85 protein-coding genes and 2 tRNA genes are annotated in these 112273 nt (G+C 34.7%); 52 read left to right on the top strand and 35 right to left on the bottom strand.

Annotated elements, in window-relative coordinates; all coding sequences use genetic code 11:
• Positions 1 to 336: 336 nt before the first annotated feature.
• The 7 genes from PQO00_RS06185 (at position 337) to PQO00_RS06155 (ending at position 13353) form a co-directional block, all read left to right on the top strand.
• Entirely contained in the window at positions 337 to 2634 is a 2298-nt protein-coding gene (locus tag PQO00_RS06185; RefSeq protein WP_274183959.1) for an NADP-dependent malic enzyme, read from the top strand.
• 49 nt (positions 2635 to 2683) lie between these two features.
• The gene (gene ruvA, locus PQO00_RS06180) at positions 2684 to 3265 is read left to right on the top strand and encodes a Holliday junction branch migration protein RuvA (RefSeq protein WP_274183958.1); all 582 of its coding nucleotides are present in this window, start codon (positions 2684 to 2686) and stop codon (positions 3263 to 3265) included.
• Positions 3266 to 3271: 6 nt separating this feature from the next.
• Positions 3272 to 10528 carry a cell surface protein SprA gene (sprA, locus tag PQO00_RS06175; RefSeq protein ID WP_274183957.1) on the top strand — a complete coding sequence of 2419 codons (7257 nt, stop codon included), beginning with the start codon at positions 3272 to 3274 and terminating at the stop codon, positions 10526 to 10528.
• Between the two features lie 322 nt (positions 10529 to 10850).
• A complete protein-coding gene (gcvH, locus tag PQO00_RS06170) occupies positions 10851 to 11231 on the top strand; it encodes a glycine cleavage system protein GcvH (protein WP_274183956.1) in 381 nt (126 codons plus the stop codon).
• Positions 11224 to 11601 carry a VanZ family protein gene (locus PQO00_RS06165; protein WP_274183955.1) on the top strand — a complete coding sequence of 126 codons (378 nt, stop codon included), beginning with the start codon at positions 11224 to 11226 and terminating at the stop codon, positions 11599 to 11601. The genes gcvH and PQO00_RS06165 overlap by 8 nt, the downstream gene beginning before the upstream one ends.
• 60 nt (positions 11602 to 11661) lie before the next feature.
• On the top strand, positions 11662 to 12384 hold the full coding sequence (locus tag PQO00_RS06160; protein WP_274183954.1) for an energy transducer TonB: 723 nt from the start codon (positions 11662 to 11664) through the stop codon (positions 12382 to 12384).
• Positions 12385 to 12555: 171 nt separating this feature from the next.
• Complete coding sequence (locus PQO00_RS06155) at positions 12556 to 13353, top strand: energy transducer TonB (protein ID WP_274183953.1); 798 nt, start codon at positions 12556 to 12558, stop codon at positions 13351 to 13353.
• A 651-nt stretch (positions 13354 to 14004) separates the two neighbouring features.
• On the opposite strand, the gene PQO00_RS06150 is transcribed toward PQO00_RS06155, so the two are convergent.
• Positions 14005 to 14619 carry a deoxynucleoside kinase gene (locus tag PQO00_RS06150; protein ID WP_274183952.1) on the bottom strand — a complete coding sequence of 205 codons (615 nt, stop codon included), beginning with the start codon at positions 14617 to 14619 and terminating at the stop codon, positions 14005 to 14007.
• 5 nt (positions 14620 to 14624) lie between these two features.
• Positions 14625 to 15404: a hypothetical protein gene (locus PQO00_RS06145; RefSeq protein WP_274183951.1), complete on the bottom strand. Its 780-nt coding sequence runs from the start codon at positions 15402 to 15404 to the stop codon at positions 14625 to 14627.
• 287 nt (positions 15405 to 15691) lie between these two features.
• On the opposite strand from PQO00_RS06145, the gene PQO00_RS06140 reads away from it, so the two are divergent.
• The 3 genes from PQO00_RS06140 (at position 15692) to PQO00_RS06130 (ending at position 19447) form a co-directional block, all read left to right on the top strand.
• Positions 15692 to 16561, top strand: coding sequence for a GLPGLI family protein (locus tag PQO00_RS06140; protein WP_274183950.1), 870 nt, complete (start codon positions 15692 to 15694; stop codon positions 16559 to 16561).
• 33 nt (positions 16562 to 16594) lie between these two features.
• Positions 16595 to 19306: a TonB-dependent receptor gene (locus tag PQO00_RS06135; RefSeq protein ID WP_274183949.1), complete on the top strand. Its 2712-nt coding sequence runs from the start codon at positions 16595 to 16597 to the stop codon at positions 19304 to 19306.
• Positions 19307 to 19365: 59 nt separating this feature from the next.
• Positions 19366 to 19447: transfer RNA gene (locus PQO00_RS06130), tRNA-Tyr, on the top strand.
• 1259 nt (positions 19448 to 20706) lie between these two features.
• Here PQO00_RS06130 and metK read toward each other — a convergent pair.
• On the bottom strand, positions 20707 to 21960 hold the full coding sequence (gene metK, locus PQO00_RS06125; RefSeq protein WP_274183948.1) for a methionine adenosyltransferase: 1254 nt from the start codon (positions 21958 to 21960) through the stop codon (positions 20707 to 20709).
• Between the two features lie 623 nt (positions 21961 to 22583).
• On the opposite strand from metK, the gene ilvD reads away from it, so the two are divergent.
• The 7 genes from ilvD to azu all read left to right on the top strand — a co-directional run bounded on the left by ilvD (position 22584) and on the right by azu (position 32510).
• Positions 22584 to 24272, top strand: coding sequence for a dihydroxy-acid dehydratase (ilvD, locus tag PQO00_RS06120; RefSeq protein ID WP_274183947.1), 1689 nt, complete (start codon positions 22584 to 22586; stop codon positions 24270 to 24272).
• Positions 24273 to 24283: 11 nt separating this feature from the next.
• Positions 24284 to 26020, top strand: coding sequence for a biosynthetic-type acetolactate synthase large subunit (gene ilvB / locus PQO00_RS06115; protein WP_274183946.1), 1737 nt, complete (start codon positions 24284 to 24286; stop codon positions 26018 to 26020).
• A 152-nt stretch (positions 26021 to 26172) separates the two neighbouring features.
• Positions 26173 to 26706, top strand: a complete 534-nt coding sequence (gene ilvN / locus PQO00_RS06110) for an acetolactate synthase small subunit (RefSeq protein WP_274183945.1) — start codon at positions 26173 to 26175, stop codon at positions 26704 to 26706.
• Positions 26707 to 26725: 19 nt separating this feature from the next.
• On the top strand, positions 26726 to 28201 hold the full coding sequence (gene ilvC / locus PQO00_RS06105) for a ketol-acid reductoisomerase (protein WP_274183944.1): 1476 nt from the start codon (positions 26726 to 26728) through the stop codon (positions 28199 to 28201).
• 183 nt (positions 28202 to 28384) lie between these two features.
• A complete protein-coding gene (gene ilvA, locus PQO00_RS06100) occupies positions 28385 to 29650 on the top strand; it encodes a threonine ammonia-lyase IlvA (RefSeq protein ID WP_274183943.1) in 1266 nt (421 codons plus the stop codon).
• 207 nt (positions 29651 to 29857) lie between these two features.
• The gene (locus PQO00_RS06095) at positions 29858 to 31450 is read left to right on the top strand and encodes an NADP-dependent glyceraldehyde-3-phosphate dehydrogenase (RefSeq protein ID WP_274183942.1); all 1593 of its coding nucleotides are present in this window, start codon (positions 29858 to 29860) and stop codon (positions 31448 to 31450) included.
• A gap of 547 nt (positions 31451 to 31997) precedes the next feature.
• A complete protein-coding gene (azu, locus tag PQO00_RS06090; RefSeq protein WP_274183941.1) occupies positions 31998 to 32510 on the top strand; it encodes an azurin in 513 nt (170 codons plus the stop codon).
• Between the two features lie 300 nt (positions 32511 to 32810).
• On the opposite strand, the gene PQO00_RS06085 is transcribed toward azu, so the two are convergent.
• Both PQO00_RS06085 and PQO00_RS06080 read right to left on the bottom strand, forming a co-directional pair.
• Positions 32811 to 33098 carry a hypothetical protein gene (locus PQO00_RS06085; RefSeq protein WP_274183940.1) on the bottom strand — a complete coding sequence of 96 codons (288 nt, stop codon included), beginning with the start codon at positions 33096 to 33098 and terminating at the stop codon, positions 32811 to 32813.
• 119 nt (positions 33099 to 33217) lie between these two features.
• Complete coding sequence (locus PQO00_RS06080; protein ID WP_274183939.1) at positions 33218 to 34453, bottom strand: 3-deoxy-D-manno-octulosonic acid transferase; 1236 nt, start codon at positions 34451 to 34453, stop codon at positions 33218 to 33220.
• Positions 34454 to 34612: 159 nt separating this feature from the next.
• Here PQO00_RS06080 and PQO00_RS06075 point away from each other — a divergent pair, with 159 nt between their 5' ends.
• The 6 genes from PQO00_RS06075 (at position 34613) to PQO00_RS06050 (ending at position 44132) form a co-directional block, all read left to right on the top strand.
• Entirely contained in the window at positions 34613 to 35767 is a 1155-nt protein-coding gene (locus PQO00_RS06075) for a DegT/DnrJ/EryC1/StrS aminotransferase family protein (protein WP_274183938.1), read from the top strand.
• Positions 35760 to 36779, top strand: coding sequence for a UDP-glucose 4-epimerase GalE (gene galE, locus PQO00_RS06070; RefSeq protein WP_274183937.1), 1020 nt, complete (start codon positions 35760 to 35762; stop codon positions 36777 to 36779). Before PQO00_RS06075 ends, galE begins: the two co-directional genes overlap by 8 nt.
• A gap of 222 nt (positions 36780 to 37001) precedes the next feature.
• Positions 37002 to 38543, top strand: a complete 1542-nt coding sequence (locus PQO00_RS06065) for an AraC family transcriptional regulator (protein ID WP_274183936.1) — start codon at positions 37002 to 37004, stop codon at positions 38541 to 38543.
• 254 nt (positions 38544 to 38797) lie between these two features.
• Positions 38798 to 41923: a TonB-dependent receptor gene (locus PQO00_RS06060; protein WP_274183935.1), complete on the top strand. Its 3126-nt coding sequence runs from the start codon at positions 38798 to 38800 to the stop codon at positions 41921 to 41923.
• A 19-nt stretch (positions 41924 to 41942) separates the two neighbouring features.
• Positions 41943 to 43406: a RagB/SusD family nutrient uptake outer membrane protein gene (locus PQO00_RS06055; RefSeq protein ID WP_274183934.1), complete on the top strand. Its 1464-nt coding sequence runs from the start codon at positions 41943 to 41945 to the stop codon at positions 43404 to 43406.
• Between the two features lie 15 nt (positions 43407 to 43421).
• Positions 43422 to 44132, top strand: coding sequence for a hypothetical protein (locus tag PQO00_RS06050; RefSeq protein WP_274183933.1), 711 nt, complete (start codon positions 43422 to 43424; stop codon positions 44130 to 44132).
• Positions 44133 to 44286: 154 nt separating this feature from the next.
• On the opposite strand, the gene lspA is transcribed toward PQO00_RS06050, so the two are convergent.
• From lspA to PQO00_RS06025, 5 genes are all read right to left on the bottom strand, one after another.
• Positions 44287 to 44811, bottom strand: a complete 525-nt coding sequence (gene lspA / locus PQO00_RS06045) for a signal peptidase II (RefSeq protein WP_274183932.1) — start codon at positions 44809 to 44811, stop codon at positions 44287 to 44289.
• Positions 44812 to 45702: an ACP S-malonyltransferase gene (gene fabD / locus PQO00_RS06040; protein WP_274183931.1), complete on the bottom strand. Its 891-nt coding sequence runs from the start codon at positions 45700 to 45702 to the stop codon at positions 44812 to 44814.
• A gap of 293 nt (positions 45703 to 45995) precedes the next feature.
• On the bottom strand, positions 45996 to 47552 hold the full coding sequence (locus PQO00_RS06035) for an NAD(P)/FAD-dependent oxidoreductase (protein WP_274183930.1): 1557 nt from the start codon (positions 47550 to 47552) through the stop codon (positions 45996 to 45998).
• A 267-nt stretch (positions 47553 to 47819) separates the two neighbouring features.
• Positions 47820 to 48350, bottom strand: a complete 531-nt coding sequence (locus PQO00_RS06030) for a DinB family protein (RefSeq protein ID WP_274183929.1) — start codon at positions 48348 to 48350, stop codon at positions 47820 to 47822.
• Positions 48351 to 48354: 4 nt separating this feature from the next.
• Positions 48355 to 49017 carry a pyridoxamine 5'-phosphate oxidase family protein gene (locus PQO00_RS06025; RefSeq protein ID WP_274183928.1) on the bottom strand — a complete coding sequence of 221 codons (663 nt, stop codon included), beginning with the start codon at positions 49015 to 49017 and terminating at the stop codon, positions 48355 to 48357.
• 305 nt (positions 49018 to 49322) lie between these two features.
• On the opposite strand from PQO00_RS06025, the gene PQO00_RS06020 reads away from it, so the two are divergent.
• Positions 49323 to 50819, top strand: coding sequence for a PLP-dependent aminotransferase family protein (locus PQO00_RS06020; RefSeq protein WP_274183927.1), 1497 nt, complete (start codon positions 49323 to 49325; stop codon positions 50817 to 50819).
• A 168-nt stretch (positions 50820 to 50987) separates the two neighbouring features.
• Here the strand turns inward: PQO00_RS06020 and PQO00_RS06015 are convergent, their stop codons facing one another.
• Entirely contained in the window at positions 50988 to 53513 is a 2526-nt protein-coding gene (locus tag PQO00_RS06015; RefSeq protein ID WP_274183926.1) for a DEAD/DEAH box helicase family protein, read from the bottom strand.
• 133 nt (positions 53514 to 53646) lie between these two features.
• Positions 53647 to 54561 carry a dihydrofolate reductase gene (locus tag PQO00_RS06010; protein WP_274183925.1) on the bottom strand — a complete coding sequence of 305 codons (915 nt, stop codon included), beginning with the start codon at positions 54559 to 54561 and terminating at the stop codon, positions 53647 to 53649.
• A 280-nt stretch (positions 54562 to 54841) separates the two neighbouring features.
• Between PQO00_RS06010 and PQO00_RS06005 the strand changes: the two genes are divergently transcribed.
• Complete coding sequence (locus PQO00_RS06005; RefSeq protein ID WP_274183924.1) at positions 54842 to 55138, top strand: isoamylase early set domain-containing protein; 297 nt, start codon at positions 54842 to 54844, stop codon at positions 55136 to 55138.
• Positions 55139 to 56103: 965 nt separating this feature from the next.
• On the opposite strand, the gene PQO00_RS06000 is transcribed toward PQO00_RS06005, so the two are convergent.
• The 5 genes from PQO00_RS06000 to PQO00_RS05980 all read right to left on the bottom strand — a co-directional run bounded on the left by PQO00_RS06000 (position 56104) and on the right by PQO00_RS05980 (position 61829).
• Entirely contained in the window at positions 56104 to 56955 is an 852-nt protein-coding gene (locus tag PQO00_RS06000; RefSeq protein WP_274183923.1) for a thymidylate synthase, read from the bottom strand.
• Between the two features lie 758 nt (positions 56956 to 57713).
• On the bottom strand, positions 57714 to 59240 hold the full coding sequence (locus tag PQO00_RS05995) for a NupC/NupG family nucleoside CNT transporter (RefSeq protein ID WP_274183922.1): 1527 nt from the start codon (positions 59238 to 59240) through the stop codon (positions 57714 to 57716).
• A gap of 40 nt (positions 59241 to 59280) precedes the next feature.
• A complete protein-coding gene (locus tag PQO00_RS05990; RefSeq protein WP_274183921.1) occupies positions 59281 to 59895 on the bottom strand; it encodes a bifunctional nuclease family protein in 615 nt (204 codons plus the stop codon).
• A 123-nt stretch (positions 59896 to 60018) separates the two neighbouring features.
• Positions 60019 to 60978, bottom strand: coding sequence for an electron transfer flavoprotein subunit alpha/FixB family protein (locus tag PQO00_RS05985; protein ID WP_274183920.1), 960 nt, complete (start codon positions 60976 to 60978; stop codon positions 60019 to 60021).
• Positions 60979 to 61082: 104 nt separating this feature from the next.
• Positions 61083 to 61829 (bottom strand): electron transfer flavoprotein subunit beta/FixA family protein, encoded by a 747-nt coding sequence (locus tag PQO00_RS05980; protein WP_274183919.1) that lies wholly within the window; start codon positions 61827 to 61829, stop codon positions 61083 to 61085.
• A gap of 410 nt (positions 61830 to 62239) precedes the next feature.
• Between PQO00_RS05980 and PQO00_RS05975 the strand changes: the two genes are divergently transcribed.
• The gene (locus PQO00_RS05975; RefSeq protein ID WP_274183918.1) at positions 62240 to 63217 is read left to right on the top strand and encodes a pyruvate dehydrogenase complex E1 component subunit beta; all 978 of its coding nucleotides are present in this window, start codon (positions 62240 to 62242) and stop codon (positions 63215 to 63217) included.
• Between the two features lie 63 nt (positions 63218 to 63280).
• A complete protein-coding gene (locus tag PQO00_RS05970; protein ID WP_274183917.1) occupies positions 63281 to 65785 on the top strand; it encodes a DUF5686 and carboxypeptidase-like regulatory domain-containing protein in 2505 nt (834 codons plus the stop codon).
• Positions 65786 to 65870: 85 nt separating this feature from the next.
• Here the strand turns inward: PQO00_RS05970 and PQO00_RS05965 are convergent, their stop codons facing one another.
• A complete protein-coding gene (locus tag PQO00_RS05965) occupies positions 65871 to 66233 on the bottom strand; it encodes a glyoxalase/bleomycin resistance/extradiol dioxygenase family protein (protein WP_274183916.1) in 363 nt (120 codons plus the stop codon).
• A gap of 220 nt (positions 66234 to 66453) precedes the next feature.
• On the opposite strand from PQO00_RS05965, the gene dnaG reads away from it, so the two are divergent.
• On the top strand, positions 66454 to 68412 hold the full coding sequence (gene dnaG, locus PQO00_RS05960; RefSeq protein ID WP_274184000.1) for a DNA primase: 1959 nt from the start codon (positions 66454 to 66456) through the stop codon (positions 68410 to 68412).
• Here dnaG and PQO00_RS05955 read toward each other — a convergent pair.
• Together PQO00_RS05955 and nadE are read right to left on the bottom strand one after the other, a co-directional pair.
• The gene (locus PQO00_RS05955; protein ID WP_274183915.1) at positions 68407 to 69036 is read right to left on the bottom strand and encodes a response regulator transcription factor; all 630 of its coding nucleotides are present in this window, start codon (positions 69034 to 69036) and stop codon (positions 68407 to 68409) included. The two genes, dnaG and PQO00_RS05955, sit on opposite strands and share 6 nt — an antisense overlap.
• A gap of 96 nt (positions 69037 to 69132) precedes the next feature.
• Positions 69133 to 69921 (bottom strand): NAD(+) synthase, encoded by a 789-nt coding sequence (nadE, locus tag PQO00_RS05950; protein ID WP_274183914.1) that lies wholly within the window; start codon positions 69919 to 69921, stop codon positions 69133 to 69135.
• 288 nt (positions 69922 to 70209) lie between these two features.
• On the opposite strand from nadE, the gene gldB reads away from it, so the two are divergent.
• On the top strand, positions 70210 to 71139 hold the full coding sequence (gene gldB, locus PQO00_RS05945; protein WP_274183913.1) for a gliding motility lipoprotein GldB: 930 nt from the start codon (positions 70210 to 70212) through the stop codon (positions 71137 to 71139).
• Entirely contained in the window at positions 71139 to 71471 is a 333-nt protein-coding gene (gene gldC / locus PQO00_RS05940) for a gliding motility protein GldC (protein ID WP_274183912.1), read from the top strand. The genes gldB and gldC overlap by 1 nt, the downstream gene beginning before the upstream one ends.
• 49 nt (positions 71472 to 71520) lie before the next feature.
• Here the strand turns inward: gldC and rodA are convergent, their stop codons facing one another.
• From rodA to PQO00_RS05905, 7 genes are all read right to left on the bottom strand, one after another.
• On the bottom strand, positions 71521 to 72798 hold the full coding sequence (gene rodA / locus PQO00_RS05935) for a rod shape-determining protein RodA (protein ID WP_274183911.1): 1278 nt from the start codon (positions 72796 to 72798) through the stop codon (positions 71521 to 71523).
• Positions 72799 to 72802: 4 nt separating this feature from the next.
• Positions 72803 to 74734: a penicillin-binding protein 2 gene (gene mrdA, locus PQO00_RS05930; RefSeq protein ID WP_274183910.1), complete on the bottom strand. Its 1932-nt coding sequence runs from the start codon at positions 74732 to 74734 to the stop codon at positions 72803 to 72805.
• Positions 74731 to 75237 carry a rod shape-determining protein MreD gene (locus PQO00_RS05925; protein ID WP_274183909.1) on the bottom strand — a complete coding sequence of 169 codons (507 nt, stop codon included), beginning with the start codon at positions 75235 to 75237 and terminating at the stop codon, positions 74731 to 74733. The genes mrdA and PQO00_RS05925 overlap by 4 nt, the downstream gene beginning before the upstream one ends.
• Complete coding sequence (gene mreC, locus PQO00_RS05920) at positions 75230 to 76036, bottom strand: rod shape-determining protein MreC (protein WP_274183908.1); 807 nt, start codon at positions 76034 to 76036, stop codon at positions 75230 to 75232. The genes PQO00_RS05925 and mreC overlap by 8 nt, the downstream gene beginning before the upstream one ends.
• A gap of 168 nt (positions 76037 to 76204) precedes the next feature.
• On the bottom strand, positions 76205 to 77233 hold the full coding sequence (locus PQO00_RS05915) for a rod shape-determining protein (RefSeq protein WP_274183907.1): 1029 nt from the start codon (positions 77231 to 77233) through the stop codon (positions 76205 to 76207).
• Positions 77234 to 77874: 641 nt separating this feature from the next.
• On the bottom strand, positions 77875 to 79407 hold the full coding sequence (gene purH, locus PQO00_RS05910; protein WP_274183906.1) for a bifunctional phosphoribosylaminoimidazolecarboxamide formyltransferase/IMP cyclohydrolase: 1533 nt from the start codon (positions 79405 to 79407) through the stop codon (positions 77875 to 77877).
• 514 nt (positions 79408 to 79921) lie between these two features.
• The gene (locus tag PQO00_RS05905; RefSeq protein WP_274183905.1) at positions 79922 to 80377 is read right to left on the bottom strand and encodes a GAF domain-containing protein; all 456 of its coding nucleotides are present in this window, start codon (positions 80375 to 80377) and stop codon (positions 79922 to 79924) included.
• Between the two features lie 78 nt (positions 80378 to 80455).
• Between PQO00_RS05905 and xrtF the strand changes: the two genes are divergently transcribed.
• From xrtF to PQO00_RS05875, 6 genes are all read left to right on the top strand, one after another.
• Positions 80456 to 81007 (top strand): exosortase family protein XrtF, encoded by a 552-nt coding sequence (xrtF, locus tag PQO00_RS05900; protein ID WP_274183904.1) that lies wholly within the window; start codon positions 80456 to 80458, stop codon positions 81005 to 81007.
• On the top strand, positions 81000 to 81428 hold the full coding sequence (locus PQO00_RS05895) for an exosortase F system-associated protein (RefSeq protein ID WP_274183903.1): 429 nt from the start codon (positions 81000 to 81002) through the stop codon (positions 81426 to 81428). The genes xrtF and PQO00_RS05895 overlap by 8 nt, the downstream gene beginning before the upstream one ends.
• 146 nt (positions 81429 to 81574) lie before the next feature.
• A complete protein-coding gene (locus tag PQO00_RS05890) occupies positions 81575 to 81955 on the top strand; it encodes a hypothetical protein (RefSeq protein WP_274183902.1) in 381 nt (126 codons plus the stop codon).
• Between the two features lie 72 nt (positions 81956 to 82027).
• On the top strand, positions 82028 to 82774 hold the full coding sequence (locus PQO00_RS05885) for a heavy-metal-associated domain-containing protein (protein WP_274183901.1): 747 nt from the start codon (positions 82028 to 82030) through the stop codon (positions 82772 to 82774).
• Positions 82775 to 85024 carry a TonB-dependent receptor gene (locus PQO00_RS05880; protein ID WP_274183900.1) on the top strand — a complete coding sequence of 750 codons (2250 nt, stop codon included), beginning with the start codon at positions 82775 to 82777 and terminating at the stop codon, positions 85022 to 85024.
• 233 nt (positions 85025 to 85257) lie between these two features.
• A complete protein-coding gene (locus PQO00_RS05875) occupies positions 85258 to 85647 on the top strand; it encodes a heavy-metal-associated domain-containing protein (RefSeq protein ID WP_274183899.1) in 390 nt (129 codons plus the stop codon).
• 367 nt (positions 85648 to 86014) lie between these two features.
• On the opposite strand, the gene groL is transcribed toward PQO00_RS05875, so the two are convergent.
• The 7 genes from groL to miaB all read right to left on the bottom strand — a co-directional run bounded on the left by groL (position 86015) and on the right by miaB (position 93198).
• Positions 86015 to 87646 carry a chaperonin GroEL gene (groL, locus tag PQO00_RS05870; RefSeq protein ID WP_274183898.1) on the bottom strand — a complete coding sequence of 544 codons (1632 nt, stop codon included), beginning with the start codon at positions 87644 to 87646 and terminating at the stop codon, positions 86015 to 86017.
• Between the two features lie 103 nt (positions 87647 to 87749).
• The gene (groES, locus tag PQO00_RS05865) at positions 87750 to 88025 is read right to left on the bottom strand and encodes a co-chaperone GroES (RefSeq protein WP_135877259.1); all 276 of its coding nucleotides are present in this window, start codon (positions 88023 to 88025) and stop codon (positions 87750 to 87752) included.
• Between the two features lie 175 nt (positions 88026 to 88200).
• Positions 88201 to 88560, bottom strand: coding sequence for a preprotein translocase subunit SecG (gene secG / locus PQO00_RS05860; RefSeq protein WP_274183897.1), 360 nt, complete (start codon positions 88558 to 88560; stop codon positions 88201 to 88203).
• Positions 88560 to 89519: a hypothetical protein gene (locus tag PQO00_RS05855; protein WP_274183896.1), complete on the bottom strand. Its 960-nt coding sequence runs from the start codon at positions 89517 to 89519 to the stop codon at positions 88560 to 88562. The genes secG and PQO00_RS05855 overlap by 1 nt, the downstream gene beginning before the upstream one ends.
• A 4-nt stretch (positions 89520 to 89523) precedes the next feature.
• Complete coding sequence (gene lptE / locus PQO00_RS05850; RefSeq protein ID WP_274183895.1) at positions 89524 to 90030, bottom strand: LptE family protein; 507 nt, start codon at positions 90028 to 90030, stop codon at positions 89524 to 89526.
• Between the two features lie 371 nt (positions 90031 to 90401).
• Positions 90402 to 91667 (bottom strand): sigma 54-interacting transcriptional regulator, encoded by a 1266-nt coding sequence (locus PQO00_RS05845; RefSeq protein ID WP_274183894.1) that lies wholly within the window; start codon positions 91665 to 91667, stop codon positions 90402 to 90404.
• Between the two features lie 82 nt (positions 91668 to 91749).
• On the bottom strand, positions 91750 to 93198 hold the full coding sequence (gene miaB / locus PQO00_RS05840; protein WP_274183893.1) for a tRNA (N6-isopentenyl adenosine(37)-C2)-methylthiotransferase MiaB: 1449 nt from the start codon (positions 93196 to 93198) through the stop codon (positions 91750 to 91752).
• A gap of 197 nt (positions 93199 to 93395) precedes the next feature.
• On the opposite strand from miaB, the gene PQO00_RS05835 reads away from it, so the two are divergent.
• From PQO00_RS05835 to PQO00_RS05780, 12 genes are all read left to right on the top strand, one after another.
• A complete protein-coding gene (locus PQO00_RS05835) occupies positions 93396 to 94094 on the top strand; it encodes a hypothetical protein (RefSeq protein ID WP_274183892.1) in 699 nt (232 codons plus the stop codon).
• Between the two features lie 9 nt (positions 94095 to 94103).
• Positions 94104 to 94547 (top strand): hypothetical protein, encoded by a 444-nt coding sequence (locus PQO00_RS05830; protein WP_274183891.1) that lies wholly within the window; start codon positions 94104 to 94106, stop codon positions 94545 to 94547.
• A gap of 12 nt (positions 94548 to 94559) precedes the next feature.
• Complete coding sequence (locus PQO00_RS05825) at positions 94560 to 95798, top strand: LVIVD repeat-containing protein (RefSeq protein ID WP_274183890.1); 1239 nt, start codon at positions 94560 to 94562, stop codon at positions 95796 to 95798.
• 340 nt (positions 95799 to 96138) lie between these two features.
• On the top strand, positions 96139 to 96903 hold the full coding sequence (locus tag PQO00_RS05820) for a hypothetical protein (RefSeq protein ID WP_274183999.1): 765 nt from the start codon (positions 96139 to 96141) through the stop codon (positions 96901 to 96903).
• Between the two features lie 26 nt (positions 96904 to 96929).
• The gene (locus tag PQO00_RS05815; protein ID WP_274183889.1) at positions 96930 to 97712 is read left to right on the top strand and encodes a hypothetical protein; all 783 of its coding nucleotides are present in this window, start codon (positions 96930 to 96932) and stop codon (positions 97710 to 97712) included.
• 138 nt (positions 97713 to 97850) lie between these two features.
• Positions 97851 to 100343 (top strand): type I DNA topoisomerase, encoded by a 2493-nt coding sequence (topA, locus tag PQO00_RS05810; protein WP_274183888.1) that lies wholly within the window; start codon positions 97851 to 97853, stop codon positions 100341 to 100343.
• A gap of 112 nt (positions 100344 to 100455) precedes the next feature.
• On the top strand, positions 100456 to 101622 hold the full coding sequence (locus PQO00_RS05805; protein WP_274183887.1) for a formimidoylglutamase: 1167 nt from the start codon (positions 100456 to 100458) through the stop codon (positions 101620 to 101622).
• A gap of 161 nt (positions 101623 to 101783) precedes the next feature.
• Positions 101784 to 103151 (top strand): gliding motility lipoprotein GldK, encoded by a 1368-nt coding sequence (gldK, locus tag PQO00_RS05800; RefSeq protein WP_274183886.1) that lies wholly within the window; start codon positions 101784 to 101786, stop codon positions 103149 to 103151.
• A 75-nt stretch (positions 103152 to 103226) separates the two neighbouring features.
• The gene (gldL, locus tag PQO00_RS05795) at positions 103227 to 103862 is read left to right on the top strand and encodes a gliding motility protein GldL (protein WP_274183885.1); all 636 of its coding nucleotides are present in this window, start codon (positions 103227 to 103229) and stop codon (positions 103860 to 103862) included.
• 46 nt (positions 103863 to 103908) lie between these two features.
• A complete protein-coding gene (gene gldM / locus PQO00_RS05790) occupies positions 103909 to 105468 on the top strand; it encodes a gliding motility protein GldM (protein ID WP_274183884.1) in 1560 nt (519 codons plus the stop codon).
• Positions 105469 to 105640: 172 nt separating this feature from the next.
• Positions 105641 to 106531, top strand: a complete 891-nt coding sequence (gldN, locus tag PQO00_RS05785; RefSeq protein WP_274183883.1) for a gliding motility protein GldN — start codon at positions 105641 to 105643, stop codon at positions 106529 to 106531.
• Between the two features lie 565 nt (positions 106532 to 107096).
• Positions 107097 to 108140: an FAD-binding oxidoreductase gene (locus PQO00_RS05780; RefSeq protein WP_274183882.1), complete on the top strand. Its 1044-nt coding sequence runs from the start codon at positions 107097 to 107099 to the stop codon at positions 108138 to 108140.
• 124 nt (positions 108141 to 108264) lie between these two features.
• Here the strand turns inward: PQO00_RS05780 and PQO00_RS05775 are convergent, their stop codons facing one another.
• Positions 108265 to 108648 carry a DUF983 domain-containing protein gene (locus tag PQO00_RS05775; RefSeq protein ID WP_274183881.1) on the bottom strand — a complete coding sequence of 128 codons (384 nt, stop codon included), beginning with the start codon at positions 108646 to 108648 and terminating at the stop codon, positions 108265 to 108267.
• Between the two features lie 164 nt (positions 108649 to 108812).
• Here PQO00_RS05775 and PQO00_RS05770 point away from each other — a divergent pair, with 164 nt between their 5' ends.
• From PQO00_RS05770 to PQO00_RS05755, 4 genes are all read left to right on the top strand, one after another.
• The gene (locus PQO00_RS05770) at positions 108813 to 110723 is read left to right on the top strand and encodes an ABC-F family ATP-binding cassette domain-containing protein (RefSeq protein WP_274183880.1); all 1911 of its coding nucleotides are present in this window, start codon (positions 108813 to 108815) and stop codon (positions 110721 to 110723) included.
• A 98-nt stretch (positions 110724 to 110821) separates the two neighbouring features.
• Complete coding sequence (locus PQO00_RS05765) at positions 110822 to 111646, top strand: Two component regulator three Y domain protein (protein WP_274183879.1); 825 nt, start codon at positions 110822 to 110824, stop codon at positions 111644 to 111646.
• A 69-nt stretch (positions 111647 to 111715) separates the two neighbouring features.
• Positions 111716 to 111898 carry a CPXCG motif-containing cysteine-rich protein gene (locus tag PQO00_RS05760; protein WP_274183878.1) on the top strand — a complete coding sequence of 61 codons (183 nt, stop codon included), beginning with the start codon at positions 111716 to 111718 and terminating at the stop codon, positions 111896 to 111898.
• A gap of 58 nt (positions 111899 to 111956) precedes the next feature.
• A tRNA-Met gene (locus tag PQO00_RS05755) sits at positions 111957 to 112029 on the top strand.
• Positions 112030 to 112273: the final 244 nt, after the last annotated feature.

Genomic DNA, 112273 nt, shown 5'->3' with positions numbered 1-112273 from the left:
CCTTTCGGCTCCGCTCAAGACAGGCTAAAGTCGAAGACCTATTGGAGTTCTAGTTTTTATTAGCATTTCGACTGCGCTCAATGTGACAAATAAAGAACAAATTTCCTTAACTTAATGACATTGAACTAGGCTATGCATATGTTTTTTATCACATCTAAAGAAAATATAAATCAAATTTATTACCAATCATTTTAAAATTCATTTGGTATAAAGCGGGTAAAACCACTATGGCTTTGTCTTGAGATAATTAATTCTAAAAAAAATCTTTTATTGTACTAAACATCTAAAAGGTTAGATAGGATTGCTATATTTGAGGTTTCAAAAAATTAGTCCATTATGAGTGAAGAAAGTAAACGGAGAGAGGCGCTTATATACCACGCAAAACCAACCCCGGGAAAAATAAAGGTCGTTCCGACCAAGAAGTATGCTAGTCAAAGAGATTTGTCTTTAGCCTATTCACCAGGTGTGGCAGAACCCTGTTTAGAAATTGAAAAAAATAAGGATAACGCTTATAAATATACAGCAAAAGGGAATTTGGTTGCCGTAATTTCTAATGGAACGGCCGTTTTAGGTTTAGGGAATATTGGTCCGGAAGCATCAAAACCAGTGATGGAAGGAAAAGGTCTTTTATTTAAGATTTTTGCCGATATTGATGTGTTTGATATTGAAGTAGGGACAGAAAACATTGACGAGTTTATTCAAACAGTAAAAATGATTGCACCTACTTTTGGTGGTATCAATTTAGAAGATATTAAAGCTCCTGAAGCTTTCGAAATAGAAAGGCGCCTTAAGGAGGAACTGGATATTCCTGTTATGCACGATGATCAGCACGGCACAGCTATTATTTCTGCTGCTGCGTTGTTAAATGCCGTAGAATTAGCAGGAAAAAAGATTGGAAAAGTTAAAATTGTAATAAGTGGAGCAGGTGCTGCTGCTATTTCTTGTTCTCGTTTATACCAAGCCTGTGGTGCAAAACGAGAAAATATGGTGATGTTGGACAGTAAGGGTGTTATAAGAAATGATAGAGAAAATCTTTCCAAAGAAAAAGCAGAATTTGCTACCCATAGAAAAATAGATACGCTAGATGAAGCTATGAAAGATGCCGATGTTTTTATTGGTCTTTCAATGGCAAACATTGTATCGCCAGAGATGTTGTTAGCAATGGCAAAAACCCCCATTGTTTTTGCTATGGCTAATCCAGATCCAGAAATAAAATACGACCTCGCTGTAGCGACTCGTAAAGATATCATTATGGCGACAGGTAGGAGCGATCATCCTAATCAGGTAAATAACGTATTAGGATTCCCGTTTATATTTAGAGGAGCGTTGGATGTTCGAGCTACAAAAATAAATGAAGCCATGAAAATGGCTGCTGTTAATGCATTAGCAAAATTAGCTAAAGAGCCTGTTCCGGAGCAAGTTAATATCGCTTACGGAGAAACCAGACTCACGTTTGGTAAAAACTATATAATCCCTAAACCTTTTGATCCTCGACTTATTGCCGAAGTACCTCCAGCTGTAGCCAAAGCTGCCATGGAAAGTGGTGTGGCGAAACAACCTATTACCGACTGGGAAAAGTATAAGGATGTATTGTTAGAGCGCTTAGGTTCTGATAATAAGTTGGTGAGGTTGCTATTAAACAGAGCAAAGCTTAGCCCTAAACGTGTTGTATTTGCTGAAGCAGACCAACTGGATGTTTTAAAAGCAGCTCAAATAGTATATGAAGAAGGCATTGCGCACCCTATTCTATTAGGAAGAAAAGAAACCATAGAATCTCTAATGGCAGAAATTGAGTTTGATGCGGATATTCCCATAATTGACCCAAAAACAGAAGAAGAGAACGAACGTAAAGACAAATACGCAAAAGTATATTGGGAGCAACGTAAGCGAAGAGGCGTGACATATTATTCTGCCCAACGTTTAATGAGAGAGCGTAATTATTTTGCGGCTATGATGGTTAATGAAGGTGATGCCGATGCCCTTATTTCTGGGTACTCTCGCAATTACCCGACAGTAGTAAAGCCTATGTTGGAACTTATTGGGATGGTACATGGTGTGACTCGTGTAGCAACAACCAATTTAATGATGACAAAAAGAGGTCCTTTGTTTTTAAGTGATACCTCTATAAATATAAACCCTAGTGCCAAAGACTTAGCCAAAATTACTCAAATGACTGCTAAAGTTATCAAGATGTTTGGTTTGGATCCTGTGCTAGCTATGGTGTCCTATTCTAATTTTGGATCTTCAGGTAATGAAAAAGCATCCAAGATTCGAGAAGCGGTATCTTATTTACATCGTCATTTTCCAGATATGAACGTAGATGGTGAATTACAAACAGACTTTGCATTAAATGATGATATGTTAAGGGAGAAATTTCCATTTTCAAAGCTGGTAGGAAAGAAAGTAAATGCATTGGTTTTTCCAAATCTGGATTCGGCAAATATTACTTATAAATTATTAAAAGAATTGCATGAAGCTGATTCTATAGGGCCTATTATGATGGGTATGAAAAAGCCAGTGCATATTCTGCAATTGGGGGCCAGTGTTGATGAGATTGTGAATATGACGGCAATCGCTGTTATTGATGCCCAACATAAAGAAAAGTGGGAATTAGAAAATGCTGGAAGGGAATAACTTAGTGCGATAATTTTATTACATTTGATTAGTTAACCAACCGTTATACATGATATCACATATTAAAGGAAAACTTACAGAAAAAAATCCAACGCATGTAGTTATTGAATGTCATGGAGTAGGTTATATGCTAAATATCTCATTACATACTTTTTCTCAAATTCCAGACGGTGAAGACTTAAAGCTATTTACGCACCTCCAAGTTAAAGAAGATTCGCATACGCTTTATGGGTTTTCGTCAGTGGCAGAAAGAGAGATTTTCAGACTGTTAATATCCGTAAGTGGTATTGGAGCGAGTATAGCACGTACCATGTTGTCATCATTAACACCAAAACAGGTAAGAGAAGGAATTGCTTCAAGTGATGTTGCTTTAATTCAATCTATAAAAGGCATAGGAGCAAAAACAGCACAACGTGTTATTATAGATTTAAAAGATAAGATCTTAAAGATTTATGATATAGATGAAGTTTCCGTTTCTCAAGGCAATACCAATAAAGATGAAGCGTTATCTGCTTTAGAAGTCCTTGGTTTTGTAAGGAAACAAGCAGAACGCGTTGTAGATAAAATTATAATGGCACAACCAGATGCCAATGTGGAAACCATTATCAAACAGGCTTTGAAAAATTTATAATAGACTTTGAACAAAACACATCTCAAATTTTATAAATCAATTAAAAACTGTCATACAAAGCACAGTCGAAGTGCCTTTTTAATTTTTATACTCCTTTATTCTGTAGTCGGGTGGTCTCAAGAACCTGTTCAACAGGATTCGGTCAAAACAGGTTATAATATAGGGCGTTTAAAAACACCCCATCCTAATAGTGTAGAATCTAAATACACGTACGATGCCACTATAAATAGATACATTTATACCGAAAAGATAGGGGATTTTGATATGAATGTCCCTATTATTTTAACACCTCAAGAGTACTATGCTTTAGTTGCTAAAGAAAATTTAAAATCCTATTATAAAGAAAAAATTGATGCTTTTGATGGTAAAAAAGAAGATGCCAAAGACGGGCAAAAAAACCTATTACCGGAGTTTTATGTAAAATCGGATTTTTTTGAAACTGTTTTTGGAGGCAATACTATTGAGGTTGTTCCACAAGGATCTGTAGAAATGGATTTAGGGGTCTTGTTTTCGAAACAGGACAACCCTTCATTTTCACCTAGAAATAGGAGTAATTTTACGTTCGATTTTGATCAACGAATTAGTTTAAGTTTGTTAGGGAAAGTGGGGACACGATTACAGGTAACGGCAAATTACGATACACAGTCAACTTTCGATTTTCAAAATCTTATAAAATTAGAATATACACCTACAGAAGATGATATTATTCAAAAAATTGAAGTAGGTAATGTAAGTATGCCCTTAAATAGCTCATTAATTACCGGAGCGCAAAGTTTATTTGGTGTAAAAGCACAATTGCAGTTTGGAAAAACAACCGTTACAGGCGTGTTTTCAGAACAAAAATCACAGGCCAATACGGTGGTAGCCCAAGGAGGCGGTACTGTTGAGGAATTTGATTTGTTTATTAGGGATTACGATGAGAACAGGCACTTCTTTATAGCACAATATTTTAGAGATACCTATGATGCCGCTTTAAAGAACTATCCGTTTATAAATAATAGGGGATTACAAATTACAAGACTTGAAGTTTGGGTAACCAATAGAAGTAACAGAACCGAAAATGTTAGAAATATTGTAGCGCTTCAAGATTTAGGAGAATCAGATCCTAATAAAGTAGGCTCTTCGGTTAATATTCTTAGACCAGGAGCTATACCGAACAACCCTAATAATGCTTTTGACCCAACCAATATTGGCGGTGCTGGATCTCAGATTACAAACGCCATTAGAGATGTAGCCACCGTACAGTCGGGAATAACAGTGCCGGGCGTTACTGAAGGATTTGATTATGCAAAATTGGAAAACGCTAGAAAATTAATAAATGGTCAAGAATATACTTTAAATTCAGAGTTAGGATACATATCATTAAATCAGCGTTTAAATAATGATGAGGTTTTAGCAGTGGCATTTCAATATACATTGGGAGGAGAGGTATATCAAGTAGGCGAGTTTGCAAATGATGGTGTTGATGCTACAGATGTAACAACCAATACTTCTGGCCAAGTAACCCAGGTTGTTAATTCTAATTTAATTTTAAAATTGTTAAAAAGTAGCATTACCAGCGTAGATCAACCTGTTTGGGATTTAATGATGAAGAATATCTACGACACAGGTGCTTTCAATTTAAGTCCAGATGATTTTAAACTTAATATTTTTTATAACGAAGCCTCACCATTAAATTTTATATCGCCAGTTGGTACTGGTTTTGCTCTTGATATAAATGGTAACCCGGTTAACGGATCGACACCAGAAGAAAATTTAATACAGAATGTACCATTATTAAGGGTGTTTAATCTAGATAAACTTAATTTTAATAATGACCCACAAACTAGAGGGGATGGTTTTTTTGATTTTTATCCAGGCATAACGGTGATTCCCCAAAATGGAAAAATAGTTTTTACGAGTGCCGAACCTTTTGGAGAATATCTTTTTAATGTATTGGGAGGTGGTGATTACGACAATAACGTGTCATATAATGATAATCAAAATAAGTATGTATACGATGTGCTTTATAAAAGCACAAAAACAGCTGCTTTAGAGGCTGTCGAGAAAAATAAGTTCAGATTAAAAGGACGTTATAAGTCAAGTGGGGGGAGCGATGGTATTCCTATAGGGGCTTTTAATGTGCCAAGAGGTTCTGTAAAAGTGACGGCAGGTGGTCGCGTTTTAGTTGAAGGGATCGATTATACCGTAAATTATCAATTAGGACGTGTTCAGATTTTAGATGAAGCTTTAAAAGCATCCAATACGCCCATTCAAGTGTCGACGGAGAACAATGCGGTTTTCGGCCAGCAAACAAGGCGTTTCACAGGGATAAATGTCGAGCACAAATTTAACGAGAATTTTGTGCTAGGGGGAACGCTCTTAAATCTCAATGAAAGGCCCATAACACAAAAAGCCAATTATGGTACAGAACCTATAAACAATACTATTTTTGGGTTTAATGGTAATTACTCTACCAAAGTGCCGTTTTTAACGCGATTGGCCAATAAATTACCGAATATCGATACAGATGTAGAGTCGAACCTGTCACTTAGGGGTGAGTTTGCCTATTTAGCACCAGGTGCACCAAAAGGTACTAACTTAAATGGAGAGGCCACCTCTTATGTGGATGATTTTGAAGGCTCACAAAATGCCATAGATTTAAAATCCCAACAATCATGGTTTTTATCCAGTAGACCTTTAGGGTTGAATGTTCCAAGTAATCCAACCGAAGATGATAATGGGATTCAAAATGGTTACCAAAGAGCCATGCTTAACTGGTATAGTATAGATCCTATTTTTTATAGTAGCCAGCGTCCTACTGGGATCTCAGATGAAGATATGTCCAGCCTATATACCAGTCGTGTATTTATAAATGAGCTCTTTCCAGAAAGAGACTTGGTGCAAGGCCAGAACTCGGTACTTTTCACATTGGATTTGGCCTATTATCCAGAAGAGAGAGGCCCCTATAATTTTGAGGCTTCTGCGGCCGATGGTATTTTAGATAACCCTCAAGATAGCTGGGCAGGTATGATGCGCCAACTAACATCTACAGATTTTGAACAACAAAATGTAGAATACATTGAGTTTTGGTTACAAGATCCGTTTCAGGATAATCCAACAAACCCCGGTGGAAAATTAGTATTCAATCTTGGGAATATTTCAGAAGATGTTATTAAAGATGGGCGTAAACTTTACGAAAACGGCTTGCCAGAAGATGGAAATATAGATTTATTACCGGTAACATCGTGGGGAACGGTGGTGCCACAAAATCAATCATTAATTTATGCATTCGATACTACAGGTCAAGAAAGGACCAATCAAGATGTTGGTTACGATGGATATAATGATGCACAAGAAGCTAATATTTTTGGTAGCGGTTTTGGAGAGGATCCGGCAAACGACAATTATACCTATTTTTTAAATACAGATGGCGATATTTTTGAGCGTTATAAAAAGTACAATGGTGTAGAAGGCAATACACCAGAGACATTTACAAATACAGATAGGGCAGCCAATACGCAACCGGATGTCGAAGACATTAATCGTGACAATACGATGAATACGATCGATAGTTATTTTGAATATGAATTAGATATAACAAGACAAAATCTGCCTACATCGGAAGCAGATTTTGAAAACATGCCTAATAGCAATCCATTAAAAGACTTTTTAAGGGATTTTAAGGATAGACCTCGTCAATTGGCTAACGGAGAGACTAGAAATGTTAGGTGGTACCAATTTAGGATTCCGGTACAAGGGAGCCATGCCACGGCTATTGGCAATATTAGTGATTTAAGATCAGTGCGTTTTACAAGAGTATATCTTAAAGAATTTACGGAAAATACCGTATTTCGTTTTGGTACATTAGATTTGGTAAGAAGTGATTGGAGACGTTATACACAAGCTTTAGACAAAAATGATCCGACTCCGGATGATCCTCAAACGGAGCTTTCAGTAGGTGTTATTGGTACATTGGAAAACGAAGGGAGTTATCAAAGACCCCCAGGGATAGAACCCGAAGAGTTGTTTAATAATAATACCGTAGTGCAACAAAACGAGCAGTCTTTAGTTGTAAAAGTTTGTGATATTGAGTCTGAAGATTCAAAGGCAGTATATAAAAATATTAATATTGATATGCGTCAGTATAAACGCTTAAGAATGTTTATGCATGCCGAAGACAATGAATCAGGAACGACAAGTTTATCCAATAATGAATTAGTTGGATTTATTAGAATGGGTAATGATCTCACCGAAAACTATTACCAGATAGAAATACCGTTACAAGTTTCAACGTCTACGACAAGAGACGGGCTTTGGCCTGAGGAAAATGAAATTAATTTAGCTATTGAGCTATTAGGGCGCATTAAAGCACTTGGTATATCTGATGGCACATTGTTAAACGAAGACCCAACATTTTATGATGTTGTAGGTAATGATTTAATTCCTGTAGGCGATCCATTTAGCGGGTATGTAACTGGTCAACATAGAATAGGGATCAAAGGAAATCCGAATTTTGGAGATGTAAGAACGCTTATGATGGGCGTTAAAAACACGACCACAAGAAATGATGTTTGTGCAGAGGTTTGGTTTAACGAACTCCGCCTATCCGATTTAGACAATGAAGGCGGTTGGGCAGCTGTATTAAGTGTAGATGCCAATATTGCAGATTTTGCAAATATAAGTGCTACCGGAAGAAAAAGTACTTCTGGTTTTGGTGGTATTGAGCAAGGGCCAAGTCAGCGTAGTTTAGAAGATGTGCAGCAATATGATGTCGTAACAAATATCAATGTTGGACAATTATTACCAAAAAAATGGGGCGTTCAAGTGCCTTTTAATTATGGGCAAAGTGAAGAGCTTATCACACCTAAATACGATCAGGTTTACCAGGATCTAACTTTAGATTCCAGACTGGATGCCGCCAATACAAAAGCAGAAAGAGATGGAATTAAAGAACAGTCTGAAGACTATACCAGAAGGCAAAGCATTAATTTTATAGGCGTTAGAAAGATAAGGACAACAGAGGCAACACCTCGTTTTTACGATGTGGAAAATTTAACTTTAAATTATTCATATAATAAAGTAGAGCACAGGGATTTTGAGATTGAAAACTCGGTTAACAAAACGGTTAGGGCTGGCGCAAATTATACGTTTAATTTTAATCCAATCGAAGTAGAGCCTTTTAAGAAAAATGACTCGTTGTTTACTGGGAAATATTGGAAGATTTTAAAGGACTTTAACGTTAGCTTATTACCAGCAAGCTTTACTATTAATACAGATATTAATAGGCAATTTAATAGGCAAAAGTTTAGGGAGGTTGACCTTGGGGGTGCCAACATTGGTATAGAGGAATTATTTAGAAGAAACTACACATTCGATTTCCAATACACTATCAATTACAATCTCACAAAATCATTGCAATTAAACTTTACAGCTGCCAATAACAATATAGTGCGTAATTATTTTAAAGATAATATTATTAATGGGGAACAAGATGCAACGTTAGATGTTTGGGATGGGTTCTTGGATTTTGGAGATCCTAATAGGCAAAGTCAAAATTTAGGGGTTACTTACCAGTTGCCCATTAATAAAATCCCGACGTTTAGTTTTCTTGATGCCACGTATCAATATACAGGTACTTTTCAATGGCAAAAAGGCTCCGATTTATACGGCGATTTAGAACTGGACGGACAAACGTATGACTTAGGAAATACGATTCAAAATTCAAATGTTCATAATATCAATTCGACGTTAGATATGAATAGGCTTTATAAATATATCGGATTGGTAAAAAAACCTATTAAAAGAGTACGAGCCAGATCGACTTCAAACGGTGGTGCACCGCCGGGACCGGGAGGAAATAAAAAAGCAGCACCAAAAGCAAAGAATCAATCGGTGACCAAATTACTAAATGCGGGCGTTGATGTTTTAACAAGTATCAAGAGAATTCAGCTTAACTATTCAGAAAACAACGGAACATTTTTGCCAGGCTACTTGCAAACACCAGGCTTTATAGGTACTTTAAAGCCAACAACAGGGTTTACATTTGGGAGTCAAAGTGATATTAGGGATCTCGCCGCAAGAAGAGGTTGGCTAACTGTTTTTCCTGAATTTAATCAACAGTATACAGCCACTAACACCAAACAACTTGATGTATCTGCGAGTTTAGAGCCAGTAAAAGGATTAAAAATAGACCTTGTAGGGAATCGTACTTATTACGAAAATTACACCGAAAACTTTAGAGTTAACGGAAATCCCGGTACTTACGAATACGAATCGTTAACTCCGAATACTTTTGGTAATTTTAATATCTCGACTATTTTACTAAAAACGGCGTTTAGCAAAAGTGATGAAACCACTTCTGAGGCTTTTAATGACTTTAGGGCCAATAGACTTATAATAGCCAGAAGATTGGCAGAAAAGAATGGTGCAGATTTAAATGACCTAGATGCTGATGGTTTTCCAAAAGGTTATGGAAAAAGTAATCAAGCCGTATTGTTGCCAGCGTTTTTAGCTGCTTATTCTGGAAAAGATGCCAGTAGTATGAAATTAGGGGCATTTAGGGATGTGCCTATTCCTAACTGGGATTTAAAGTATTCAGGTTTTATGAAGTTTAAATGGTTTAAAAAACATTTTAAACGTTTTTCATTAACACATGGGTACCGTTCAACATATACTATAAATCAGTATCAATCCAATTTAGATTATGAAGCTATAGACCCCGCTTTGGATTATGATAGTCAGTCAAATAATACTAAAGACCAATCTGGGAATTATAAAAACGAACGTTTACTTAGCAATATTAACCTAACCGAGTTATTTAGCCCTTTGGTTAGGCTTGATTTTGAAATGAAGAACTCTGTCAAGATCTTAGCTGAAATTAAAAAGGACAGATTAATATCGCTTAGTTTTGATAATAATTTAATGACCGAGGTACAAGGAAAAGAATACGTGATAGGCTTAGGTTATAGAATTAAAGATTTAAAAATACGTTCTAAACTAGCCGGACCGCGAAAACGTGTGGTAAGTGATTTAAATATGAAAGCAGATATCTCTGTAAGGGATAATAAAACGATTATCAGATATTTAGATTTAGAAAATAATCAGGTAACATCCGGGCAAACTATTTGGGGTTTAAAATACTCCGCAGATTATGCATTTAGCAAAAATTTAACAGCCCTCTTTTATTTTGATTACTCGTTTTCAGAATATGCTATTTCTACGGCATTTCCGCAAACAACCATTCGATCTGGTTTTACCATTAGATATAATTTTGGTAATTAACCGGACTTGAACTTGAAATCGAAGTCGAAATTGAAGTCGAGGTCGAAATGCCCCAATTTGTGTTTTTAGCCTTTGTTCAAAAAACTTAGCCCTTGTTTCAAAATTTTAAGTTTCTCTCCCGTCCATTTTTCAAGATCAATTTCAGTTTCAACTTCAACTTCGATTTCAGCTTCAACTTCAATTTCAAGTCATAACTAAAAACGGTCACATTTTACCTTATCATTTAAATGAATAAGCATGGAGCGTTTTTTATTAGATAATCTATTTGAATTTAGGATCTGAATAAATACATTTGCTGAATAAATGAATTTAAACTAATATTATGAATATTCCATCAGAATTAAAATACACCAAAGATCATGAATGGGTTAAAATCGAAGGTGATATAGCAACTATAGGTATCACGGATTTTGCCCAAAGTGAACTAGGAGATATTGTTTATGTAGAGGTAGAGACCGTTGACGAAACATTAGATGCGGAAGAAATTTTTGGAACCGTAGAAGCAGTTAAAACAGTATCGGACCTGTTTTTACCATTGTCTGGAGAAATTATAGAATTTAATGAGATTTTAGAAGACGAGCCAGAAAAAGTAAATAGTGATCCTTATGGTGATGGTTGGATGATAAAAGTTAAATGTTCAGACCTTTCCCAAGTAGAAGGGCTTATGTCTACCGATGATTATAAGGCGTTAATAGGTGCTTAAAAAATTAACGCCTATAATAACCGTATTATATTCGTTAATCCTAGCTATAATTAGCTTAATTAAGATTGATAACATTCCAGATGTAGGCATTTCTTTTGGAGATAAGATATTTCACTTTTTTGCCTATTTGGTTTTAACATTTTTATGGTTTTACACGTTTTTGTATGCTTTTAAGTTTAAACATAAAAGAGCGATTGTTTTTGCCGTCATACTTTCTGTTTTATTTGGTATGATTATTGAGGTACTACAAGGGAGTGTTACGGTTTCAAGAAGCCTAGATGTTTATGATGCTGTAGCAAACACCCTGGGCGCTTTGTTAGCTGCAATTGTATTGTGGTTTAAAAGTAATTTACACGTTAAAAACGTATAAACACTTGTTTTTTTTATAAATAAATAGTTATTTTAGCAATCTTGATAAACGATATAAATTATGGAACCTAAGAAAAATCCCAAAGCTAATGTTGGACGTAATAGTTCACTTTACTTCGCTATTGGTTTAGCATTAATGTTATTTTTAACAAACTATGCTATCAATTACAAATCATATGATAAGTCTGATACGGACATTGGCATGGTAAATATGGATGAAGAATTGGAAGAGGAAATTCCAATTACAGAACAAATACAAACGCCACCACCGCCACCGCCACCTCCAGCAGCACCGGAAGTTATTGAAATTGTTGAAGACGAAGTCGAAATAGAAGAAACAGTTATAGAGTCGACAGAAGTAGATCAGGAAACTGAAATTGTTGAGGTAGAAGAAGTAGAGGTAGAAGAGGTAGAAGAGGATATAGATGTACCATTTTCAGTCATTGAAAATGTACCTGTTTTTCCAGGATGCGAAAAAGAGAAAAACAATACCAAGAAAAGAGATTGCATGTCTAAAAAAATAGCACAGTTTGTTAATAGAAAGTTCAATACAGAATTAGCTAGCGATTTAGGTTTATCGGGAAGACAGCGTATTAATGTTATTTTTAAAATAGATAAAACAGGTAATATTACTGGAATTCGTGCTAGAGCACCACACCCAGGTTTAGAAAAAGAAGCTGCTCGTGTAATTGGTCTATTGCCAAAAATGAAACCAGGAAAGCAACGTGGAAAACCAGTAAACGTTCCATACTCATTACCTATTATTTTCCAAGTACAAGATTAATTGAGAAATAATTCCTTGATGAAATATCATCAAGGTTTCCATTGAAATTGTCATTTCCACGAAGGTGGGGAACCAAATATAAAATCCCGTTACAAATTTTGTAACGGGATTTCTTTTTTGGTATGCTTATTGTGATTTTATCATAATATTAACATTTATACTATAATTATTATGAGTAATCAAAAGAAAACTCACGAACTCATTCGGCAAAATGAGCAAATCGTGAAAAAACCACAAAAGCATGATGCAAATTTACAAAAAAACTCAATCCTTTACTTCCAAATAGGGTTAATTGTATGTTTACTGGCCGTCTTTGGTTTGCTAGAGATGAAGTTTGAAAGGACCATTCCCAAAGCGTATACCATTGTTGTTCCAGACGATCCAATGACAATTTCAGTTGAGAAGTTTAAAGTTTATGAAGAACCAAAAACTGAGGTGAAACCAAAACCTCAGAAAAAAAAGGTGCTGTTAATTAAAGACCCTAAGATTGTTGATGACGATGTTATGAAAGAAGTATTAGGTATTGATACACCAGAGCAAAATACGAGTCCTGAAACGCCAATAGACCCAAGTTTGATGGATGATTTTGGAGGGGAGCCAGTAATTGATGATGTTCCTTTTTTTGCAATTGAAGTGGCACCTATTTATCCAGGTTGTGAAAAGACAAAGACAAATGAGGAAAGAAAAAAATGTATGTCTGAGAAAATCACAAAACTCGTTCAAAGAAAATTTAGAGGAAATGATATAGCATCGGACTATGGCTTATCGGGAAAACAAAAAATTTATGTAAGATTTAAAATTGATAAAACGGGACATGTAACAGATATACAAACGAGATCTCCGCATCCAAAATTAGAAGATGAAGCAGAGCGCATTATTAATTTTATCCCAAAAATGACACCGGGCAAGCAACGAGATAAAAATGTAGGGGTTATTTATACATTACCAATTATTTTTTATGCTGAATAATCCGTAAAACGAAACGTTTTAAATTTTTAAAACCGCTATTATTTTGTTAGGTAGCGGTTTTTTTATAATTTCCATTATAGTGATACATAGAACTCATTTAAACGTTTTCAATGGGTTAAAAAATGGATCATGCACAAAAGTTACGTTTAGGCAAAAGTTTTAGTCGATCTGAAAAGAGGCCTGCCATTGACCTATCTTGGTTCTGCCCTCCTTAAACTTTAACTTTATCGAAATTATCCTCCTTTTGAAAAGGCTACCGTGAGTACACATCTATAAAAAAGACACGAATGGCACAAATTCACACGAACCCAATACATTATGGAATAGATTGGACACAGCATGAATAAGAATCCCTAGACTATGTAGGCTTGAAATCAGTCAATAGACAGAATAATTAGTGAAAATTTGTGTCATTCGTGTCCAATCTTTTTATTGTACTTTATTTGTGTACATACAGTAGTTTGAAAAGGGAGGAGTAAGTCCGATTTGTATTTTCGGGTACAGTTTTTAATTAACTTGGAGTGACTATTTGTATTATTTGTGGGTACACCGTAGCTGCCAGGAGGCAGGAAATTATTAATTGTTGCTACCATCCAAAAACAGGTACTCGGCTTGACTGGATAGTTTAAATGAGTTCATAAAATAAACGACCTAAAACAACCCATTTATTTCTGCATCAATAGTATTGATAACGTTTCCTAAATCTTCTGGGTTATCTACAAAATTTAAATTATCAACGTCTATAATTAAAAGTTTCCCTTTATTATAACCGTGGATCCAGGCTTCGTAACGCTCATTCAATCGACTTAAATAATCAATACTGATTGAGTTTTCGTAATCACGACCACGTTTATGTATTTGGGATACTAGGTTAGGAATAGAGCTACGCAAATAAATTAGCACATCTGGGCCTTGGACCAAGGATTCCATTAAATCAAAAAGCGATTTGTAGTTTTCGTAATCACGATTTGTCATTAAACCCATAGCATGCAGATTAGGCGCAAAAATATGAGCATCTTCATAAATGGTCCTATCTTGAATAATATCTTTTCCGCTTTGACGAATTTGCAATATTTGGCGAAACCTACTATTTAAAAAGTATACCTGTAAATTGAAGCTCCAGCGTGCCATTTGGTTATAAAAATCGTCTAAATACGGATTGTCTACAACATCTTCCAGTTGTGCTTCCCATTTATAATGTTTTGCTAATAATTTTGTAAGAGTGGTCTTTCCGGCACCAATATTTCCAGCAATAGCAATATGCATAGTTTCTAGTCAATTTTTATTTTGTACTCATGTAGGATTTCATTTGCGTAAATATACAAGGTTTCATTGGTTACAAAAAACTCATTTATCAACAAATTTGGTATGGAGATTGGAATAGTAATTTCGCTATCTTTTTTCAAGTAAACAAGCGAATCTTTCTTTTTTAAAATAATATCTCCGTTATTTTCAACCAGCTCTGTATAGGCCTTATTTTTAGTTTTCTTTACCAAGCTTCCAAAATAATTATAAGTATATAGATAGTTCTCTGTGAGTAGATAACAAAAATTGTAATTACTTTTTAAATCTAAAATAATACTTTGAATAGGCAGTGTTTGGGCACGGGTCGTTCGCATTTTATAATCAAAAAGTTCTAGTTTTTGATTGTCTTGATTAAAAACCCATATCGTATTATCGTGCCCTGTAGAAACATGCGATATATTTTTATACTCAGGAAGGGCATTAAAATCAATTTTGAATATTTCTGCCAGTCGGTTGTCAAGGATTATAAGCGTATTAAAATCTTTATAAAATATATTGATTTTTAAAGGGTTAAAGGCATTTGCCGTTGTGATGTTGCCAAGCTGTAAATTGTTATAAGTCATGGTTTTATTCCCCTCTTTTTTATAAAAGACATTATTGTTTATAAAGTATGTCGTACCAAAATGATCGATAGCAACCAATCGGGAAGTTTTAAAATCCGTTTTTTTTATAAATGAAGTTTCAACCACCTTTTGGGCATATAGGGCATAAGAAAGAAGTAAGAAGAAATGGATGGTATATTTCATATTAATTTGAAAAATACAAAAACCTTACCACTTTTCAATAAATTAATTTATAGCCAAACCCACGAACATTAATAATTTGTCAAGAAGAAAGCGCATTACGATTTAGGCAGAGATGACAGTGAAAGAACAGAAATTAGCATAGGAGGCTCGTTTTAGGAATTATTTAACAGTTTAGGGGTTAAACTAAATAGGATGATTAGAGTCAAACTGAATAATCTGAATTCACTTTGACTTTTTGCTTAAATAAAAAAGTTAAGATGCACTCATAGCTAAAAGATCCAATTTCAATGAAAAAAAAATCCAGAAGATCAATAACTATTATTTTTTTGCTTTTAATTTCTTTTTTGTCATTTGCCCAAAAAGACTTCCAGGGAAAAGCATATTATCAATCTAAGACGGCTATGGATATGAGCCAGTTTGAGGGAAGACAAATGAGTGAAGATATAAAAAAGCGTATTACAGAACGCATGAAAAACATGCTTGAAAAAACATATATCCTAACATTTAATCAAATAGAATCTATCTATAAGGAAGAAGAAAAACTTGAATCTCCTGGAGCTGGTGGTGGTCGTTGGAGGGGTATGATGAGCAGTTTCACAGCGGGCGATCAATATAAAAATGTCAAAGAACAAACATGGTTACAAGATCAAGAGTTTTTTGGTAAGCAATTTTTAATTAAAGATTCCTTGCCGCAATTAAAGTGGGTTATGGGTAGTGAAACAAAGCAAATAGGGCAGTATACCTGTTTTAAGGCAACAACAACAAAGATCAATACCGATTTTGATTTCAATAGCTTTAGGAGACCGCCAAGTAAAGAAGAAAATACAGAGAGGGATTCTACCAGTGTAAAAAATCTTTCAGTAAAAGAAGAACAACCTGATCTTATTGAGGTAGTCGTATGGTACACGCCTCAAATTCCCGTAAATCAAGGCCCGGGCGACTATTGGGGGCTTCCGGGTTTAATTTTGGAAGTTAATGAAGGGAGAACGACTATTTTATGTTCTAAAATTATTATAAATCCAGAAGAGAAAGCTGTCATTAAAGTGCCATCAAAAGGCAAGGAAGTATCAAAAGAAGTGTACCATGCGATTGTAAAAAAGAAAACCGAAGAGATGCAAGAAAACTTTGGCAGGAGAGGTGGTCGTTCAAGAAGGTAGTTTATATACATAACAATTAATCAAAAACATTTAATGAAGTTTAAAATAACCATGTTGCTCTTGCTGGTAGCAAGTTCGCTTTTTGCACAAATCAAGCTGGAAGGTATTGTAAAGGATAGTATAGGTGACCCTTTTGAGTTGGCTAATGTCATTGCCATAAATCAAGAAACAAATGCTTTAGATTCCTATGGAATTACAAATGACCAAGGGCGATATAAGCTTAGTTTGAAAAAGAATACGGCATATAAAATCCAAGTGAGTTATATTGGTACAAAAACGAGTGAAGAACTATTGGAAGTTAAGGAAGACAACATTACTAAGGACTATATATTGCAGTATGATAATAATTTAGATGAAATAGAATTGGTTTACGAAATGCCAGTAACCATAAAAGGAGATACGATTATTTATAATGCAGATTCTTTTAATCGAGGCACAGAAAGGAAATTAGAAGATGTCCTTGAAAATTTGCCAGGTATAGAAGTGAATGATGATGGGGAGGTAGAAGTAGAAGGTAAAGTAGTCTCTAAAGTGATGGTTGAAGGTAAAGATTTTTTTGACGGTGATTCGAAATTAGCAACAAAAAATATTCCCTCTAATGCTGTAGATAAGGTTGAGGTGCTTAAAAATTACGCCGATGTTGGACAGTTAAGCGGTGTAACCAATAATCAAGATAACATTGCCATAAATATTAAATTAAAAGAAGGGAAAAAGAATTTTTGGTTTGGGAACATCACTGCTGGAGGAGGTGTTGCAGATGAAAATGAGCTGTATTTATTCCAGCCAAAACTATTTTATTACAGTCCAGAGTACAGTATAAATGTTATTAGCGACTTAAACAATATAGGCGAAATAGCTTTTACGCGACGCGATTATTTCAATTTTACTGGCGGATTTAGAAATCCAAGCCGTCAAAGCGGAACCAACATTAATTTAGGAGGTAATAGCCTTGGGTTTTTAACGGCCCAAAATAATAGGGCAAAAGATATTAATACTAAATTTGGCGCAGCAAATTTTAGCTGGTCACCTAATAAGACTTTGGATTTAAGCGGTTTTGCTATATTCTCTAACAGTAAGACAGCATTACAAGAAAATAGAGATGTGCAATATACAAACCCAGATCTAGGTATCCCAGATGAAAGCACAAGAAGTAATACCATTCAACGTAGTGATTTAGGTATGGTAAAACTATCTGCCAAGTATAAACCCAATGCTAATAATCAATTAGATTATGATGTTTTGGGTCGCGTATCGAAAGAATCACAAGATCAAAGGTTTTTCTCGTCTGTTAATGGAGATATTGATCAGTTAGAGAAATCGAGCCCCTACAGTATTAATCAGAACTTAAACTATTACTATACACTAGACGATACTAACATTTTTGCGTTAGAAGTTCAGCATTTGCTACAAGACGAAGATCCCTTTTATAATGCTATATTAGAAGACAAAGCTAATTATGATGACACCGCAAATAATTTAGGTTTGGATGGTGCGCAACTAGATTATAATATAGCGCAAGATAAACGGGTCAAGTCTAACCAAATAGATTCAAAGTTAGATTATTGGAATATATTAAATACTAAAAGTGATATTAATTTGACCTTGGGAACCATATTGAGTCGTCAAGAATTCGACTCTAATATTTTCCAGTTCTTAGATGATGGTTCTCAATTTAATCCAACCCCAACGATTAATGATGGTGTAGATACAAATGCTATTAAATATAATTTTAGTGATGTGTACTTAGGGATACATTATAGGTTAAAGTCAGGTATTTTTACATTTACACCAGGTCTTTCGGCACATGCTTACAGTGCAAAGAACACACAATTTAATAATAGGGTAACGGATAATTTTTTTAGATTACTACCAGATTTTAATATGATAATGCAACTTAAAAAGAGCGAGCAAATTACTTTAGACTATAGGATGCAAACACAATTTACTGATGTGTCAAAATTTGCAAGCGGTCTGGTGCTTAATAATTACAATGCTTTATTTTCTGGTAATCCAGACTTGGAAAGTGCCTTGTCACATAATATAAGCTTATCCTACTTTAGTTTTAATATGTTTAATTACACGAACGTATTTGCTAATATTAATTATAACAAAAGTATAGATAATATAAGAAGCACATCTGTTTTTGAGCCAGGGAGCGTGATACGGGTCAGTGCGCCATTTAATTCGGGTTTTGCAGACGAAAGTTTAAGTGCAAGCGGAAGGTTTGAGCGTACCTTCGGAAAGTTAAAAGCGAATCTTAGAGGTAATTTTAGTTATTCAAAATACAACCAATTTGTACAAAATGTACAGTCTGTAAATGAAAGTTTTTCGCAAGCGTATAGAGTAGGATTACGGACTAATTTCAGAAAAGCACCTAATCTTGATGTTGGATACCGCTATGGGATTCAAGACAACAATCAAGGGGCTAATAATACGAAGTTCTTTACAAAGGCGCCTTCGGTAGAAGTTGATGCACTTATATTAAAATCTTTTACGTTTAGGGCAGACTATACCTATAATAATTTTAGTAATGCCTCTGGTACCATAAATAGTTATGAGTTTTTAAATGCCTCTTTATCTTATCGAAAAAATAAAGATGCTAAGCTTGAGTATGAAATAAAAGCAACTAACTTATTTGATACGAAGTCACAGAATAATAGTAGCACAAGTAATATATCTGTAAGTGCTACAGAGTATTACATTCAACCACTATTTTTATCATTTAGGTTACGTTATGAGTTATAAAAAATATAGCATTTTTATTTGTAAAATTAAAGAACAGTAATATATTTGCGCTCAGTTTGGGGGAGATACTCAAGCGGCCAACGAGGGCAGACTGTAAATCTGCTGACTATGTCTTCGCAGGTTCGAATCCTGCTCTCCCCACTTAACTCGAAAAGTTTGCATGAAAATGCAAACTTTTTTTATTTTAAAATATATCCAAAGCTTGCTTTAGGATATATTTTAAAATAAAAAAAGTGCACCGCTATGGCGGTGCCGCTTTTCATTTTCACGAGTGGGGAACTAGGATCTTTAATCCTGCTCTCCTCTTGCTGAGTGAATTTTACAGCTTTTGCGCCACTAATACCAATTTGAGTATAATAGAATAATATATTTCGACGAAGTCACAGACTTCGTCGAGCTTGCTTTAGGATATATTTTAAAATAAAAAAAGTGCACCGCTATGGCGGTGCCGCTTTTCATTTTCACGAGGGGGGAACTAGGATCTTTAATCCTGCTTTAAGCGCAATTCTTCACGATTCAAAGTATATCTGTTTGAAGATGGATTACAATAAAAACAGATATGGCTTTATAATTTTTTTATGGAAGCAATCTAATCTTTCAAAAAAGAAATTCGTTATGTGTCTTTTTTAAAAGATGTGCGGGATCATACTCAAAAGTTGTGTTTAACCTGAGTTTGATTTTAAAAATACTGATTTTCAAATAGTTAAAATAAAATGTCATGAAAAAGCTGTCATTCCGAACGCTATCGAAAACAAAATATATTTTGTTTGAAGATACAAAGCGAAGCTTTTGAGGAGCCTGCCGGCAAAGGCAGGGAATCTCATAATCATGGGATTTCTCGTCGTTCGTTCCTCTCTCTGTCGAAATGACAAACATCTGGCAAACAGTATTTTGTGATTGTTTTAAACACTTAAAAAATAATCGAACTCAGGTATTTAGGTAAAAATTTTGGTCGATCTGAAAAAAGGTCTGTCATTGACCTATCTTGATTTAACCCTCCTAAATTTCGACAAGGTCGAAATTATCCTCCCTTTTTTCAAAAAAGGGAGGAGCAAGTCCGATTTGTATTTTCGGGTGCAGTTTTTAATTTAATCCCACATGTTGAACTAGCAGGGCTCTCTTAAATTTAAGAGGCGTTTTATTTTTATGAAGCGCTCTTGGTATACTTGGGCTATCTGGATTTACCTTGAAGTGGCTATTATGCACTTGGACATGGCTCGTTATAAATGATGCCATACCGCACATCGCACACAACTTTTGTTCTTGATCCAAAATAAATTAGAGCTATCTATGATTGATTTTTACGGCTCATCTGTCACGAAAAACCATCATTTTATTTTTGGTAAATTCAAAGTATAACTGGTATTAGACCGCTTTTTAGAATTTGTAATTTCGGGTTTTTATAATCCAAAAACTTCTTTTACTTTGTCAACATAATCCAACTTTTCCCAGGTAAACAATTCTACATCCAGTGTGATGGTTTCCCCATTAGGCTGTGTAAATGTTTTTGTAACGGTTTCATTGTTACGCCCCATATGTCCGTAAGCTGCAGTTTCACTATAAATGGGTGAACGTAGTTTTAAACGCTCTTCAATGGCAAATGGACGCATATCAAAAATATCAGAAACTTTTTCAGCAATTTCGCCATCGGTCATGTTAAAAGAACAAGTCCCATAGGTGTCAATAAAAATACCCATAGGTTCTACTACGCCAATAGCATAGCTTACTTGTACTAGAACTTCATCGGCGACACCAGCAGCAACTAGGTTCTTTGCAATATGACGTGTTGCATAGGCCGCACTTCTATCTACTTTACTAGGGTCTTTCCCAGAAAATGCACCCCCACCATGAGCGCCTTTTCCACCGTAAGTGTCGACAATAATTTTTCTTCCTGTTAACCCAGTGTCCCCATGTGGTCCGCCAATAACAAATTTTCCTGTTGGATTTATATGATATTTAATGTCGTTATTAAACAAAGCCTGAATTTGCTCAGGTAGTTTGGCAACGACACGAGGCATTAAAATGTCAACAATATCCTTTCTAATTTTAGCAAGCATCGTATCGTCATCTCCAAAATCGTCATGTTGCGTAGATACTACAATAGCATCAATACGCTGAGGGATATTATCATCGCTGTACTCAATCGTTACTTGGCTTTTAGAATCGGGACGTAAATAGGTAATATCTTTATGTTCCCTTCTTAACTCGGCAAGTTCTATTAGAATTCTATGAGATAGGTCTAAAGCCAAGGGCATAAAGTTTTCGGTTTCATTGGTTGCATAACCAAACATCATGCCTTGATCGCCAGCACCTTGTTGATCTTTACTTGTTCTATCAACCCCTCTGTTAATATCATCAGATTGTTCATGAATGGCAGAAAGTACCCCACAAGAATTACCATCAAACATATACTCCCCTTTCGTGTAGCCTATTTTATTTATGGTTTCTCTGGCAATCTTTTGAACATCTAAATACGTATTGGATTTTACCTCGCCGGCAAGTACAACTTGCCCTGTAGTAACTAAGGTTTCGCATGCTACTTTGGAGTCTGTGTCAAACGCTAAAAAATTGTCAATTAAAGCATCGCTAATTTGATCTGCTACTTTGTCTGGATGTCCTTCAGAAACACTCTCCGAAGTAAATAAATATGCCATAAGTTGTATTTTTATATCAGGATTTGACGATGGCGTCGAAGGAAGTTTACACTGCCTTTAGCATTTTTAATTCCGAACTTGTTTCGGAATCTTAAGATTCTTAAACGTTCAGAAGAGGTTGCAATCAGTCAAATCTTTCCTCTGTTATTTGTGATGGCAAAAGTAAAAAAATAAAAGGAAATGGGGATTTATTTTCATTTTTTTAAGAAATAAATTGGTGGTTACATTTTAATTGTAAATATTTGCAATAGTAAAATGAAAAAACAAATATTAAATATCGTTTCTATTATTGTCATTGTGATTATTTCACAAGGATAGGAAGCGCTATATATAAATAATTTAAATTTAAAAAGCCTTCCTTAATCGGAAGGCTTTTTTATTGCACATTTTTAAAATTTTGAACATCATAAAAATAACGATCTAAGCGCTTATTATTCAGTCTGTTGTGTTATTTTGAGTGATTATGAATTTAACCAGAAAAACTAAAGAATAGTATAAATAAAAACCTAATAAATTAATTTCGAACCCTATTTAGTGCGGTTATGGGATTTTTAAAAGAATTCATAAATCATTAAAGTATTCAAATTGAAAAAGGGATAAATATAAAATTATCTGCAACAAGTATGAAGGAACTTAATAAATATAGTAAAAGACTAACACAAGATGAATCACAGCCAGCATCTCTGGCCATGTTGTATGCCGTAGGGTTGACTGATGAGGATATGAAAAAAGCCCAAGTAGGTATTGCGAGTACAGGATATGATGGAAATCCATGTAATATGCATTTAAATGGTTTGGCCGCCGAGGTGAAAATTGAATGTAAAATAGCTGGTTTAGTGGGTTTAGGGTTCAATACTATTGGTGTTAGTGATGGTATTTCAATGGGAACTTCTGGAATGAATTATTCTTTAGCATCACGGGATATTATAGCAGATTCTATTGAAACGGTTATGAATGCCCAAAGTTACGATGCGCTTATTTCTGTAGTAGGCTGTGATAAGAATATGCCAGGAGCTGTTATTGCCATGTTACGTTTAAACCGTCCTTCGATAATGATGTATGGCGGCACCATTGCATCGGGAAATTATAAAGGAAGAAAGTTAAATATTGTTTCAGCATTTGAAGCTTTAGGTCAAAAAGTTGCAGGCGAAATAGATGAAGATGAATATAGGGACATTATAAAAAGAGCCATTCCTGGAGCAGGAGCTTGTGGAGGGATGTATACCGCCAATACGATGGCTTCAGCTATAGAATGTATGGGCTTTTCTTTACCTTACAACTCTTCAATTCCTGCAGAGAACCCAAATAAATTATCGGAAAGCGAAAGAACTGCCATAGCCATTAAAAATCTTTTAGAACTAGATTTAAAGCCATTAGATATTATTTCTAAAAAATCTATTGAAAATGCTATTGCGCTTGTTAATGCATTAGGGGGATCTACAAATGCCGTATTACATTTCTTAGCGATTGCACATGCTGCAGATATAGAATTCACACTAGAGGATTTTCAACGTGTTAGCGATAGGACCCCTTTGATAGCCGATTTAAAACCTAGCGGAAAATATTTAATGGAAGATGTTCATGGTGTTGGTGGCACACCGGCAGTTATGAAATATTTGTTGGACAATGGTTATTTATATGGTGATTGTTTAACGGTAACAGGAAAAACATTAGCGGAAAATTTAAAAGATGTCGAACCACTTGCCTTTGAAGAAGACAGTCAAGATGTTATTTATCCAAAGGATAAAGCTTTAAAAGCATCAGGAAATTTACAAATTCTTTATGGAAACTTAGCATCAGAAGGAGCCGTCGCAAAAATATCAGGAAAAGAAGGTTTGTTGTTTGAAGGAAAAGCTGTTGTTTATGATGGAGAACAGGCAGCTAATACAGGAATCTCTAATGGTGAAGTAAAAAGAGGAGATGTTGTCGTTATTCGTTATGTGGGCCCAAAGGGAGGTCCGGGAATGCCTGAGATGTTAAAACCAACCTCATTAATAATGGGAGCAGGTTTGGGGAAATCTGTAGCACTAATAACAGATGGTCGTTTTTCAGGAGGGACCCATGGGTTTGTAGTAGGACATATTACTCCAGAAGCACAATCGGGAGGCACTATAGGACTGTTGAAAACGGGCGATAAAATTAGAATTAGTGCAGAAGATAATTCCATTAACGTCATCCTTTCAGACGAAGCGTTGGCAGAAAGGAAGTCACAATGGGTGTCGCCCGAGTTAAAACATAAAAAAGGAATATTATATAAATATGCAAAATCGGTAGCATCAGCTTCAAAAGGATGTGTAACCGATGCATTTTAATTTTTTTCATAATGAAAGAAACACAAACAATAGAAACAAGTAAGGCTTCCGTTTCCAAAACAGAGCGAATCACAGGTAGTGAAGCTATTATAAAATGCTTAATAGCAGAAGGCGTAGATATTCTTTATGGCTATCCAGGAGGTGCTATTATGCCAGTTTATGACGAATTGTATAAATACAGACATGATATCCACCATGTATTAACACGTCATGAACAAGGAGCGGCACATGCAGCACAAGGATTTGCAAGAATTTCAGGTAGAGTAGGTGTTGCTATCGCGACATCGGGACCTGGAGCTACTAATTTAATTACAGGCATAGCGGATGCTCAAATCGATTCTACACCACTAGTATGTATTACCGGACAAGTACCGTCGAACTTATTAGGAACCGATGCGTTTCAAGAAACAGATATTATTGGTATTTCTACACCAGTTACAAAATGGAATCATCAAGTAACGGATGCATCAGAAATTCCAGAAGTTTTGGCAAAAGCATTTTATATAGCAAAAAGCGGTCGTCCAGGTCCCGTTTTAATTGATATTACAAAAGATGCTCAGTTTGGAGAACTTGATTTTAAATATGAAAAGTGTATAGGGGTAAGAAGTTATAATCCAGTTCCTAAAATAGAAATAAATGATGTTAAGGCTGCCGCCAAATTAATAAATGCTGCAAAAAAACCAATGATTGTTTGGGGACAGGGCGTTATTTTGGGCAAAGCAGAAGAAGCATTAAAAGCGGTTGTTGAAAAGGCAGGGATTCCTGCTGCTTGGACCATTATGGGCGCTTCGGCACTACCAACTTCACACCCTTTAAATATTGGTATGGTGGGGATGCATGGTAATTATGCACCTAATAAGTTAACCAACGAATGTGACGTGCTTATCGCCATCGGAATGCGTTTTGATGACCGTGTTACTGGTGATTTAAATACGTATGCAAAACAAGCCAAAGTCGTTCATTTTGAAATTGACCCAGCAGAGGTTAATAAAAATGTACATGCAGATGTTGCTGTTTTAGGGAACTCTAAAGATAGTTTAGAGGCGTTGTTGCCATTGTTAAATGAAAATTCACATAAAGCATGGCACCAAGAATTTAAGGATTTGTATGCTATCGAATTTGAAAAAGTAATTAAAGATGATCTTCATCCAACCAAAGAAGGGCTGACTATGGGTGAAGTCTTAAAAGAAATAAACATACAAAGTGAAGGAGATGCCGCCATTGTGTCAGATGTTGGTCAACATCAAATGATTGCCTGTCGTTATTCAGAGTTCAATAAAACGAAGAGTAATATTACTTCAGGAGGCTTAGGCACCATGGGATTTGCTCTTCCAGCAGCCATTGGAGCTAAAATGGCGGCACCAGAACGTGAGGTAGTGGCCATAATTGGCGATGGTGGTTTCCAAATGAACATTCAAGAGTTAGGAACTATATTTCAACAAAAAGTACCTGTGAAAATAGTGGTGCTGAATAATGAATTTTTAGGAATGGTTCGTCAGTGGCAACAGCTGTTTTTTGATAAGCGATATGCTTCTACAGAAATGACAAACCCAGATTTTATTACGATAGCAAAAGGATATTATATAGCTGGAAAACGTATTGCTAAAAGAGACCAATTGGCTGATGCCGTAAAAGAAATGATAGCCTCTAAAGAGTCTTATTTATTAGAGGTTTGTGTAGAAAAAGAAGATAATGTATTTCCAATGATTCCTTCTGGGGCATCTGTTTCAGATATCCGTTTAAGTTAGGAAAGAATAAAGAGTTTAGACAATAGAATATAGATTTTAGATAATAGAATTATGGACAAAAGAATAAAGATGGATTTAAAGAAAATAGATGGTTAAGTAAAAAGTTTTGCTGTCTATTATCTAACATCTTTTTTCTAATATCTTTTTTAAAAATGAACGAAGAAATAAAAACATTCACGATTTCAATATACACCGAAAATAATATCGGTTTGCTAAATCGTATATCTGCAATTTTTCAGAGAAGACATATCAATATTGAAAGCCTAACAACTTCACAGTCAGAAATTGAAGGGGTAAACAGATTTGTTATTGTCGTAAATATAACGGAGCCTCAAGCTAAAAAAATCATAGGGCAATTTCAAAAACAAATTGAAGTGATTCGTGCTTATTACCATACCGATGAAGAAACTATTTTTCAAGAATCGGGTATGTTTAAAATAAAATCCGATTTATTATTTAATGAACCTCAAATTCAAAATATAATAAAAGAAAGTAATGCAAGAATAGTGACTGTAAACAAAGAATTCTTTGTTCTGGAAAAGTCCGGGAGAAGAAACGAAATAGAATCACTTCGTAGGGACTTAAACATTTTTGGAATCATGCAATTTGTACGATCCGGGCGTATTTCGGTAACTAAAGAAGAAATGAAAATCACAGAAATGCTTTTAGCATTTAATAACCAATAGTAATAATAATAAAATTAAAATGGGAAATTATTTTAACACACTCTCGCTAAGAGATAAATTAGATCAATTATCGAAGTGTAGATTTATGGATGCTTCAGAGTTTTCAGAGGGAGTAAACGCTTTAAAAGGTAAAAAGATAGTCATAATAGGATGTGGAGCTCAAGGGCTTAATCAAGGTTTGAACATGAGGGATTCGGGATTAGATATTTCTTATGCCTTGCGTGACGCTGCAATTTCTGAAAAACGAGCCTCTTTTGTTAATGCAACAGATAATGGATTTACAGTTGGTAATTACCAAGACTTAGTTCCATCGGCAGATTTAGTGTTAAACTTAACTCCAGATAAACAGCACACAAATGTTGTAAATGATATCATGCCTTTAATGAAACAAGGGGCTACATTATCGTATTCTCACGGTTTTAATATTGTTGAAGAAGGGATGCAAATCCGTAAAGACCTTACGGTTATTATGGTTGCTCCAAAATGCCCTGGATCTGAGGTAAGAGAAGAGTACAAACGTGGTTTTGGTGTACCAACGCTTATTGCTGTTCATCCAGAAAACGACCCGGAAGGAAAAGGATGGGAACAAGCAAAAGCTTATGCCGTAGGAACAGGTGGAGATAGAGCAGGTGTTTTAGCATCATCTTTTGTCGCTGAGGTAAAAAGTGATTTAATGGGAGAGCAAACCATTCTTTGTGGATTGTTGCAAACAGGTTCTATTCTTTGTTTTGATAAAATGGTCGAAAAAGGTATAGATGCAGGTTATGCTTCTAAACTTATTCAATACGGTTGGGAAACCATTACAGAGGGTCTTAAATATGGAGGAATTACTAATATGATGGATCGTTTGTCCAACCCTGCAAAAATTAAGGCTTTTGAATTATCAGAAGCATTAAAAGAGATCATGCGCCCACTATTCCAAAAACATATGGATGATATCATGCAAGGGGATTTTTCTAAAGGCATGATGGAAGATTGGGCTAATGATGATAAAAATTTATTAGGTTGGAGGGCTGCTACAGGTGAAACGGCCTTTGAAAAAACGCCTGCGGGAGATGTTGAAATCTCAGAGCAAGAGTTTTATGATAATGGCGTGCTAATGGTGGCATTTGTTAGAGCTGGTGTTGAACTAGCTTTTGAGGCCATGACAGATTCTGGAATTATTGATGCATCTGCTTACTACGAATCATTACACGAAACACCTCTTATTGCAAATACCATTGCAAGAAAGAAATTATATGAAATGAATCGTGTTATTTCTGATACTGCAGAGTATGGGTGTTATTTGTTCGATCATGCATGTAAACCTCTTTTAGCGGATTTCATGAAAACTATTGATACTGATGTTATAGGAAAAGCTTACTCTAAAGATAATGGAGCAAATGTAGATAATGCAAAATTAATAGAAGTGAACGCTGCTTTAAGAAACCATCCCGTTGAAAAAATAGGAGCGGTCTTAAGAGCCTCTATGACGGCCATGAAGCCTATAGTTTAATTGAAAAGAATTTCTTCGAGACATGGGGCTCGAGATTTCTATTAAAGATTGCCATCCCGTGCCTGTGCTGAACTTGCCTGTGCTGAACTTGTTTCAGTATTTCAGTAAAATGGTAAGGTTCATGAATTCATTATCTTAAAAATAGAGATCAATGGATACAACGGGAAATTAAATTAATAATTTATGAATAAGGAAAACGTTACATATTTTCCTAGTATTGATAATATTAAGGAGGCTGCCGATACTATTAAAAAAGTATCGGCAGTCACGCCTTTAAGCCCTAGCTTAAGGTATTCAGAATACTGTGATGCTAATGTTCTTTTTAAACGCGAAGACCTACAACAAGTTCGATCTTATAAAATTAGGGGTGCCTATAATAAAATAAGTTCGTTAACCTTTGAAGAATCTAAGAAAGGAGTCGTTTGTGCAAGTGCAGGAAATCATGCTCAGGGCGTTGCCTTGTCTTGTAAATTATTGGAGATTGAAGGCACTATTTACATGCCAGCTCCAACACCAAATCAAAAAGTAGAGCAGGTTAAAATGTTTGGTGGCGATTTTATAGATATTAAACTTATTGGTGATACGTTCGATGATGCCTATCATGCAGCTATGTTGGAATGTGAGCAACTTAGCAAAACATTTATTCACCCTTTTAACGATGAAAAAGTTATAGAGGGGCAGGCTACTATTGGCTTAGAAATCCTAGAACAATCTAAAGTTCCTATCGATTATGTTTTTATAGCGGTAGGAGGTGGCGGATTAGCAGCGGGTTTGTCCACCGTATTTAAGCAACTTTCGCCCCATACTAAAATTATTGGTGTCGAACCGGAAGGTGCACCTTCCATGTCTGTGTCTATTAAGAATAATAGAAATACAGAATTAGAACATATTGAAAAGTTTATAGATGGTGCCGCAGTAAAACGCGTAGGAGATTTAACGTTTCCAATCTGTAAAGAGAACTTGCATCATATGATAACAGTTCCAGAGGGAAAAGTGTGTGAGACTATTTTAGAGCTTTACAATAAAGATGCTATAGTGGTAGAACCTGCTGGTGCACTAAGTATTTCTGCTTTAGATTTTTATGCTAAAGAAATAAAGGGTAAAAACGTTGTGTGCGTGGTTAGTGGTAGTAATAATGATATTACGCGTACTTCCGAAATTAAAGAACGCGCCTTATTATATGCTAATTTAAAGCACTATTTTATTGTTATATTTCCCCAGCGGTCCGGAGCATTAAAAGAGTTTGTGGTTGATATCTTAGGACCAAATGACGATATCACCTATTTTCAATATGCTAAAAAAACGAATAGAGAAAATGGGTCGGCTGTGGTTGGTGTTCAATTAAAATCGGCAAGCGATTTAGCACCGCTTATTACCAAAATGAAACAACGTAATTTTTATGGGGATTATTTGAATGATAAACCCGATCTGTTTCAGTTTTTGGTGTGATTTATTTATAAAGTTTTTAGCCTGATTTTTATTTTTTCATTTCTTTTATGTTTTAACAACCGAAAACGATTGCGTCTTATATAAATTATTTGGAAGTAATTAAACTGTTAAGAATATGATATTTATTTAATACTAACCTGTTTTTTAGCGAAAATTAAATCAAAATATAAGTATATTGCTTTACTTAAACGCTATATTTATAAAGGTATGAGTACATCATTTTTAGACATTCCAGAAATATATAAAATCAAATCACTTTTACATCAAAAGACCTATTTAGTATCAGGTGAGCTAAAACAATGGGAAGGTGACACCGCAGAAGTGTATTCAACAATTTCTTCAACAGAAGATTATAAGCCTACATTATTAGGTACCATTCCCCAGCTTACTGAGAAGGAAGCACTAGAAGCATTAAATTCAGCAACAGGAGCTTACGATAAAGGACAAGGTTTATGGCCAACCATGAAGGTTGTAGATAGGATTGCTTGCATGGAAAAGTTTGTAGAACAAATGAAAACCAAGCGGGATGCCATTGTAAAGCTTCTTATGTGGGAAATAGGGAAGAACCTTCCGGATTCAGAAAAAGAATTCGATAGAACCATTGATTATATATACGATACTATTGAAGCTTATAAACAAATTGATAGGGATTCGGCAAAATTTGAAAAGAACGAAGGCGTATATGCGCACATACGTAGAGGGCCATTAGGGGTTGTTTTATGTTTAGGTCCCTATAATTACCCATTAAATGAAACTTTTACATTGCTCATTCCTGCATTGATTATGGGGAATCCTGTGATTTTTAAACCAGCGAAACTAGGAGTATTATTAATTTCACCATTGTTAGAAGCTTTTCAAAATAGTTTTCCAAAAGGGGTTGTAAATATTATTTATGGTCGTGGTCGTGTATTGGCAACACCTATTATGCAATCTGGTAAAATTGATGTATTGGCATTAATTGGGAATAGTAAATCTGCAAACGCCATTCAAAGTAGCCATCCAAAGAAAAACAGGTTACGTTTGGTATTGGGCTTAGAAGCCAAAAATCCTGCGATCGTTTTGCCTGATGCCGATTTAGACTTAGCAGTAAGCGAATGCATTGCAGGGACACTGTCCTTTAACGGGCAACGTTGTACAGCCTTAAAAGTATTGTATGTACATGAATCTATTGCAGATGACTTTAATAAACGATATTCTGCAAAAGTAGATGCACTCAAGTTTGGAAACCCGTGGGATGCTGGAGTTAAATTAACACCGCTTCCGGAAGCTGATAAACCAGCTTACATTCAAGAGCTAATAGACGATGCTCAGGAAAAAGGAGCAAAAATATTGAATAAAAAGGGTGGAGAAATGAGCGAGAACTTTATATTTCCTGCAGTTTTATATCCTGTTGATAAAAGCATGCGAATATATAAAGAAGAACAGTTTGGACCATTGGTGCCCATTGTTCCGTTTACAGACATTGAAGAACCATTAGATGATATGGCTGCATCTAATTATGGACAGCAAGTAAGTTTGTTTGGTAAAAATATAAATACGTTATCACCATTAATCGATACTTTGGTAAACTTGGTTTGTAGGGTTAATTTAAACAGTTCTTGTCAAAGAGGCCCAGATGTTTATCCTTTTACGGGAAGAAAAGATTCTGCTTTTAGTACCTTAAGTGTGCATGATGCATTACGTTCTTTCTCAATAAGAACCTTTGTGGCATCAAAGGATAATGATTATAATAATGCTATTTTAAAAGAGTTATTAGAGAAAAAGACATCTAATTTTATAAGTACAGATTATATTTTATAGTAAAATATTTAAATTTGATAAGTTATATGGGATGAACTAATTCCACTCTTTGTGGGATCCTAGGTTTAATACTTAGATCCCGGGGGCCATTTTCAGGGGCAGGACTTGCGTTGGGATTTATATCTTTTATTTAACCACTTCTATAAATATTTTTTGATTTAGTGCAGTAATTTTCACTGAAAAATATTGCACTATTTTATTTGTTAATACCTTTATCTTTGATAAGATTTTATAATTATACCAGTTCTGCTATAAAATGCGATATAAATAATTTGAATTAGTTTTTGCTAGTTCAAAGCATGAAAATCTATCATAGCCTTAGCTACGATTTATTTTTATAATATAGAAATAGTGAAAAATAAACGAATTATATGTTGTATTTTATGGTAGAAATGGTATTACAAATTGAAGTCATTTAAAGAAATATAATAATAGGACTGGTTTAAACTTTTTCAATCGGCTAAAAAATTGCTAATTTTCGCCATAATCAAGAACGTTTAAATTGGTTTATACTCAAAGAAAGTATTTTTAAATTAAAACAATAAAAATGAAAACAGCAAAGTATGTACTAGGTGCTATTTTTTCTTGTGCGGTATTAATCGCATGTGGAGGCAAAGAAGAAAAAAAGAAGGAAGGGTTTAGCTATGAAAATAAAAAGGACACTTCTACAAGCACAGCAACAAAGGATTCTAATGAAATAGTTATTTCCGGTAATGATTTAATGCAGTTTGATAAGACTGAGATTAGAGTAAAAGCTGGACAAAAAGTGAAAGTTACTTTAAGGCATAAAGGGAAATTAGATGTTAATGTCATGGGACATAATTTTGTACTTCTTAAACAAGGTGTAGATCTTGCTGGCTTTGCTGCTGAGGCAGCTGTTGCTAAAGACAACGAATATATACCAGAAAAGACAAAAGATGTTATAGCGCATACTTCTTTAATTGGAGCAGGACAAACGACTTCTGTTGAGTTTGTTGCCCCAGCAGCAGGCGAATATGATTACTTGTGTAGTTTTCCAGGGCATTATGCTATGATGAAAGGTAAATTGATCGTTGAATAATACTAATTCAAGTCTATAGATAAAATCGAAAGAATCAGCTTGCCTAGTTGGTTTCAGGAAATTAGTTAAATCGGTTCTTGTTTTATACGAAACATAAAACAAGAACTCACTTGGCTAGACCCATACCTTCGTTATGGCTTCTTTTAACGGTTATGCCAAGTAAATAGCCAAAGTGCTGAAGTGGAAAGGAAAAGAGGGTGTTTTAATTTGACGGTAATATGACATGGGAAGGTATTACTCAAAAAAAAGACTACCTTTTTAGGTAGCCTTATTTTTTTTTAGAAGGTATTATTGTTGGTATTAGTGACCAGCTTCTTCCTTTGCTTCTTCAACTTTTTCTTTTGCTGTATCAAGAGCATCGTCAACCGCTTTTTCAGCATCGTCAGCAGCTTCTTCCATAGCTTCTTCAGCATCGTCAGCAGCTTCTTCTACAGCATCAGCAGTAGCTTCTGCAGCTTCTTCAGTAGCATCAGCAGCAGCTTCTACAGCATCAGTAGCAGCTTCTTCAGTTTTTTTAGTATCTCTGCAAGAAGTAAAAGATAAAGTTAATACTAGTAATAAAGCGGTACTTAATAATAATTTTTTCATTGTTCTTTGTTTTAGTGTTAATTATTTGAGTATTAAAATACTAAATACGAATTTAGTAACTTTTAGTAAATTTCAAGAGTTTTATATTATTTTTTTTAACAATTTCCCTATAAAATACCTTATATACGCAGATAATCTATTATTTGGATGACGGCTCCTTTATTTTTTGAGATATAATGGCCGTTTTTCTTTCCGGAAAACAGACGTTTTTCTTTGTTTTGAATCAGTTCGTTTAAGATGCTATTAAATTCTTTTTGGTCGGAAACAGAAAACATACCGTTAATATTTATCATATCTTGGGCCTCTGGAAACTTTTCGTGATGAGGACCAATAATAATGGGTATTGCAAATACGGCAGGCTCTAAAGTATTGTGCAAGCCGGTATGTCCCATAGCACCACCAACATAAGCAATATTTGCGTAACTGTAAACTTTTGAGAGAATTCCTATAGTATCTATTATAAAAACCCGAGCATTGATTAATGACGTGTCATTTTTTTGGGAATATAATACAGACTTAACCTGTAGCTTTTCTTGAATATTATTTATTTGCGTGGTTTTTATATTATGGGGTGCGATAATAAACTTGACATTTTTATGGTCAGTAGCATTGATATAATTAATCAATAAATTTTCATCTTCAGGCCATGTACTGCCTGCTACTACACATAGCTTACCGTCTTTAAAGATTTCAATAAAACTTAAATGGTTATTTAATTCTAATTGACTGGATACACGATCAAAACGGGTATCACCACTAACAGTTACGTTGTTGTAATGTATGGATTGAAGTAATGTTTTTGAAATTTCATTTTGTGTAAAAATATGTTCGAAAGTAAATAGGGCACGCCTTAATTCCGTACCATAAAATTTAAAGTAAGGTTGATTTTTTCTAAAGGCGGCCGAAATTAAAATAGCACGTAACCCGCTTCTTTTTAATTCATTTAAAAAATTGGGCCAAATATCGTATTTAACAAAAATGGTAAGTTCTGGATTAAGAATGTTTATAAACCGTTTTGCATGCCTTTTGCTATCCAGGGGCAAATAAACAACAACATCTGCAATAGGTGAATTTTTACGAACTTCATACCCAGAGGGAGAAAAGAAGCTAAGTACAATTTTGTGCTGTTTATATTGTGCTCTCAGTATTTTAAAAACAGGAAGCCCCTGTTCATATTCGCCTAAAGAAGCACAATGAAACCATAACGTTTTATCACTGGAATTTAAATGGCTTTCAAGAACCTTAAAAGTATTTCGACGACCCACCATGCCCTTTTTAATTTTTTCATTAAATAAGGAAGCACATTTTAACCCAAGGTGTACTATATGGATACCTATATTGTAAATAAAACTCAATTTTTTTCTTTACTGCTAAAATACATTTCTTTGAAACAAATTCATTGTTTAGCGTAAATGATTTTTGTAATTTTGTAGGCTGTTGACCCATAAAGGGTATTCCTTAAAATTAGTCTTGATTTTTTTGTTTAAAAACAATAAGACTATAATTTTTTTTAGATGAAGAAAATTCAAATGGTTGATCTTAAAGGTCAGTATAACGATATAAAAAATGTCGTTAACCCTTCTATTCAAGAAGTTATAGAAAACACCTCATTTATTAATGGTCCCAAAGTTCATGAGTTTCAAAAGAATTTAGAGGAATATTTAGGAGTGAAGCATGTTATTCCTTGTGCTAATGGTACGGATGCCTTGCAAATAGCGATGATGGGTTTAGGTTTAAAGCCAGGGGATGAGGTTATTACTGCAGATTTTACCTTTGCAGCAACTGTAGAAGTGATCGCATTATTACAATTAACCCCAGTTCTAGTAGATGTTAACGAGGATGATTTCAATATAAATATTGAAGCTATTAAAAGAGCCATCACGCCTAAAACAAAAGCCATAGTCCCTGTGCACTTATTTGGGCAGTGTGCTAACATGGAATCTATCATGGAGATTGCCAAGGAACATAATTTATTTGTAATTGAAGATAATGCGCAAGCCATAGGGGCATCTTATACCTTTAAAAACGGTAGTAAATCTAAAGCTGGAACTATAGGCCATGTAGCTTCTACTTCTTTTTTCCCGTCTAAAAACTTGGGTTGCTATGGAGATGGCGGTGCTATTTTTACGAATAACGATGATTTAGCACATACCATTAGAGGCATCGTAAACCATGGGATGTATGAACGTTACCATCATGATGTCGTGGGCGTAAATTCACGTTTGGATAGCATTCAGGCAGCAGTTTTGGATGCTAAATTACCACATTTGGATACTTATAATAAATCAAGGCAGGGTGCTGCAAAGAAATATAATAAGGCATTTGAAGGTGTTGAAAATGTGATGACGCCAAAAGTATCAAATGGTTGTTTAGAAGTTTGTGATACTTGCGATTGTCACGTTTTTCATCAATATACACTTAGAATAAAAGACGTTGATAGGGATGCGTTGGTAAAACATTTAAATACCCATAATATACCTTGTGGTGTTTACTACCCCATTCCGCTTCATAACCAAAAAGCTTATAAGGGAGATAGGTATAATGAAGATGATTTTAAAGTAACGAATCAATTAGTTAAAGAAGTAATTTCGCTGCCAATGCATACCGAGTTGGATGACGAACAAATTGAATATATTACATCAACAATTATTAAATTTATAAATGGATAAAATATTAGTTACTGGCGGATTAGGGTTTATAGGGTCACATACCGTTGTTGAATTACAAAATGAAGGTTACGAAGTTGTAATAATTGATGATCTGTCAAATTCTTCAGAAAAAGTATTAGATGGGATAACAGCAATAACGGGTAAAACTCCCATTTTTGAAAAATTGGATCTTAAAGAAAAAGATAAAGTAGAAGCATTTTTTAAGAAACATAATGATGTAAAAGGGGTTATTCATTTTGCAGCAAGTAAAGCGGTAGGCGAGAGTGTAAAAGAACCATTACTATATTATGAGAATAATATTAGCACATTGGTCTATATTCTTAAGGAACTTAAAAAACTACCATCTGCTGGATTTATTTTTAGCTCTTCCTGTACGGTTTATGGACAAGCTGACGAATTACCAATAACCGAAAATGCACCTGTAAAACAAGCGGAGTCTCCTTATGGAAATACAAAACAGATTGGTGAAGAAATAATTAAGGATACTTGTAAAGTATCGTCTAATTTAAAGGCTATCGCATTGCGTTATTTTAATCCCGTTGGAGCGCACGAGTCGGGTATGATTGGAGAATTGCCAATTGGCGTACCGCAAAATTTAGTTCCTTTCATTACACAGACAGCCATTGGGTTGCGTAAAGAATTATCTGTTTTTGGAGACGATTATCCAACACCAGACGGTACCTGCATTCGAGATTATATTCATGTAGTAGATTTGGCTAAAGCACATGTTGTTGCTTTAGGGCGCTTACTTCAGAACAAGAACAAAGCCAATTATGAAACTTTTAATTTAGGTACAGGAAAAGGGAGTTCTGTGCTGGAAGTTGTTCAGTCTTTTGAACGTGTCTCTGGAGTCAAACTAAATTATAAAATTGTCGATAGAAGAGAAGGGGATATTATTTCGGCATATGCAGATACCAATAAGGCCAATGATGAATTGGGTTGGAAAACCGAATTAGCTTTAGATGATGCTATGCGTTCTGCATGGGCATGGGAGCAAAAGGTTAGAGGTTGATAATATAGTATTTACTCCAAAATATGCTCTGCGGAAAGTGTTAAAATTTTGATGTTTTTGTTGAAAACAGATCATAATTTAAGGAAAGACAAGGTGTATTATTATCGGGAGTTACTTATTTAAGTTTTTTTTAAGAATTATAAAGCTCTTTATTTATAATTTAATAGCCTGTTAGTTTTGCTGATAAAAAGCGTTTTATAACCACTCTCAATTAATCCATTAATGTCATCTAACTCAAAAATATTACTTTTTGTTTTATGCTTGTTTGTTATATCTAACAAATTGGTTGCAGCTCCCAAATTAAATACGGTTCCATATTTGTTTTTAACACAAATAGATAGTTTAATTAAGCAGAAGAACATCAGCAATGATATGACGCAGTTAGAGCTATTGGTACTTTATAATGATGCCATAGCAGAAAAACACCCGGATTCGGTCAGGATATTTAAAAAATTGGCTATTCTAAATGCTGATTTGGACCAACCTAAGGATGCCTGTATTTTCACAAAAAAATATATTAACAATACATTGGATTTTTCAATCCTAAACGATAGGGTATATGATGTTATTAGTGATTCTGAAGAATATAAAGAGCTGTCTAAAAACCTCTTATTGAAAATAGATTGGCTTACATTTTTGTTTTTATATGTTGCTTTAATTGGCTTTTTTTTCACTGTAATTATTAATTTTTCTAAGAAATCCAATAGATATGCTAAGTTATTTATTAGTGGGTTTGTAGGGGTACATTCTTTATTTATCATGGAGTTTGTTTTGTACATCTCTAACATTCAGTACAAACTTCCCCATACCTATTTAATGGCCTCGGTAGGTGCCCTTTTATATGGACCATTACTATATTTTTATTTTAAAAGTGTTACTTATAATTTTAAGTTTAAACCTATTGATTTATTGCATTTTTTGCCAACACTTGTTTTAATTGTGTTTTTGTTCCCAATGTATTCGCTTTCTGGCAATGAAAAAATTGAGATCATGCTGGAATTGAACAATTCTTACGATAGTTACAGGTATGTAATCTTTATATCTAAGGTGGTGTCACTGGTTATATATGCGATTTTAATAGGGAGATTTCAATTCAGTCATAGAAAAAAAGAGACGGGCTTCGAGAATAAAGAACGACCTATTGATACATGGAAGAAAACGATTTACAGAATACATATTGTATATCTCATCTCTTATATTATTTACGGTTTGCCGGTAAGCGGCTTATTGCTTTCTTTTCCCTACTTTATTAACTATATCCAGGTAAGTATTATGTCTGTTATGGTTATATATCTGGCCTACATGGCATATGTGCAGCCCGAAATTTTTAAGTACGATTATGATGCGCTAAAAGAGAGTATAATATCTTTGGGCAAATATCAAAAATCGGGACTTACGAATGCCTTATCCCAAGAGCTCAAAGAAAATTTAATTAAGCTTTTTGTAGAAGACAAAGTGTATAAAGAAAACAATATAAATCTTGAAGTATTATCCAAAAGATTAAATACAACAAGGCACAATACCTCTCAAATAATAAATGAACATTTCAATATAAATTTTTTTGAGCTTATAAATAAATTTAGAATTAAAGAAGCTATTAATATTCTTAAAGAAGATATCCACGGAAGCCTTAACATTATTGATGTTGCCTATGAAGTAGGATATAATAATAAAGTCACTTTCAACAAGGCGTTCAAAAAAGAGACATCGCTAACACCTTCCGAGTTTATAAATTCCCAACTCAAAAAGAATACCTGTGGGTAAATTTCGGGTAAACCATCTTCGGTAAAGTAAGGTATTATAAGTATTACCCCTTAATCTAAGCTTTATTCTTTTTTTTATAATTGCAATTGTAATAAGGTAAGGTAGCTATAGAACTTTACTTAAAATATTTTAGATCTTCTAAACTTAAATTTCATTAGTAAAGTGTAATTTTTTGAATTAGTCACTTAAAAAACATCTTTGCTGCCTTCCTTATTTTCAATCTGCACTGACTAACTCATATAAACATTTAATTTATGAAATTAAGAAACTACTATTTAGTGCTAGTGTTCTTGGTATTTGGTATTGTATCATCATTTGCACAAGAAAAGACCGTTTCCGGCAGAATTGTGGACAAAAATAACTTGCCATTGCCCGGGGCAACAGTTTTAGTTAAGAATTCTACAAAAGGCGTGTCAACAGATTTTGATGGAAATTATTTGATTAAGGTAAAATCAGGAGACATTCTAGTGTTTAGCTTTGTAGGGTACGAAGATCATGAAGCTACAGTTGGTACATCAAACACAATGAATGTTACCATGCAAGAGGATACAACAACTCTTGAAGAGGTTGTCGTTGTTGCTTATGGGTCCCAAACAAGAGAATCTATAGTGGGATCTGTTGGCGTTGTTTCAAGTACTACCATTGAGACACAGCAAGTAACATCCCCTTTAAGAGCATTGCAGGGCGCTGTGCCTGGGTTAAGTTTGTTAACATCTGGAGGCCAACCTGGAAGCAACCCTACTATTAGAATTAGGGGAATATCCAGTGAAAGTTTGGCAAGAGATCCCCTAATTGTTGTAGATGGCGCACCATTTAATGGAAACCTCAATACGATAAGTCAAGACCAAATCGCATCGATTTCAGTATTAAAAGATGCCTCGTCATCAGCTTTATATGGTTCAAGGGCTTCAGGAGGTGTTATATTAATTACAACCAAGACCGGTCATATAGATTCGGCTCCAAAAGTAACGTTAAGATCTCAAATAGGTTGGTCTAACCCCACAATAGGAGTTCACAATTTAACTGCACCAGAAGATTATTTAAAACTTACCTGGCAGGCTTTAAAGAATACAAATCAATATGAAAATGGCCAAACGGCTGCTGATGCAGCTCAAAATGCAACAAGTGGACTCATTGACTATTTAGGCTATAATCCATATAGTGCTACAAACCCAATAGATGTTAATGGTAATTTGGTAGCTGGTGCTAACCTATTATGGCATACTAATTGGGAAAAAGAAATAATTAGGGAGGATTACCTTAGAGTAAATCATAATCTTAGCGTGTCGGGAGGTAGTGATAAAACAACGTACTTTATGTCTTTCGATTATTTAAATGAAGATGGCCCTGTAAGGTTATCAAATTTTGAGAGAGTAGCTTCAAGATTAAATTTAGAAACCCAGGTAAATGATTGGTTTAAGGTAGGTTTAAATTCTAGTTTTTCACGTTCTAGTTCTAATAATCCGGACCAAACCAGTGGAAGCACAACTCAGGTTATTTCATGGATTTATGGGATATCCGATATTTATCCTATATACTTACGCGATGCCAACGGAAATTTAATTAGGGATAATGCTGGAGATCGAATTTTCGATTTAGGAAATGGCGTTGTTACCGGTCAGGTAATAAATAGTACAAGGCCCGTTTATAACGATGATAATATTTTGGCAACTTTAACTTTAGGAAAAGAAAAAAGGGTAAGATCTAATTATTTGGCCAATGCTTTTGCTGAGATAAATCTTTTTAAGGGCTTAACATTTAAAACGCGATTGAGTTACGAAAATTATCTGTTCGATTCTTTTAGTTTTGATGATGATAAGACTGGTGCTGCGACTAGTGTACAAGGGCGTGTATCACAAAACAGGGACTTAACAACGACCCTAAATGCGATTCAATCTTTAAATTATAAAAACAGTTTTGGAAACCACAATATTTCTATTGATGCCATTACAGAAGCCTATACAAATACCCAAGATGATCTATTGTCCCAGGGTACTGGTTTTTTGCCTGGTGTAGATAACTTAGATGGCAGTACGACACCAGAAGGTGTTGGGGGAAATATTATCACAGAAAGAATTAATAGTTATTTAGGCCGGCTTACCTATAATTTTAATGAAAAATATTATGGAGAATTTTCAATAAGGAGAGATGGGTCTACCCGCTTTCATGAAAATACAAGATGGGGTAACTTCTTGGCTGGAGGTGCGAGTTGGGTCGTATCCAAAGAGGATTTTTTAAGTGAAAGCCATACACTTACATATTTAAAACTTAGAGGTTCTTATGGTGAATTAGGAAATAATAGAACCGTAAACCTTTTTCCTTACCAATCTGTTTTTCAAACAGGTTTTGTTAATGAAGGTAACCCCGGTATTTTACCAGAAGGCGTATCTGATGTAAATTTAAGATGGGAAAAAATAGAATCCCTAAATATTGGGGCAGACTTCGAATTGTTCAATGGGGTCATATCCGGTACTTTAGAATACTATAACAAAGAATCGGTAGATTTAATTTTGGATAAACCGTTGCCAAGGTCTTTGGGCGTCAATAAAATTGTTACAAATATTGGTTCTATCAAGAATTTTGGATGGGAAGCATCCTTGAGATCCATTAATTTTAATTCTGATGATTTTACCTGGACTACGGGTATTAATTTTGCATTGAATAAGAACGAATGGACCAAGCTGCCTCAAGATGAGATTATAAGCGGCTCCAAACGTTACAGGGTTGGTAGCTCTATTTTCGATTTCTTTATTAGGGAATGGGCCGGCGTAGATCCAGCAGATGGACGTGGCATGTGGTTTATGGATGTACTGGATACTAATGGCGACGTTATTGATAAAGTGACAACGAAGAGTTATGAAGACGCCACAAGGTACGAGCAAGGAAAAGCATCGTTGCCGGATATAGAAGGTGGTTTTACTTCTTTTATTAGATATAAACAGTTTGATTTAAATGTGCTGTTCAATTTTAGTTTTGGAGCCTATTTGTTGGATACAGATTATGCTTCCCTTATAAATCCTTTCGAAAACCCTGGAATAAGTGCACACCCCGATAATTTTAATGCATGGAAAAACCCTGGAGAGATTAGCAGTTTCCCATTATTGTTAGCTAGTAACAATGATCATGCCTCTCGTTCAACACGTTTCCTGTTTAAAAATGATTATATAAGGTTGAAAAGTTTAACATGTGGTTATAACCTTCCACAACCAGTAATTGAAAGATTAGGGTTGAGCAAGTTAAGATTGTTTTTGCAAGCGGATAATATTTTTACTTGGCAATCTCATAAAGGAATTGATCCAGAACAAGCATTTAATGGTATTACTGCTAATAGATCGCCATTATCAAAAACGATTACCTCAGGAATCGTTTTAGAATTTTAAAACCAAAAAATCAACGAAAATGAAAACATATAATAAATTAAATATAAAGCTGTTATTTGCTGTTCTACTAGTTCATTTTTTGTCTAGTTGCTCAAAGGAATTCCTAGATGAGCCCCAAAATACGGCAGGGCTTCCAGAACCTATAGTTTTTTCAGATAGAGAAATTGTACAATCCTTTATAACAGGGATCTATGATAGGTATAAAGGGCAATGGGACGACGATTTAGCAGATGATGTAAATGAATCTGATCCAGATACAGGCGGCCTTTATGCTATGTATTTTGCGAGAACAGCTAAAGGAAACGATTTAATTCTGGCACCTACCTTTTATAGATTCGATTATGCTCATGACAATAGACAGCCAACTTATAGGAGAACGAGCTTTACATGGACTTTTAACTACGAAATAATTAATTATGCCAATCTATTAATTAATGGATTAGCAAACAGCAGCCTTGATGACGTTACAAAAAAAGAATTTACCGCTGTGGGGAAAACCATAAGGGCATTTCATTATTTTCAAATAGCCTTAGAGTTTGCGCCAAATTATAATACAGATCGAACAAGTACTAGAATCCCTATTTATACAGAGCCCGCTACAGGAGCTTCGGTAGGAAACCCTCCAAGCCCATTAACCGATGTTTATAGTTTAATATTGTCTGATCTTACATCTGCCATTCAGGATTTACCTGAAGAAAGGCTTGGGAAAAGTTATATCAATAAAGCTGTTGCTAATGGTATATTAGCTAGAGTTTTATTAGTGACCCAAGATGATTGGAGCTTAGCTTCATCAGCAGCAAAAGCTGCTTATGGAGGTACTGCAGCAACTGCAGTAATATCTTCAAGTTGGGGGAATGGGTTTGATGATTTAACAGACCAAGATTGGCTGTGGGGACATTTTCAAAACGGGACGAATGAAAGCAACTATTATTGGATGGCTCCTCATGTATTTATGGATCATTTAACAGTATCGCTTCAAAACACCTATATAAATACAAATTTTAGAGATACGTTTTCTGATACTGATGTTAGAAAATTATTTCAGGATCTCTATAATTCTGCAACACCTTATAGAGAATTTATAACCACTAAGTTTGCATTTGCATTTGAATCGGATGTTCCTTTAATGAGAAAATCGGAAATGGTATTGATCGATGCAGAAGCTCAATATAACTTGGGTAATGAACCCGAGGCTAGAAATTTACTTTTTGCATTGCAAAGTGCTAGAGATCCTAACGCTACATTATCCGTTAATTCTGGAAATGACTTAATGAATGAGATTTTATTAGAAAGACGTAAAGAACTTTACGGAGAAATAGGAGTAGAGTGGTTTGATGCCAAAAGGTTAAGGATGCCTATTAATAGAGACGCTGTACACAGAGTGGCTGTTAATGTGCCTGCTGATAGTGAATTATTTTATTTAAATATTCCGCAATCAGAAATAGATGCCAATCCTAATATGGATGAAAGTTTAAATCAATAATATACAAGATCAATTATGAAAAAAACAATCTTTTTATTATTAGCCATGCCACTAGCGGTTTTTTATAGCTGTGATAGTGACGATCAAAACCAAACCACGATTAATTATGTGTCTTTTGAAGCTACATCTTATGATTTTGGAGTGGATATACAAAGTAGTAATTCGAACGATATTAAGGTTTACACAACGCATATTTCAAATACAGAAAGGATATTTGGTATTAATATTGAAACAGATCTGTCTACCGCCGACCCTGCATCTTATACGGTTCCCACATCTGTTTCTGTACCCGCTAATTCTAATGAGGGTGTTTTTACAATAAATATATCAGACTTAAACATTGGTGTTGAGGGCGAAACATTGGTGCTTTCTTTTACTAATGAGGCAGGGTTGTTTGTTGGTGACCCCATAACATTTAATATTAAGCAGGTTTGTCCTTACCCTGAAACCCAACTGGATATTACATTTGATGACTATCCAGAAGAGCAATATTGGGAGCTGTATGATTCTAATGATGTTTTATTGTTCGAGGGCGGTCCCTATCCAGATGAAACAGCATTTAGTCGCGTGTTCTGTTTGGCCAATGGAACCTATAAAATTTTAATGGGAGATACCTTTGGAGACGGTGGCGGCCCCTATACAATTACTAACAACGGTAATGTATTAGTTACTGGTGATGGGGATCATGGTTTCAGTGAAGAAATAACATTTCAAATAAATAACTAACTAAACTAGCTATTTTTTAATTTAAGCCGAGAAATTAGTTTCTCGGTTTAAATTATTCAATAACCTTTTTCTTAACAAGAACCCGCATATTTATATCATTTCAAATGCGGAATATTTAAGAAAATGCGGTATTTATGGATACAGGTCTTGAAAATTAGTTTTTTAATGCTTCAGAGTTTTTTTTCTTCTTAAAACTCACAATAACTAAAATAATCATGCCTGTAGTTACCGATAGATCGGCCATATTAAAAATACCGGTTCTAAAAATACCGCCTAAGTCAATAAATAAGAAATCGGTAACAGAGCCATATACGATCCGATCATAAACATTAGCAAAACCGCCGCCGACAATACTTGCAAAAGCAAAGAGCGATGCATTATCCAGGCTTTTGTCCTTAAAAATATAGCGTAATACAAAACCAAGTACCACAATAGGTAAAATAAGTAATAAGATTATTCTAAGTGTAGGATTTAAATCACTGCCCATCCCTAAAAAAGCACCTGTGTTCTCCACGTTCATCATTAAAAATGCATTGCCTATTAAGGAAATGCGTTCCCCGGGATTTATTTCTGTTCTAGCCTCAATATGGGTTCTAACGAGTACTTTAGAAATTTGATCAACGGCAATAGTTAAAATAATAACTAAAATGATGTAAATGGAACGTTTTGATAATTTCATTTAGTTGTTTTCAAAAATGGCTGAAGCAGTTTGAGCCTCTCTATTAATTTTCTTTACCAGACCTTGCAAAACCTTACCTGGACCAACTTCGGTAAATAAAGTGGCACCATCAGCAATCATTTGTTGTACAGATTGTGTCCAACGCACAGGGGCCGTTAATTGCGAAATTAAATTGGTTTTTATAGCGGCTTCATCAATAACAGCGTTAGCCGTTACATTTTGATAAATAGGGCAGTTTGGTTTGCTAAATGTTGTATTTTCTATAGCTGCTGCTAATTCTTCGCGAGCAGGTTCCATTAGTGGCGAATGGAAAGCACCACCTACGGGCAATACCAATGCACGGCGTGCACCAGCATCCTTTAAAGATTCGCATGCTTTGTTTATAGCATCAACCTCTCCCGAGATCACTAATTGTCCTGGGCAATTATAATTTGCTGCGACTACGACCCCATCGGTCGTGGCACATATTTTTTCAACAATATCATCATCCAGACCTAAAACGGCAGCCATGGTACTTGGTTGTAATTCGCAAGCTTTTTGCATAGCTAAGGCACGTTGGGACACTAACTTTAATCCATCTTCAAAATTTAAAGTGCCATTTGCTACCAAAGCGGAAAATTCTCCAAGGGAATGTCCAGCAACCATTTCTGGTTTAAAAGAATCCCCTAAGGTTTTTGCTAAAATAACCGAGTGTAAAAATATAGCAGGTTGGGTTACTTTAGTTTCTTTAAGGTCTTCGGCAGAGCCTTCAAACATGATATCTGTAATGTTGAAGCCAAGAATACCATTTGCCTGTTCAAATAATTCTTGGGCCAAAGGGGCGTTTTCGTATAGGTCTAGTCCCATTCCAGAAAATTGAGCGCCTTGCCCTGGGAATATATATGCTTTCATGTGTTTGTAATTATCTTTTTTAGTGCTGCAAAAGTATAAATAATTTTTTTAGGATTAGGACTGCTTTGTTTATGACTTGAGGAGTAATGGGTGTGGTTATAAAGTTATGTGGTTATAGAGTTGTTTGGTTATAAAGTTGTTTGGTTATAAAGTTATGTGGTTATAAAGTTATGTGGTTATATAAGTTATAGAGTTATTTTATTAGTAAGATGATTAATAGCTTCCTAATCCCTAATCCCTAATCCCTTGTTTCTAGCTTCAAACTTTCCCGTCTTTTTTACCCCTATACCTCCCTATAAGTTCACGACCGCAGCTTCTGCACAGCGTTCCCCGTCCATAGCAGCAGATATAATACCACCTGCATAACCACCCCCTTCACCACATGGAAATAGGTTAGAAACTTCGGGATGCTCTAATCGTTCATTCCTAGGGATACAAACAGGAGATGAGGTTCTGGACTCTACACCAACAATATTAGCTTCTGCGGTATAATAGCCTTTCATTTTTTGTCCGAAGGCTAGAAATCCTTTTCTAAGTCTACTACCTATTAATTTTGGTAATAGTGAATGTAATGGTGCAGACTTTAAGCCTGGTTGATAGGAGGTAGGGTTTAAACCACTCGATAGTTTACCTTCTACAAAATCGGTGAGTTTTTGTGCAGGGGCCACCTGACTTCTTCCTCCAGCGGTAAAGGCCAGTTTTTCCAAGTTTTTTTGATACTCCAAACCTTTTAAGGGACCAAAATTTTCATATTTGTATAAGTCGGTATCTGCATTAATTTCAACAACAATACCAGAATTTGCATATAGGTTATTTCGCTTAGAAGGCGACATCCCGTTTACTACAACTTCGCCATTCGCTGTAGCCGCTGGGACTATAAACCCGCCTGGGCACATGCAAAAGGAATAGACCCCTCTATTATTTACCTGGTTTACCAAACTATAAGAAGCGGCCGGGAGTAATTCGTTACGTTCGTCACTGCAATGGTATTGTATCGCGTCTATGATGTGCTGCGGGTGCTCTACCCGAACTCCCATAGCGAACGATTTTGCTTCTAATGCCATTTTCTTTTTATATAATAAATAAAAGATATCTCGGGCTGAATGTCCCGTAGCCAAAATAACCCTGTCTACGACCATTTCTTCACCATTTTGAAATTGTATCGCTTGTATTTTGTTAGTTTTGATAACAAAGTCGGTGACTCTGGTTTCAAAATGAATTTCACCACCGTAATTCAAAATAGTCTCCCGGATATTTTGTACCACTTTGGGTAATTTATTGGTTCCTATATGTGGGTGGGCATCCACCAGAATTTGATCTGTAGCCCCATGAAATACCAAGTTTTCAAAAATCCGCCTCACATCCCCTCGTTTTAAACTTCGGGTATATAATTTGCCGTCGCTATAAGTACCTGCGCCACCTTCACCAAAGCAATAGTTGGAATCTTCATTAACAAAATGATCTTGATTTATTGCTTTTAGATCGCGTCGCCTGTCCTGTACATTTTTGCCACGTTCTAATACGATTGGTTTATAGCCTAATTCGATACATCGTAAAGCTGCATACATGCCAGCTGGGCCAAACCCGATAATATGAATGGGTTTGGCTTTTGAAACATCTTTATAATCAAATTTGTATTCGGAGGTTTTTGGCAAGGCCTCTCTAATATAAACGGCCACTTTATAGTTGAAAATGATTTTTGGTTTTCGGGCATCAATGGATTTACGAAGTACTTTGATGCCTGTAATAGCTTCTTTATCTATATCTAGTGCATAAGCCGATTTTATTATCAATATATCGCTACGCGCTTCGTCTTTAAGTGAAATACGAAGCTGAATCTCTTTTATCATGCCACAAAATTACTCAAATTTAAGAGAAGATTTTGAAAAAGAACAGGATAACCAAGAGGGCGATATTATTAAAGTTTACGTCTTAGCGTTAATTCGATATATAACAAATAGGTAAACAGGTATAAAAAATAATTAAAAGAAGAAACTTTAACATACCGAACGAGGAGGAATCTCATCCTATAGAGATGTCTCGTCGCTCATCCTTCGCTCTGTCGACATGACAAATAGCTGTTTTTCAAGAGATTAATTTGATTATTTTCAATAAACTTACGTTGAGCTCAGGTTCTTAGTAAAGTAGCGGTCGTTCAAAATATTCAAATGATGTTGTGCATGCCCGATAATAGTAAAACCAAAAGCTAGAGCAGTTATCTTTATTTCAGAACTAATACCAGCCCGATGGAGCATATCTTCATTAAAACTTTCGAATAAAGGGATTGTTGATTGTCTTACCAGCCTAAATTCTTTTAGTAGACCTTCAATACTTCTATTATTGGCATATGAATTTTCAGCATATACATTTTCATCAAACCCCAATAAGGCTTGTGTTTCTAATCTGGATATGCACAACGCCCTATATGCAAGGATTCTTTCGGTATCGATAATATGCTGAAGCAATTCCTTAGGGGTCCATTTATTTGGCTGATATCTATATTCTTGATATTGGACCAGCTTTTCAGAAATGGTTTCTAAAATAGTTTCACTTTGCTTTAAGCCATCAATTAAATGAGTCTCATCGTCCACCAATGCGATATACTTATCAAAGAAGTTTGGAATAAATTTTAAGTCGGATTTTTTCATTGTTTTAAGCTTTATTCTTTTTATAATAGGCCACTACATGTTTGGGGGTTCTTATTTGTCTTGGTAATAAAGGATCTTTTACAGGAAGTGCCGCTACTTGTTTTAAGGGTATAATCCCTGCCCAAATAGGAAGATCCAAATCACTTTTTTCGTCTACAACACCAACGTCCCTAATTTTAGCCGATGCGGTTTGTATTTCCATTTCAAGAACGAGAGTACTGTTAAACTCTTTACCGTTCATGGGCCTTAGTTTTTCCCAGCGGCCAGGAATCATGTGATCTACAACACATTTTAAAGCAGCTTCTTTTTCTTCTGGGTTTTCAACTTTAGTGACGTTGGTAAATAGCGTTGCAGACCTGTAATTTACAGAATGGTGAAACCCGGAACGTGCTAATATAAGCGCGTCTAAATGCATGATGGTCATGCTCGCTTCTTTAGCTTCTAAAAGGGCTAATAACATGCGGTTTTTAAGGGAACCGTGCAGATATATTTTATTCTCAATTCTACCATAAGCCATGGGCAAGCAAATCGCTTTTCCATTGTAATGGTAGCTTATATATCCCACAAACCCTGCGTCCAGAATATCATTTATTTGTTCTACATCATAGACGGCTCTTTTAGCCCCTCGTTTTACCTTGTTTAGTTCTGATGTTGCATACGTAGACATAACTGTTCGATTTAATTGATGCTTGTTATTTATACCTATTAAACTTCAAATTTATCATCAATCATTTTAAAATTCATTTGGTATTAAAACAAATTTTGATTGACCGTAATATGTTATAAACCTAAAAATATATTGATTTTGTCATCCCGAGGCAACGAGGGATCACATTAATTATCAACAGATTCTTCACTTCGTTCTGAATGACAAAAATATTATTATGCATAATTACGGACATTCAGAAACAAATTTAGTAGATTTATGGATTATCACATTCATCCAGAAATCATTTTTCAAATAGTCCAGATATGATTCCTTATAAAACCATTATAAAAATAGACCGAGCGAGTAAACAACCTGTTTATATTCAACTCACCAATCAATTTATAGATTTAATCAAAGAACGCACCCTTCCGCCACAGGCTAAATTACCTGGCAGTAGGACCTTGTCAGGTTTAATAGGAGTGCATAGAAAAACGGTGATAGCTTGTTACGAAGAGCTAACATTACAGGGGTGGATAGAGAGCATCCCGAAAAAAGGCACCTTTGTTCATAAGGATATTCCCATATTGCAGCAGCAAAAGTGGGTTGAAAAGACTGCTGGTAAAAAGAGTGATGATACAGGATTTGCCTTTAAGCGAAGCCCTGTATTGGATCGAAAGTTTCCACAAGATTATACAGATGATTATATGTATGTCAACGATGGTGTTTCAGACGAAAGGCTAGCTCCCATTAAAGAACTGTCCATTATTTATAGAAAGATTGCGAATAAAAAGAATACGCTTAAATATATGAATTATGGAACGACCCATGGCAATCCGGAATTAAGAGCCACTTTGGTAAGTTATTTGAATGAAACCAGGGGATTAAATATTACTAAAGATAATATCCTTATAACGAGAGGCAGCCAAATGGGGATGTTTTTGGCATCTCAATTATTAATTGAAAAGCAAGAGTATATTATAGTAGGAGAGACCAATTATAGTTCGGCGGATACAACGTTTGAATTTGCCAAGGCTAAATTGTTAAGAGTCAAAGTGGATAAAAACGGATTGGATACAAACGCCATAGAAAAACTCTGTAATAAGTATGCTGTTAAAGCGGTTTATACCACGCCACATCATCACCATCCAACAACGGTTACGCTGTCTGCACAACGGAGAATGCATCTTTTAAATTTGGCCAAGACCCATCATTTTGCCATTCTTGAGGATGATTATGATTACGATTTTCATTATAACCATGCGCCTATTTTACCTTTAGCGAGTCATGATACGCATGGGAACGTTATTTATGTGGGTTCTGTTTGTAAAACAGTAGCGCCCGTTTTTAGGGTGGGATATTTAATCGCACCAAAAACTTTTGTGGATGAATGTGCGCGATTGCGACGTTTTGTAGACAGACAAGGCGATGCTATTCTGGAATTAACATTTTCTAATTTTATTAAAGAGGGGAGCCTGGACAGGCATATTAAAAAGGTTGTTAAAATATATAAAGCGCGACGCGACCTGTTCTGTAAGCTTCTTAAGGAAGCATTAAGTGACTATTTGTCTTTCGATATTCCCAAAGGAGGCATGGCGCTATGGGTCACCTTAAATAAAAACTATTCGTGGGATGTGGTTACAAAAGCGGCAAAACAACAAAAATTAATTATTTCAGAATGGCAACGTTATGATGCCATGGACCTTAAGCATAATGCCATAAGAATGGGGTTTTCCTGTTATAACGAAACGGAGGCTAGGGAATTTGTTAAGCGATTTAAAAGAGCGATGCAGGATATTGATGTGATGGAATCTTTTGGTTAGGGGTTTGGGAATTTATGGAGATGTTTTTTTAATGTGTTTGTATGGCTTGTTGCGTGGTTTGGTACTTAATTTTGCAAGTGCACACCAAACTGAATCCGCGAGGATTTTCAGAAGTATGCGAGAACAAGCAATTACTTATAGCCATTGTGCCTGTTGCACACAGTTTTTTTAACTAGTTTTTTTTCGGTAATTTTCTGAATATTCTGTCTTTAAAGAATCAATATCTAATTTGTTCATATTAAGGAATTCTTGAATTTTCTCGTCCGTTAGAGATTCAATTTCATACTTGTTGAACTCTTTAAGAAATGACTTAACATTATGTCTCAAAGATTTTAACTTACCTCGTCTCATAATTTGCACTTTATGAGTCAAATCTGCGTGATAAGAAAGGTTTTTAGTTGGTATAACTAAAATTCTATGAACTGGCGCATCAGAATATTGACCTTCAAACCAAGCACAATGTGTATTCATTTGACCAGCTTCGTGTTTATTGATTTCTGTTCTTTCAATTTTGACCTCACTTTTGCATTCAAAAATGAAATACTGATTCCCAACACCACACCATAAATTGTCTGGACCTTTTTTAAATTCTTTATCAGGTCTTTCACTTAAAAAACCTAACATATGCCCTAATTCTTTAAATGCAGTTTCAAATTTTTCAGCAGATGTTCCAAATTGTAAATCAGCAAGTACATCCTCAACTGATAACATTAAATCTTCAAAATCTTGATGTTGTTTTACCCATTCCAAAATACGTTTAGTGCGATTTTCGTTTATGAATTCTAAACGCTTGTATGTAATACCCTCTTTAGGTTTTAAAAGCTCGTGATTTTTAAGAAAAGCACTTTTTTGTAGTGTGTTGGAATCGGTTTTACTTAAAAGATAGGCATATCTAGCCATAATCTGCATATACCAACCTTTTTCACTTTCATCTATACAATGTTTGTCAACAATCGCTTGAATTAAATTTCTTGCTTTTTCGTATTCGCCAGTATAATTTAAAACTGCAGCTTTCCTTTCAAGAGTTAAAACGTCATAAATTTTACTAGAAGAATTATTAGCTTGAATTTTATTCATTTCTTCTTTATAAAACTCTTTCCAACCTTCATCCCTTTGAATTGATTGAAGCATTAACGACCTAATTACTTCATAAGGTTCAGTTTTATCACTTATGTCCTCTGAAGCCATTTTTGCAATTTCCATTCCTATTTCGATTTGCTTTTTTGTTTGAGAAGAAAAGTATTTATTTGTTCTTGAACTTTTGATGAACTTAATTAAATCAGCACCAATTAGAAAGATTAAACAATAATCTTTTTCTCCTCTGACACTTCTGCCTAATCCTTGTTCAATTTTTTGAGCAATTTTAATGTTCAAAGAATCACTTCCTAAACGATTTGACTCTTCATATCTATCTGCAAGAGAATAAAAATAAGGTCGTCCATCTATAATAAGAATTCTACAGGTTTCATCAGGTAAATCTATCCCATCATATCTATTTGCAAAAACAACTGTTTGTCTAAAATTTCTCTTTTTTAGGTGGTCAACTGCAGCTCCAATTTCTCCCGATTTTGGAACAATAGAATCAAGTTTTTTATAGGTTTCTGTTTTTTTGAAAGAGGATACAAGTGAAACAATACCAAATTTCTTTTCACTTGGTTTAGCCATTATATTTACAATTTTATCTCTATCTAAAGTGTCATCTATTAGTGAAGGAATAATAAGCATTTTTTCTCCAGACCATAGTTGTTCGGGATTATGTAATGGATTTTGAATAGCATTAGCATTAAACCCAAGACCTTTAATAAAAAAAGAATCATCTTGAGTTGTTGCTGACATCAAGATTCTTTGATTTGCATTATTGAATGAAGAAAACTTCTCAATCGGTATGTGAATTGGTGCAATCTCAATGTTATTACCAGAAACAAATGCTTGACAGTTTTTTATGCTATCTTTAATGAAAGGCCAAGAAAATGCGATTTCATTTTCAGTCCTATATTTTGATAAAATTTCCAACGCTTCTTCAGATTTATCTATCCAATTCCAATATGGAATTGGTAAGAAAGAATTATAATCTCCATTCGAAATTTCTAAAAAAGTTCCCTCTCCTTGTTCTGGCAAAGCATCCTTAAACAACTCAAACAATTCTGAATATAAATCGTGTTCTCGGGTAATATTTATGGTAAATGTATTTTTAATAGAATCTATACAAGCGTGTGAATCATCGAGAATGATATTTGAAACAGGAATATAGTCGTTACCTAAACCGAAAATTGTTTTTCCATTAAAAACTTTTTGAACGTGTGTTATTAAAAGTTTTTCTCCATCGATGAATTCATTTGGTAAAGAACCATCATCCTCGATTGAACAAAAATTAATTCCAAATTTTCTAGCATCTCTTTTTACTTGAGCTACTAAATATTTATTTGGACATACGAAAAGGCAAGGTCCATTTCCTGAATTTATTTTTGATTGTAAAATTAATAAGCCAATTAGAGTTTTGCCTTCTCCTGTATGTAGCTTAATAATTAAATCTTTTTCATTTAATCTGGAATCAAACCATTCAGTTAGAATCTTATGTTGTGCAGGTCTTAATGGTCCAGCCACACTTCTCCTATCCAATGAGCTATAAATTTCAATTGGATTAATTTTTTTCTCTATTTCAGGCTTATTAAGTCTTTTTCTAAAATCTACCATTATGTTTTTTTTAAATGTGCCCCAATGACTTAATATGAAACCATCATAATACTGAAACAAGTTCAGCACATGTCGTTTCATATTTTATGCCAAACGAAGTTAGTTGAAAATTTTTACAAAATCAAGTCCTGATCTACTTCCTCTCATAAGTCAAAAACGAAAACTCATAGTCATGTTTGTCGTCTTTAGTATGGAAGGTATTAGCCGTTTCTTTCCAAATAGATGGATCAATATCGGGAAAGAAAGCGTCTGCTTCAAAATCTTCATGAACCCGTGTCAATTCAATTTTATCAGCTAATAATAGGGCTTGTTTGTATATGTCGCCACCACCAATTATATATGGTTGCGAGTCGTTTTTTACGGCACTAATGGCGTCTTCTAGACTATTGACCACAATAACGCCTTCGGGTACTTGATAATTATTTTGTCTTGTAATAACAATGTGCGTTCTGTTAGGTAAGGGCTTCGGAAAACTTTCAAATGTTTTTCTCCCCATGATAATATGGTGGCCATTGGTCAGGTTTTTAAAGCGCTTTAAATCGTCACTTAAATGCCAGATGAGCTTATTGTCTTTACCAATGGCATTATTTTCTGCAGCAGCAACAACAATAGTCAGTTCAGATGTTTTTTCTTTTTTCTTTAAAGATTTGTTATAGTGTTCACTTTCAGCAATATGAGGTGCTTCTTTTTCAAGTTCATTTTTAAGTTGTTCTATTCTTAGTTTTTGTTGAACAACTAGTTTGTCCAATTGTTTTTGCTCCCAGGCTTTTCCCATAAATTTATGTGTAATAAACACATTAAACACATGGTAAAGAAGGAAAAAGAGCCAGACAAAAATGGCGGATAAAAACCATTCCTTTCCAAAAGGGGTGAAATCTTTACCGATATCCAGAACGGTATTAGCGAGGATTATAAATATAGAACCAATTAGAAAAAGCACAAAGTGAAAGTATAAACGTTTCTTCTGTTTAATACGTTTTTGAGCATTTTGAATCAGTTCTAATTGCTCTTGATCTATTTGAGGGCGTGCTTTCTTTTTTCCAAACATAAGTATCTAATAATAGACGTAAAGTTATAATATTTTGTTGAATTTTTTATGTTTTAAAGCGAAATCGTTTTTGTTATAAAACCTCTGGAAATCAGGTAAAAACAAAAATAACGGTTTGTTAATCTGATAAATACAGTGTAGGTATTTTATGTAGTTTAAATAAATGTAAAGTCATATTTATCAAATTGATAATTCTTTTTGGTTTGTCAGATTATATATAAACGGGTCGAACATTGTTTTATAAATTTGTTAGAGAAACAACACACAAAAAATTAAAATTATGGCAATTACAAAACAATATTTAAAAAGCAAACCAATTTGTAAAGTTACTTTTTCTGTACCAGCTAAAGAGGCGAACGAGGTAACTGTAGTTGGAACTTTCAATGAGTGGGATGCAAAATCGACGACATTAAAAAAACTTAAAAATGGTACTTTTAAGGGGACAGTGGACTTGGAGAAAGACCATTCTTATGAGTTTAGATATGTTGTTGATGGTACTTACGTTAATGATGAGCAAGCAGATGCCTATGCTTGGAGCGATTATGCATCAGCTGAAAATGGTGTATTGAATGTTTAGTTGTATACAATATTAAATTTAAACAAGTATTTTCTATTATAGAAAGTACTTTTTTAATACTGAACTCATTTAGACTTTTTGGATTTAAGCAAAAATTAGAAGTTTTTGTCTCAGTTGAAGTCTTTTTTGAGTTGCATAGCAGAGCTACGGAAGGAAAAAAAAAGACAAAAAAAGAGCTGAAAACAGCAATTCCTGCCTGCCGGCGAGGCAGGTTTTAGCAAATTGAAAAGTCTAAATAAGTTCGCTTGTTATTTTCTGAATTATCCATGTTAAAAACAATGGGTATCATATAAGAAATAGAGACAGGTCTTCCCTTGTGATAACTGGGTTTTTTCATTTTTGGAATTAGTTTTAATACACGAAAAGTTTCTTCTTCATATTTGGGATGGGGTGCTTCTGCCTTAATGTCCTTAATATTTTCTTCTTTATCTATTGTAAAATAAGCTCTTATTCTAACTTGTCCAACAAGTAGTTCAGACCGTTTAACTACATTAGTGTTAAAATGATGACTGAGATGATTTGCTATACTTCGAGTAAAACACTTTTTTAACTCAGAATTGCTAAGTTTTTCGAGACAATAAATTTCATTATATAGCTAAGTCGATATAAAATGGCATAGAATATTTAGAAATAAAAAAAAAGAAGTTCAAGGCAAAAAGCGTAGGCATAGCCTAGTTACGGCGAGTATTAATAACGAAGAAATTCGGTTTTTTACTCTGAAAGTTCATGTTATTTTATATTGATTTAGCTATAGATAGGAGGTTTTTCTATTATGACAAAAGGAATTTCATGAGATTCTTCAATAGCTTCATCAGTTTTTTATTGAGAGTAGATAGATACGCTTAAAAAGAGTAATATTAATGGAAATAATTGTTTCAAAGTTTGTGTTTTTTGTCTGATCGAGTAATCCAACAAAACATTATTATTTCGTACTTAATTCATGAGATTCCTGCCTTCGCAGGAATTTATATGGCCACTGCACCTTTTATATGTGGATGCGGATCGTAATCTATCAAAGTAAAATCATCGAAAGTAAAATCGAAAATATCTTTGACCTCTGGATTTAGGATCATTTTTGGTAATGGCCTTAATTCCCTGGATAATTGTAGTTCCAACTGTTCATAGTGATTGCTATAGATATGCGCATCACCAAACGTATGGATAAATTCACCAGCCTCATAACCGCAAACCTGTGCCATCATCATGGTGAACAAAGCATAAGACGCAATATTGAAAGGGACTCCTAAAAAAATGTCCGCACTTCGTTGATATAACTGACATGACAATTTACTTTTCTCCTCGCCTTTGGAGAGGTCGGGAGAGGATACATAAAATTGAAAAAACGCATGGCAGGGAGGCAAAGCAGCTTTGCCGTTAGCCACATTTTCATCAAATGATTTTGAAGTGTCCGGCAGCACAGATGGATTCCACGCAGACACCAACATTCTTCGGCTATTTGGATTGTTTTTTAAAGTATGGATAACTTCTTTAATCTGATCGATCTCATCGCTGTTCCAGTTGCGCCATTGGTGTCCATAAACAGGGCCTAAATTACCATGGGCGTCTGCCCACTCGTTCCAAATACGCACCCCATTTTCTGTAAGGTACTTGGTGTTAGTGTCACCTTTTAAAAACCAAAGTAATTCGTGAATGATTGATTTTAAGTGTAGTTTTTTAGTCGTAACCATAGGAAACCCTTCACTTAAATCAAATCGCATTTGATATCCGAAAACACTTTTAGTACCAGTACCGGTACGGTCTCCTTTTTCATTTCCGTTTTCTAAAACGTGCTTTACTAAGTCGTGATATTGTTTCATAACATTCCCCACGAAAGTGGGGATCTCTTTTAAATTAACGTGAGTTCTAATTATAATACCAATTATGACTCAAAACAACCCCTATAATTTGTTTAGCTCACAGATCTAATTTGATAAATAGGAGTTCATGAATCTTCGATTACAATTTTGCTCATATTTCAATATAAAACATGAGCTCAGCTTGACAGGGTATAAAACCATAACAAAGGCTATGATTGAATTTTCTATCATATCAGAACAAAATATAAATCAAATTATTTATAGCTCATTTTAAATAATAATTGGTATAACACGTTTATAACAAACATATTAAATTTTTTCTATGTCATTCCGAACGAGGAACCCTACCAGACTGGCAAAGGCAAGGAATCTCACCCTTATGAGATATCTCAAGTTCATCTTGAGCTCCGTCGAAAGTCTCATGCTTCGCTCTGTCGACATGACAGACCACTTGTTGTCAAAGCAATCACTACTATTATTTTATTTAAAATTACATCGAACGGACGTTAAATTAAAAATAAATTTAGAATATAGAAGTGGCTTAAAACAAAAAGTTTAAATCACTTCATAGTGAAAAATCTTTATTAAAGATACTTCGGGCTATTTCGACTGCACTCATTAACAGAGCATTCGGTATGACAAAATACTGGCCATAAAAATAAAAAAAAGCATCAAGTTTTGATAGGAGATACTTCAATAATATATTATAAAGTTATTAACTACGAAAAATAAGGTTCCTGCTTTCACAGGAATGGGGGTTACCCAATAATCATCCCGGCAATAGTAGCAGAAACCAAAGAGGCGATAGTACCACCAATAAGTGCTTTCATGCCAAATTGGGATAGTAATTTTCGTTGCCCAGGAGCCAAAGAACCAATACCGCCAATTTGAATACCAATAGACGCGAAATTAGCAAAACCACATAGCATATAGGTAGCCATAATTATAGATTTTTCATAATTAAGGTGTACAGCGCTTGTTACGTTTTTTAAATCTGCTAACTGAATATAACCTATAAATTCGCTGGCAGCTAATTTAATACCCAATAATTGCCCCATGAGGGCCATATCTTCTTTTGCAACGCCAATAAGCCACATAAGTGGCGCAAAAACATACCCTAAAATTAATTCAAGTGATAAACTTTCGTAGGGCGTATTACCAGTTACCCACGTATTTATTGAAGATATATCACCAATCCAGCCTAGTATACCATTAAACATGGCTATAAAAGCAACAAACACTAAAAGCATAGCACCTACATTAACGGCTAGTTTTAGGCCTTCTGTGGTTCCGTTAGAGATGGCGTCTAAAAAATTAGCACCAATTTTTTCCTGGGAGACTTTAACATCGGTATTAACGTCTTCGGTTTGGGGATATAATATTTTTGAAATCACGATGGCACCTGGGGCTGCCATGACCGAAGCAGCTAAAAGATGTTTTGCATAAAATAACCTGAGTTCTGGGTCATTGCCTCCTAAAAAGCCTATATATGCCGCTAATACAGCTCCTGCAACGGTTGCCATACCACCAATCATGACCAACAGCATTTCGGACTTATTCATTTTTTCTAAATAAGCCTTTATTAAAAGAGGTGCTTCCGTTTGACCTAAAAAGATGTTACCGGCAACGCTCAAGCTTTCTGCTCCAGAAATTTTTAAAGCTTTGGAAAGTAGCCAGGCCATAGCTTTCACTACTTTTTGAATAATGCCCAAATAAAATAAAACCGAGGTTAAGGCAGAAAAGAATATAATGGTCGGTAATACTTGAAAAGCGAATATAAACCCAAATGTATCCATGTCTACAACCAATCCTTCAAACAAAAACTTACTACCTGCTCTTGTGAACTCTAAAACTTCAACAAAAAGCCCGCCAATAAATTCAAAAATGCCCTTGATGAATTCAACTTTTAAAACGCCTACGGCAATTAATAGCTGAAATGCCAAACCAATACCGACAATTTTCCAATTAATGGCTTTTCTATTACTGCTAAAAAGAAATGCCAGAAGGATTAAAGAAACCATGCCTAAAACACCTCGCCATAAACTATTCATTGAAAAACCTTGACTTGGAATAATAATATTTGCAGAGGTATTGGTCGTGCTTTGTTTTGATGTATTTTCAGTTTTGGAACCTTCACTGTTTATGCCTAAAGTATCTGCAGAATCATTTACGGGCACAGTTTGTTGAACTGAATCCAACAGTTTGTTTTCGTTTGCCTCTTGTGCTATAGTTGATGTTGTAAATAAGAAAAAAATAGCGACAATGAACAAAGAAAAGGATTTCATATAAAGAGTAAGTTTATACCATTTTAAGGGTTAACCGGCATTATTCCCGTTTTGAGATTTCATCGCGAATATGAGCTGCTTTTTCATAGTTTTCGTTAGCAACAGCTTCGTCTAATAAGTTATGCAGCTCTTCAAGTGTTTTTCCCTTAAGATTTTCACGTGGTGCATCTGGTTCCAACTCGGAGGAAATGACATCATCTACCAGAATACTATCTTGGTTTTCGCTTTCGTCCTTTGGGTTCACTTTTAAATAGATCCCGGCCTTATCAAGAATGTTTTTGTAAGTAAAGATTGGTGCGTCGAAACGAAGCGCCAAGGCAATAGCATCACTGGTTCTGGCATCTATAATTTCTTCAATTTTATCACGTTCGCAAATTAAACTGGAATAAAAAACCCCATCAACTAGTTTATGGATGATCACTTGTTTGACAACAATATCAAAACGATCCGAGAAATTTTTAAATAAATCGTGTGTCAATGGTCTGGGAGGTCTAATTTCTTTTTCCAAAGCAATGGCAATAGATTGTGCTTCAAAAGCGCCAATGACGATCGGGAGTTTACGGTCGCCATCTATTTCATTTAAAATTAAGGCATACGCACCGTTTTGGGTTTGACTATAGGATATTCCCTTTATGTTTAATCTTACTAAACTCATAATTTTATACAAAAACGCAAAGAACCGTTTAAATTAGGACTTTACCAACTGACCAAGGCAGATTTAAGTATTTAGTGCTAATTTAAGCAGTTCTATACGACTATACAATTTATAAAAAATAATTTATTGTTGTGCCTTAAAAGCCTTTAATTTTTCTATGAGTTGTGGAACGACTTCGAAAGCATCTCCAACAACCCCGTAATCTGCAGCTTTAAAGAAAGGTGCTTCGGGATCTGTGTTGATGACTACTTTTACTTTTGAGGCATTAATTCCAGCTAAATGTTGAATGGCCCCGGAAATACCTATGGCTATATATAAATTTGATGCTACTGGTTTCCCTGTTTGCCCAACGTGTTCGCTGTGAGGTCGCCATCCTAAATCTGAAACAGGTTTTGAGCATGCGGTTGCTGCTCCTAAAACATCTGCTAATTCTTCTATCATACCCCAATTTTCAGGACCTTTTAATCCGCGACCAGCAGATACAACGATGTCGGCATCTGCAATAGTAACTTTATCCGTTGCTTTGTCTACAGATTCTACTTTTATTCCTGATTCTGAAATTGAAGGCGAGAAGTCTTCCGTGGAAGCGTTACTGTTATTTTCTACCAATCCAAATGAGTTATTAGAAACACCTATAACCTTTACATCGGTATTGATTTGGGTCATTTCGAAAGCTTTATTGGTAAATGCGGTACGCTTAACCGTAAAAGGAGATGTGCTTGCTGGTGCTTCAATAACATTAGAGGCATACCCTGCATTTAAACCCACGGCTAAAAGGGGTGCTAAATATTTACTATTGGCACTAGAGCTCACCACCACGACTTTTGCTGCTTCTTTTTCTGCTGCTTGTTTAATAGCTTCTGCATAACCATTAGCGTTAAAGGTTTGTAGTTGTGCATTGGATACATTTAAAACTTTATCGACACCATAGTTCCCTAATTCTGAAGCATTATCTACATTTATAGTAATGGCCGTAACGGTTGTTCCTAATTGATTGGCTACTGCCTTGGCATAAGAAGCTACTTCTAAAGCTGCTTTTTTAAAGGTGCCTTGCTCTGATTCTGTATATACTAAAACTGACATAAAAAATTTATTTTTCCTCACCCTGGACTTGGTTCAGGGCCTTATTAATTTTACGCTTGTGTTGTTAAGATTCCGAAATAAATTCGGAATTATTTAATCTGCGATTAAATAACTTTAGCTTCGTTATGAAGTAAATTTACCAATTCGTCCAAATGATCTGCCGAAACCAATTTCACGGCACCTTTAGGAGCCGGTTTTTCAAATTTAACAGAAGTCGTTTCGGCACTGGCATCAATGGGATCCACAACGGTTAAAGGTTTTTGACGCGCCATCATAATCCCTCTCATATTTGGGATTCTTAGATCGCTTTCTTCAACCAATCCTTTTTGTCCGCCAATAACTAATGGAAGGGCCGTAGAGACTGTTTCTTTTCCGCCATCTATCTCTCTTACAGCTTTTGCAGAAGTGCCATCTACCTCTAAGCCAATGCAATTATTTACAAAATTTGCGTTGGTTAACCCTGCAATCATACCAGGAACCATACCGCCATTATAATCGATAGACTCACGACCGGCAATAACTAGATCATAGGCGCCATCTTTAACAACATTCGCTAATTGTTTTGCTACTGAAAAACCATCAGAAGCAGCCGTATTCACTCTAATGGCAGCATCGGCACCAATGGCCAAAGCTTTACGAAGGGTAGGTTCTGTTTCTGGTCCCCCGACATTTACAACGGTCACATGAGCGCCTTGTTTTTCTTTAAACCACATAGCGCGGGTTAAACCAAATTCATCGTTTGGGTTTATTACAAATTGTACACCATTGGTATCAAATTTGGTGTCACCTTCACTGAAATTAATTTTAGAAGTTGTATCAGGAACATGACTAATGCACACTAATATTTTCATATTATAACAATTTAATCGTTTCGTTTTTTATTTAACTTAGTTCGTTAATTTTTGCAATTATTAGTTGAAAAACAACCATTTAAATATTGCGGTTTTTAACAAAATTTTGAGATTACGAAGGTAATTATTTTATTTCGATTATTTACTATGCATGCATAGTAAATAATCGAAATAATTATCAAAAAGCCCATGATTATGAATGTTTCTTTAAAATATTAATAAATCTATGACTGGTTTGCTGAGGAATAAATAAAAAAAATAGAATTAATTTAAGGAAACAAATCTTCATTGGCTGTGTATAATTTCCTTAAAAAGGATAATTTTTTTTAGTGGATCATTTTACTATTGGTTTTTATGTAAAATTATAATCAATAATTCCTATTTTTGCAACTCGAATTAAAATTAGATTAATGAAGACAATTCAATTTAGAGAGGCTATATGTGAAGCCATGAGCGAAGAAATGCGCAGAGATGAAAGCATTTATTTAATGGGTGAAGAAGTAGCAGAATATAATGGTGCTTATAAAGCGTCAAAAGGCATGTTGGATGAATTTGGAGCTAAGCGTGTTATTGATACGCCCATTGCAGAACTTGGTTTTGCAGGGGTTGCTATTGGTTCTACCATGACAGGGAACCGACCGATTGTTGAGTATATGACGTTTAATTTCTCTTTAGTTGGAATTGATCAAATTATAAATAATGCTGCAAAAATTAGGCAGATGTCTGGAGGTCAATTTAAATGCCCAATTGTGTTTCGTGGGCCTACAGCTTCTGCAGGTCAGTTAGGAGCAACGCACTCGCAGGCATTTGAAAATTGGTTTGCTAACACACCTGGATTAAAAGTAGTCGTGCCATCTAACCCCTATGATGCAAAAGGGTTGTTAAAAGCAGCGATTCGTGACGATGATCCGGTTATTTTTATGGAAAGTGAGCAGATGTATGGTGACAAGGGTGAAGTACCAGAAGGCGAATATATATTGCCTTTAGGCGTTGCAGATATTAAACGCGAAGGAACGGATGTTACGATTGTGTCTTTCGGAAAGATAATAAAAGAAGCTTTTAAAGCCGCTGATGAATTGGAAAAGGAAGGCATTTCTTGTGAAATTATCGATTTACGTACGGTACGTCCTATGGATAGAAAAGCTATCGTAGAATCTGTAAAGAAAACCAACAGACTTGTGGTATTAGAAGAAGCATGGCCTTTTGGTAATGTGGCTACCGAAATTACATATTTGGTACAAAGTGAAGCGTTTGACTATTTAGATGCTCCTATTGTAAAAATTAATACTGCAGATACACCGGCACCATATTCACCTGTTTTATTAGCAGAATGGTTGCCAAATAGTGACGATGTTATTAAAGCGGTAAAAAAAGTATTATACAAATAAATTAAAACTTTTTACGTTATAGAAACTTCATTAGCACGATAGTTGATGAAGTTTTTTTGTACTATGAATATAAGACTACTTATTGCCTTTTTTTTCTTCGGAATAACCTCTATAATAGCTCAAACTAAAGCTAGTGGTTATGTATTCGACGAGTTTGATCAGCCTGTATCCTTTGCAAATGTTATATTTAAAGGTTCTACCATTGGAACCATAACAGACGAAAATGGAAAGTTCTATTTAGAATCTGATGAAACCTGGGGGGCGCTAACCGTATCCTTTATCGGTTATGAACTGTTAACTATCCCTTTAGATAAAAAGGTGAATTATAATTTAAAGTTTACACTTAAAGAAGAGAATGCACAATTAGATCAAATTGTTATCACGACTGGAAAACAATCAAAAAAGAATAATCCAGCTATTGACCTGCTTAGAAAAATATGGGCACATAAACGTAAAAATGGCTTAAACCTTTATAAACAGTACGAATACGATAAATACGAAAAGGTAGAATTCGATATTAATACCATAGATAGTGCACTCATAAAAAGTCGACTTTTTAGGGGTATGGAGTTTGTTTTTGAAGAAGTTGATACCTCTCGCGTAACGGGTAAAACATATTTACCCATGTTTATAAACGAAGCGGCTTCAAGAGTTTACGGAGATAACGTTATTAATAAAAAGAAGGAAGTTTTAAAAGGAAATAAAAATTCTGGGTTTAGTGATAATCAAATTGTGATCGATTTTGTCAATGATTTGTATTCCGATTACAATGTATATGATAATTACCTAAAGTTTTTCGACAAAAGTTTTGTAAGCCCTTTGTCTAAAACAGGAATCAGTACTTATAATTATGTGTTGTCGGACAGTGCTTTTATAGATAACAAATGGTGTTACAATGTTATTTATTACCCAAGACGAAAAAATGAACTCACTTTTAAAGGTGATTTTTGGGTAGCAGATACGACGTATGCTATTAAAGAGATTAATTTACAAGCCTCAAAAAGTGCTAATATAAACTGGGTAAAAGAGATTTATATAGAGCAAGAGTTTGAAGTACTAAATGATTCTTTGTTTCTTGTGAAACGTGATTATATGATGTCTGATTTTGCTTTGAACAAAAAAGAAAAATCGAGGGGCGTATACGGTAAGCGTACCACATTATATGATAATTATGAGTTCGATAAAGAACTGGACAAAAAGTTCTATGACCAGGAAGTTTATAACTACGATAAAGATGTTTATGATAGGGGAGATGCCTTTTGGGCTGAGAATCGTTTAGAAGCATTAAATAAAGATGAACAAGGTGTTTATAAAATGCTCGATACTTTAAAAACCGTTAAGAAATTTAAGCAACTTTATAATTTAGGAAGTATTTTAGCATCTGGCTATATTGAGTTTAATACCTGGCCTTTAGATTATGGTCCTATTTTTTCAACCTTTGGATTCAATGAAGTGGAGGGATTGCGCTTAAGGGTGGGCGGACGTACTTATTTTGGAAGAAATGACCTTTGGCGGTTAGAAGGGTTTATGGCTTATGGTTTTAGGGATGATAAATTTAAATACGGTATTTCCGGGAAATGGTTGTTGGATAAAAAAAGCAGGCTTATTATTTCTGGGGGTAATCGCCGAGATGTGGAGCAAATAGGAGCGAGCTTAACAACATCTACAGATGTGTTGGGAAGGAGCCTGGCCTCTTCATCGGTGGTTGGGACAAGTACCAATGATAAATTAACGGCTATAAACTTAACCAGTTTGGCTATTGAAGCAGAACCGTGGCGCAATGTTATTTTTAGAGTGGGCGCAAATTACAGGACCTTAGAATCTGCATCGCCCACCTTTAGTTTAGATTATAATACACCAACAGGCGTAGCCTCCGAAATTAAGCAGTTTGAGACCTCATTATCCATGTCTATCTTTCCAAAACGAAAAATGACCGGTTTTGGTGTGGAACGTCGTGTTGCCAATGATGGTTTTGCACGCATATTTGCACAGGTAAGTCGTGGTGAAAAAGGATTGTTTGATAGTGATTTCGACTATACAAAAGTGCAGTTGTCGTATATCCAACCATGGCAAGTTGGTGGTTTTGGTAGATTAACCGCAACTGTAGAAGCCGGGAAAACTTTTGGAGAAGTACCACTTGGGCTGTTAAGTGTTATACCGGGGAATCAATCTTATTTTTCTATTTATAATACCTTTTCCCAATTGGACTTTTATGAGTTTGTGTCCGATACTTATACCTCATTGCATTTAGAGCATAATTTTAACGGACGTTTATTTTCAAGAATTCCTTTTTTAAGAAAGTTTAATCTTCGTGAAATTGTGAGTATACGCGGTGTTTGGGGAGAGATTTCGGATGAAAATATTTTATTAAATACTACAAGTAATCCTAACTCAATTCCTTTGGTGGCACCGTCGGATAAAATGTATTACGAATACAGTTTGGGCGTTGGCAATATCTTTAAGGTATTTAGAATAGACTTTAACTTTAGAGGCAATTATTTAGACGAAATTAAAAATCCAGATGCTAGAAAATTTGGTGTTACAGGCACTTTTGGGTTTTACTTTTAAAGAGCTTGTTTAAAGGCTTCGGCTGTGATCTTGGTAAAACTTAAATGTTCGTCTGTTAAAATTCAATGCTACTGTCGATCCTGTTTTATATATCTTCGACTATAAAAATCGAATTATTGTTTAAATCATAAAAGCCAAATTCATTTGTTTTCCAATCAGTATTTAGCCGCAGTTTTTCAGGTTTTATAGTGCCTCTTTCCACAAATTCTTTAAAGATCGGCTCTAAATTCTTTACAAATATTTTTATAACTGAACCACCAAGCAATGGGTCTTCTTTTGTGTCTGCATGCCATTGTAAGTGAATGAAAAGATTTTTTCTCCTTAATACAGCATACATTTTGTCTTTATGTGTAACTTGAAATCCAACATACTTTTCGTACCATTCAATATCTCGATCAATATTTTGACTTGGCATTACTGGTGAAATCTCTAATAATTTGGTTTCCATAAATGTTAGTGATCAATGTGCTATGACGTGTTTGTTAAATTTAAACCAGAACTGGTATCACATAACAAAATTAGTTTGATTTTCTTGTAAACTCAAAAAAATATTGGGTTTCTAATATCAATAGTTTATATTACTTTTACACTGTCGTTCCGTTAGGGGGCAGAAATCCATTTTAGTTTAATTTAAAAAGATACCTGTTTTCACAGGTATGACAGACACTTTGATATCAGCAACAACCATAGATCAGGTATTTGATGCGACTCGTGTAGAGGAGGTTATTGGCGATTTTGTAAACCTTAAAAAAGCGGGAAGTAATTTTAAAGGTTTAAGCCCTTTTAGTGATGAGCGTTCCCCTAGTTTTATGGTGTCGCCCGTAAAACAAATCTGGAAAGATTTTTCTACGGGCAAGGGCGGTACTGCGGTATCATTTTTAATGGAACATGAGCATTTTACCTATCCTGAGGCCATTAAATACCTCGCTAAAAAATATAATATAGAAGTAGAGGAAACCGAACAGTCCAACGAACAGAAAGAACAAGCAAACGAACGCGAAAGTTTATATTTAGTGAGTGAGTTTGCAAATACGTATTTTCAAAAAATACTCCAAAAAACCGATCAGGGGAAATCGATTGGATTGAGCTATTTTAAAGAACGTGGATTTACTCAGGAAACCATAGAAAAATTTGATTTGGGCTACTCGCTTGACGAATGGCAAGCCTTTACGGATGAAGCTTTAAAACAGGGCTACAATATTGATTATTTACAAAAAACAGGGCTTACCATTGTAAAAGAAGACAAGCGTTTTGACAGGTTTAAAGGCCGTGTTATGTTTCCTATTAAAAGTATGAGCGGTCGTGTGTTGGGCTTTGGAGGGCGTATCTTAACGAATGATAAAAAGGCAGCTAAATACGTAAATTCTCCAGAAAGTGATATTTACCATAAAAGTAATGTGCTATATGGTATATATCATGCAAAGCAGAGTATTGCTAAAGAGGACAATTGTTATTTAGTTGAAGGGTATACAGATGTTATTCAATTTTACCAAGCGGGCGTGGAAAATGTCGTATCTTCATCTGGAACGGCTTTAACATCAGAGCAAATTAGGCTTGTAAATAGGCTAACAAAGAATATCACGGTACTTTTTGATGGTGATGCTGCTGGCATGCGCGCTTCGTTACGAGGTATTGATCTTATTTTGGAGCAGGGAATGAATGTGAAAGTTTGTACCTTCCCAGAAGGGGAAGACCCCGATAGTTTTGCAAAACAAAACACACGGGAAGAGCTTACACTGTATTTGAACGAAAATGCAAAAGATTTTATTCAATTTAAAGCGTCGGTTTTATTTGAAGAATCGAAGAATGATCCTATTAAGAAAGCAGACACCGTTAGAGATATTGTAAATAGTATTTCTAAAATTCCGGATCGTATTAAAAAAGAAATCTATATTCAGGAATGTGCCAGAATAATGGATATTAGCGAAGAAGTTTTGTTTAGCACCCTGGCCCAAATTAATAAAAAGGAATTTCAGGAAGATAATAGGCAGTTTAAAAAAAATCAGAAAGCGTTTGAGGTTATCAAACACGAGCAACCTGTGGAAAAGGTTGATGTGCAGTATGTTTTGGAACGAAAAATCATTGAAGTTCTATTGCTTTATGGAAACAAAGTAGAAGACTTTGAAGATCTAGTTTTAAAAGAGAATGATAAAGGTGAATTGGTTTTAGAGCCTGTAATTCATCAATCGAAGGTCTTCGAAAAAATATTTCTAGACCTTCAGGATGATGAAATGGAATTTTCTAATACACAGTTTAAAACTCTGTATTATAGTATCATAGATGCACTAAACCAAAATCCGGATTTTGAACTAAAATCCTATATAAACACTGTCGATAACCAAACATCTAATGAAATCACAACCATTTTAATGGAAGATGAGCGTTACACATTAGATGACTGGAAACGCATGAATATTTTTCCAAAAGAAAAAATACAAAGTGTCGCACAATTAGTTAGTGAAACTATTTTAAGTTTAAGATGTTTTTTAATAGACCAAAAAGTAAAGGAATTTCAACAAGAAACATTACAAAGCAAAAACGATGTAAATAGAAATATTCTGGAAGAAGTCAAAGACTATTCAGGCTTAAAAATGCTACTCTCTAGGAAATTAAACCGGGTATTATAGTTGTTGGCTAAGCTTAGCTTGATTCACTAAGTCAACTAAATTAGTAACTTTCAACTTTCGCATTAATCTTGCTTTGTAAGTACTAACTGTTTTCTCGTTAATATCAAGTTCCTTAGATATCTCTTTATTCTTTCTACCAACAGTTAAAAGTTTTAAAACTTCTGCTTCTCTAGTTGATAGTTTTTTGTAAAAAGTACCACTTTTATTGACTCTATTGCCAAATGCTAGCTGCTGAGTTAACTCATTGCTTAAATGAATCCCTCCATCATGCACTTTTAGTATAGCCTCATTAATGCTTATAACATTAACAGATTTGTTTAAATACCCAGATGCGCCAGCTTTAATGGCGTTTATGGCATAAACTTCTTCTGGTTGGCCACTAAAAATAATGGTTTTAATATCCGGATAGTCATTTTTTAAATAACGCAAAACAGTTAGCCCATTTAATTTAGGGAAATCGGTTTCGGTTAAAATAATGTCTACGGGATTCTTTTTAATGAATTCTAAGATGGCTTCGCCATCGTTTACGCTTCCTACAATTTTTATGTTTGGAGAGGCAGAAAAAAGGACTTCTAACCCTTTTCTTGTAATTGGGTGGTTGTCCGCTATTAATAATTTAATCATAATGTAAAGCTTTTATAATATTTAGTTAGAATGGTATTATAATTGAGAGAGTAAGCTTGCAGCAAATGTAATGAATTTTTGAGTAATCTACAATTCCTACAACAAAATGTTGGGAATATTGCAGATTGGTATGGGAATCATCTTATGTTTGTTAGCATTATTAAAGCGTTTATAAATTTTAAAAACTTCTAATTCTCTATCAGAAAAATCGTGGATGCTTTTGCCCGCATCATGCATTTTCATTGCCCATTCGAGCTCTGGGTAGGAGGCTCCTATTTGGTCTTCGTCACTTCTGGTATCACCAAATAAACCATCACTTGGAGTGGCTTGTATGATAGAATCGGGAACTTGTAAATAGGTTCCTAATTTGTATACTTCAGACTTTAATAAATCGGCAATTGGGCTTAAATCGACCCCTCCATCACCATATTTTGTGTAAAAACCAACACCAAAATCTTCTACTTTATTACCTGTTCCAGCTACTAATAATTTGTAAAGTCCTGCATAATAGTAAAGTGTGGTCATACGCAATCGCGCTCGCGTATTGGCTAAAGCCATATCTACAGTGGCTTGGTCGCCATCAAAGAATACTTCGGTTTTAAATTCTTCAAAAACAGGTGTTAAGTTGGTGCGTGTATCACTTACATTATCAAATCGTTTCTTTAAAAGTGAAATGTGTTCTTGCGCTCTGGTTACATGGCTTTCGGCCTGGTGAATAGGCATTTCTATACATAGTACATTTAAGCCTGTTTTAGCACATAAAGTAGAAGTAACGGCAGAATCAATACCGCCAGAAATACCAATTACAAAACCATTAACACCAGCATTTGTTGCATAATCCTTTAACCAGTTAACTATATAATCTACAACTTTTTCTGTTTGCATATTGAATGAATTTAAATTTAATATCCATTAAATTATAAAATAGCTTAAACAAACTTGGTCATTTTTCATTTTATTTTTTACTTATAGATTTGTATAACTAATGCTATGAAAATTAACCGTAGCATTATAAAATGAAAAAGCAACGTCGTTTCTTATGTGTTATTTCATAATCAAATTGATATAAGAATAGTACCTTTGCAGACAAAAATAAAAGAATCACCTAATTAATAAAAGTTTATACTGTTTAAGTTTTATATGAAGAATTTATTGTTGTGCTTAATAATTTTAATGATTACTATTTCTTGTAAAGATGAGAACACCTTAGAAACAGAGATAGCTAATATAAATATAGACATTAAGATAGAGCGTTTTGATTTATTATTTGCTAAAACCATTCCAGAAAACTTGCCAAAACTAAAGAAAGCTTATCCTTTTATGTTTTCTGAAAAATACAAAGACTCGTTTTGGATCGCTAAAATTGCAGATACATTACAAGTACAATTATTTGAAGCTGTTAAAAACGAATTTAAGGATTTTGATGAAACGGCGTTAGAGATAAAATCTTTATTTAATCATTTAAAATATTATTTTCCTGAATTCGATCCTCCAAGAGTTATTACTACAACCAGTGATGTAGATTACAGAAATAGAGTCATAATTACAGATACCATCGCCATATTAGCCCTGGACGCATATTTAGGAAGCGAACATGAGTTTTATGGAGGTATTCCAAAATATATAAGCAAAAATTTAAAGAAAGAACAAATAACAGTTGATTTAGCAGAGGCCTATGCTAAAAAATATATATTCCAAGGTCAACATAAAACCTTGTTGGACGAAATGATATATTTTGGAAAACAGCTCTATTTTAAGGATGTAGTTATCCCTTTTAAAACAGAGGCAGAGCGTATTGGGTATACAAAAGGACAATTGGATTGGGCTATTGCAAACGAAAGTTATATTTGGCGTTATTTTGTAGAAAGAGAGCTGTTGTTTAGTACAGATTCTAAATTACTTGGTAGGTTTATAAATCCTGCACCGTTTTCTAAGTTTTATTTGGAAGAGATCGATACCGATTCTCCAGGTCGTTTAGGTCAATACATAGGTTGGCAAATTGTAAAAGCCTATATGGAACAAAACGATGTGACTTTAAAGGATATGTTAATAACAAGTACCGAAGATATTTTTAATAATTCAAAGTTTAAACCACGTAAATAATGTCAGATAAAATAACGTCTAAAATAGAATTGAATGTTGAACTGGATGCGAATAGGGTCCCTGAAAAACTACATTGGACTGCGCAGGATGGGGGTATAACAAATGAAGAGGCAAAAGCTATGATGCTTGCTGTTTGGGATTCTAAAGCACAAGAAACACTCCGTATTGATCTATGGACGAAAGATATGCCAGTTGATGAAATGAAAGTGTTTTTTCACCAAACATTAGTGGCTATGAGCGATACTTTTAATAGAGCGACCCAAGATGAAAAAATGACCGCTACTATGAAAGATTTTTGCGATTATTTTGCCGAAAAACTGGAAATTAAGTAACCAACAACCAACAACCAGCAACCAGCAACCAACAACCAATATTTATCGACTACCACTCATTAATTTTATTAGAATCTAATTTAATAAAGATAAAAATTAGAATAGTAAACGCCCAAAGACCAGATCCACCATAACTGAATAGTGGCAGGGGAATACCTATGGTTGGAATGAGTCCCATGACCATGCCAATATTGATTAGAAAATGAATAAATATAATAGAGGCGACTCCATAACCATACACCCTACTAAATTGCGATTTTTGTAATTCTGCTAAATGAAGAATACGTAATAAGAGCAAAATAAATAAGATAACCACAAAAGAACTGCCTAAAAACCCCCATTCTTCACCAACAGTGCTAAAAATATAATCGGTATGTTGTTCGGGTACAAACTTTCCAGTCGTTCTGGTGCCTTCCAGAAACCCTTTTCCCTTAAAACCACCTGAGCTAATTGCTTTTTCAGATTCGTTTAAGTTATAGGCAAATGTCCTTTTCATTTCTTCAAGCTTAACAGGGTCGTCCTCTAAGCGTAACCATAGGCTTATTCTGTCTTGTTGGTGGGGTTTTAAGATGCTGTCGTAAAACAATTTTATACCGTAAGACAGACCTATAGAAAGCAATAAAACAAATAAAGATTGAAATAACGTCATCTTTTTTCTGTTTATATAATAATAACTTAAAATAAAAATAGAAGCTATTATAGAGCTTGCTAAAGGGCCAAATTTTAAAGCTAGAACAGATAGTATGATAACCGACACTCCTATAGAGAGGTAGTACTTTGGTAGTCCTTCCCTATACAGTACAAAAAAGAAAGCACCATAAACAATGGTACTACCAGTATCATTTTGTAACAAAACTAAAAGTGCTGGAATGATAATAATTACAAAGGTTTGAATTTGATCTTTAAAGCTATTAATATTTGTGTTTAAATCACTAATATGTTTTGCTACGGCGAGTGCAGTGGCAGTTTTAGCAAATTCGCTAGGTTGAAGTGTCATGGAACCTATGGCATACCATGATGTTGCACCGTTTACATTTTTTCCGAAGATAAAAAGACCAACAAGGAATAATATGGATACTATATATATAACACTTGAAAAGCGTTCATAAAACTTGGCTTCAATACCTAATATAACAATAATGATACAAAAGGTAAGTAGTATAAATATCGATTGTTTGCCATAAGGTTCTGAGAATGTAAAATAATCAATATGACCCTCCGTATGAGAAGCAGATAGGATATTTAACCAACCAAATCCAACCAGTAACAGAAAGAGGATAATAGTAATCCAATCAAATTTATAATGTTTGTTAGTGTCCCTAACCATTCCTTTATTGGTTTTGCGATATTTTTAAGTGCCGTTTAAGTCGTTTATATTCAGAATCGTCAACGAGCTGTAACTTAGTATGTTTATTTATTCTAAAAGGTTCTTCGGAATATGGTTTGGCATATTCGTTTTCTAAGCTATGCCTTAAGATCCACTCTTCAAGATCTTTTCTGGTAATAGTATCTTTAATATGTTTTTCAATCATTAAACTAGCTATTTTACCTGCGAATCGACTTCCCCAATAACCGTTTTCAACAAAAACGGCAATGGCTATTTTAGGATCATTTTTGGGTGCAAAAGCGACAAAAATAGAATGATCCGTAAGCTGTGTTTTTAAACTATCTATGGTAACAAAATTTTCTACAGTACCAGTTTTTCCACAGATCTCTATATCTTTTACTTGTAACGATGCGGCTGTCCCTTTTTTATAAACTTGTAGCATGCCTTCAATTACGGGTTCAAAATGGGCTTTATCTATGGTAGTATGTTTGGCTTTTGTAAATTGCTCAGGGAGCGTTTCGCCTTCAATGGATTTAATAATATGGGGAGTGTAGTAATAGCCTCTATTGGCTATAGCAGCAACCATATTGGCTAACTGAATCGGTGTTGTGGCTACTTCACCTTGTCCAATAGCATTGGATATGGTATATGTCGAATAAAATGTTTTTGGATAAACGCGCTTGTAATAGTTTCTATCTGGAATTCTACCCGGTCGGCCAACTTTTAGATCATAGCCTAAATAATCACCTAGTCCAAAGCTTTTAGCATGCTTGCTCCAGGTATCGATTCCTGTAGAAGCATTACCGTTTTTATCCAAAATTTTTCTATAGGTTGTTGCAAAATAAGCATTACACGATTCTTGTATCCCAGAAACCAAGTTGTTACGTTTGCCAATATAGCAGTGGCATTTCATAAAACGATTGCCATATTTATATCCTGCATAACAGGTAACGGTTTCATTTGGCGTAATAACACCCTCTTGTAAACCAATTAGGGCATTCATTAATTTAAAGGGAGAGCCAGGTTCGTAGACCCCTTGTAAACTTCTGTTAAATAATGGTTTTGCTACAGAGTCCTTAAAAAGTTCAGTAAAGTTTTTGGACCTTCCTCTGCCTACTAAAATATTAGGGTCGTAGGTTGGAGCTGATACCATAGCTAATATTTCTCCAGAAGCCGGTTCAATAGCAATAACACCGCCACGTTTATTTTGCATGAGTAGCTCCCCGTATTCTTGCAGTTTTGCATCAATAGTGATCGTAATATCTTTTCCTTGTTCTGGGATAGTATCAAATGTACCTTCTTTATAGGGGCCAATATTTCTATTAAATCTATCTTTTTGGATAAACTTAATGCCTTTTACACCCCGAAGTATTTCTTCATAGGACGCTTCAACACCTTGCTTTCCCTTTAAATCTCCCATTCTATAATAAGAATCTTTTTTTAGGTCGTTGGTATTTACCTCTCCTATATCCCCTAAAACATTAGCGCCAATAGTGGTTTGGTAATGCCTGAGTGATCTTTTTTGAATATAAAACCCTTCAAACTTTCGCATTTTTTCCTGTAAGGCAGCATAATCTTCTTTTGATAAATGAGATAGAAAAACGGATGGTAATCTAGGAGAGTAATGCCTTGCTTTATCATAAGTGTTTATAAACCGTTCTTTATCAATTTTTAATAATGAACAAAATTCAAGAGTGTCCAATGGTTTTACCTCACGTGGAATGACCATAACATCATACGATGGTTGGTTGGCCACTAGAAGTTTGCCGTTTCTATCGTAAATAAACCCTCGCTTTGGATAATCATATACTTTTCTAATAGCGTTATCTTCAAATAAATCATGTTCATTTGAAGTATATATTTGAAGGTAAAAGAGTCTGAATATAAATAAAAGACCAACAAATATTATAGAAACGAAAAGTAAAAGTTGCCTCATTTGGGATTTCGACTAAAAATAATAGTTATTATACTACTTAATAAAATAGTAAATATACTTGAGAATAACGTTTTTTTAAGTATTAAAATTATTTTCATTAAGCTAAATATTTCTAATGAAAACAATATAATATGGTGTAGAATAACGAGTACTATAATATAAGTAAGTTTGGATCCAAAATCTACAGAGCTAAACTTTATATGATGGTGTTCGTACATGGTCCCAAAAGAAAATTTCAATAGGACAGGTCTTACATAAGCAATAAATACACAAGCAGCGGCATGAATGCCTCCAGAATCCAAAAACATATCAGTAATTAACCCTATTAGGAAGCTTGCTAAAATTATTATAGTACGGTTGCTTTTTACTGGGAAAAAAGCAACAAACAGAATGTATGGATAAGGGTTTATATAGCCTAAAAAATTAATGTTATTAAATAATAAAGCCTGTATTAACACTAATACAATAAAACGGGCGCTATTTACAGAAAGGAAATTATTCATTTAGTAAATTAGTAACCTCGGGCTTTTTAGTATTTTCTATAATATAAACATGTTCCAAATTGGTCATATCGTTAAAAAGCCTCACATTGATCTCATAATAATTTTCGGCAGCATCAAGTTTATAATTTTCGATAAGGCCAATCTTTATATCTTTAGGGAATATGGAAGAACGTCCAGAAGTAATAATGGTATCGCCTACCGATACATTAGCTATCTTTGGAATGTCTGTAAGTTGAACGATTGCAGGGTTTTTAGCATCCCATTCTAAGGTGCCGAAGTGATTTGTTTTTTTTAGTTGAGCACTTATAGAACTTGTTGTATTTAAAATAGATATTACGGTTGCAAAATGACCACTTGTCTTGTCAACAATACCTACAATACCTTGGGTAGTTATCACACCAAAATCTTGTTTTATACTATCGTTTTCTCCTTTATTGATCAGGATGATATTATCTGTTGCGGAATAACTGTTTCTAATAACCTGGGCATTGGAAAAATGGTAAGGAGCATTAAGGCTATCCAAATGCTCTTTTTTCATAATACTTTTCGAATTATACAGAAGTGACTTTAAGCGCTTGTTTTCTTCAGATAAAAGTTTGTTTTGAGATTTTAAACTAAAATACGCACTTATGTTATTTGCAGAATTGTAGATGCCCCCGGTTAAAAAATTAGCCGAATTAATAAACTTACTCTTATGGTAGGAATGCGATTGAACTGTAAATAAAATTGAAATAGAAAACAGCAATAAGAACAACAGAAAGTTTTTGTTTCTTATTATAAAATTAATAATCTGTTGCATGTTGTCTACCTATTGAATTTCGGAATTATGTATAAATAAATTGAATTATTTTTTGATGAGTCAAGGCCGAAAATTTAAACATAGCCTTTGTTATGGTTATATTTTTAAAGGGAGAATAAGCAAAAAAGAAACAATTTATATACATTATTTTGATGTTTAATAGGTATGCTATTTTATCAATACACTTTTATATTTAGGTAAATTTTTAAGTGTAATACCAGTACCTCTAACAACAGCACGCAATGGATCCTCGGCTATGTAAACGGGGAGGTCTGTTTTTTGGGATAAACGTTTGTCCAAACCTCGTAACATCGAGCCACCACCAGCTAAATAAATACCGGTGTTGTATATATCTGCAGCCAATTCAGGAGGGGTTTGGGATAAGGTTTCCATAACGGCATCCTCGATCCTTAAGATAGATTTATCTAAAGCTTTAGCAATTTCTCTATGTGAAATAGATACTTGTTTAGGTTTACCAGTTAATAGATCACGTCCTTGAACACTCATGTCTTCTGGCGGTAATTCTAAATCTTCGGTAGCAGCACCTATTTGTATTTTTATTTTTTCTGCAGTACGTTCACCAACATATAAGTTGTGTTGTGTACGCATATAGTAAACAATATCATTTGTAAAAACATCACCTGCAATTTTTACGGATTTGTCACAGACAATACCTCCAAGCGCTATCACAGCAATTTCTGTAGTACCGCCACCTATATCCACGACCATATTTCCTTTAGGCTGCATGATGTCTACACCAATACCTATAGCAGCTGCCATGGGTTCATGTATTAAATAAACCTCTTTACCATTTACACGTTCTGCACTTTCCTTTACAGCACGCATTTCTACTTCTGTAATTCCTGATGGAATACATATAACCATACGAAGTGCAGGCGTAAAAAACTTCTTTTTTAAAGCGGGTATGTTTTTAATAAACATACTTATCATTTGTTCGGACGCATCAAAATCTGCAATAACACCATCCTTTAAAGGGCGAATGGTTTTAATGTTTTCGTGCGTTTTTCCTTGCATCAAACTGGCTTCTTGACCAACGGCAATAATTTTGCCGGAAATTCGATCTCGTGCAACAATGGAAGGTGAATCGACAACAACTTTGTCGTTATGGATAATAAGAGTGTTTGCAGTTCCTAGATCTATTGCAATTTCTTCGGTTAGGAAGTCAAAAAAGCCCATGCGCTATTAATAATTTAAGTGGTTTAAAAAACGAATCCCGTAAATGTAATAAAAGTTAATAAATATATGGGTTTTAAGTCTGTTCAAATTTTATTAAAAAATACTATAGTTTAATAATACGTTTTTTGTTGATTTTTAGATGGCTAAAAAACCATATATTTCTTTTGCAATTATATCGAAAAGCATTCCTCGACGCTCAGCGTTGGGCCTGCCTGCCGTTAGACAGGATTGTTATTTCCATGACATCGTAGGATTCATGATTTCATTGATATAAAATAGAAAACAATGAATAAAACAGGAATCTAGATAACAGAATTTCGGTTTAAGACCCTAAGGACAAAACATGTGCTCAACTTCCTGCCTGCCGGCGAGGCAGGGATTGGGTAAGAAACGAGCGAAACATGTACTGAGCCTTTCGACTAGCGTTTATGCTGAGCGCCCGCCTGCGGGACGGGCAGGCAGCCGAAGTACTCAAGATAAACTAAAGCCGATGTATACCTCTATGGCTCGGCCTCGAGCCTGTCTGCCAACTAGGTAGGGATAGTTCGTTTCAAGACATTCTTTTATTGAACTCATTTAAAGTTTTTCAATGGACTAAAAAATGACTCGTTTTCGCTATAATTCTAAAACTTTAAATGAATTTAATGTTTAAAATGACGTGTGCCAGTAAAAACCATAGCTAAATTGTTTTCATTACAATAATCGATGCTTAACTGGTCTTTTATAGAACCACCAGGTTGAATAACAGCAGTTATACCGGCATTTTTTGCAATTTCGACACAGTCTGGGAAAGGGAAAAAAGCATCGCTTGCCATGGCAGCTCCTTTCAAGTCAAAATTAAATGAATTTGCTTTATGGATCGCTTGTTCTAGAGCATCAACGCGACTGGTTTGCCCTGTGCCGCTGGCACATAATTGCTTGTTTTTTGCTAATACTATGGTGTTGGATTTTGTGTGTTTGCAAATTTTTGAAGCAAATATTAAATCTTCCAACTCACTATCGTTAGGGTTTGAATTTGTAACATTTGTTAAACCTTCAATAGTATCGGTAATATTATTCCTGTCTTGAAGTAATACACCATTTAAACAACTTCTAACATTCATGTTCGGTAATTCAATATCGTGAAGCACTAGTATAATACGATTCTTTTTACCTTGAAGCATTGTTAGGGCTTCTGCCGAAAATGAAGGAGCAATAACAACTTCACAGAATAGCTTATGTATGTCGCCTGCTGTAGCAACATCAATTTCAGTATTGCTAATTAAAACACCTCCAAAAGCAGAAACTGGATCTCCTGCTAAAGCATCTACATAAGCTTGGTGTAGCGTGTTGCGTTGTGCCAAACCACAGGCGTTGTTGTGTTTTAAAATGGCAAAAGTTGGTAGGTCGTTTTTAAATTCAGTCATTAAATTTACGGCAGCATCAACATCCAAAAGATTGTTATAACTTAATTCTTTACCGTGAAGCTTTGTGAACAGTTCATCAAAGTTTCCAAAGAAAAAGCCTCTTTGGTGAGGGTTTTCTCCATAACGCAATACCTTTCCTTTAGTTTCGCTGATCTTTAAAGCAGCTTCATCATGATTTTTGTTAAAGTAGTTAAAAATAGCCGTGTCGTAATGTGAGGATATGTTAAAGGCTTTGCCTGCAAAACGTTTTCTGTTTTCTTCTGAAATAGTACCATTGTTTTCAGAAATCAGGTCTAAAAATTCGGCATAATCGTCTACGGATGATACACAAATAACATCCGCATAGTTTTTAGCGGCAGCACGAATTAACGAAATACCACCGATATCAATTTTTTCAATAATATCTTGTTCACTAGCACCTGAAGCCACTGTTTTTTCAAACGGATATAGATCAACAATAACCACATCTATTTGAGGGATTTCAAATGCGGCTAATTCTGCCACATCACCATCATGGTTCTGCCTGTTTAAAATGCCCCCAAAAACTTTAGGGTGTAATGTTTTTACACGACCACCGAGAATAGAAGGATAAGAGGTCACCTCTTCAACAGGAACGACGTCTATACCTAAATCGTTTATAAATTTTTGAGTCCCGCCAGTAGAGTATATGGTAACACCTTGTTCATTTAATTTTTTTACAATAGGTTCTAAACCGTCTTTACTAAATACTGAGATTAATGCAGATTTAATAGTTTTTTCGTTGCTCATTAGTGTCGTGTTATGTTTTTAATTCTTGTGTTAAGAATGAGATTGCTGTTGTTTTTCAGGGTTTTAAGCTGAAAAATTTAAATAATTGCAAAAGTACTTATTTATACCAAATAAACTTCAAAATAACTGGTTAAATCCGTTTAGCTCACTATCTTTTATTTTTATAATTGGTGTTCTTGAATCTTCGATTTCTATTTCCTTTATATTTCAATAAAAAACATATCCTTAACTAGGCTATGCTTATGTTTTTTTATCTCATCTAAAGAAAATATAATTCAAATTTATTACCAATCATTTTAAAATTCATTTGGTATTACTTTAAAAAACAAGCTTAGAATTTTTAAAAAAGGAAGTGATTTTTTAACTAATACCATTTCAAACAAGTAATGGTATAAAAAGGGAAGTTGTTAGCACTAAGAGTTCAAAGTTCAAAGTTCAAAGTTTGAAGTTTGAAGTTTGAAATTCAAAGTTTCAGGTTTCTCAAATTTTAAATCTGGAATTTAGAATTTTGAACCTAAAATAGTTTAGCTACTTGAGCACAAACAAACTCTAAAAAACGTTCATCAGCTTCGGTAAAAGGGTCGGGTGTATTAGAATCAATATCTATTTGACCTATGTTTTCTCCATTTACAAAAATTGGAACAACAATTTCTGCTTTAACAGTGATGCTACAGGCTATATAATTGTCTTGTGCGGTTACATCCGGTACTACAAAATTTTCATTACTAACGGCTACTTGTCCGCAAATACCTTTTCCAAAAGGAATTACTTTATGATCTGTAGGTGCTCCCACGTAAGGGCCTAAATGTAATTCTTCTTTGTCACCGTTTCTAAAATAAAAACCAACCCAGTTGTAGTATTCAATGTTTGTTTCCAATAATTTGCAAATACTTAATAAACGCTCATCAACCGTTTTTTTTGTATTAAAAACAAGGGCTTCTACCTGTGGCTTTAATTGTTCAAAAATCATAACTTCAAAAGTTTTGGTAAAAGTATTTAAAAAGATGTAATTTCGATATTCGGTTTTGTATAATTTTAACGTTATTAATTGAAAGAACTCTTTGTAAAATATAAGTCTGTTATAAAGTTTATAGGTACGTTTCTGTTAGTATATATATCTTTTTCGTTGCTTTATAAATTTTATCTTGATTTTTCAAACGGTTCCAGGTTTTTCCCAGATTATTTCACGCATCTCATTTCCTTACAAACCGAAACATTATTGAATACTTTTGGGTATGATGTAAAGGCTTTGCCACATGCAGATGAACCATCAATGAAATTGGTTGTTAACGGTAAATATTTGGTACGTATTATTGAAGGCTGTAATTCCATTAGTGTTATCATCTTGTTTATATCATTTATAATGGCATTTTCCGGCAAGTTAAAAACAACATTTTTGTATATACTTGTAGGGAGTGTTTTAATTTATATGGCAAACTTAATTCGTATTGTTATACTAACCATGGGTTTGTATCACTACCCAGAGAAAGAACATATTTTGCATGCGGTTGTTTTTCCGGCAATTATTTATGGGATGGTTTTTTTACTATGGATTTTTTGGGTGAATCGGTTTTCTAAATTAAAAAAGAGAGATGGATAAATGGGTTAAATATATATGGCTGTCCGTCCTTTTCGGATTATTGATTTTAATCAGGTTTTATGAAGGTGAGTTGTTTTATGACCCGTATTTAACCTTTTTTCAGAACGATTACCTGTATATAGATAGCCCTAGACGCGAATTAGCAAAATTAGTAAGTTTCACAACATTACGGTATTTATTAAATACTTTAATTTCATTGGCTATTTTATATGTGTTTTTTAAAGATAAAGGCATCATTAAATTTTCTGTTTATATCTACATCACAGCTTTTGTTATTCTGCTAGCCATCTATTTGTATTTTGTTGTTAACCCCAGGCAAGAAGACTACTATATGTTTTTTAATGTGCGTCGTTTTTTAATCCAACCTATTATTTTACTCTTATTATTGCCTGCTTTTTATTATCACAGAATTAGAGGCTAAGTGAGCCCTTTTTAAGGCTTAATCTGAATTATAATAAAAAAGTCAAGATGCGTTCACTGTTAATCATTTAATAAAAAAACACTTCCAATTTCAAATTTTTGTATTTTTGTTCTGTGATAAAAAAGGTATTACATAAAAGCTTTTCAATGCTTCTGGCATCACTCGTTTTGTTTTCGACAGTGTCTTTTACTATTGAAAAACATTTTTGCGGTGACGTTTTAGTAGCTGTTTCTATTTTTTCTGAAGTCGACAAGTGTGCTATGGAGGTAGACCAATGTGTTTTAGAAAAGGTCACAAAGAAGCATTGTTGTAAAGATGTGATCGATATCATAGAAGGTCAAAATGAATTAAAGCTTTCTTCATTTGAAGATTTGGATTTTGAGCAACAACAAATTATTACATCCTATACATACGCTTATATTGGTCTTTTTGAAGCCCTGCCTAAATTACTAATTCCTCATAAAGATTATTCTCCTCCCAATTTGGTCACAGACATACAAGTGTTGGACCAGGTCTTTATAATTTGATAATAGATTTTTTTTTCATTCCCTTGAAAAAGGGAATCTCTTAAAATTTATTAATTCAAATTTTTAATCAAAATGAAACATACATATACAATTACAGGGATGACCTGTAATGGTTGCAAAGCTTCGGTAGAAGAAAAACTTAAGGCCGTTCATGGTGTATTAAATGTTACCGTAGATTTGGCAAAAGCACAAGCCGTTATAGAAATGTCTAACCATATTTCTATAAGTACATTACAAAATGCGTTACCAGATAAATATGCCATTTCTGAAAAGAACGGGCCTGATCCGAGTGTGGTTAAAGCATCTCAAAAACCTTCTAAGGCCATAGAAGAAAAAAGATCGGAGTTAAGACAGCTATTTCCTCTGTTTTTAATTTTCGGGTATATAACAGTCGCATCTGTGCTAATAAATTATAGACCATGGAACGGAATCGGTTTTATGCTGGATTTCATGGGACTTTTTTACATCGTTTTTAGTTTTTTTAAACTTTTAGATTTAAAGGGCTTTCCAGAATCTTTCAAGATGTACGACCCCCTAGCTAAAATAATACCTGTTTATAGTTGGGTATATCCATTTATAGAATTGGTATTGGGCATTTTGTTTTTAATGCGTATTCAAATCCCAATGGCCTTAATAATCACATTGGTTGTTTTAGGAATAACAACGATAGGGGTAGCCAGAACACTTTTAAATAAGAAAACGATTCAATGCGCATGTTTGGGAACTGCACTAAAACTCCCCATGACTAAAGCAACGTTTATTGAAAATAGCATCATGATTGTTATGGCAATTATCATGCTGTTTAAAACCTACAATTAAATGAAAAACGTACTTTATATATTATTAATACTTCCAATGGTGGTGTTGTCCCAGAATAAAATTAGTGGGACGATCTTGGAAGCAAATGAAAAAAACGACCCCATTGGTTTACCGGGAGCCAATGTATATTGGCTAAATACTTCGGTAGGAGCCGTAACGGATATAGATGGAAACTTTACCATTCCTTACAAAAAGGATTATACACAATTGTTAATTAGTTATGTAGGGTTTAAAACGGATACCATAACAATCAAGGCTCCTAAAATGGTAAAGCATTGGTTGCAGCCCACGGATAACCTAGATGCTGTTACCGTAAAATCTAGAAAACAAGCCACGGCCAGGTCTTATTTACAAGCGACCAATGTATTTACGGTGAGTAGCGATGAGCTGTTAAAAGCAGCTTGTTGTAATCTCTCCGAGAGTTTTGAGACCAATCCGTCTATTGATGTGAATTTTGCCAATGCTGTTACGGGAACACGGCAAATAAAAATGTTGGGGCTCAATAGTCCGTATATTTTAATCGCCACCGAAAACATCCCATCCATTCGTGGTGCTTCACAAGCCTATGGCTTAAGTTTTATTCCAGGAACCTGGGTGGAGAGTATTCAAATTACAAAGGGGGCAGGTAGTGTTGTTAATGGATATGAAAGTATTGCAGGCCAAATAAATGCAGAATTGGTAAAACCGGCTACTGATGATAAGCTATTTGTTAATTTATACGGTGCTTCGAGTGAACGGTTGGAGCTAAATACACATATAAATACTCAGGTGAGCGATAAGTGGCATACAGGATTGTATTTACATGGGAATACCCATAATAAAGAGCATGATGTTAATGATGATGGTTTTATGGATATGCCCAAGTACCATCAAATTAATATTATGAACCGCTGGCAGTATACCGATACTGAAAAAGGTTTTGTGAGTTTTATCAATCTGAAATTTTTAAACGATGAAAAGCAAGCTGGGCAGCTTGATTTTAATCCAGATACAGATAGGTTAACAACGAATGCATGGGGTAGTGAAATTGATACGAGACGTTATGAGGTATCTGCTAAATTAGGTTATGTAAATCCTGAGATACCCTACCAGAGTTTGGGGGTTCAAACAGCATTTAGCAGTCATAAACAAGATTCTTATTTTGGATTGAACCTATATGATATTACGCATAATAGTTTGTATGCCAATGCTATTTATAATTCCATTATTAGTGATTCCAGGCACAAAATAAAAACAGGTTTGAGCTATACTTACGATCATTATGATGAGCTGGTCAATACTACGGATTACGAAAGAACAGAAAGATCTGTTGGTGCATTTTTTGAATACAATTATGATAATTTAGATAAGTTAAACCTAACAGCGGGTGTACGTATTGATGATCATAATTTATTGGGTACGTTTGTAACACCTCGCGTGCATGTGCGTTACACACCTTGGGAGAAATCAGCATTCCGGGCATCTTTTGGTCGTGGAAAGCGTAGTGCTAATATTTTTGCTGAGAATCAGCAACTATTCTCATCATCAAGAAGTATTAACGTTATGAATCCCTCCCCTTTGGGGAGGTCGGGAGGGGCTTATGGTTTAGATCCTGAGATTGCATGGAACTATGGCATGTCTTATTTACAAGGGTTTAACCTTTTTGGAAGAAAGGCAGATATTACTTTAGATTATTATAAAACCGATTTTAAAAATCAGGTGGTGGTAGATTATGAGAACCCACAAGAAGTGAGTTTCTATAATTTGGAAGGTGATAGTTATGCGAATAGTTTTCAGATAGAATTTAATTATAATGTATTTGAGTATTTCGATTTACGAATGGCTTATAAATATTATGACGTTAAAACAGATTACAACTCGGGTAAATTATCAAAACCATTAGTGCCAACCCATCGTTTGTTTGCAAATACATCTTATGAAACCCGTAGACAAGAAGATGGGCAACAATGGAAATTTGATGCGACGTTTAATTGGTTGGGAGAACAACGCTTTTCTTCAACGGTAACAAATCCTGAACCATATCAGTTACCAGATAAAACACCCACACTTGCTACTTTAAATACGCAAGTAACTAAGGTGTTTTCTCCAAATTTTGAAGTATATTTAGGAGGTGAAAACATAACGAATGTAAGACAGTCTAATCCTATTTTGGGAGCCGATGATCCTTTTGGAGCGAATTTTGATACCACATTTGTATATGGTCCTATTTTTGGAAGTATGTATTACGCGGGATTGCGATTTAGAATATAAATTCCCTCGAAGGAGGGAATCTTATGGATTAAGAACAAAAACATCACTTTGAGTGCAGTCAAGAAAATTTGAAGAAGTTTTTGACTAGGAAGGAATAGAATAATAAAAACATGTCATTCTTGCGGAAGTGGCATCCACTTTATAGTAATTAAGTTTCAATTTAAAAGGTTCCTGCCTTACTGAAACAAGTTGAGCACAGGTCGCAGGAATGTAAAAAACAAAATATGTATATCATGAAAAAACTAATAGTAGTATTAACAGTATTAATAACAACAGGAGCATTTGCCCAAAACAAAAATGCCAGAGCTTCTATGGAAGTTGACGGTGTTTGTTTAATGTGTAAGACCCGTATTGAAAAAGCATGCTTAAATACCAAAGGGGTGAAGTCTGCGGTTTGGAACGTAAAAACACATGAATTAAAACTCATTTTTGATGAGCGTAAAACCGATTTAAAAACAATACAAAGCAATATATTGGCCGTGGGACACGACACCAAGAATTTAAAGGCAACGGATGAGGCTTATGCAACCGTGCACCCTTGTTGCCGATATCGAGATGAGGCCGTTAAGGACGATCATAACGACGGTAAGGAGGGTGAAAAAGGTGACGCGCATAATCATTAAATGGTTTATACCAATTATGACTCAAAACAACCCCTATAATTTGTTTAGCTCACAGATCTAATTTGATAAATAGGAGTTCATGAATCTTCGATTACAATTTTGCTCATATTTCAATATAAAACATGAGCTCAGCTTGACAGGGTATAAAACCATAACAAAGGCTATGATTGAATTTTCTATCATATCAGAACAAAATATAAATCAAATTATTTATAGCTCATTTTAAATAATAATTGGTTTAAGTAGCCCAAGAGGCCTAAAAAGCATTAGAAACAAAAAGTTGTTTAAAAAATCAAACAAAAAACGTCTCAAAATAAATTGAGACGTTTTTTAATATAATTAGGTGTGTGGTTCTTGACCAACCGACTTACATCATTCCTGGCATACCCCCACCGCCCATTGGAGGCATAGCTGGCGCTTCTTCTTTAATATCAATTAAAGCACACTCGGTAGTAAGGATCATTCCTGCAACAGAGGCTGCATTTTCTAATGCAATACGCGTTACTTTTTTAGGATCGATAATACCTGCCTTAAGCATGTCTACATATGTTTCAGATTTGGCATCATAACCAAAATCTTTATTGCCTTCCAAAACTTTAGAGATCACAACACTACCTTCGCCTCCAGCATTTTCAACAATAGTACGTAACGGTGACTCAATAGCACGTGCTACAATTTGAATACCAGTAACTTCGTCTAAGTTTTCAGTTGTTATCTTTTTTAATACCGATATAGCTCTTACTAAAGCAACACCACCGCCAGCTACAATACCTTCTTCTACAGCAGCTCTTGTGGCATGTAAGGCATCATCAACACGGTCTTTTTTCTCTTTCATTTCAACTTCACTAGCCGCACCAACGTAAAGAACAGCAACACCACCAGCTAATTTAGCCAAACGTTCTTGTAGCTTTTCCTTATCGTAATCGCTAGTTGTTGTTTCGATTTGAGATTTAATTTGGCTGACTCTAGCTTTAATGTCTTTAGCATTTCCAGCGCCATTAACAATCGTTGTATTATCTTTATCAACCGTTACGGTTTCGGCAGTACCTAACATACTTAAGTCTGCATTCTCCAGGGTGAACCCTCTTTCTTCAGAAATAACCGTACCGCCGGTTAAGATGGCAATATCTTCTAGCATCGCTTTACGTCTATCACCAAAACCTGGTGCTTTTACAGCAGCAATTTTAAGTCCACCGCGTAATTTGTTTACAACTAAAGTTGCTAAGGCTTGTCCGTCAACATCTTCAGCAATGATTAATAACGGACGACCAGATTGTGCTACCGGTTCTAAGATGGGAAGAATCTCTTGTAAATTAGAGATCTTTTTATCGAATAATAAAATGTATGGATTTTCTAAATCGGCAATCATTTTATCAGCATCAGTAACAAAGTAAGGAGATAAGTAGCCTCTATCGAATTGCATACCTTCAACAACATCAACGTATGTTTCCATACCTTTAGCTTCTTCAACAGTAATAACCCCTTCTTTACCAACTTTGGTAAATGCTTGAGCAATCAACTCACCAATAGTATCATCGTTATTTGCAGATATCGCAGCAACTTGTTTTATTTTTTCAGAAGAATTACCTACTTGTTTAGATTGTTTTTCTAAATCTGCAGTAATAGCACTCACAGCTTTATCGATACCGCGTTTTAAATCCATAGGATTTGCACCAGCGGCCACATTTTTTAATCCTTCTTTTACAATAGCTTGAGCTAAAACAGTAGCTGTCGTAGTGCCATCTCCTGCTAAATCGTTGGTTTTAGAAGCCACTTCTTTTACCATTTGGGCCCCCATGTTTTCATGTGGGTTTTCTAGCTCAATTTCTTTAGCTACAGAGACACCGTCTTTAGTTACTTGTGGTGCTCCGAAAGACTTGCTAATAATTACGTTACGTCCTTTAGGACCTAAAGTTACTTTTACTGCATTGGCTAATGCATCTACACCGCGTTTTAATCCGTCACGTGCTTCAATATCAAATTTTATATCTTTTGCCATAATTATGCTTTTATTTTTTATTCCCGTGAAGACAGGAATCTGTTTAATAGAGATTTAATTTTTTGATGGGATTCCCTCCTTCGAGGGAATGGAAAAGCAATTTTTATATAATTGCTAAGATGTCGCTTTCGCGCATGATTAAGTAATCCTTACCTTCAAGTTTAAGTTCGGTACCAGCATATTTTCCATATAAAACAGTATCGCCAACTTTTACAGTAATAGGTTCATCTTTTGTGCCTTTTCCAGCAGCAACTACATTTCCTTTTTGTGGTTTTTCTTTTGCGTTATCTGGAATAATAATGCCTGATGCCGTTGTAGTTTCGGCTGCAGCAGGTTCAATAAGAACACGGTCTGCCAATGGTTTAATGTTTAATGCCATTTGTTATATTTTTTAATTTAATTGAATGATATTTATTAATGTTTAACGGTTATGCTAAAAATGTGCCAATACTTAATAACTGACAAACTTGCAGACCTGTTTAAAGCGGGGCAGCTAGAAACAAAAAATGCCAACTTGTAGAGTTGGCATTTTTTGTTTCTTTTATTAAATAAAATTATTGTCCTGTAGAATCTGCTGGTGTAGCAGTTGCAGCATCATTAGTTGCCGGCAGAGGAGCTGGCAGAGCAGGAGCCGTTGTTGCATCCTCATCTAAAGCCTTGGAGTCTACATCTCCTTTGCCTTTGTTAATAGCTATATTAGAAGCTAATATTAAAACTAATAATAATGTTGCTAAAGTCCACGTACTTTTATCTAAAAAATCTGTGGTCTTTTTTACACCGCCTAATTGTTGTGTGCCGCCACCACCAAAAGATGATGATAATCCACCGCCTTTAGGGTTCTGAACCATAATTACTACAACTAGTAAAAATGCTACTACTACAATTAATGCTAAAAATATTGTAAACGTACTCATTATTCTGTGTTATTTTGTTCTTGTAATTGTTCTACCGCTTTAATTTGGTTTGCAAAGAAACCACTTTTTTCTGGATATTTCAAACTTAAAACTTTATAAGATTGAATTGCTTTTTTATAGTTTTTTTGTTCTACATAAATACGTGCTAAAGTCTCGGTCATTAAGGCTTCGGGTTGTATCATTTGTGCTTTTGCAAGATTGCCTTTTGTAATCGTAGCTCTAAAAGGGTTTATCTTTGGGTTTTTTGTGATAAATTGATCAATGAGCTCAAACTTTTTAGCCTTATCTAAAGCTATGGGCGATTTATCTTCTTCTACAGATGCTGTTTCGTTTTTTGTGTTTTTATCTTCGTTTCTTTCAATAGGCTTGAAACGTGCTAATTTTAACCATTCGTTAAAAGAATGGGTTTCTTTTTTATCAAACTGAAGCGGTTTGCCTAGACTTAATATATCACTAATTGATGGGGCTTTTGTTTTTGTTTCTTCGGTAATATTTTCGATAGTTTCAGTGTCATCTAAAAGAAAATTAGCCAGCTTTTTAGGGCGTTCTTCTTTAGGCTGAAATAGTGATGGATCTAGTACGCCTTTGGTGTCTTTAATTTGTTGTTTTAAAGCATGGTCTATTTTAACACTTTTGTTAACCGAAATATTTTCAACTGTAACTTCTATGTCTTTTAGATGCGCTATATTTTGCTTTATATATTGTGATACTTCATTTTGAATGAATGATTCTGATGTAATAAAATCAAACAAGATACTCCGGTCTGTCGTATAGGCAGCTGTTGTTTTAAGTTCTTGATTATATTTAAAGCTGCTTTGGTTTTTTAGGCCTTTAAGAAATACGGCACGAGCTGATTGGAAGTAAGGGAATTCATCGATAACAGATTTTATAGCCTCAGTTTGTTGATGCGTTATGGTTTGCGGATGCTGTAATATGTTTACAAAATCTGTCGAATTCATTTAGTTACCATTTGGCTAAAGTAGCATTAAAAATATCTTGTGTTAAGCGTTCAAAAATCTCTTCGTGAGCCGTCGCTTTTTGACTTCCAATTAGTTGGGAACTTCCTGGGTAATCATAGAAAAATGAAAAACTCGTCTCTAAATCATCTTCCTCTTTTTTCCTATTGAAAAAACGGACTTTAACACCAATGGTCAATCTGTTTTGAGCAGCTGTATTTTGAGACGTTGCGGTCGTTGGTGAAATACGGTAATTAGTTATTTCCCCTTCATAAACCAAATCACCATTTGAAGGGACCAATCCTAAATTGGTTTGGTTTTGTATTAAATCTTCAAGAGCTAGTTTGAAATCTCTTTCCAGACCGGGTTCAATTAATAATGATGTGTTTTCAAAATGGTTGACTTGGAATGTTTTAACATCTGGGGGGATAGAAGCTCCTGTAAATGAATAAAAACCGCAACCATAAAGGGTTGAAGCTATTAGCAATATAAAAATATATTTTGTGTATTTCATGTGTTTATTCCTAATTGTTTTTTGCTTGTTATACTTTGACTGTGATCAGCACAGGTATGTAGCATCCCTATAATCATGTTCCTTGGGCATCTAACTTTTAGTTATGGATGCTTCATTTGAATTCTTGTCTTCTTAGGGAGACAAACGTTTTTTAATGATGTCAATTTTATTATGATACTGCCCTTTAAAGGCACTTTTACTTTAGTTTATACTGAGTTCGACTCCGTTCAAGGCAAGCTAAAAACGAAGTGCCAAGCGCAACCATTCATTTGTTCTTAAAACGATTACTTTTTTATAATGTTGCAACTTTACCATCTAAATACCCATCGCCTAATGCCTGCGCCCTAATGCCTATTTCCTCCACTAATAATCTACAGATCATATTGTTTGATCTTCCTGTATAAAGTACGTTCACTAATTCCAAGTTCGGCAGCTGCTAATTTACGTTTTCCGTTGTGACGTTCAAGCGATTTTTTTATTAATTCCAACTCCTTGTCATGCAACGATAAGGTTTCTTCTTCTTCAATATCCTCGGCAAAATGATATTTGTCTTGTACGTCAATAATTTCGTCTTGGTCTACAGCATGCTCTGCTATAGAAAGTACTTCAGATTCTTGAGGGGTTTCATAGATGGTTTCTTCCTCTTTATTTTTACCATAAATTTTTTGAATTAGGGTTTTATTATCTTTTTCAACATCTTTAGTATCTCCATTCTTCATGAGTTCCATGGTGAGCTTTTTCAAATCATTTAAATCGGCTTTCATGTCGAATAAAACTTTATATAAAATCTCACGCTCACTACTAAAATCACTTTCAGATTTTGATGTTTTAATAACAGCAGGTAAGTTCGTGCCAGATTTTGGTAAATAACTACTAAGTGTATCGGCAGTGATCGTCCTATTTTGCTCTAAAACGGACAGTTGTTCTGCTATATTACGAAGCTGACGAATGTTACCGCTCCAACGGTGCTTTGTAAGAGCCTGAACAGCATTATCTGTTAATTTAACGGTTGGCATTTTATATTTAAGCGCAAAGTCACTAGCAAATTTCCTGAACAATAAATGAATATCCTCTTGTCGCTCACGTAACGGAGGTATGTGTATATCTACCGTGCTCAATCTGTAATATAAATCTTCACGAAACTTCTCTTTATCGATAGCTTCAAATATGTTTACATTGGTAGCAGCTACTATGCGAACATTGGTTTTTTGGACTTTACTGGAACCTACTTTTAAAAATTCACCGTTTTCTAAAATACGCAGCAAACGAACTTGTGTTGTTAGAGGTAGTTCGCCTACTTCATCAAGAAAAATAGTGCCCCCGTCGGCTACTTCAAAATAGCCTTGTCTGGTTTGAGTCGCTCCTGTAAATGCGCCTTTTTCATGGCCAAAAAGCTCACTGTCAATAGTGCCTTCTGGAATGGCGCCACAGTTTACAGCAATATATTTATTGTGCTTTCTGTGCGATAATTGATGTATTATTTTGGGAATACTTTCTTTACCAACGCCACTTTCTCCTGTAACCAAAACCGAAATATCGGTAGGTGCTACCTGAATCGCTTTTTCAATAGCTCGATTTAGCGAAGGGGCATTACCAATAATACCAAAACGTTGTTTTATTGCTTGAATTGATTCCATATTCATTTCCTGCGAAAGCAGGAATCTTTTTTAAATTATTTATTTACTTCATGAGACCCTGAAACAAGTTCAGGGTGACGAGTCAATTATTATCACTTAACCCAATCGCTTCTCCAATAAGCGTAGCACTTGTGCAATCTGTTACCTTCACGTTTACAAAATCACCTATTTTATAATGGGCCTTTGGAAATACTGCTACAATATTTTGTGGTGTACGTCCAGACCATTGCAACTTAGATTTTTTAGATTCTTTTTCGATCAATACTTCTACAATAGTGTCGAGGTGTTCTTTGGTTTTAATTTCGCTGTGTTCACGTTGCAAATCAACAATATCTTGCAGTCTTCGTTTTTTTACTTCCTCGGGCACATCGTCTTCCATTTTCCGTTCGGCCATAGTTCCTGGACGTTCAGAATAGGTAAACATATAACCGAAATTATATTTCACATAGTTCATCAATGAAACGGTATCTTGGAAATCGTCCTCGGTTTCTGTTGGGAAACCAACAATCATATCCTGACTAATAGCACAATTAGGAATGATTTGACGAATGTTATCAATCAAGTTCATATACTCTTTACGTGTATGCAGGCGGTTCATTTCTTTTAAAATACGGTCACTACCACTCTGAACAGGTAAATGGATATGATTACAAATGTTATTGTATTTAGCCATGGTTTCAATCACATCCAAAGTTAAATCCTGCGGATTTGATGTAGAAAAGCGAATACGCATTTTTGGTTGTGCTTTGGCGCAGAGCTCCAATAGCTTAGAAAAGTTTACCGAGCTTGCTTTTTGGATGTCACTTGCTTTCCCAAAATCTTTTTTCAACCCTCCGCCGTACCAAAGATAGCTGTCTACGTTCTGGCCAAGTAAGGTAATTTCTTTAAAACCTTTGTGCCATAAATCGTTTACTTCTTCAATAATGCTTTGTGGATCTCTACTACGCTCGCGCCCACGGGTAAAAGGCACTACGCAAAAAGTGCACATATTATCACAACCGCGGGTAATAGATACAAAAGCGGTGACCCCATTCGTGTTTAAGCGTACTGGCGAGATATCACCATAGGTTTCTTCTTTTGAAAGAATCACATTAATGGCATCGCGCCCTTCATCAACTTCTGCTAAAAGATTTGGTAGGTCTTTATAGGCGTCTGGTCCAACAACCAGATCGACAATTTTTTCTTCTTCAAGAAATTTTGTCTTTAGTCGTTCTGCCATACAGCCCAAAACCCCCACTTTCATTTTTGGGTTATGTGCTCTTTTTACAGCATTGTATTTTTCTAAACGTTTGCGTATGGTCTGTTCTGCTTTGTCTCGAATAGAACAAGTGTTTACCAAGACCAAATCGGCTTCTTCTAACTTTTGGGTCGTGTTAAACCCCTGATTTGCCATAATAGAAGCCACGATTTCGCTATCACTAAAATTCATCGCGCAGCCATAACTTTCAATAAAGAGCTTACGTTTGTTGTCTTCTTTTTGTTCTAAGATGAGCGATTCACCTTGTTTATTTTCGTCTATAATTTTCTCCATGTTTATTTTCCACGAAAGTAGAAATCTTAATTGTTTTAAGCGTGTCAATAAGTATGCAAAGATACAATTAATTTGTGTTTTGTGACAAAGTGACAGCTTGAATTTCTTTCCGTTTTAGGAATTATCAATACTGTTTTACGCAACCAAAATGAACTTTGGGTATCTATTTAAAAACAAAACTTTTAAAACTCTTATTTATGAAAAAGATTTTATTTGTTGTTTCTGTCATATTTTGCTTTATGAATATGCGATGCTCAGACGGTGATGATAACCATGTAGATTCAGATAATTTATTAATAGGCATTTGGGTAGAACCAACCTATAATGGTGAAGAAACTACCTATAAGAAAGCAAATGCTTTGCCCGAACAAGATTACGGTATTTTATTCAAGGGAAATGGTGATATGGTTGAGCGTTCTTCTGGTTGGTGTGGAACACCTCCATTAGTTTTTTTCGATTCTAAAGGGCGATGGGAATTAGATAACACACTTGTAACAATATCCCAAGAGCAATACCCCAGTGATTATGCTTGGCGTATAGTGTCGCTTACGAAAGATGAATTAATAGTAAAAAGAGAATTAACAGAACAGGAGAAGGACTACCGGAAATTGATGGATGTATTCGATGAGATTTATAAATTGTCAACGAGCGTTTCTTGTACAGATGCCAGTAATTGGACTTTTACGGCTTATGGTTCTAAAGCTTGTGGAGGCCCCCAAGGTTATATGGCTTACTCCAAACAAATAGATACAGAGGCTTTTTTGCAAAAAGTTGAGGAATACACTAATATGGAAAAAGGATATAATATAAAATGGGAAATTGTTTCAACATGCGATTTACCGAGGCAACCCAAGGAAGTAGTATGTGTAAATGGGTACCCTGTATTGAAATATTAAATAAACTATATGATGGTAAAAAGGGGCTTTTTCTTTATTTCTATGGCATTATGTTTTATTAATATGACCTGTGAGGAAGGTGATAAAATTGATCTCTCCAGTGAAATATGTGATCAAAAAATAACCGTAAACCGAAATTTATTTACTAATTTAGAGTCAGCTCATTTTACTTTTGTTAATGCTCAAATAATAGAGGATTGCTTAACTCTTGAAATAAGTGCTTCTGGTTGTGATGGTCATTCATGGGGATTTAATTTAGTAGATTCTGGAGCTGTTGCCGAGTCTTCACCAGAACAGCGCTCTTTAAAGCTCCAATTATTAAATAAGGAAGCTTGTTTGGCGGTGTTTAAAAGAACAATCTCATTTGATTTAAGACCGCTACAAATTAACGGAAGTCATGAAATTATTTTGCATCTTGAAGGTCTGGAAACTTCATTGCGTTATAAATATTAAATTAAAGTTGCTATGAAATTTAATTTTTTCTTATCTCTACTTCTTATAACCATATGGTCTTGCGATAAAAAAGATCTTAATTTTGAGCTCGTTCAGGTAGCGGTTCCTGAGCTGATGACCAAAGCGGATTTTAGAAGTTCGGTTGCTATTACGGCTCCTGAAAACATTAAAGAAGCCGGTAAAATATATGCTTATAAAAACTATATTTTTATTAGTGATGTTAAAAAAGGCGTGCATGTTATTGATAATTCGAACCCTGAATTACCAAAAGCTATTAAATTTATTAAGATTCCGGGCAATGAAGATATATCGGTAAAAGATGATTTTTTATATGCCGATAGCGCCACGGATTTAGTGGTTTTCGATATTTCTGACATTCATTCAATTACTTTAGTTGAAAGACTAAACGATGTGTTTAGTATTTACGATTACAACATGCCTATGGAAGCTCAAGCTGTCGATTATGGGAAAGTAGATTTGGAAAACAATATTATTGTGGGCTGGACAGTCACTACAGAAAGACGCAAGAAAATAGATAACCGATTTGTGGATGTTACGTTTCAAAATGGCGATTTGGCCTTAGCTTCGGCAGAATCGGTTACAGGTCAAGGAGGTTCTTTGGCGCGTTTTCAAATAGTAGATAATTATTTATATACAGTGGGAAATTATCAAATGGCCATTTTTAATATTCAAAATTTGTCGTCTCCTGTGCTTGCCAATACCCAAAGTGCAGGCTGGAATATAGAAACGATGTTTCAAGCTGGCGGCTATTTGTATTTGGGAAGTACGAATGGGATGTATATTTATAGTATAGCAAACCCGTCACTACCAGAGTATGTTTCAGAGTTCACACATTGGGAAGGCTGCGATCCCGTAGTGGTGGATGGAGATTATGCGTATTTAACTTTACGTGGAGGGAACGCTTGTGGGCAACTGGAAAGTGTTTTGGAAGTGATTGATATTAGTAATAAAACAACACCGACATTAGCAGGGCGTTATGTATTAGAAAACCCTTATGGGTTGGGTGTTAAAGAAAACATGTTATTTGTTTGCGATGGTACTTCTGGGTTGAAATTATTTGATAAAAAAGACCCCTTGGATGTGAAATTTACAAAAGCATATCATGATATTCGGTCTAAAGACGTCATTCCATTAGAAAATAGTTTGCTTATGGTTGGAGGCAATAACCTGTATCAATATAAATATGTAGAAGGTGGCGTGGATTTAATAAGTTCGTATTCATTAAGATGATATTATGGGTATTTAAATGAGTTCAAAATAAAAACCTGTAGAAAAGCCTACCGTGTGTACACAAAAAAAGCACAAAAAAAGATTGGACACGAATGGCACAAATTTTCACAAATTATTCAGACTATTGACAGGTTTCAAGCCTATATAGACTAGGGGTTCATATTCATGCAGAGTCCAATCTATACCGTAAAGCACTGGAATCGTATGAATTTGTGCCATTTGTGTCTTTTTTAAAGATGTGTACACGCGGTAGGTAGAAAAGCAGGTTTTGTTTGTTTGTATTATATTGCAATAGTTTTTTTGATCATTAATAACCAATTTAACCAAACCAACTGTGAATATGTTAGCCTCCCTGTTGCAAAAGATAGATCGTGCAAAGTCTTTGGATTTTGGCGAAATTATTAGTAATTCTATAGACTTGTATAAAAAAGTATGGCTCAAGGGCTTTATAGTTGTTTTTCTTGTAATGATTGCTGCCATAATTATAAATTCTGTCTTTGGGCTTATTGGACTTGCCCCAGATGCTTTTGATTTTAATAATGGGTTTGACTTAGGGTCATTTTCGGATTTTTATTATCAAAACGTATTTTACAGTATACCCCAAACCATTTTGGTTAGTACTTTAACACTTGCTCTTGTAGGTGCGTTTTATAGGATTTGTAAGCAAATGGATTCGGGAGAAACAGGGGCTGATGATTATTTTTATTTTTTTAATAAACAATACTTTACAAAGGTGTTTATGTTAGGTATTGTTTATACCTTAATTGCAACGATTGCACAATTATTGTTTTTTATTCCTTATATATATGCTATGGTGCCTTTATCGTATTTTGCAATTATTTTTGCTTTCAATCCCGATTTAAGCGAAACAGAAATTGTAAAAGCAAGCTTTGCCTTGGGAAATAAAAAATGGCTTATAACTTTTGGGGCCTTATTTGTGACTGGCATTCTGGGAATGTTGGGGATATTGGGTTGCGGAATAGGAGTGCTGTTTACCATATCTATTATTTATTTGCCCGTTTTTTTAATTTATAAGGAAGTAATAGGTTTTAAAGCGGATGACGAGATAGGTAAAATAGGGCTCAGGGATGATTCGGACTATTAATTAAGAATTTATATTAAGCTTTATACATGAATACAATTAGTACTTTATTGGAAAAGATAGGGAGTGCAGAAGCATTAGATTTTGGAACTATTTTTAACGAGTCCATCGAATTATTTAAAAAGACATGGCTTCAGGGGTTTTTATTACAGCTGTTTACGGTTATAATTATGATGCCTTTAATTATTGTTTTATACCTTCCTTTAATAGGTATAATAATTGCAAAGCAAGAGAGTGGATATTCAGACCCTGAGGCGTTCAGTGGTTTTTTTGCAGGAATGTCTATATTGTACGTTTTGTTTATAATTGTTGGGATATTTGTTTTAGGGGCCATTTCGATGGCTTTGAATGCTGCTTTTTTCAGAATCGTGCAAAAGTTGGATTATAATGAGCCGGTAACAACATCCGATTTCTTTTATTTTGTAAGGGGAAAACATTTAAGTAAAATATTTGTATTAATGCTGGCTTCCTTTGGAATAGCCATTTTAGCCATGTTATTATGTTATTTACCTGTATTTTATGTGATGATACCATTATCTTACTTTTCATTAATATATGCCTTTAATCCCGAGCTTAGTGTAGGCGAAATTGTAAAGGCAAGTTTTAAATTAGGGAACAAAAAATGGCTGATCACTTTTGGTCTAATGATTGTGACTTCCATTTTATCACAAATGGTTGGCTTTTTGCTGTGCGGGATAGGCTTGCTTTTTACGGCTGCTTTTGTGTATCATCCACTATATTTGATATATAAAAATGTTATTGGTTTTAATGTGATTGATGCTATTGAAGAGATAGGAGCTCTACCCGAATAAATTTTATTTTCAATATTAAAAACCTGCTTTTAAAATGTTAAAAAGCAGGTTTTTTTATTTAAATAATTAACAGATAATCCATAAAATGCGGCAGATAAACTTTTTTTGATATACATTTGTAGCTTCAAAAATTGAAGTATGACGAAGAATTTAGTGATTGTTGAGTCACCAGCGAAAGCCAAAACCATTGAAAAATTTTTAGGAAAAGACTTTAAGGTAGAGTCTAGTTTCGGACATATATCCGATTTACCTTCCAAAGAATTGGGCGTTGATGTAGCGGGTGATTTTAAACCAACATATGAGGTTTCCAAGGACAAAAAAGCAGTCGTAAAAAAATTAAGAGACTTAGCTAAAAAGGCAGATTGGGTTTGGTTGGCAAGTGATGAAGACCGAGAAGGAGAGGCTATTGCATGGCACTTGGCAGAAACTTTAAAGTTGGATAAAGAAAAAACCAAACGTATTGTTTTTCATGAAATTACAAAGGCAGCTATTCAAAAGGCGATTGAAAACCCGAGAGGTATTGATTACGATTTGGTTGATGCGCAACAAGCCCGTCGTGTATTAGATAGAATTGTTGGTTACGAGCTTTCTCCTGTGCTTTGGCGAAAAGTAAAAGGAGGCTTGTCCGCAGGAAGGGTCCAATCTGTTTCGGTAAGATTGATTGTCGAAAAAGAAAGGGAGATCCAAGGGTTTGCTCCAGTGGCCTCTTATAGGGTTGATGCTGAATTTTCTAATGAAGAAGGGCAAACTTTTAAAGCAAAACTTCCAAAGAACTTCTCGACTAAAGAAGAGGCCCAACGTTTTTTAGAAAAGAACAGTGCTGCAAATTTTAAGGTTTCAGATTTAGAAAAAAAACCAGCAAAGAAATCGCCGGCTGCACCATTTACAACTTCAACGTTACAGCAAGAAGCATCACGTAAATTATACTTTTCTGTAAGTAAAACCATGACGATGGCACAACGTCTCTATGAAGCAGGTTTAATTACTTATATGAGAACAGATAGTGTTAACTTATCGGACGAAGCACGACAAGGAGCACAGGCAGAAATTGAAAGTGCTTTTGGTTCAAAATATAGTAAACCAAGAAATTATAAAGGAAAGACAAAAGGTGCTCAAGAGGCGCATGAGGCTATTCGTCCTACAAGTTTTTCGACACATTCGGTTAATATTGATAGAGATCAGGCTCGTTTGTATGATTTAATCTGGAAACGTGCCATTGCATCGCAAATGAGCGAAGCAGAATTAGAGCGTACCAATGTAAAAATTAGTGCATCTACACATAATGAAACCTTCACGGCAAATGGGGAAGTGATTACTTTTGATGGTTTTTTAAAAGTATATTTAGAAGGAACAGACGATGAAGATGTTGAGCAAGAAGGGATGTTGCCAGCAATGAAAACTAACGAGTCACTTCTTAATAATTATATTACAGCAACAGAGCGCTATACACGGCCTCCAGCCAGATATACAGAAGCGTCACTTGTTAAGAAGTTGGAAGAATTGGGTATTGGACGTCCGTCAACATATGCTCCAACCATTTCAACAATACAGAATAGAAATTATGTAGAAAAGGGTACTGTAGAAGGAATTGAAAGAAACTATACACAATTAAGACTTCAAAATGGCCGTGTAAATGATAAAACATTAACAGAAAAGGTAGGTTCGGATAAAGGAAAATTAGTACCAACAGATATTGGTATGATTGTTACCGATTTTTTGGTAAATCATTTTGAAACTATTCTAGATTACAATTTTACAGCTAAGGTTGAGGCAGATTTTGATGAGATAGCTGAAGGGAATGAAGATTGGACTAAAATGATGAAATCGTTTTATAAAAATTTCCATCCAAAAGTAGAAGACGTTAAAGAAAATGCAGATAGGGAATCTGGTGAACGTATTTTAGGAACCGACCCAAAATCGGGAAAACAAGTCAGTGTGCGTTTAGGTAGGTTTGGGCCTATGGTGCAAATTGGTACAGTTGATGATGAAGAAAAGCCACAATTTGCTAGTTTGAGCCCAGATCAGCAATTAACCACCATTACTTATGAAGAGGCCATGGATTTATTCCAGCTTCCAAAAAGTTTGGGAACTTATGAAGGTGAAGATATCGTGGTAAATAATGGCCGTTTTGGCCCCTATGTTAAATTTGGTGATTCGTTTGTTTCGTTGCCAAAAGGTACCGACCCTTTGAGTGTAGAACTTGATGATGCTATTGTTTTAATTAAAGAAAAGCAAAAAGCAGATGCTCCAATATATATGTACAAAGAGTTGCCCGTACAAAAAGGAAAAGGGCGCTTTGGACCATTTATTAAATGGAACAATATGTTTATTAACGTAAATAAAAAATACGATTGGGATCATTTATCTGATGACGATATTGTTGAATTGATCGAAACTAAAATCCAAAAGGAAATAGATAAGGTAGTTCATAATTGGGAAGAAGAAGGTATTCGGGTTGAAAAGGCTCGATGGGGCAGACACCATGTTATAAAAGGAAAAATAAAAGTAGAACTTGCTAAAACAGTTGATGTTTCAGAAATGACTTTAGATGAAGCTAAAGCTATTATAGAAACCAATGCTCCGAAGAAAAAAGCAGCTAAGAAAAAAGCGCCAGCAAAAAAGAAGAAGTAAAGAATGGTGCAGACCATTTTGACGTTTTGTGTTTAAGGAGTTAATAAAAACCATGCTGTTTAATTGAAAAAAGTTTAAATCACTTCATAATAAAAATGAGAAGAACTATAAAATGAATTTTAATTTTTTATCTCCTGTTTCAGATTTAGTCTTGGCTCATAATGAGTTGCTTTCAACGCAAGTCTTAGGAAGGAAATTTAAAATTCACTCCTTGCAAAATGGCATTCCGGATTTGGATGATGTCGATATTGCTATTTTAGGCGTTTTAGAAAACAGAAATGACATTAACTATATAGGGGAAGAATTTCAATTAGATGACATTCGAAAATCTCTATATGGACTTTTTCCTGGAAGTTGGAATGTTACGATTGCAGATTTAGGCGACATTAATAAAGGGGAGAGTGTTCAAGATACTTATTTTGCATTAAAAACGACTATAAGTATTTTAGTAAAAAAGAATATTATACCTATTATATTAGGAGGTACTCAAGATCTTACTTATGCAAATTATAGGGCTTACGATAATTTGACACCTATGGTCAATATTGTAAATATAGATAGTAAGTTTGATTTAGGTGATTCTACCAAGCCTATAAAAAATAACAGTTTTGTTGGTAAGGTTATTCTAGATCAACCTTATAACCTCTTTAATTATGCAACCATAGGCTATCAGACTTATTTCAATTCACAAGAAGAGATCGATTTAATGGATAGTCTTTATTTTGAATCTTATAGGCTCGGACAAGTGTCTAATGATATTGCTCTTGTAGAACCAGTATTAAGAGATGCTAATATTGTTAGCGTTGATTTAACTTCGGTAAAAGGCTCGGAGGTTAGTTTAAACCAGAAATATTCGCCTAATGGGTTGGATGGAAAAGAGATTTGTGCTATTTCACGTTATGCAGGCATTAGTAATAAGGTCACTTCTTTTGGAATATATGAGTATAAACCATCTAAGGAAGATGAAATTACATGTATGTTGGTTGCTCAGATAATTTGGTATTTTATTGAAGGGGTCAACTATAGAGTAAAAGATGATGATTTTTCAGATGATAGAAACTATCAAAAGTTTATTACTTTGGTGGACTCTCAGGAATTAGTGTTTTATAAGAGCAATAAAACAGGTAGATGGTGGATTGAAATTCCTTTTTTAACTGAAGTAAATAATAAATTGAAAAGACATACGTTATTACCTTGCATGCATCAGGATTACTTAGATGCTTGTAATAATAAGTTGCCGGACAGGTGGTATAAGGCATTTCAAAAGAATTGTGTTTAGCAATAATAAAGAGTGAAATGCTTATTTTATCGGTAAAATGTTATTTTTTCACGATGAAATGTATTTTTTTCACGAAAAAAGTTGTTTTTTAAAAAATATATAAATATGTTTACCCTCTCAAAAATGAAGCTAACCTAATTAACCTCGAGTTTTCTATGGATATGAAGAAGTTTATATTATTAATTGCAGTGATAGCAGTACTAGTTAGTTGCGGCTCTAAAGATAGAGGCGAACTAGTGGGTGTAAAAGGAAAGAAATGGCACCCAGAAAAGCCTTATGGAATGCAACTGATTCCTGGAGGATCGTTTATTATGGGTAAGGCAGATGATGATCTTGCTGGGGTGCATGATGCACCTGCAAAAACAGCTACTGTAAGAGCCTTTTATATGGACGAAACAGAAATAACAAATAGCGAATACCGTCAATTTGTTAATTGGGTAAGAGACTCAATAGTTAGAATGAAACTAGCCGTACTGGCCGATGAGGTTGGTAAAGTTCCAGAAGACGGCGGTATTGGTGAGTATGCGTTTAAAGATGCAGATACAGCTAATATGTCTGTTTACGAAAAGTATATGTTCGAAAACTATACAGGTTTAGGGCCGACAGGATACGAAGGAAGAAAAATCAATAATGATATTGATTTAATTTTTGATACAGCAGAATATCCAGATGAGTATTATACCGAAGTTATGGATACCATGTATCTTCCTATAGAAGAATCTTATAATGGTCAACGTACTTGGGATGTGAAGAAATTTAAGTTCCAATATAGTTATATGGATATTCGAGAAGCAGCAAGGAATAGAGGTATTAAGCGTAAAGATGCTATTATAAAGGAAGAGATTCAAGTATACCCAGATACGACTGTTTGGATTAGGGATTTTGCTTATTCTTATAATGAGCCTATGCATAACGATTATTTTTGGCATGATGCATATAGTGACTATCCAGTAGTTGGTGTTACTTGGCAACAAGCTAAAGCATTTTGTGAATGGCGAACCATTAATAAAAATGCTTACCAAAAATCCAAAAGCGGAGCAGCTATGGTAAATAGGTTCAGATTACCATCTGAAGCAGAATGGGAGTATGCGGCTAGAGGAGGTCTTCAAGCAGCAACTTACCCGTGGGGAGGTCCTTATACTAAGAGCGATAGAGGTTGTTTTATGGCAAACTTTAAGCCAGTAAGAGGGGATTATGCCGCAGATCAAGCATTATATACCGTAGAGGCAAAATCTTATGAACCTAATGATTATAATTTATATAATATGGCGGGTAATGTATCAGAGTGGGTAAATGCATCTTATGATCCTTCATCCTATGCATATATATCAACAATTAATCCTAGTGTAAATGATAGTGATAACAAGCGTAAAGTCGTAAGAGGGGGGTCATGGAAAGATGTGGCGTACTTTTTACAAGTGAGTTCTAGAGATTATGAATATGCAGATTCTGCAAGAAGTTATATTGGATTTAGAACAGTACAAGATTACATGGGGACACAAGTAACAAAAAATTCCAATAATAAATAAAAGTCAAATCAAAACAATAAATTCTATTAATTAACCTACTTAAGTATCCTTACTTAAAATCAAAAACCGAAAATTATGGCAAAGTCAAAAGCAAGTAAAAAGTTCATGAATATGGCTTATGGATTAGGAGCAGCAATTGTAATCGTTGGTGCACTATTCAAAATTATTCACTTCGAAATAGGACCTTTAACAGGTAATGTTATGTTAACTGTTGGTCTTGTAACAGAAGCAATTATTTTTGCATTATCCGCATTCGAACCAGTTGATGATGAATTAGATTGGTCGTTAGTATATCCAGAATTAGCTGGAGGTCAACATAACCATAAAGAGAAAGAAAGCCCACAAGGCATTTTAGCAAATAAATTAGACGAGTTATTAAAAGACGCTAAAATAGACGGCGAATTAATGGCAAGCCTAGGAGAGAGTATTAGAAATTTTGAAGGTGCAGCAAGAAATATGGGGTCTACAGTAGATTCTGTTGAAGCAACTAAGAAATATGGTGAAGAATTATCATTGGCAGCAGCTCAAATGGAATCATTGAATAGCTTGTATAAAGTACAATTAGAAAGCATTAATAAACAAGCATCTATTAATGAGGAATCTGTAGAGAATGCAGCTAAATTAAAAGAGCAAATGCAATCATTGGCATCAAATTTATCTTCATTAAACGGTGTTTACGGCGGTATGTTATCTGCTATGAATAAAAGCTAATTAGGGGTTAATCCCATTTTATTATTAACCAAAAACCTAATTAGATATGGCAGCAGGAAATTTATCACCAAGACAGAAAATGATTAATCTGATGTATTTAATATTTATTGCGATGCTCGCTTTAAATATGTCGAAAGAAGTACTTTCAGCATTTGGATTAATGAACGAGAGATTAGTAGATTCTAATAAATCTGCAGAAGAGCGTAATAACAGTTTTGTTGAAAACTTAAAGCTTAAAGCTGAAGAACAACCAGAGAAATATGAACCTTTAAAAGCTAAAGGAGAGACATTAGATAAGTTGGCTACCGATTTTGATGCATATCTTGAAGAGCTAAAAGGCAAAATGACAAAAACAGTCGATGATCCTACCGATTATGAAATTATGGATAAAGGAGATTACCTTGATCAAAATTTCTTTAAAGGAGATAAACTTAAACCAGAAGGAGAAGAGTTCTTAAATCAAATGAATACTTTTAGAGAAGGTGTTGTTAATTTGCTTAAAGACGAAAAAGGCATGGAGGAGATCGTTAAAGATGTAAAGGATAAGTTTAATACAGACGAAGTTAAAAGAGGCGCAGGAACTGTAGATTGGTTATCACATAACTATAAAGGTTTTCCTTTAGTAGCATCTTTAACCAAAATGACACAGCTTCAAGCAGATGTTAAAACAACAGAATCTGAAGTATTGTCTAATATGTTACAAGGAACACTTTCAAGTGAAGTATCCATGACGAACTATACAACGCTGATGGAAACCTCTAAATCTGCTTACTTTAATGGTGAGAAATTTGATGGACAAATAGTTTTAGGGCGTAAAGATGCTTCTACAAAACCGACTAGAGTAGAATTAACTTTAGATGGTAGAAAGCTTAACGAAGATCAATATGTTATTGAAGAAGGTAAAGTAAAGTTAAAAATAGGAACTGGTGGAGTAGGTGAGCATAAAATTCAAGGAAAATTAATTTTTGCTCAAGATGGAGAAGAAATTGAAGTACCGGTAAACTCATCATTTGCTACGGTTTCTAAACCAAATGCAGCAACTATTTCAGCTGATAAAATGAACGTAGTATATCGTGGTGTTAAAAACCCAATGACTATTTCATTTGCAGGTATCCCTGATAATAAAGTATCGGCAAGTGCTCAAGGTCTATCAAAAGCTGGAGGTAGCAAATACATAATGGATGCTACTAGAATTAAAGGTAGAGAAGTAACAATTAATGTCACTGGTACATTGCCAGGTGGACAAAAAGTAAGTGATAGAGCCAATTTCAGAATTAAAGATTTACCAAAACCAACAGGGACTGTTAGAGGAGAAGATGGTGCTATAAAAATGCAAAGAAATGCACTTGAAATATCGACTATTGGTGCCAAGTTTGACGATTTCGATTTTGAATTGCCATTACGAGTTACTGGATTTAAATTTAAAGTGCCAGGACAACCAACCATAACAGTTAATGGTAACAAATTAGATAGCAGGGCGAAAGGAGCATTGCGTAAAGCAAAGCGTGGATCTGGAGTTCAGATATTTGATGTTGAAGCTAAGGCCAAAGGTGTTAGCGTGATCCTTAAAAAAGTATCTCCAGTTTTTGTTGAGATAACAAATTAGAATTAACCTTATATGGTTAAAATGTATAAATAAGATGGAATATCCATAACAAAAGTTGGAAAATTAGCCTAAAGTTGTTATGGATATTACACGCCCGTACTAAGCACTTCGACCTTAGTTAATAAAGAGTGAAGCCGAAGTATGACCATTGAGAAATAATAAATATAAGCACATGAAATTAAAAAGTTTTTTATTGACCGTAACAGCTGTTTTTACAGTGTCTGGTATGTTTGCGCAGGCAAATATATTAAACGCTAAAAGTCCAGAGGAAATTGGTGTAAGAACAGAGGCACAAAAGGAGGTTGACAATGATAAGCCTTTAGAATATGGTTATGTGGATGATAGAGATATCCTATTTTCTAAAATGGTATGGGAAAAGATCATTCTTGATGAGCGTTCAAATTTTCCGTTGTACTATCCAACCGATACTAATAATATTGGTAAAGATAGACGGTCGTTATATCATGTACTTATGAAGAACATTGAGAACGGAAGAATAGAAAATATATATGATGATTCTTATTTTACAGCAAAGCGAACTTTAAAGGATATTGAGGCAGCTTTAGTTAGAATTGATACTACTGAATTAGGTATTGAGCAAATAAATGCAGGAGAAGAGTTGTCTCCAGAGTATATTGATAGAAGAGATATCACGGCAGCAGATATTAAAGAGTATCACATTAAAGGACTTTGGTATTTTGATAAACGTCAATCCGAAATGAAATACAGGTTATTAGGTATAGCACCTGTGGCTCCAGATGTGAATTTTATTGATGAACCAGAGCCGGATTTAGTGCCTTTATTTTGGGTGTTTTTCCCAGATGCCAGAGAAGTGTTGCACGAAGCTAAATCATTCAACAATGAGAATAGTTCCATTCCTTTTTCTTTTGACCATATTTTAAATGCCAGACGTTTCCACGGATATATTTTTAAAGAAGAAAATGTTCAAGAAGATAGGAAAATATCAGAATATGTATCACAGAATGCTTTAATGCAGTTATTGGAGTCTGAAAGAATTAAAGATAAAATCAGGGACTTTGAATTGGATATGTGGACTTATTAATTCAGAATATTTATTATAATATATTAAACGCCCACTTTTTAAGTGAGCGTTTTTTTATTAGTGAAACGCTACTTTGAAAAGTTGCAAAGCAACGCATTCAAAGTAGCTAGTTGAACTAATCCCGCCTTTTCTGGCGGGATCTTAGGCTTAATGCCCCTGTCCTAGCTTCGAGAAACTTAAGGGTATTTTTTCATTGAATACCTCGGCTTGTCCCGAGGATATTTTTTAAATCAGAAACAATATGGTCTTATCAGTTGTTTTTCTGCTTTAGACCTGTCAGGTTTTAAAACCTGACAGGTCTGGACTGTAAATAAAAATGACTTTTTATAATGATTTAACTATATCACAAGTCACCATTTCCTAATTAACCTAAGTCGATCAAACAACGATTTTATTTATTTGAAAATGAATGTATTAATACTAGGTGGAGCCTTTTGGCTTTGCTCAAGACAGGCTAAAGTCAAAATCTATTTTAAATTGATAGATTTTAATGCAGAGATTGTAAAAAGAATCTTTTTTAATTTTGCTATGTTTCCGACTGGACACTGGTTATCTTCGCGACGTTATGAAAGTAGATTATATAATCATAGGAATTGGGCTGGCAGGCATTAGTTTTTGCGAGCAATTAAAAGCCCATAATAAAACATTTGTAGTGTTTGATAATGCGTCACAACAATCCTCTACTGTGGCAGGAGGTTTATATAACCCAGTGGTATTAAAACGCTTTACCTCTGTTTGGAAAAGTAAAGAACAATTAGAAATAGCATTACCGCTTTATGCCCATTTAGAAAAAAAGCTACAGGCAAAATTAGATTATAAAATTCCTGTTTACCGTAAGTTTGCATCGCTTGAAGAACAAAATGATTGGTTTGCCGCTTCAGATAAGCCCATACTTTCAGAATATCTTTCGGAAACAATCATTAAAAATAAAAACAGGGCCATTGAAGCAAATTTTGGATTTGGTAAAGTTTTAGGTACTGGAAGAATAGACGTAAAAACAATGATTGAAGCTTACAAAGCAGATTTGTTGAAGCATAACTTATTGTTTGAGGAAGCTTTTAGTTACGATGCGCTTAAAATAGAAAGCAAGACGGTTCAGTACCAAAATATAACAGCATCCCATACGGTGTTTTCTGAAGGGTATGGTCTTGTAAAAAACCCTTATTTCAATTATTTGCCGCTAGTACCGGCAAAAGGAGAGTTGGTAACTATATACGCACCAGATTTAAAAATAAACTATGTTTTAAAAGCAGGTGTTTTTTTGATTCCGCTGGATAACGATTTATATATTGTAGGCGCTACTTATGAATGGAAAGACTTAAGTAATGATATTACTAAAAAAGCCAAAGAAGACCTCTTAAATAAGCTTAAAAAGCTTATTAGTTGTTCATTTAAGGTCGAGGATCAGGTTGCGGGAATTCGCCCTACCGTTAAAGATAGACGTCCATTAGTTGGAAGCCATCAAAAATATAAAAACCTTTTTGTGCTTAATGGCTTAGGAACACGAGGGGTTATGATTGGACCTTATGTCGCCAAGCAGCTTTATAATTTTATTGAAAACAACACGCCCTTAGAAAAGGAAATTGATATCAATCGTTTTTCTTTTTAGACCGGTTCTTATTTAAAATGCCCCAAATAAAACACAGGGATTTTTTACATAGGAGAAAAAGAGTACCTCTTTCGAAAACAGGCATCTATTTAAAGCTATCATGAAATTAAAAGGTAGGGTAAATTTACTTTTTAACGAGCGATTTATCGTAACTCATAAAAAAGTTAATCCAAATATTTCTTGAAAGCCTTAAAATAATAGGCATGCACACAATAAGAGTGGCAATAATTGATATAAATACAATATGTATGCTTGCTTTAAAAACAAAAAATGAAATAACAAAAGCAGCTGTGGCAAATGCGATACCAACGGGATAACTTACATACATAGAACCGTAAAAAAAAGAAGGCTCTATCTTATATTTTGTTTTACAATGGCTACAGTGTTCGTGCATACTTAAAGCCTGGGAAAGTATATAGGGGTTCTTATTTTTAAACATGGATTCCTCGTGGCACTTTGGACAAGTACCTGTTAGAATGCTATATAATTTTGTCCCTTTTTTAAACATATAATTTAATGTATTTTTGCAAGCGCAATAGAAAAATAACTTCTCGGTTATAAATCGAGATCTCTATTAAAATGGTCTTAAAATAGAGATTAATGATTAAATCGGAAATCTAGGGCAAAAATAAGTTTTAATAATTAAAACGCTATAAAATAAGTTACATTTCTATGATGAACATTCATAATTTATCGATTTCATTTCAAGGTGAATACCTGTTTGAAGATATTACATTTAAACTGGGTAATGGGGATAGAGTAGGTCTTATTGGGAAAAATGGAGCAGGTAAATCTACGATGCTTAAAATTTTATCAAAGGAGATGTCACCCGATACCGGGCAAATTGCTGCTGATAAAGAGCTGAAAATCGGGTTTTTAAAACAAGACATTGACTTTGTTTTAGGGAGAACCGTGTTAGAGGAGGCTTACGAAGCTTTTATCGAGATTAAAGAGCTGGAAGCTAAAATGGATGGGATCAATACCCAACTGGCAGAACGTACCGATTACGAAAGTGAAGGCTATAATCAATTGATGATCGACATTAATGAACTTCAACATCAATATGAAATTTTAGGTGGTTATAATTATCAGGGAGATACCGAAAAAATTCTCCAGGGGCTAGGGTTTAAGCGATCAGATTTTAATAAGTTAACCGATACCTTTTCTGGTGGCTGGCGTATGCGAATAGAACTGGCTAAATTACTTCTTCAAAATAATGATATTCTTTTATTGGATGAGCCTACTAACCATTTAGATATAGAATCCATCATTTGGTTAGAAAACTTTTTAAAAAATTATCCGGGAGCGGTGGTTATTGTATCTCATGATAAAATGTTTTTGGATAATGTTACCAATAGAACCATTGAGATTTCTTTAGGTAGAATTTACGATTACCCGAAGCCATATACCAAGTATTTAGTACTAAGAGAGGAATTAAGAGCGCAACAATTAGCATCTCAGAAAAATCAGCAAAAACATATTGAACAAACAGAAAAGCTCATAGAGAAGTTTCGTGCTAAAGCATCAAAAGCAACCATGGCACAATCGCTTATTAAAAAGCTTGATAGAATTGATAGAATTGAAGTTGACGCCGATGATAATAGTGTGATGACGCTTAATTTTCCAGTGTCTATAACACCTGGAAAGATCGTAGTGGAAGCCGAAAGTATCTCAAAAAACTATGGGGATAATCAAGTTTTAAAAAATATAGATTTGTTTATAGAACGTGATAGTAAAACGGCATTTGTTGGGCAAAATGGACAAGGGAAATCTACCTTAGCTAAGATCATAGTTGGGGATATAAAGCACAATGGACATTTAAAATTGGGACACAATGTGCAAATAGGATATTTTGCTCAAAACCAAGCAGAGTATTTAAATGGCAGTAAGACGGTTTTAGATACGATGATCGATGCCGCCAACGAAACCAATAGAAGCAAGGTGCGTGATATTTTAGGGTCCTTTTTATTTCGTGGTGATGAGGTTGAAAAATATGTGCGGGTGCTTTCCGGAGGGGAAAGAAACCGTTTGGCTTTGGCAAAATTAATGTTACAGCCATTCAATGTTTTAATAATGGATGAGCCTACAAATCACTTAGACATAAAATCCAAAAACGTGTTAAAGGAGGCTTTAAAGCGATTTGAAGGGACTTTAATTTTGGTGTCCCATGACAGGGATTTTCTTCAAGGCTTAACCAACTTGGTGTACGAGTTTAAGGATCATAAAATAAAAGAGTATTTAGGTGATATAGATTATTACCTGGAACAACGCAAAGTTATAAGTCTTCGCGAGGTCGAGAAGCGAACCGTCGAAAAGGATGTGCCCAAAGAAAAGAATCACCAATCATACGAAGATCAGAAAAAGTTAAAATCTTTGAATAATAGATTGAGTAATGTTGAAGCTCAAATCAATCAGTTAGAGCGTGATATAAAAGCTATTGACTTAGAGCTTGAAACTAATTACGAAGCAGTGACCTCAAAGCCGAATTTTTTTGATAATTATCAAAAAATGAAAACAGACTTACAAGACTCTATGGAGAAGTGGGAGGGCATTCAGCTGGAAATTGAGCAGTTCCTCGAGTAGTATTTGTTAAAATTTAATGCATTTCATCGAATAAAATAGTTTTTCGTCGATATATCCCCTATTTTCGTTAGTGGATTAATGCCTTAATTTATATAACAATGAAGACTTTAAAACTTTTAGCTATATGCTTTTTTGTAACAGCTTATTCATTTGCTAATATTTCTTCTGCCGAAAAAGATGCACTAATTGCTTTATATAATGCTACGAAAGGCCCTGAGTGGAATGCTACTTGGGATTTAAATAATGCTATTGATACATGGTATGGAATTAAAGTCGAAAACAATAAGGTCGTTGAGATTAACTTACAATTTAATAACCTTCAAGGCGAGTTGCCGCAAGAAATAGGGAACTTAGCACATGTAAAGAAGATCAATTTAGGTTTTAATAAATTAACGGGAAAATTACCATTGACCTTAAAGAATTTAAAAGAATTAACATCTTTAGAGTTGTTTATGAATAAATTTGAAGGAGAGATTCCTTCAGAATTGGGTGAATTAAAAAAACTTGAGACTTTAAAACTTTATAGTAATAAATTTGTTGGTAATATTCCTAGTTCATTAATGAACTTAACTAATTTAAAAGAACTTTTATTAGGCAGTAACTATTTAACAGGTAACATTCCAAAAGAGATATATGCTTTGTCGAAACTAGAAAAGTTAAGCCTTATGGATAACAAAATGGATGGCGAGATTCCTGTTGAAATAGCACAATTAAAAAACTTAGAAGAGTTATTATTGTCTACAAACCAATTTACAGGCGATTTACCCATGGAGTTAATGAACTTAACTAAGTTAAACACCATGATGGTAAGTGATAATAATTTAAATGAAGAATATATTAGTGTGTCTGGTAACAACCCACCTAATTTAATGCATTTAGAGATGCAAAACTCTACAGCAACTATGGATCTTGAAAAAGAATAATTACACTTAATAAATTTTTATCTTAAATGAGCCAACACAATAGTGTTGGCTTTTTTTAGTTTTTTATTTATGGTAGAACAATTTTTTACATGCCCATATTGTTGGGAAAGAATTTCTATGTTGATTGATAATTCTATTTCTAAGCAGTCCTATATTGAAGATTGTGAGGTATGCTGTCACCCCATTCTAGTATCCGTTCAATTTTTAAATTCAGAATTAATAGATTTTCAGGCAAATAACATTGAGCAATAATTTTTTTAATTTTATGCTTGTTAAAGTTAAAAAGGATTGTATATTTGCAGTCCAATATCGCGGGATAGAGCAGTAGGTAGCTCGTCGGGCTCATAACCCGAAGGTCACTGGTTCGAGTCCAGTTCCCGCTACTAGACAGGACAAGTCAGCAGAAATGCTGACTTTTTTCTTTTCTTCTTCTCTTGAGTCCCTTGATATACTTGAAATAAGCTCAAATAATCGATTTACTTTTTTGGTTAGATATTGCCTTTTTTCAGGGTTTAGGACTAAACCATCAGGAAATACCAATTCTTGTATCTTCACTTTTGTCTCATAGTCCCCGGAATACCAGTGATTTTAACTCTATCAGTTTTATAAATAATATTGAAAAATACA

The sequence above is a fragment of the Flavivirga sp. 57AJ16 genome, from assembly GCF_028736925.1.
Lineage (GTDB): Bacteria > Bacteroidota > Bacteroidia > Flavobacteriales > Flavobacteriaceae > Flavivirga.
The sequence above is the reverse complement of the archived record's forward strand: the minus strand, read 5'-3'. Positions and strand labels throughout refer to the sequence as shown.

Bases quoted from the DNA above. Each gene is read 5' to 3' on its own strand.
- PQO00_RS06185 (WP_274183959.1), top strand. From the start codon at position 337: ATGAGTGAAGAAAGTAAACGGAGAGAGGCGCTTATATACCACGCAAAA.
- ruvA (WP_274183958.1), top strand. From the start codon at position 2,684: ATGATATCACATATTAAAGGAAAACTTACAGAAAAAAATCCAACGCAT.
- gcvH (WP_274183956.1), top strand. From the start codon at position 10,851: ATGAATATTCCATCAGAATTAAAATACACCAAAGATCATGAATGGGTT.
- PQO00_RS06160 (WP_274183954.1), top strand. From the start codon at position 11,662: ATGGAACCTAAGAAAAATCCCAAAGCTAATGTTGGACGTAATAGTTCA.
- PQO00_RS06155 (WP_274183953.1), top strand. From the start codon at position 12,556: ATGAGTAATCAAAAGAAAACTCACGAACTCATTCGGCAAAATGAGCAA.
- PQO00_RS06150 (WP_274183952.1), bottom strand. From the start codon at position 14,619: ATGCATATTGCTATTGCTGGAAATATTGGTGCCGGAAAGACCACTCTT.
- PQO00_RS06145 (WP_274183951.1), bottom strand. From the start codon at position 15,404: ATGAAATATACCATCCATTTCTTCTTACTTCTTTCTTATGCCCTATAT.
- PQO00_RS06140 (WP_274183950.1), top strand. From the start codon at position 15,692: ATGAAAAAAAAATCCAGAAGATCAATAACTATTATTTTTTTGCTTTTA.
- PQO00_RS06135 (WP_274183949.1), top strand. From the start codon at position 16,595: ATGAAGTTTAAAATAACCATGTTGCTCTTGCTGGTAGCAAGTTCGCTT.
- metK (WP_274183948.1), bottom strand. From the start codon at position 21,960: ATGGCATATTTATTTACTTCGGAGAGTGTTTCTGAAGGACATCCAGAC.
- ilvD (WP_274183947.1), top strand. From the start codon at position 22,584: ATGAAGGAACTTAATAAATATAGTAAAAGACTAACACAAGATGAATCA.
- ilvB (WP_274183946.1), top strand. From the start codon at position 24,284: ATGAAAGAAACACAAACAATAGAAACAAGTAAGGCTTCCGTTTCCAAA.
- ilvN (WP_274183945.1), top strand. From the start codon at position 26,173: ATGAACGAAGAAATAAAAACATTCACGATTTCAATATACACCGAAAAT.
- ilvC (WP_274183944.1), top strand. From the start codon at position 26,726: ATGGGAAATTATTTTAACACACTCTCGCTAAGAGATAAATTAGATCAA.
- ilvA (WP_274183943.1), top strand. From the start codon at position 28,385: ATGAATAAGGAAAACGTTACATATTTTCCTAGTATTGATAATATTAAG.
- PQO00_RS06095 (WP_274183942.1), top strand. From the start codon at position 29,858: ATGAGTACATCATTTTTAGACATTCCAGAAATATATAAAATCAAATCA.
- azu (WP_274183941.1), top strand. From the start codon at position 31,998: ATGAAAACAGCAAAGTATGTACTAGGTGCTATTTTTTCTTGTGCGGTA.
- PQO00_RS06085 (WP_274183940.1), bottom strand. From the start codon at position 33,098: ATGAAAAAATTATTATTAAGTACCGCTTTATTACTAGTATTAACTTTA.
- PQO00_RS06075 (WP_274183938.1), top strand. From the start codon at position 34,613: ATGAAGAAAATTCAAATGGTTGATCTTAAAGGTCAGTATAACGATATA.
- galE (WP_274183937.1), top strand. From the start codon at position 35,760: ATGGATAAAATATTAGTTACTGGCGGATTAGGGTTTATAGGGTCACAT.
- PQO00_RS06065 (WP_274183936.1), top strand. From the start codon at position 37,002: ATGTCATCTAACTCAAAAATATTACTTTTTGTTTTATGCTTGTTTGTT.
- PQO00_RS06060 (WP_274183935.1), top strand. From the start codon at position 38,798: ATGAAATTAAGAAACTACTATTTAGTGCTAGTGTTCTTGGTATTTGGT.
- PQO00_RS06055 (WP_274183934.1), top strand. From the start codon at position 41,943: ATGAAAACATATAATAAATTAAATATAAAGCTGTTATTTGCTGTTCTA.
- PQO00_RS06050 (WP_274183933.1), top strand. From the start codon at position 43,422: ATGAAAAAAACAATCTTTTTATTATTAGCCATGCCACTAGCGGTTTTT.
- lspA (WP_274183932.1), bottom strand. From the start codon at position 44,811: ATGAAATTATCAAAACGTTCCATTTACATCATTTTAGTTATTATTTTA.
- fabD (WP_274183931.1), bottom strand. From the start codon at position 45,702: ATGAAAGCATATATATTCCCAGGGCAAGGCGCTCAATTTTCTGGAATG.
- PQO00_RS06035 (WP_274183930.1), bottom strand. From the start codon at position 47,552: ATGATAAAAGAGATTCAGCTTCGTATTTCACTTAAAGACGAAGCGCGT.
- PQO00_RS06030 (WP_274183929.1), bottom strand. From the start codon at position 48,350: ATGAAAAAATCCGACTTAAAATTTATTCCAAACTTCTTTGATAAGTAT.
- PQO00_RS06025 (WP_274183928.1), bottom strand. From the start codon at position 49,017: ATGTCTACGTATGCAACATCAGAACTAAACAAGGTAAAACGAGGGGCT.
- PQO00_RS06020 (WP_274183927.1), top strand. From the start codon at position 49,323: ATGATTCCTTATAAAACCATTATAAAAATAGACCGAGCGAGTAAACAA.
- PQO00_RS06015 (WP_274183926.1), bottom strand. From the start codon at position 53,513: ATGGTAGATTTTAGAAAAAGACTTAATAAGCCTGAAATAGAGAAAAAA.
- PQO00_RS06010 (WP_274183925.1), bottom strand. From the start codon at position 54,561: ATGTTTGGAAAAAAGAAAGCACGCCCTCAAATAGATCAAGAGCAATTA.
- PQO00_RS06005 (WP_274183924.1), top strand. From the start codon at position 54,842: ATGGCAATTACAAAACAATATTTAAAAAGCAAACCAATTTGTAAAGTT.
- PQO00_RS06000 (WP_274183923.1), bottom strand. From the start codon at position 56,955: ATGAAACAATATCACGACTTAGTAAAGCACGTTTTAGAAAACGGAAAT.
- PQO00_RS05995 (WP_274183922.1), bottom strand. From the start codon at position 59,240: ATGAAATCCTTTTCTTTGTTCATTGTCGCTATTTTTTTCTTATTTACA.
- PQO00_RS05990 (WP_274183921.1), bottom strand. From the start codon at position 59,895: ATGAGTTTAGTAAGATTAAACATAAAGGGAATATCCTATAGTCAAACC.
- PQO00_RS05985 (WP_274183920.1), bottom strand. From the start codon at position 60,978: ATGTCAGTTTTAGTATATACAGAATCAGAGCAAGGCACCTTTAAAAAA.
- PQO00_RS05980 (WP_274183919.1), bottom strand. From the start codon at position 61,829: ATGAAAATATTAGTGTGCATTAGTCATGTTCCTGATACAACTTCTAAA.
- PQO00_RS05975 (WP_274183918.1), top strand. From the start codon at position 62,240: ATGAAGACAATTCAATTTAGAGAGGCTATATGTGAAGCCATGAGCGAA.
- PQO00_RS05970 (WP_274183917.1), top strand. From the start codon at position 63,281: ATGAATATAAGACTACTTATTGCCTTTTTTTTCTTCGGAATAACCTCT.
- PQO00_RS05965 (WP_274183916.1), bottom strand. From the start codon at position 66,233: ATGGAAACCAAATTATTAGAGATTTCACCAGTAATGCCAAGTCAAAAT.
- PQO00_RS05955 (WP_274183915.1), bottom strand. From the start codon at position 69,036: ATGATTAAATTATTAATAGCGGACAACCACCCAATTACAAGAAAAGGG.
- nadE (WP_274183914.1), bottom strand. From the start codon at position 69,921: ATGCAAACAGAAAAAGTTGTAGATTATATAGTTAACTGGTTAAAGGAT.
- gldB (WP_274183913.1), top strand. From the start codon at position 70,210: ATGATTACTATTTCTTGTAAAGATGAGAACACCTTAGAAACAGAGATA.
- gldC (WP_274183912.1), top strand. From the start codon at position 71,139: ATGTCAGATAAAATAACGTCTAAAATAGAATTGAATGTTGAACTGGAT.
- rodA (WP_274183911.1), bottom strand. From the start codon at position 72,798: ATGGTTAGGGACACTAACAAACATTATAAATTTGATTGGATTACTATT.
- mrdA (WP_274183910.1), bottom strand. From the start codon at position 74,734: ATGAGGCAACTTTTACTTTTCGTTTCTATAATATTTGTTGGTCTTTTA.
- PQO00_RS05925 (WP_274183909.1), bottom strand. From the start codon at position 75,237: ATGAATAATTTCCTTTCTGTAAATAGCGCCCGTTTTATTGTATTAGTG.
- mreC (WP_274183908.1), bottom strand. From the start codon at position 76,036: ATGCAACAGATTATTAATTTTATAATAAGAAACAAAAACTTTCTGTTG.
- PQO00_RS05915 (WP_274183907.1), bottom strand. From the start codon at position 77,233: ATGGGCTTTTTTGACTTCCTAACCGAAGAAATTGCAATAGATCTAGGA.
- purH (WP_274183906.1), bottom strand. From the start codon at position 79,407: ATGAGCAACGAAAAAACTATTAAATCTGCATTAATCTCAGTATTTAGT.
- PQO00_RS05905 (WP_274183905.1), bottom strand. From the start codon at position 80,377: ATGATTTTTGAACAATTAAAGCCACAGGTAGAAGCCCTTGTTTTTAAT.
- PQO00_RS05895 (WP_274183903.1), top strand. From the start codon at position 81,000: ATGGATAAATGGGTTAAATATATATGGCTGTCCGTCCTTTTCGGATTA.
- PQO00_RS05890 (WP_274183902.1), top strand. From the start codon at position 81,575: ATGCTTCTGGCATCACTCGTTTTGTTTTCGACAGTGTCTTTTACTATT.
- PQO00_RS05885 (WP_274183901.1), top strand. From the start codon at position 82,028: ATGAAACATACATATACAATTACAGGGATGACCTGTAATGGTTGCAAA.
- PQO00_RS05880 (WP_274183900.1), top strand. From the start codon at position 82,775: ATGAAAAACGTACTTTATATATTATTAATACTTCCAATGGTGGTGTTG.
- PQO00_RS05875 (WP_274183899.1), top strand. From the start codon at position 85,258: ATGAAAAAACTAATAGTAGTATTAACAGTATTAATAACAACAGGAGCA.
- groL (WP_274183898.1), bottom strand. From the start codon at position 87,646: ATGGCAAAAGATATAAAATTTGATATTGAAGCACGTGACGGATTAAAA.
- groES (WP_135877259.1), bottom strand. From the start codon at position 88,025: ATGGCATTAAACATTAAACCATTGGCAGACCGTGTTCTTATTGAACCT.
- secG (WP_274183897.1), bottom strand. From the start codon at position 88,560: ATGAGTACGTTTACAATATTTTTAGCATTAATTGTAGTAGTAGCATTT.
- PQO00_RS05855 (WP_274183896.1), bottom strand. From the start codon at position 89,519: ATGAATTCGACAGATTTTGTAAACATATTACAGCATCCGCAAACCATA.
- lptE (WP_274183895.1), bottom strand. From the start codon at position 90,030: ATGAAATACACAAAATATATTTTTATATTGCTAATAGCTTCAACCCTT.
- PQO00_RS05845 (WP_274183894.1), bottom strand. From the start codon at position 91,667: ATGGAATCAATTCAAGCAATAAAACAACGTTTTGGTATTATTGGTAAT.
- miaB (WP_274183893.1), bottom strand. From the start codon at position 93,198: ATGGAGAAAATTATAGACGAAAATAAACAAGGTGAATCGCTCATCTTA.
- PQO00_RS05835 (WP_274183892.1), top strand. From the start codon at position 93,396: ATGAAAAAGATTTTATTTGTTGTTTCTGTCATATTTTGCTTTATGAAT.
- PQO00_RS05830 (WP_274183891.1), top strand. From the start codon at position 94,104: ATGATGGTAAAAAGGGGCTTTTTCTTTATTTCTATGGCATTATGTTTT.
- PQO00_RS05825 (WP_274183890.1), top strand. From the start codon at position 94,560: ATGAAATTTAATTTTTTCTTATCTCTACTTCTTATAACCATATGGTCT.
- PQO00_RS05820 (WP_274183999.1), top strand. From the start codon at position 96,139: ATGTTAGCCTCCCTGTTGCAAAAGATAGATCGTGCAAAGTCTTTGGAT.
- PQO00_RS05815 (WP_274183889.1), top strand. From the start codon at position 96,930: ATGAATACAATTAGTACTTTATTGGAAAAGATAGGGAGTGCAGAAGCA.
- topA (WP_274183888.1), top strand. From the start codon at position 97,851: ATGACGAAGAATTTAGTGATTGTTGAGTCACCAGCGAAAGCCAAAACC.
- PQO00_RS05805 (WP_274183887.1), top strand. From the start codon at position 100,456: ATGAATTTTAATTTTTTATCTCCTGTTTCAGATTTAGTCTTGGCTCAT.
- gldK (WP_274183886.1), top strand. From the start codon at position 101,784: ATGAAGAAGTTTATATTATTAATTGCAGTGATAGCAGTACTAGTTAGT.
- gldL (WP_274183885.1), top strand. From the start codon at position 103,227: ATGGCAAAGTCAAAAGCAAGTAAAAAGTTCATGAATATGGCTTATGGA.
- gldM (WP_274183884.1), top strand. From the start codon at position 103,909: ATGGCAGCAGGAAATTTATCACCAAGACAGAAAATGATTAATCTGATG.
- gldN (WP_274183883.1), top strand. From the start codon at position 105,641: ATGAAATTAAAAAGTTTTTTATTGACCGTAACAGCTGTTTTTACAGTG.
- PQO00_RS05780 (WP_274183882.1), top strand. From the start codon at position 107,097: ATGAAAGTAGATTATATAATCATAGGAATTGGGCTGGCAGGCATTAGT.
- PQO00_RS05775 (WP_274183881.1), bottom strand. From the start codon at position 108,648: ATGTTTAAAAAAGGGACAAAATTATATAGCATTCTAACAGGTACTTGT.
- PQO00_RS05770 (WP_274183880.1), top strand. From the start codon at position 108,813: ATGATGAACATTCATAATTTATCGATTTCATTTCAAGGTGAATACCTG.
- PQO00_RS05765 (WP_274183879.1), top strand. From the start codon at position 110,822: ATGAAGACTTTAAAACTTTTAGCTATATGCTTTTTTGTAACAGCTTAT.
- PQO00_RS05760 (WP_274183878.1), top strand. From the start codon at position 111,716: ATGGTAGAACAATTTTTTACATGCCCATATTGTTGGGAAAGAATTTCT.